The following is a 115,343-nucleotide window of genomic DNA, read 5'->3' on the forward strand; positions in this document are numbered from 1 at the left end:
ATGGCTGCGAAACGCTCGGGAGCCGGGCTCAGCGGACTTCGGTGATCTCCGGTCCGCGCGCCAGCTGTCCCATGCCGCCCGCGAAGCGGGAGCCCTCGGACGCCTCCTCCTGCTGCACGCCTTCGGGGACCATCTGCGCGTCGTTCGGCAGCTTCAGGACGATCGGGTCGCGCGGTGCCATCGGGCCGTCCCCGCGTACCACGACGGTGTCCCGGAAGATCTGCTCCAGCAGCCCGGCGGCCTGCGGCTGCACCGCGCCCTGGCCTGAGATGACCCCGCGCAGGAACCAGCGCGGGCCGTCCACGCCGACGAACCGGACGACCTGGAAACCGCCCGTGCCGTCCGGCAGCTGCACCGGCACCTGGGCCCGCAGCTCCCAGCCCAGCGGGCCCTCGGCCTCGTCGATGATGCCGCCCTGCTGGGTGATGCCGGACGCGATCTCCTCGCGGACCTCGGTCCAGATGCCCTCACGCTTCGGGGCCGCGAAACCCTGCAGCTGGATGGCGCTGTCACGCAGGACGACGGTGGCCGCGACGATCGCGTCGCCCGCGACCTCGACCCGCAGCTCCATGCCGTCCACCCCGGGCACGAACAGACCGCCCAGGTCGACCCGGCCCTCGCCGGGGCGGCTCACCTCGGAGCTGTCCCAGGGTCCGTCGGGCCGGGGCGCCGGCTCGAGCCTCAGCCGCTCGCTCTCGCCGTCCGCCTCCGCGTCGACACCGTCGACGACCTGCTCGGCCTCGCCGGCCGCGTCCTCGGCGGCATCCCTCTTCTTGCGACGTCCGAACACGTCACTGTCCTTCCCGGTCGGATACGACCGAAGCGTATCGATTCCCACCCGCTGTGCCGCCGACGGCGGCCTGAACGCTTGTGCCGCTCTCACCTTCCACGGCGGCATGGCCGCCGGTGGATCCGAAGCCCCCCTCGGCCCGTGCCGAGCGGGGCAGCTCCGCGACCGGCACGAAGCGGACCCGCTCGACCTGCTGGACGACCAGTTGGGCGATCCGGTCGAAGCGCTCGAACCGCACGGCCTCGCGCGGGTCGAGATTCACCACGATCACCTTGATCTCCCCACGGTACCCGGCATCAACCGTCCCCGGGGCATTCACCAGGGCGACGCCGCAGCGCGCGGCCAGTCCGGATCGCGGGTGCACGAAGGCCGCGTACCCCTCCGGCAGGGCCACAGACACTCCGGTGGGCAGGACGGCCCGTTCCCCGGGTGCCAGCTCGCACGCCTCGGTGGTCCGCAGATCGGCACCCGCGTCACCGGGGTGCTCGTACGCCGGGAGCGGTACGTCCGGGTCAACGCGCCGGAGCAGCACACGGAGCTCGGGGCGACGGGTCCCGCTCACGGGTTGACCTCGAAGGCGCGGACGCGACGGACCTGGTCCGGGTCGTCCATGGCCGCCTTGATCTCCTCCTCGCGGCCGTGGTCGACGAAGTGGTCGACCTCGACCTCGATGAACAGCGCGTCGGCGCGGACGGCGACCGGGCCGTCGGGGCCGCCGATGCGTCCGGTGGCGGTGCAGTAGATCTTCCGTCCGGCCACCGCGGTCGCCTCCGCCCGGAGGTGGAGGACCGCGTCGACCGGCACGGGCCGGACGAAGTCGGTCTCGAGCCTGCCGGTCACGGCGATCGTGCGCAGCAGCCAGTTCAACGCACCGAGCGTCTCGTCCAGGGCGCTGGCGAGCACCCCGCCGTGTGCGAGGCCGGGGGCGCCCTGGTGGGCGGGGCGCACGGTGAAGGCGGCGGTGACGGACACGCCTTCACCGGCCCGCGCCTCGATGTGCAGCCCGTGGGGCTGCTCGCCGCCGCAGCCGAAGCACTGGCCGTAGTGCGCGCCGAGGAGCTCACCGGGTGCGGGGGCGTCCGGGTGGCGCACCGGCGTCACAGCGTCGGCGGGGGGCCGAAGAGTTGAGGAAGTACCACTCACAGGCGCAGACCTTACCCGCCCGCCCGCCGCCCACCACCGCCCCGCCCGACAGCGCCTCGCACCGACCGGCCCTGGCTGCGGTTCCGCCCCGACACCGTGCCAAGCTTGGATCCATGCAGCTCTCCGCCCTCCCGTACGAAGAACGCCTGACAGCTCCTCGTTCCTGGTGGCTGATCTCCCTGCTCGCGGGTGTCTCGATGGCGCTGATCGTGCTGCCGTTCGGCGTCCTGCCGATGCTCGGCGGTCTGGCCGGCGGTACGGCGGCGGCCGCGGTCGTGGCCAGCGCGTACGGCTCGGTACGGATCCGGGTCGTGGGCGGGCTGCTGATCGCCGGCGAGGCGAGGATCCCGGTGACCGCCCTGGGCGACGTGGAGATCCTGGACGCCGAAGGGGCTCGCGCCTGGCGTACCCACCGGGCCGACCCGCGCTGCTTCATGCTGCTGCGGGCCTACGTCCCGGGGGCGCTGCGGGTGAAGATCACCGACCCGGACGACCCGACGCCGTACGTCTTCCTGTCGACGCGCGAGCCGGAACGGCTGGCGGAAGCCCTGCGGACGGCGAAGGCCGCCGCGTAGCACGGCGGGGACCACCGGGCGGGATCAGCCTCTCCCGGGTCTGTCGTTGCCAGGTCCGTCGTTGCCGTCCGGGTGGCCGTCGCCGCTGCGGAGCGCCTTGCGGAGGGCGCCGCCGCTGAGCCTGTCCATCTCCAGGGCGTCGGCCGGGGGCTCGAGGGCGGGGAGGGCGGGAAGCTCCTCCCAGGGGACCTGGATCCTGCGCAGGTCGGCCTGGATACGGGTGGCGAGCTTTCTGGTGTCCCGGCGGTTCATGGCCGCGCCGACCGCGGCTCCCACCAGGAAGGGCATCAGGTTCGGCAGGTTGCGGACGGTGCGTTTCATGATGCGCTGGCGCAGTTCGCGCTTCATGCGGCTGTTCATCGCCGCGCGTACGGTCGAGGGTCTGGTCGCCTCGATCCCGCGCTCCTGCGACCAGGAGTTCAGGTAGACGGTGCTGCGCTGGGTGAGGTTGCCGGCCGGCCGCACGCCGTAGACCTCGTGCAGTTCGGCGATCAGCTTGAGCTCGATCGCCGCCACTCCGGTGACCTCGGCGGCCAGCTCCGTCGGCATCGCGGGCGGTACGGGCATCGCCGCAGCGGCGCCGATGCCGGCGCCGACCGTCGCCGTGGCCCTGACGGCGCCCGCCACGAGCTTCTCCGCGATCTCCTCGGGACCGAGCCCCGGGAACTGCCTGCGCAGCGCCTCCAGGTCCCGCACGGGCACCCGCGGGGCGAGTTCGATGATCCGGTCCGTGAGGTACGCCAGGCCCGCACGCACGCGTGCGTTGCCCTTCTGGGCGCCCTCCCGGGCCTTGTCCCGGAACGCGGCGGCGCGCCCGCGGGCCGCCGGAGCGGTGGCGGTGACCTCCCCGGGCGCCGGGAGGTCACCCCGGTCGGCTGCGGGATCGAGCGAGGCCGCCCCGGTATCGGCCGGACCTGTGTCGGTCGAGCCGGTATCGGTTGGGCCTCGCTCGTGGTCACGCGCGTCGCGCTGGGGGCCGTCCTGCGGCCCCGGGTCCGCTCCCCTCGAGAGGAAGCGGCGCTTCCGAGGAGGGGTCGAGCCAGTCACGGCCGACCCGCCCTCAGTCGCAGTCGCGGCAGATCGGCTGGCCGTTCTTCTCCCGGGCCAGCTGGCTGCGGTGGTGCACCAGGAAGCAGCTCATGCAGGTGAACTCGTCCTGCTGCTTCGGCAGGACGCGGACGGCCAGCTCCTCGTTCGAGAGGTCCGCGCCGGGCAGCTCGAGGCCTTCCGCGGCCTCGAACTCGTCGACATCCACGGCCGAGGCCGACTTGTCGTTGCGGCGGGCCTTCAGCTCTTCGAGACTGTCCGAGTCGACGTCGTCGTCGGTCTTGCGTGGAGTGTCGTAATCGGTTGCCATGGTCGCTCTCCCCCTCTGGGTGTATGCGGTCTCTTCAGCGCACGTAACGCGCGAGGGGCCGGACTTGTGCCCGACCCGAGGCGGAGATTTTGCCTCACATCAAGGCCTGTTACTCAATCGACACCCAACCGAACCCCTCACGGGTGATCGGCTTGGATGGCGAGGGGGACCGTACACGGTCCGAACGCGGCACTTCAAAGCCGCCTCACCGTGTACTTTCCGTCATCGAAGCCCCTGAAAACCGGGACTTGTCCGGCCTTTCGGGAGCTCGAAGATCACGGAGAGTCGATGGACCGAAAATCGCCCCTGTGATCGATCCCACACGGGAGCACCGGAGGGACCCTCCGGAAATTCCGCCCAAAGCGAACACCTCGTCGTGTCGGCGACATGATGTCAGATCGGCAGGGTGACGCGCATCACGAGCCCGCCGCCCTCACGCGGCTGGGCGTAGATGTGCCCGCCGTGCGCCCGCGCCACCGACCGGACGATGGAGAGTCCCAGGCCGACACCCTTGTCGCTGCCCGTCCGCTCGGTGCGCAGCCGCCGGAAGGGCTCGAACAGGTTGTCGACCTCGTACGCGGGTACCACCGGACCCGTGTTGGACACCACCAGGACCGCCTGCCCGTGCTCGACGTCGGTGGTGACCTCCACCCAGCCCTGCTCGGCCACGTTGTAGCGCACGGCGTTCTGGACCAGGTTCAGGGCGATCCGCTCCAGCAGGACGCCGTTGCCCCGGACGACCGCGGGTTTCCGGTCCCCACGGATCTCCACGCCCCTGGCCTGCGCCTCGGCGTGCACCTGGTCGACGGCCTGGGAGGCCACCTCGGCGAGATCCACCGGCTTGCGCTCGACGATCTGGTTGTCGCTGCGCGCGAGGAGCAGCAGCCCCTCCACGAGCTGCTCGCTGCGCTCGTTGGTGGCCAGCAGCGTCTTGCCGAGCTGCTGGAGCTCCACCGGCGCGTCGGGGTCGGAGAGGTGCACCTCGAGCAGCGTGCGGTTGATCGCCAGCGGGGTGCGCAACTCGTGCGAGGCGTTGCCCACGAAGCGCTGCTGGGCGGTGAAGGCCCGCTGCAGCCGCTCCAGCATGTCGTCGAAGGTGTCGGCCAGCTCCTTGAGCTCGTCGTCCGGGCCGTCCAGCTCGATCCGGCGGGACAGGTCGGAGCCCGCCACCGCGCGCGCGGTGCGGGTGATCCGGCCCAGCGGCGACAGGACGCGGCCGGCCATGGCGTACCCGAAGGCGAAGGCGATGACCGCGAGGCCGAGCAGGGCGAGGAGCGAGCGGCTGAGCAGGTTGTCCAGGGCGTGCTGACGCTGTTCGTTGACGCAGGCGCTCAGCGCGCTGTTCAGCTCGTCCGCGGGCAGCTGCGCGCTGCGCAGCTGGCAGATGTCGCTGGACACCTGCCCGGACAGGATCCGGAAGGGCAGGTCGCTGCCCACGTTCAGCGCGTTCGCGGCGAGCAGGTAGATGATCGACAGCAGCAGGATCCCGGCGATCAGGAACATGCCGCCGTAGAGCAGGGTGAGCCGTATCCGGATGGTCGGGCGCAGCCAGGGGAAGGGCGGTACGGGCCTGCGCGGGTCCCAGGTGGGCTTCGGGGGAGCCGGCGGGGGCGGCGGGGTGGGGGCGGGCGTGGCGGCCACCGGGTCAGATCCGGTAACCCGAGCCGGGGACGGTCACGATGACCGGCGGCTCGCCCAGTTTGCGGCGCAGCGTCATGACGGTCACCCGCACCACGTTGGTGAACGGATCGGTGTTCTCGTCCCAGGCCTTCTCCAGGAGCTGCTCCGCGGAGACGACGGCGCCCTCGCTGCGCATGAGCACTTCCAGGACGGCGAACTCCTTGGGCGCGAGCTGGACCTCCCTGCCCTCGCGGAAGACCTCGCGACGGTTGGGGTCGAGCTTGATGCCGGCGCGCTCCAGGACCGGCGGCAGCGGCACGCTGGTACGCCGTCCCAGCGCGCGTACGCGCGCGATGAGCTCGCTGAACGCGAAGGGCTTGGGCAGATAGTCGTCGGCGCCGATCTCCAGGCCCTCGACGCGGTCACTGACGTCGCCGGAGGCCGTGAGCATCAGCACGCGCGTGGGCATGCCGAGTTCGACGATCCTGCGGCACACGTCGTCACCGTGCACGAGGGGGAGGTCGCGGTCGAGGACGACCACGTCGTAGTCGTTGACGCCGATGCGCTCGAGGGCGGCCGCACCGTCGTACACGACGTCGACGGCCATGGCCTCCCGGCGCAGTCCGGTGGCCACCGCATCGGCGAGCAGTTGCTCGTCCTCGACGACGAGTACGCGCACGTCGCTTGTCCTTCCTACGTCCTGCCGGGCAGCGCTCCTCAGCGCACGCGCGCAGGGGTCTGGTGGGTGTGTTGCCTCCATCCTGCCCTTTTCGGCCATAAGTCGGCTGTAAGCCGGGGACCCGACGGGCGGCGGCGGGGGCATGGTGCCGGACAGCAGGCTACGGCGGGCGGACACCCGAGCGGGGAGCGGGCGGGGGGGGGGCGGCCGGTCGGCACCGGCGGTCGGCGCGGCACCGGGGAACGGAGGGTGGCGCGAGGGCGGGAGACCGGGGACGTCCCGGGGAACGGAACGGGAATACGAGATTTTCTCGTCCGGTTGGGTTTCCGCGGAAGGGAGCTTGGGGAGAACGGGTTTTACATCCCGCGATCACGCTCTGCTCGCACCGTGCCACCATGCGGTGCGCTTCAGTCCGTTTCCGCAGAGCGGACCCGGATGTCCGAAGCCGTAGCCCCCCGGCCGAGCGGCGGCGGTCATCCACCGGAGGCGTGATCATCCCTTCCGAACCGGCACACCACCGTGCCATCGACCCACGACCCAGGACGAGGGGGCGCAGCATGGACGCTTTCACCGCAGGACTTCTGCAGCGCATAAGGACGACCGAGTCCGATCTGTCCCGGGCCCGCGACGAGGGCGACGACTTCCTCGCCGAGGTGGAGCAGGGCGAGCTCGACGACCTGCGCCGGCTCGCCGCCGAGCACGGTGTGGAAGTCGGCGTGTCCTGCGTCTGACCAGCCCGATGAGATGAGGCGGCTCGACGAAGCGGGCCCCGGCGAATCCAGCGCCGGGGCCCGCTTCGTCGTTCTCGGGGTTCTCGGGGTTCTCGGGGTTCTCGGGGTTCTCGGATGCGTAGGAGCCGCAGGGATCCAGGAGTTCACGAGGACCTCCCGGCTCGTCTCCCGGCCGTCCGTCAGTCGTGCCAGGCGCCGAAGTCCTCCAGCAGCCGCTGGAGGGGCTCGAAGACGCCGGGGGTGGCCGCGACCGCGAGGTCCCATGAGGGACGTCCACCGGGCCGTCCACCGGTCAGTGCGCCCGCCTCCCGGGCGATCAGGTCCCCCGCGGCCAGGTCCCAGGGGTGCAGTCCGCGCTCGTAGTAGCCGTCGAGCCGCCCGCAGGCCAGGTCGCAGAGGTCGACCGCGGCCGAGCCGCCGCGCCGGATGTCGCGCAGCAGCGGGATCAGCCGCTGCGCGACGTCGGCCTGGTGGGCGCGGACCTCGGTGACGTAGTTGAAACCGGTCGAGACCAGTGCCTGGTCCAGGGGCGGCGACGGGCGGCAGGTCAGCGTGCGCTCGCCCTCCCACTCGCCGGTGGCCCGTGCCCCGCCGCCGCGGACCGCGTGGTACGTCTCACCCCGCATCGGGGCGGCGACCACCCCGACGACGGTCTCGCCGTCCTGCTCGGCGGCGATGGAGACGGACCAGGTGGGCAGCCCGTACAGGTAGTTGACCGTGCCGTCGAGCGGGTCGATCACCCAGCGGACACCGCTGGTGCCCTCGGTGGAGCCGCCCTCCTCGCCGAGGACGCCGTCGTCGGGCCGGCGCTCGGCGATCAGCCCGGTGATCAGCTTCTCGGCCGCGATGTCCATCTCGGTGACGACGTCGATCGGGCTGGACTTGGTCGCGGCGACCTCGAGATCGGCCGGGCGGCCGTCCCGCAGCAGCTCACCCGCGCGGCGTGCCGCCTCGTGGGCCAGCTCCAGCAGTTCCGTGTGCAGGGGGTCGGTCACGGCGCTCCTCAGGTGTAGGGGCTGTCGGCGCCCGCGGCGGCGGGGCGCGGGGCACGGGCCGGGCAGCAGCCCACCGGGCAGAGGTGGTGGCTCGCGCCGAGACCGCCCAGGACGCACGGGGTGACGTCCTGGCCGCGTTCGGTGGCGGCACGCTCCGTGATCAGGTCGCGGACCGCGGCGGCGAACCGCGGGTCGGCGCCCACGGTCGCCGAGCGGCGCACCGGCAGTCCCAGCTCCCCGGCCTTGGCCGTGGCCTCGGTGTCGAGGTCGTAGATCACCTCCATGTGGTCGGAGACGAAGCCGATGGGGGCCATGACGACGGCCGGGACCCCGGCCGCGTGCCGCTCCTCGAGGTGGTCGCAGATGTCGGGCTCCAGCCAGGGGATGTGCGGGGCGCCGGAGCGGGACTGGTAGACGAGCTGCCAGGGGTGCTCCACGCCGGTGCGCTCCCGTACGGCGTCGCCGATCACCCGGGCGACGTCCAGGTGCTGGGCCACGTACGCGCCGCCGTCGCCGTGCCGCTCGACCGGTCCGGAGGTGTCGGCGGAGGCGACGGGGATCGAGTGGGTGCAGAAGGCGATGTGCGCACCGTCGCGCACCTCCTCGGGCAGGTCGGCGAGCGAGCGGACGATCCCGTCGACCATGGGTTCCACGAAGCCGGGGTGGTTGAAGTAGTGCCGCAGCTTGTCGACCCGGGGCAGTTCGAGGCCCTCCGCCTCCAGCGTCGCCAGGGACTCGGCGAGGTTCTCGCGGTACTGACGGCAGCCGGAGTAGGAGGCGTAGGCGCTGGTGGCGAAGACGAGGATGCGGCGGCGTCCGTCGCGGACCATCTCGCGCAGGGTGTCGGTCAGGTACGGCGCCCAGTTGCGGTTGCCCCAGTACACCGGGAGGCCGAGGCCGTGGTCGGCGAAGTCCTCGCGCAGGGCGTCCAGCAGGGCGCGGTTCTGTTCGTTGATGGGGCTCACCCCGTCGAACAGGAAGTAGTGCTCCCCGACTTCCTTCAGTCGTTCCTTGGGGATGCCCCGCCCGCGCGTCACGTTCTCCAGGAACGGGACGACGTCGTCCGGGCCTTCGGGGCCGCCGAAGGAAAGCAGGAGCAGTGCGTCGTAGGGGGTGGGATCGAGCTCGTCAGGCATGCCTCGATCCTGCCACCCGCCACCGGCGGCCGGGCGACGGCGGGGGGCCGACCGGGCCGACCTCTGCGGCCAGGAGACATTAGGGTTACCTAACCCGTAAGCTGTATCGCCTGCGGTCGCGCCTTACTGAGATCTCCGGAGACCTCGTGCCCAGCCCTTATCTCGCCCTGTTCGCCGCCCCCGGCAGCAAGGCCTTCTCGGCCGCGGGGTTCATCGGCCGGATGCCGTTGTCCATGATGGGCATCGGCGTGGTCACGATGGTTTCCCAGCTGACCGGCCGGTACGGGCTCGCCGGCGCCCTGTCGGCCACCATCGCCCTGGCCGCCGCGGTCGCGGGCCCCCAGGTCTCCCGCCTGGTGGACCAGTACGGGCAGCGGCGGGTCCTGCGTCCGGCGACGCTGCTCGCGCTGGCCGCGGCGGCGCTGCTGCTGTTCGCCGCGCACTACGGCTGGCCGGACTGGGTGCTCTTCGTCGCCTGCGCCGGCATCGGCTGCGTGCCGAGCCTCGGTGCGATGATCCGGGCCCGCTGGGCCGCCGTGTACCGCGGCACCCCGCACCTGCACACCGCGTACTCGTTCGAGTCCGTGGTGGACGAGATGTGCTTCATCTTCGGGCCGATCATCTCGATCGGGCTGTCCACGGCGTGGTTCCCCGAGGCCGGTCCGCTGCTCGCGGCCTGCTTCCTCGCGGTCGGCGTCTTCTGGCTGACGTCCCAGCACGCCACCGAACCGGCCCCGCATCCGCGTGAGCGCCCGGGCGACGGCCGCAGGCGCGCGGGGGGCGGTACGGCGCTGAGCTCCCCGGGCCTGCAGGTCCTGGTGGCCACCTTCGCGGCGACGGGGGCGATCTTCGGCGGCGTGGACGTGGTCACCGTGGCGTTCGCGGAGGAGCGCGGGCACAAGGCCGCCGCCAGTGTGGTGCTCGCGGTGTACGCGCTGGGCTCCTGCGTGGCGGGCCTCGCGTTCGGGCTGATGCGCTTCGCCGGGGCACCCGAGCGCCGCTGGCTGCTGGGCATATGTGCGATGGCCGTGAGTATGATCCCCCTCCTACTGGTCGGGAACCTGCCGTTTCTGACCGTGGCGCTGTTCCTTGCGGGTCTGTCCATCGCTCCCACGATGATCACGACGATGTCCCTCATCGAAGAGCACGTACCACGCGCGCAGCTCACCGAAGGCATGACCTGGGTGAGCACCGGGCTCGCGGTCGGGGTCGCTCTCGGCTCCGCCGCGTCCGGCTGGGTGATCGACGCGGCGGGCGCGCGCGCCGGGTACGGGGTTCCGGCGGTGTCCGGAGCCGTCGCGGTCGCGGTCGGTTTCCTCGGGTACCGCCGGCTCAAGCGGCCGGCTCCGGGTCGGGGAGGCTCCGTTGGGCAGCACGGCGAGCACGAGGAACGGAACGTGGCGTAACTGGGGAGGCACCGTCCTCTCCCACCCCGCGCGGGAGGTCACGCCGGCCTCCGTCGACGAACTGGCGGCGGCCGTGCGCCGGGCCGCCGAGGACGGCCTCCCGGTGAAGGCGGTGGGCACCGGGCACTCCTTCACCTCGATCGCGGCCACCGACGGTGTGCAGGTCCGCCCGCATCTGCTGACCGGCATCCGGCACATCGACCGCGCGGCCGGCACCGTCACGGTCGAGGCCGGCACCCCGCTCAAGCGGCTCAACGCGGCTCTCGCGCGGGAAGGGCTGTCGCTCACCAACATGGGCGACATCACGGAGCAGACCGTCTCCGGCGCCACCAGCACCGGCACCCACGGGACGGGCCGCGACTCGGCCTCCATCGCCGCGCAGATCCGGGGCCTGGAACTGGTCACCGCCGACGGCTCGGTGCTCACCTGCTCGCAGCAGGGGACCGACGAGGAGCGTGCGGTCTTCGCCGCCGCCCGGATCGGCCTCGGCGCCCTCGGCATCGTCTCCGCGATCACCTTCGCCGTCGAGCCGATCTTCCTGCTCACGGCCCGCGAGGAGCCGATGCCCCTGGACCGCGTCCTCGCCGAGTTCGACGAACTGCACGCCGAGAACGAGCACTTCGAGTTCTACTGGTTCCCGCATACCGAAAGCACCAACACCAAGCGGAACAACCGCAGCGCCGGACCGCAGCGCCCGGTGCATCCCGTCCGGGGCTGGTTCGACGACGAGTTCCTCTCCAACGGCGTCTTCCAGGCGGCGAACTGGGTCGGCCGCGCGGCGCCCGCGACCGTCCCCACCATCGCGCGGGTCTCCAGCAGGGCCCTGTCCGCGCGGACCTACACCGACATCCCGCACAAGGTGTTCACCTCGCCGCGCCGGGTCCGCTTCGTGGAGATGGAGTACGCGGTGCCGCGCGAGGCCCTGGCGGACACGCTGCGCGAGCTGAAGGCCATGGTCGACCGCTCCCCTCTGCGGGTCAGCTTCCCCGTCGAGGTGCGCACGGCCCCGGCCGACGACATCACCCTGTCCACGGCCTCCGGCCGCGACACCGCGTACATCGCGGTACACATGTTCCGTGGCACTCCCCACCAGCAGTACTTCACGGCGGCGGAGCGCGTCTTCACCGCCCACGAGGGACGCCCGCACTGGGGAAAGATCCACACCCAGGACGCCCGGTACTTCTCCCGGGTGTATCCGCGCTTCGCCGAGTTCACGGCGCTGCGGGACCGTCTTGACCCGGAACGTCTGTTCCAGAACGACTATCTGCGGAAGGTCCTGGGGACGTAGCGGACGCGTCCGGTTCCGGGCTCGCGATGTCGCCGGAGTCCTGGCCCCCGGTGCCGTCCGGGGTGGCCGGCGGCGCGTCGCCGCCGGCCGGCGTCTCCCGGCCGGAGCCGGTGGCCGTTCCCCCGTCCTGCGGCGTCACGGAGGGGGCGGGCGTCCGTCCTCTCCGGAGACTCCGGAGAGGACGGAGTCCTCCGAGGTGTCGGAATCGTCCGCCGTCCCGGAGCCGCCGGAGGTGTCGGAGGTGTCGGAATCCTGCTCGCCCGAACCGCCGGAGCCGTCCGAGTCACCGGAACCCGACGCGGACTCCCCGGTGAACGCGTTGCCGACGGTGGTGTCCGGTGCGCCGCTGAGGCTCTGGCCCGAGGCGAGTTCGTAGGTGGTGATTCCGGCCATCGTGACGCCGAATACCAGCGCCGTCGCGGCCACGGTCCGCTTCCGGCCCCACCGCACCCCCCTGGCCCGGCCCCGGTGGACGGTGCCCTCGGTGAACCCGCCGGGGGTTCGCGCGGGCCGCTCCCCGGCCGGCCGCCCCGGTGCCGCGGGCGCCACGCGCAGTTGCTCGCCGGTGCGCGTGAAGAAGTGCTGGAAGATCGCTCCGCCGCAGGTGGCGACGATGCTCACGACTCCGGCGCCGATGATCGTTCCGTAGACGCCGAACGAGGAGGCGAGCTGGGCGCCGAGCACCGCGGCCACCGCGCTGCCCGCGACCTGCGGCACGCTCAGATCGATCCGCGCGCGCTTCCCCTCCTCCGCGCCACCGTGCTCGCCTGCGACAACCGGTGTTTCACGCATTTCTGAACCTTGCCCGCCCTCCCCGGCATTCCCGCACACGAACGATCAACTGCACGACAAACGGACGTCCGGACGAAACCATTGGCTCCGTTTCCGGTGACGGGGTGAAGTTCCCCACGCCGGGATCGGCGGATCCGGGCGGTGACGGCCAAGGAGCCCCCTCGCGCGAAGTCGGACGGCGCGCCAATCCACACACATGGCCCGAATGGAGTACTGTTGCGAGCCCTGGGTCCGGTCGCCCATCAGGGCGCTCGGGTCCCCTGCGGACCGCCGACGAAGGGGGCCAGTTGCACAGGGTGACACAGTTGGTCACTTAGCGTTGCGAATGGGTAACCGTGCCATAACGGCGAGCCCGGGCCCACGCCCGACACGCCGGGCAACTCGGCAAGGTTGTGGCAGGCTGCACCCGGGCAGGCCACACTCGACTAGCGGAAGCAGCGACGCACGTGACGTCGGCAGGCACCACCCGGGAGGTCCCCATGCCCGAACTGCGTGTCGTGGCCGTCTCGAATGACGGCACACGGCTGGTGCTGAAGGCTGCGGACAGCACGGAGTACACGCTTCCGATCGACGAACGCCTGCGCGCCGCGGTGCGCGGCGACCGTCCCCGCCTCGGCCAGATCGAGATCGAGGTGGAGAGCCATCTCCGCCCCCGCGACATCCAGGCGCGCATACGAGCCGGTGCGACCGCGGAAGAGGTCGCCCAGATGGCCGGCATCCCCGTGGACCGCGTCCGTCGCTTCGAAGGCCCCGTACTCGCCGAGCGCGCCTTCATGGCGGAGCGCGCCCGCAAGACCCCCGTCCGCAGGCCCGGCGAGAACTCCGGTCCGCCGCTGGGCGAGGCCGTGCAGGAGCGGCTGACGCTGCGCGGTGCGGAGAAGGACACCGCGCAGTGGGACTCCTGGCGCCGCGACGACGGCACCTGGGAGGTACTGCTGGTGTACCGGGTCGCGGGCGAACCGCACTCGGCGAGCTGGACGTACGACCCGCCCCGGCGGCTGGTCCAGGCAGTCGACGACGAGGCGCGCTCGCTGATCGGCGAGTCCGACGACCTCGCCGCTTCGCCCGAGCCCAGCTTCCCGTTCGTACCGCGCATCGCCCGGCTGCCCCGTGACCGTCCGGACGAGCGCGAGCGGCAGAGCCTGCCACCGGGTCAGGACCACGATTCCGACGAGGAGTTGGCGGTCACCGCCGGCGGTGAGCGGGACTCGCTCACCAGCCTGCTGGAGGCGGTGCCGAGCTTCCGGGGTGACCTGGTGGTTCCCGAGCGGGCCCCCGAGCCCGGCGTCGAGGAACCCGACGACGAATCCGAGGCGGAGGAGCCGCCGGCCCCCGCGGCCTCGGCCGGTTCCGCCTACGCGGACGTCCTCATGCCCCGCGCCGTCACCAGCCACCGGGACCGCCTCGTCGGCTCCACGGACCGTCAGGCGGAGGCGGACGGCGTCCGTCCGGGCCGCCGCGCGGCGGTGCCGAGCTGGGACGAGATCGTGTTCGGGACCCGGCGCAAGAAGCAGGAGTGACCCTGCGGGAGCAGCCGCCGAAGCAGCTGAACCCGCCTGGGATGTCGTGACGGGGGCGCTCGTCGTGTGCGAGCGCCCCCGTCACGCTTCCGGTCTACTGCGGGTCCGGTCCCACCGCGACCGGCCGCTCCGGGTCCGACGACCACTCCGACCAGGAGCCGACGTACAGCTCCGCCGGGATGCCCGCCACCGCCAGTGCCAGCACCTCGTGCGCCCCCGAGACCCCCGAACCGCAGTACACGCCGACCCGCGTGTCCGCGGACACGCCCAACTCCCGGAACCGGGCGCCCAGTTCTCCGGCGGGCAGGAAGCGCCCGTCCGGGCCGACGTTCTCGGTGGTGGGCGCCGAGACCGCGCCCGGGATGTGGCCGCCGACGGGGTCGATCGGCTCCACCTCACCCCGGTAGCGCTCCCCCGCGCGGGCGTCGAGGAGCAGCCCGGACCGGGCCAGGGCCGCCGCACCGTCGGCGTCGAGCAGCCCGGCCGGGCCGGGTACGGGCACGAAGTCGCCCTCGGCCGGTTCGGGTTCCGTGGTCTCGAGCGGACCGTCCCAGGACGGCAACCCGCCGTCGAGGACCCGCACGTCCGGGTGACCCGTCCAGCGCAGCAGCCACCAGGCGCGGGCGGCTCCCCAGCCCATCCCGCCGTCGTACACGACCACCGGGGTGCCCGCCGACACGCCCGCCCGGCGCATCGCGGCGCCGAACTCCTCCGGACCGGGCAGCGGATGGCGTCCCCGCCCGGCCGGTGGCGCGGCCAACTCCTTGTCCAGGTCGACGAACACGGCGCCGGGAAGGTGCCCGGCGCGGTACGCGGCCCGTCCGTCGAACGGCGGCTCACCGGCCGCCGCGGCCGTGCTCAACTGCCAGCGGACGTCGAGCAGTACCGGTGGGTCGCCGCCCGCCAGTCCGGCGGCGAGTTCGGATGCGGAGATGATGACGTTCATGGCCACCATCCTGACGTACGGGGTGGCCGTCTCGTCCAGGTCCGGCTACTCTGCTCGGCCGGGCAGACCCGATCACGAGGCGTAGGGGATCGGGCACATGCTGTACTACCGGTCGACATCCTCCGGCAAGCGCGCCGAAAAGGACGGGGACCCGCACATCGGGCACCCTCCGGAGACAGGAACCGTCGTACGGGGCGGTCCCGGAGCGCGCGACACCGTGGCCGACGCCCGTACCAGCACGGGGACGAATCCGCAGAGCGGACGCGGCACGGCCCTCGCCGGGTCGAGAAGAGCACGGCCGCCTCGAGGGCGGCCGAGAAGAGAGTGACGATGACCGACGCACGGGGGTCCGCCCGCCGAGACGGTGAAGCGCCCCTTCGGCACGCACCCGGTACACCCTGCTGGGTGAGTCTCATGGTGCACGGACCGGACAGGGCCCGGATGTTCTACGAAGCGCTGTTCGGCTGGGAGTTCCGGTCCGGTCCGCAGCAACTCGGCCCCTACGCGCGTGCGCTGCTCGACGGCTGCGAGGTGGCCGGCATCGGACTGCTGCCGCCGGACGTGCGGCTGCCGGTGGCCTGGACGCCGTACTTCGCCTCGACGGACGTGGACCGCACCGCCGAGGCGGTGCGGTGGCGCGGTGGCACCATCGGCGTCGGCCCGCTGGACGCCGGCGAGGCCGGGCGGCTGGCGATCGGCTCCGACCCGTCGGGCGCCGTCTTCGGCATCTGGCAGGCGTCCGCGCGACGGGGTGGCCGGGCGGTCACCGGGGTGCCCGGCGCGCCCGCCTGGTACGAACTGACGACCCGCGAGTCGGGACGCGTGGCCAAGTTCTACACGTCGGTTTTCGGTCACACCGCCCAGCCGGAGGTGTCCACCGACATCGACCACATGACCCTGAGCGTGGACGGCAGGCCGGTGGCCGGGATCCACGGCGTGGGCAACGGCCCACTGAGGGACCGGGGGCCGCACTGGACGACGTACTTCACCGTGACCGACCTCGACGACGCGGTGGACCACGTCCTGCACCTGGGCGGCCAGGCCCTCGAGCGGCCCCACGCCGGCGCCCGGGGCCGCGTCGCGGTGGTGGCGGACCCGGAGGGGGCACGGTTCTCGCTGTTGCAGGGGCCGTAGGGCGCACGCCGCGGCTCCCTCGCCGATCCGGCTGTCACGCCGGCCACCGTCCTGCCGGGAAGACGCCACGGGTGCGGGAAGGGCCGGAAGGCGAGGAGTCCGGGAGACGGCTCGGGCACGTGGCGTCCACGGGCGCGTCGTCCGGGCAGGGGCGGAGGATTCCGTCGCCGGGACCGCCGTGCCCGGTCCCCGGCCGGGGGCCCGGTCCGCCGCGGGAGTGCGCGGGACCGGGCCCCGGATCGGGGCTCACTTGCTCAGGTGCGCCCAGAACTCGTCGAAGGACAGGACCTTGTCGCCGTCCAGGTCGCGGGACTTGATGACGGCCTCCGCCACCGGCTCGGTGACGTTCCAGTCACCGCCCTGGGCCAGGGCGGTCTTGAACTCGGCAGCGGTGATGAACCCGTCCCCGTCCGCGTCGATCCGCTCGAACTGCCTGCGCGCTTCCTCGATCTCCGCCACCGGTCCGCCCCTTTGTTCCTCGTACTCCGCCGGACTCCCTGGGAGTCCTGATGACGCAGGTCAGACTATCTGCCCGTGCGAGCCCTCGGTACGGCGATCCCCCCACGCGGACTCCGCCTCGCGGGGGACGGGGAACGCCGGTCAGGTGACCGGCAGGACGTCCGGGGCCAGGGCGGCGGCGCGGGCCGTGGCGGCCGTCATGCGGCGGCGGTGGTGGCGGCGGCACAGGACCTCGTAACCGACCTCGTCCGGGGACCCCGTGACATCGCCGACGACCACCTGCGCGCCCTCCACCACCATCACCCCACCGACCGTCCGGGCGTTGTGGGTGGCGCGGGCGCCGCACCAGCACAGGGCCTCGACCTGGAGCACCTCGACCCGGTCCGCCAGCTCCACCAGCCGCTGGGAGCCGGGGAACAGCTTGGACCGGAAGTCGGTGGTGATGCCGAAGGCGTAGACGTCGAGCTCCAGGTCGTCCACCACGCGCGCGAGCTGGTCGATCTGCTCCGGCGCCAGGAACTGCGCCTCGTCCGCGATCACGTAGTCGGCGCGTCGGCCCTGCGAGAGATGGTCGACGAGGTGCGCGTACAGGTCCGCGTGCTCCCCCACCTCCACCGCGTCCGTGACCAGCCCCAGGCGGGAGGACAGCTTGCCCTCGCCGGCCCGGTCGTTGCGGGTGAAGATCATGCCCGCCAGGCCGCGTGCCGAACGGTTGTGCTCGATCTGGAGGGCCAGCGTCGACTTCCCGCAGTCCATCGTTCCGGAGAAGAACACCAGCTCGGGCATGGGAGGTCGGGCACCTTTCGGCGGGAACGGGCGGCGAGGACGGGCCGGGTGGGCCTCAGGAGCGTACTTCGAGGAGGGGGACCAGTTGTTCGGCAGGGGTGAGGGAACCGTGGTTGCCGACCATCTCCGACTCCCTCGGCTCCCGCTCGGAGGCGATGATCAGGACGTCGTCCCGGGCGGCGGCGACCACGTCGCCGATGCGGTGGTACACGCGGTCCTCGATCCGGGGGCCGAACCAGCCCGCGTCGATCGCCTCGTCCCGCGAGGCCACCCAGAACTGCTCGCCGAGCACCTCGCGCCAGCAGGTCAGGACGTCCCTGGCGGCGCCCGGTACGGCGTAGACGTGGCGGGCGCGGCCCTCGCCGCCGAGCAGGGCGACTCCGGCGCTCAGCTCCCAGTCGTGGTCGAAGTCGATGCGGTGCTCCTCGTCGAAGGGCACGTCGACCATTCCGTGGTCGGCGGTGACGTAGAGCGCGCTGCGCGGCGGGAGTTGCTCGGCCAGCCGCTGGACCAGGCGGTCGACGTACATGAGCTGGCCGCGCCAGGTGTCGGAGTCGAGGCCGAAGCGGTGCCCGGCGCCGTCGACCTCGGCGTAGTACGTGTAGACCAGGGAGCGGTCGGCGGCGGCCAGTTGAGCGGCCGCGAGGTCCATGCGCTCCTCGCCGGACAGCCTCCCGTGGAAGGTGCCGCCGCTGAGCGCGACCTTGGTCAGCGGGGTGTTCGCGAACGCGGGTGAGGACACCTGGGCGGTGTGCACCCCTGCCCGGTGGGCCAGTTGGAAGACGGTGGGGTGGGGCTGCCAGGTGTCGGGCCGGGTCCAGGGCTGCCAACGCAGCTGGTTCATCAGCTCGCCGGTGTCCGGGTTGCGCACGGTGTAGCCCGGCAGGCCGTGCGCGCCGGGCGGCAGGCCGGTGCCGACGGAGGCCAGGGAGGTGGCGGTGGTCGCCGGGTAACCCGTGGTGAGGGGGCGTCCGGTGCCGCCCCGGGAGGCGGCCGTCAGGGCCGCCATGAACGGGGCTTCCTCCGGGTGCGCCTTCAGCTGCTCCCAGCCGAGGCCGTCGATCAGGAACACGCAGTTCCGGTCGGCGGGGGCGAGCTCCGGGATCGCGGCGGTGGTGCCGGGGACGCCCATGCCCGCGGCGAGGGTGGGCAGCAGGTCGGCGAGCGAGCCGGTGCCGTACTCGGGCAGGGGGGCGGAGTCCGGGGCGAGGGGCTCCGGGTGGACGTCCCAGCCGGTGGTGTGCGGGGACGGCGGGGTGTGCGGCATCAGCGTGCGGAGTCCGCGGTCGCCTCGGAGAGGGCCTGCGCGAAGGCGAGCGCCTGACGCACCGTCTCCGGGCCGTCCCCGGCCTCGCTGACCCGCAGGCTGAGGTCGTCGGCCGTCGAACTGCCCGTGTAGCCGTGGTCGGCCTCGCAGTTGGGGTCGCCGCAGGCCGCCGGCTCCAGGTCGAGCCGGGCGACCGCGCCCCAGCCGATGGTGAGCACGATCTCGCGGGGCAGCGTGCCCGGCTTGTACGACTCCGGGTTGGCGACCACCCTGCTGACCACGATCGACGAGATCCGGCCGAGCTTGACCGACTCCGTGGACGTGGTGGCGTACGGGGTCGGGGACGTGGTGTCGGCGGCCTGCTCGTCGGTGTGGCTGACGATGAAGCGGTTGCCGGTGAGGACGAGCACGGTCACATGGCGCCGTACCTCGTTCTGGTCGAACGTCGTCTCCTGGTGGACCAGGTACGACCGGACGGGCTCGCCGCCCACGGCGGCCTCCACCGCCTCGGCCACGAGGGCCGGGTAGTAGCCGCTGCGCTCGATCGCCGCCCGCAGCCCCTGGGTCGTCGTACTGGTCTTGGCCATGACGCCCATCCTACGGGGGACCGCCGACTGCGAGGCACCGGTCACGGCACTCCCCCGCGCGCGCCGGGCCGGGCCGGGCCGGGAACGGCCCGCCCGGTGCGGCCGGCGGGACTCATTGGTCCGCGTCCTCGCGGGAGGGCTGTTCGTCCACCGGAGTGCCGTCCCGCGCGAGACGGTCGGCGAGTTCGTCCCGGAACAGCGCGCCGCGGTCGAGTGCCTGGACGCGGTAGGCGGCACGGCCGACGATCTGGCTGGTGATCGGGGCGGTGAGCAGCTGGAACAGGACGACGAGCAGCAGCATCGGCGCGTAGCGCAGGGGCATCTGCACGGCGGTTCCCACCAGGACGAGTATCAGGCCGAGCGTCTGGGCCTTGGCGGCCGCGTGCAGGCGGCTGACGATGTCCGGGAAGCGGAGCAGGCCCACGGAGCCGAGCAGGCAGAAGACCGCGCCGGCCGGGAGCAGGACGGCGGTGATCACGTCGGACACCACGGTCATCGCAGGCCTGCCCGCTTCTCGATCAGGTGGGCGGCCGTCACCGATCCGGTGAAGGCCAGCAGGGCGAGGACGACGAGGACGGGCAGGGGCGTGGTGTCCTCACGCAGGGCCATGCCCACGGCGGCCCCGGCGATGATCATCGTCAGCAGGACGTCCAGCGCCACGATGCGGTTGAGCGCGTCCGGACCCCGCACGAGACGCAGCAGGGTGAGCAGGCCGGCCACCGACAGCACGGCCAGGGTGGCGGCGTACACGACGGTCATGGGGTTCTGCCTCCTTGATCAGGGTGGTCGGGAGGACCGGGGCGGCCGGACGGCCCCGGGTCGGCAGCAGGCCCGGGACCGCCGGAAGGTCCGGGGGCGTCGAAAGGCCCGGAATCGCCGCCGGGGCCGGGGCCCTCAGGACCGGGGGCCTCAGGGCCGGTGGAAGGCCCGGAGGGGGCGTCACCCGCTGCTCCGGTGCGTCGGCCGTGGCCGACCGCCCGCGCCACTCTGCGCTCGACGGTCTGCACCACCTTTCTGCGGCGGGCGAGGTCGGTTTCGTCGCGGACCGGGAGCGCGTGGACGTACAGCCGCCGCCGGCGCCGGTCGATCTCCACCACCAGGGTGCCGGGGGAGATCGTCGTGAGTTCGGCCACCGTTGTGATCAGAAGGTCGCTGTCGACGTGCAGCGGGACTTCGACGATCGCCGCGGACGTCTTCCCCCCGTGTCTCAGGATCTGCCAGGCGACGGTGACCCCGGACCCGACGAGATCCTTCAGCAGGTCGGCCAGGAGGCGCGCGATCGACAGCGGCCGGGGCACGGAGCCCGGCAGGACCGGCGGCAGGGGGAAGGACCCGACGACGGCCACGGCGGCGAGCAGACCTCCGAGGAGGACCAGCGGGCCGACGGAACCCCACAGCACGATCCACAGCAGCCACAGCCACCCGATCATGGGCAGGCGGCGCAGGACTCGGCGGGCGTGCTCCCGGCAGGTCAACGGTCCCCCTCGGTCATGACGGCGGAGCGGTACTCCCGCGGGTCGAGCAGTTCGTGTGCGGCTCGTTCGCCGACGCGGGCGAGCGGGCCCGCGCAGACGGCGACCGCGACACTGGTGACCACCATGACGACGGTGGCGGCGGTCATCAGCCCGGTCCCGCGCCGGACGGCGCGGCGCTCCGGGCGGAGGGCGGTGCCGGGGGCCGGCTTGTCCGGCGGTGGCGTGTCACCGCGCTCCGGGTGCGGATCCTGCCGCATGAAGGCCCTGGTCCAGACCCGGGTCATGGCGTAGAGCGTCAGCAGGCTGGTGAGCAGGGCGGTCGCGGCGAGGGCGTACGCCGCGGTGCCGCCCTGCCACGCACCGGCCCGCAGCAGGGTCAGCTTGGCCACGAACCCGGAGAACGGCGGGATCCCGGCCAGGCTCAGTGCGGGCAGGGCGAACAGTGCGGCGACCAACGGTCCCGGGGGCGGCCCCTGGGCCATGCGCTTCATGCCCGTTGTTCCCGCGTGGCGCACGGCGAGGGCGGCGGCGAGGAAGAGCGCCGCCTGGACGACGATGTGATGGACGATGTAGAGGACCGTGCCGGTGAGTCCGAGTGTGTCGAACAGCGCGAGCCCGAACAGCATGAAGCCGATGTGGCTGACGAGGGTGAAGGACAGCAGCCGGTTGATGTCGTCCTGGGCGAGGGCCCCGAGGATGCCCACGATCATGGCGGCGATCGCCACACAGGCCAGCAGGGTCCACACGCTGGAGCGCGGAAAGAGCAGGGTCTGGGTGCGCAGCAGGGCGTAGATGGCGACCTTGGTCAGCAGGGCGGCGAACACGGCGGTGATCGGCGCCGGCGCGGTGGGGTAGCTGTCGGGCAGCCAGAAGTGCAGGGGGACGATCGCCGCCTTGATGCCCAGGACGGCCAGGAGCAGCAGGGCGAGTGCGCCGCGCAGTCCGTCGGGGAGCTCGGCGAGCCGCGGTCCGAGCTGGGCCAGGGTGACCGTGCCGGCGGCCGCGTACACCAGGGCGACCAGGGTGAGGAACAGCAGGGAGGACGTCAGGCTGGTGATCATGTACGTCATACCGGCGCGGGTGCGGTTTCCGTCGGCGTCCAGGGTGATCAGCACGTAGGAGGCGGCGAGCAGCACCTCGAAGGCGACGAAGAGGTTGAACAGGTCGCCGGTGAGGAAGGCCAGGCTCACTCCGGTGACGAGCATCAGGTAGGCGGGGTGGAAGACCTCCGCCGAGCTCCGGCGTTTCTCCGCGGTGCCCTGGCCGATGGCGAAGAGCAGCACGGCCAGGGTCACCAGGAGGGACACGGCGAGCAGGAGCGCCGACAGCCGGTCGGCGACGAGTGTGATGCCCAGCGGGGCCGGCCAGCCGCCGACGTGCACGGCCTGCGGGCCGCGGGTGTCGGCGAGGACGAGCAGAGCGACGGCGTCCGCCAGTACGCAGGCCAGTACGAGGGTGCTCATGGGGCGGGTCGCCCGGACGGGCAGTCCGAGCAGGGCCGTGGCGGCGCCCAGGGCCGGCAGCACCACGGGCAGGGTGAGCAGCAGTGCGGTCATCGGTGTTCCCCCGGAGCGGTGCCGTGGTCGCGGTGGTCACGGTGGTCCGACTCGCCGTCGTCGGCATCGTCGCCGTCGCCGCGTTCGTCGCCGCCGCCGGGCTCGTCGGTGTCGGTTTCCTGGTCGGTGTCGGCGTGTCGCCGGGCGATGCGCCGGTCCTCCACGTCGTCGCGCACCTCGTCGCTGCCGGACAGCCGCCAGGAACGGTAGGCGAGGACCATCAGGAACGCCGTGAGACCGAACGTGATCACGATCGACGTCAGCGCCATGGCCTGCGGCAGCGGATCGGCGGGCTCCGCCGGGTCCACCGGCTTCCCCTCCAGCACCGGGGGCCGGCCGGGGGTGCCGCCGGCGACCAGGAGCAGCAGGTTGGTGCCGTGGCCCAGGAGGATGAAGCCGAGAACGATCCGCATCAGGGACCGTTGCAGCATGAGGTGGAAGCCGATCGTGAACAGGCCGCCCACCACGACGGCCATCGTCACGTCGAGCGTGTTCAGCGTGATGTCGCCCGCGCCGTTCATCGAGCGGATCCCTCCTCCTGCCGGTCCGCCGCCGCGCCGGCCACTTCGAGTGAGACACCCACCGCCGACAGGAGTTTGAGGACGACGCCGACCACGAGCAGGTAGACGCCCACGTCGAGGAACACGCTGGTCGCCCACTTCACCTCGCCGAGCAGCGGCAGGTGCCACGTCACCAGGTCGCTGTCCAGCGGCGTACCGCCGAAGGCCAGCGGCACCAGCCCGACGACCGTCGCGATCAGCAGACCCGTGCCCGCGACCGCGACCGGACGCAGGCGTACGGCGGCGCCGAGGTCGGCCTGTCCGCCCACCAGGTACCGCAGGACGAACGCCAGCCCTGCCACCAGACCGCCGGAGAAGCCTCCGCCGGGGCGGTAGTGCCCGGAGAACAGCAGGAACAGCGAAAGCACCAGGGTCGAGGGGAAGAGCAGCCGGGTGGCCACTTCCATCAGGACCGAGCGCTCGCCGCCGGGCCGTTCACCCGCTCCCGGCAGCCAGGTCTGCCGGGGCTCGTCCCAGTGCGTCGTGGGGAACCGGGCCGGCGGTTCCTCGTCGGTCACCCGTACCGCGCCGCGGTCGCGGAACCGGACCAGACTGCCGACTCCGACCGCCGCCACCAGGACGACCGAGATCTCGCCCAGCGTGTCCAGGGCCCGGAAGTCGACGATGATCGCGTTGACGACGTTGTAGGCACCCGTCTCCGGCGCCCGGCGCAGGTACTCGGGTGAGATCGCCGGGGCCGTACGCGCGGCGGACGTCGCCAGTGCGAAGCAGGTGACGACGAGGCCGACCCCGACGGCCAGCGCACCCCGCAGCACGCGACCCGGGGCCGCCGTCCGGCCGGGGTCGAACCGGGCCGGCATCCGGCGCAGCACCAGCACCACGACGACCAGCGTCAACGTCTCGACCAGGAACTGGGTGAGCGCCAGGTCCGGGGCGCCCCGCACCAGGAACAAACCGGCCGCGCCGTATCCGACGGCCCCGGTCAGCAGCAGGGCGGTGAGCCGGTGCCGGGCGGCCACCACCGCCGCGGCGGCCGTCAGTATCACCACGGCCAGGGCGGGTTCGAGCGGATACCGCCACAGGGGCGGTGACCCCGGCGAGGGGCCCGCGGCCACGAGCGCCGTGCCGGGCACGGCGACGACCGTCGCGAGCAGCACGGTCAGGTAGACGGGCAGGGAGCCGACCTGGGTGTGCCGGGTCAGCGTCACGGCCAGCCGGTCCACGCCCTCACTCGCACGGTCGTACGCGTGCTGCACGTCGGGCAGGCGCGGCACGCGGTCCGTCGCAACGCCTCGGCGTTGCACCGCGTGGATCAGGAGACCGGTGACGAGCGACAGCGCGGACAGGCCGAGCACGGGCGTGAACCCGTGCCACAGTGACAGTTCGTACGGACCGTCGGGTCCCGGCGGATAGGCGTCGGCGTAGGCGGCGGCGAGGGCCCCCGTGGCGGTGTACGCCACGCCCAGCACCAGGCCCGCCCCGGACAGGACGGCCACCGGTGCGACGAATCCGGGTTCCGGGCTCCGCACGGGGCGCGCCGCCTTTCCCGACGGCCGGCGCCCGCCGAAGGCGCCGTGCAGGAACCGTGCCGCGAACGCCACGGTCAGCGCGGAGCCGCACACGAGCACCACCGTCAGCTGGTAGTGGTAGGCCAGTCCGGTGCCGTGCAGGAGGGCTTCCAGGGCTGCTTCCTTGCCCAGGAAGCCGACGAGGGGCGGCAGAGTGGCCATCGACGCGGTGGCCAGTGCCGTGACCCAGAACAGCACGGGCAGCCGGCGTTTCAGTCCCGACAGTTCCCGGATGTCGCGTGTGCCCGTGCTGTGGTCGACGACCCCGACGGACAGGAACAGTGCCGACTTGAATGCCGCGTGCGCCAGCAGCATCACCACCCCGGCCAGCGCCGCCGTCCGCGTTCCCGCGCCCAGCAGGGCGGTCAGCAGGCCGAGTTCGCTGACGGTCCCGTAGGCGAGGAGCAGTTTCAGGTCGGTCTCGCGCAGTGCCCGCCACGCGGCCACCACCATCGTGGCGAGTCCCACCCCGAGCACCATGGGCCGCCACGGGGCCACGTCGGCCAGGGCGGGCGCCAGCCGGGCCACCAGGTAGACCCCGGCCTTGACCATCGCCGCCGCGTGCAGAAAGGCACTGACCGGTGTGGGGGCGACCATCGCCGCGGGCAGCCAGCCGTGCAGCGGCATCTGCGCGGACTTGGCGAACGCGCCGACCAGGACGAGCACCACGGCGGCGGGGACCCCGCCGCCCCGCGGGGGGTCGGCGAGGATCGCGGAGACGCGGTACGTGCCGGCCTCCTGGCCCAGCACGATGAAACCGAGCAGCATCGCCAGGCCGCCGGCCGCGGTCACCAGCAGGGCCTGGCGGGCGGCGCGCCGCTGTTCCGCGCCCTCCCCGCGCCCCGCGATCAGCAGGAAGGAGGCGACCGTGGTCAGTTCCCAGAAGACGTACAGCACGAAGAGGTTGTCCGCCAGCACCAGCCCGGTCATCGCCCCGGCGAAGGCCAGCAGCAGGGCGGCCAGCCGGCCGGCGTCGCGCTCGACGTAGTACCGGCAGTACAGGAGCACCATGGCTCCGACACCGGCCACCACCCACAGCATCAGGAGTGACAGGGCGTCCAGGCGCAGGTCGATCGTCAGGCCGAGCGCCGGGGCCCAGGGCAGGGACTCCCGGTACGCGCCGCCGTCCAGCACGCGGCCCGCCCGCGTGCCCGCCCAGACGACGGCCGCCAGCGGCACCAGGGCGGCCACGGCCCACATCGCACGGCCGAGCCGCCTCTCCCACCACGGCATCGACACTGCGGCCACCGCATGGGCGGCCAGCAGGACCAGCACGTCAGCACCAACTCCTTCGCGGTGGCCCGACCGCTGACACGCGGTCGGCCTCCGCCCGAGCCCTGGGGGTTGTGCCCCGGTTCGTCAACGATTGGGCATTCAGTGCTCTGTGTAGCAGGGGTCAGCCGTCCGGTGGGGTACCGCCGCGCCCCACCTCACCGGCGGAGGGGCGGGCAAGGACTCCGGCACCTCGGGACCGCCGCGTGCGACGTGCCGGGCGAAGGGGGAGCCGGTCCTGCCGGCGTCGATGGCCCCGAGATGCATGCCGTTGTCTCCGTCCTGTGCCCGCGGCAGGTGCCGCTGCCGGCCGCAGGCACGGGTAACCCGCCCGACGCGCCGTCAAACCCACGACGACCTGCCGTGTTGGAGCGGCCGGAGGGCTCACGCCGCTCTCAGTACGCCGGGAGGGTCCGGGGGCCGAGGTCGTCGCGGGCGGGTGGCGGTGCCAGGCGTACGGAGGCGCCGAGGACGCTCACCCCGCGGGTGGCGACGACGACCGGCTCGAGGCCGACCTCGACGACCTCGGGGTGGTCGTCGACCAGCCGCGACACCCTCAGCAGCAGCTCCTCCAGGGCGAGGGTGTCGACCGGGGTCGAGCCGCGCCAGCCGAACAGGAGGGGTGCGGTCCTGATCGACCTGACCATGGAGTTCGCCTCCCGGTCGGTCACCGGGATCAGCCGGTGCGCCATGTCCCCGAGCAGTTGCGACGGGGGACCTGCGAGCCCGAAGGAGAGCGCGGCTCCGGCGGCGGGATCGATCACCGCGCGGACGATGGTGTCGACACCGCGCGGTGCCATCCGCTGCACGACGAGGCGCAGTTCCTCGGGCGTGCCGAGCTGCCGCGTCAGCTCGGCGTAGGCCCGGCGCAGCTGCTCCTCGTCCGCGATGTCCAGCCGTACGCCGCCCAGGTCGGCGCGGTGCCTGAGGTGCGGGGCGGTCACCTTGAGGGCCACGGGCCGGCCGAGGGTGCGGGCGGCCTCGACGGCGGCGTCGGCGGTGGGGGCGGGGAGGGCGCGGTGGACGTGGATGCCGTAGGCGCCGAGCAGGGCGCAGGTCTCCTCGGGGCCGAGGGTGAGGCTCTCCCCGCGGGTGAGCTGCGCGTCGACGAGGGCGGCGGCGCTCCGCTCGTCGACGTCCTCGTACGCGGGGACCTTGCCGGGGTCGGCGGCGTCCCGGCGCCACTGGGCGTAGGCGACGGAGTGGGCGAGGGCCCGGACCGCGCGTTCGGAGGCGGGGTAGGCGGGGATGAGGTGGGCGTCGTCGGGGAGGCTCGCGGGCGGGGCGGCCGGGCCGGGGCTCCCGGGGGCGGGCGGGAGGGCCGGGTCCTGGGGAGCGACCGGCGCGGGTGCGGTGGCCGGCGCCGCGGGGGCGGCCGTTCCGTCGGCGGCGGACGGTGCCCCGGAGGCGGCCGGGCGCCGACCGGCGGGGGGTGGGGAGCCGGGGTCCTGCGCCCGGAGGCGGTCCGCGGTGGCCGGAGCGGGCTGCGGGGCCGTGCCGGCCGCAGCCGAGAGGGCCTCGGCGAGGCCTCCGAGTTCCACGTGGACCACCAGGACCGGCTTGGACGGTGTCGCGGCGGCGGCCGAGCGCAGCGCCCCGGCGAGTGCCGCGTCGCCGGTCGGCGGCTCCCCCAGTGCGGGGATCGCGGTCACGACGACCGCGTCGCAGGTGTCGTCGGCGAGCGCCCGGGACAGCGCGGCGTGGAAGTCCGCCGCCGAGGCCCCGGTGGTGAGGTCCAGCGGGGGGTGCGGGCGCAGCCCCTCGGCGAGGCAGGCGTCGTAGGTGAGCAGGCCCAGGGACTCGGAGTTGCCCAGGATCGCCACACGGGGACCGGACGGCAGTGGCTGGCGGGCGAGCAGGAGGCCTGCGTCGACCAGCTCCGTGATGGTGTCCACCCGGATGACCCCGGCCTGCCGCAGCAGCGCGGAGACGGTCGCGTGGGGCATGCGCGTCGCGGGTACGGCGTGGCCGCGGGGGCCGGAGCCGTGACGGGCGCCCTGGACCACGACCAGCGGCTTCGCGGCGGCGGTCCGGCGGGCGAGGCGGGTGAACTTGCGGGGGTTGCCGAGGGATTCCAGGTACATCAGGACGACATCGGTGCCGGGGTCGTCGTACCAGTACTGCAGGACGTCGTTGCCGGAGACGTCGGCCCGGTTGCCGGAGGACACGAAGGTGGACACACCCGTGACACCGGTGACACCCCCGCCGCGCCGGTGCAGCCGCGACAGCAGGGCGATGCCGATGGCTCCGGACTGGGCGAACAGGCCGATGCGGCCGGGGCGCGGCATCTGCGGTGCGAGCGAGGCGTTCAGGCGCACGTCCGGGGAGGTGTTGATGACGCCGAACGCGTTCGGTCCGATGATCCGCATGCCGTACGAACGGGCCTGGCGGACGAGGGCGCGCTGGCGCTCACGGCCGTCGGGGCCCGCGTCGGCGTACCCGGCGGTCACGACGACGAGTCCCTGCACCCCGTGTTCGCCGCATTCGGCGACGACCTCGGAGACCTGTCCGGCGGGGACCGCGACGACGGCGAGGTCGACCGGGCCGTCGATGTCCCGCACCGAGCGGTGGGCGGGCACCCCGGCGGCTCCGTCGAGTTCCCCGCACTCCGGTGGCAGGGCCTTGTTCACGGCGTACAGGCGGCCGGTGTATCCGGCGTCCCGGATGTTGTCGAGGAGGCCGCGGCCCACGCCGCCGGGCGCACGGCCGGCGCCTATGACGGCGACCGAGCCCGGGGCGAGCAGCCGCTGCACCGAGCGGGCCTCGGCGCGCTGCTCGCGCGCCTGCTGCACGGCCAGGGAGCGGTCCGTGGGCTCGAGGCCGAACTCCAGGCGGACGACGCCGTCCTCGAAGCTGCGCTTCTGGGTGTACCCGGCGTCCGTGAACACCTTGATCATCTTGCTGTTGGCCGGCAGCACCTCGGCGGCGAACCGGCGGATGCCGCGCTCCCGAGCGACGGCGGCGATGTGCTCGAGCAGGGCGGAGGCGATGCCCCGGCCCTGGTGGGCGTCCTGCACGAGGAAGGCGACCTCGGCCTCGTCGGCCGGCGCAGACGCGGGCGTCCCGTCGGGGCCGATCCGGTCGTAGCGTACGGTGGCGATGAACTCGCCGCCCACGGTGGCCGCGAGCCCCACCCGGTCCACGAAGTCGTGGTGCGTGAAGCGGTGCACGTCCTTGGCGGACAGACGGGGGTAGGGCGCGAAGAAGCGGTAGTACTTCGACTCGTCCGACACCTGCTCGTAGAAGCTGACCAGGCGCTCGGCGTCGTCGACGGTGATGGGGCGGATACGCGCGGTGCCGCCGTCACGCAGCACCACGTCGGCCTCCCAGTGGGCGGGATACTCATGCCGGTCCGACGAGATCTGCATGGGCCCCAGAGTACGGCTCGCGTACGGCAACGGCGCGAGGCAGTCTGTGGGGGCACGCACCGGACCGAGGCCGCGGTCCGGTGCCGCCGGGGAGCGGGAGCGAGTGCCCCTCCCCGGCGTGCTTCACGATATGGAAAACTGGTCTAGACAACCTGAACTTCGAAGGGCAGCAACACATGGCTGAGCGCCGCGTCAACGTCGGCTGGGCCGAGGGCCTCCATGCCCGCCCCGCCTCCATCTTCGTCCGATCCGCCACGGCCACAGGCGTCCCGGTGACGATCGCCAAGGCCGGCGGCAACCCCGTCAACGCGGCCTCCATGCTGGCGGTTCTGGGCCTGGGCGCCCAGGGGGGCGAGGAGATCGTCCTCGCCTCCGACGCCGAGGGGGCCGACGCCGCCCTCGACCGGCTGGCGAAGCTGGTCTCCGAAGGTCTCGAGGAACTCCCCGAGACCGTGTGAAACACCCGGAAAAACGGAGCCGCGTCGCCCCTTGCGGGCGACGCGGCTCCGTTTTTCCGGGGCCTCGTTTTCCCTGCCCGCCGGCTCATCCGGCCACCCCTTCCCCGTGCACAATCCGGCGCTCACGGAAAATGGCAGGCGAATTTCACTTCCACCGAATTGCCTTCTCTTGTATACGGTCTCCGCGTTAATGCCGGAGGCTCGCCGTGTTTACGGGATGTTGCGAGTTCCTCACACGCTCGGCGCGGTCCGCGCGCTCGGCACCCGCGGTGAAGCGCAGGCGGTGGGCGGCGGTGGCGCGCTCGGTGTGCAGCGCCATGACCGCACGCGCGCGCTCGCCGTCGCCGCGCACCACGGCGTCGACGATCGCGCCGTGCTCCGTCCAGCACTCCACGGGGTCCCTCGTCCCCCGCACCTCGTACATCCAGCCGATCTTGTGCCGGAGCCGGATCAGCGTCGACGTCAGTGCCGGGCTGCCGGACGCCTGGGCAAGCGTCTCGTGGAACCAGCCGCCCAGGGAGCGCAGGTCGTCGCCGTGGCCCTGCCGGGCCCGCTCCTGGCCCAGCCGGACCAGACCGCGCAGCACCTTCAGATGGGCCTCGGTGCGGCGCTGCGCGGCACGCAGGGCGCCGAGCGGCTCCAGCAGCAGCCGCATCTCCAGCAGGTCGGCGCCCTCCTGCTCGGTGGGTTCCGCCACGCACGCGCCCGCGTGCCGCCGGGTGACCACGAAGCCCTCGGCCTCCAGGGTGCGCAGGGCCTCCCGGACGGGGACGCGCGAGACACCGTAGCGGCGGGCGAGGAGTTCCTCGGTCAGCCGGCCGCCACGCTCGTGGACACCCGAGACGATGTCGTCCCGGATCGCCGTGCACACCGAGTGCGCCGGAATACGCATGACCGACCTCCGAATTAATCCCCGCACAACGTCAACGGGTGACACCTGTTCCGTGACTCTATTGCAACGCGCGGGGATTTCCGACGGTGCACCGGGAATCATGTACGTTTTTTGGACAACGGGCCGCCGAAAACGCCGAAAGCCCCGACTCGGAGAGCCGAGCCGGGGCCATTCCGTGAAAGCGGACACCTGGGGCGTCAGAGGACCACACGGACGCAGAGGTGCACGCGGTGGCCGGGGAACGTGCCCCCGGTCAGACGTTCGCTCCGTGCGCGCGGAGGTACGCGACGGGGTCGATGTCGGAGCCGTACTCGGCGGTGGTGCGGGCCTCGAAGTGCAGATGCGCGCCGGTGACGTTGCCGGTGGCGCCGGAGACGCCGATCTGCAGGCCCGGGGTGACCTGCTGGCCCACCGAGACGCCGACGGACGACAGGTGGCCGTACTGGGTGTACGTGCCGTCGTGCATCTTGATCACGACCTGGTTGCCGTAGGCACCGCCCCAGCCGGCCTCGACGACGGTACCCATGCCGACCGAGAGCACGGGGGTGCCGCTCGCGGCATGGAAGTCGACACCGGTGTGGGTGCCGGAGGACCAGACGGCACCGCCGGACAGATAGCCGGTCGAGACGTACGAGCCCGCGATCGGGGACACGAAGGTGTTGAGGCGCTTGCGCTCGGCCTCACGCGCGGCGCGCTCCTCGGCCTCGCGGGCCTCGGCGGCTTCCTCGGCCGCCTTCTCCCGGGCGGCCTCCTCGGCGGCTTCGCGTGCGGCGGCCTGGGCCGCCTCGCGTGCGGCCTCGTGCTGGGCGGAGGCCTGGGCGTCGACCCGGGCGGCGACCTCGTCGCCCAGGGTGACCACGGGGGTCAGGCCGGTCTGCCCCGCGGCGGGTTCGGCGGCGAGCGCCGGAGCGGAGAGGGAGCCGATGACACCGGTGGTGGTGAGAGCCGCGACGCCCGCCGCCCTGGCGGTGCCGCGGTGCACGCGGCTGGGACGGCGGTGCTTCCCGGTGGCGCGGGTGAACGCCATGTACAGGGTGGTCCTTTCCTTCCTTCTCGCCTACCGGGTTAGCTGACGGGTTCGGAGCAGGAAGGTCTCCTACGGACCCCCTCGCGACACGCGCGGGCGTCCGATTCACCCCAGGGACTGCTGACGGGTCCCCGGCTCCCCCGGCTCGCGCCGTACGGGGACTCGGCGATGACTGTCCGGTGCCGCGGGTGCGGCGCACTGCCCGACGAACAGACCGCCTGACGTTAAACGGGACGTCTTTCCGTTCCCAAACGGATCCCGGATTTTGTAGCGCATCCCACAGGGCAGACAGGCATCTCCTGTACCAATTCGGGCGCAGGGGGGCCCTGGTGGCGTTCCCGTCACCAGGGCCCCGCTCGCGTGCGTGTCCGGCGTGCGGCCGGACGGCCGCCGGCAGTCCGCCGACGGTCCGTCTACTCGGCGGACACCACCGTGACTTCGCCGATGCCGAGCGCCTCGACGGGCTCCTTGATCTGCGCCGCGTCGCCGACCAGGACGGTCACCAGACGGTCCACCGGGAAGGCGTTCACCACCGCCGCGGTCGCCTCCACCGTGCCGGTGGCGGCGAGCCTCCGGTACAGCTCGGCCTGGTAGTCGTCGGGCAGGTGCTGCTCCACCTGATCGGCGAGGGTGCCGGCGACGGCCGCGGCGGTCTCGTACTTGAGCGGTGCCACGCCCACCAGGTTCTGCACGGCGACGTCGCGTTCGGCATCGGTGAGGCCTTCCGCGGCGAGGGTGCGCAGCACCGTCCACAGGTCCTGCAGGGCGGGTCCGGTGTTCGGGGTGTCGACGGAGCCGCTGATGGCGAGCAGCGAGGCGCCGGTGCCGTCCGGGGCGGACCTGAGGACCTGGCCGAACGACCGCACACCGTAGGTGTAGCCCTTCTCCTCGCGCAGGACGCGGTCCAGGCGGGAGGTGAGGGTGCCGCCGAGGCAGTAGGTGCCGAGCACCTGTGCGGGCCACACGCGGTCGTGCCGGTCCGCGCCGACGCGGCCGATGAGCAGCTGCGTCTGTACGGCGCCGGGGCGGTCCACGATCACGACGCGGCCCGTGTCGTCGGCGGTGACCGGCGCGACGGGCCGCGGCTGGGCGGCCGGTCCGGTCCAGGCTCCGAGGGTGTCGCCGAGCAGCTCGTCCAGGTCGGTGCCGGTGAGGTCGCCGACGACCACCGCGGTGGTCGTCGCGGGGCGGACGTGCCCCTCGTAGAAGGCGCGTACGGCCGTCGAGTCGATACCGGCGACCGTCTCCTCGGTGCCCTGGCGCGGGCGGGACATGCGCGACGTCGCCGGGAACAGCTCCTTGGAGAGTTCCTTGGCGGCGCGGCGGGACGGGTTGGCCAGCTCGTGCGGGATCTCGTCGAGGCGGTTGCGGACGAGACGCTCGATCTCGCCGTCGGCGAACGCGGGCGCCCTGAGGGCGTCGGCGAGCAGTCCGAGCCCCTTGGCGAGCCGGGAGGCCGGCACCTCGAGGCTCAGGCGGACGCCGGGGTGGTCGGCGTAGGCGTCCAGGGTCGCGCCGCAGCGCTCCAGTTCGGCGGCGAACTCCTCGGCGGAGTGCTTGTCGGTGCCCTCGGAGAACGCCCGCGCGGTGATGGTGGCGACGCCGTCGAGGCCGGCCGGCTCGGCCTCCAGGGGCGCGTCGAGGAGTACCTCGACAGCGACGACCTGCTGGCCGGGGCGGTGGCAGCGCAGCACCGTCAGACCGTTGCCGAGGGTGGTGCGCTCGGGGGCCGGGAAGGCCCAGGGCCGGGCCTCGCCCGCCTGCGGCTGGGGGTGGAAGTCCATCGTGGCGAGCTCGGTCACTTCGCCGTCTCCTCGTTCTCGTCGGTGCCGACGGCCGCGGCCTCTTCGGTGCCTGCGGCCGCGGCTTCTTCGGACTCCCCGGCCTCGGGGGCGACGGGCTCGTAGACGAGCACCGCGCGGTTGTCGGGACGCAGGCGGGCCTCGGCGACCTCCCGGACGTCCTCGGCGGTCACCTCGAGGATGCGTCCGACGGCGGTGAGGGCGAGCTGCGGGTCACCGAACAGGACGGCGTACCGGCACAGTTCGTCGGCCCGGCCGGCGACGGTGCTGAGCCGGTCCAGCCACTCGCGCTCCAGCTGGGCCTGGGCGCGCTCCATCTCCTCGGCCGTGGGCCCCTGCTCGGCGAACCGGGCGAGCTCCTCGTCGACCGCGGCCTCGATCACGGGTACCTCCACGTCACCGGACGTCTTCACGTCCAGCCAGCCCAGGGAGGGCGCCCCGGCCAGCCGCAGCAGGCCGAACCCGGCCGCCACCGCCGTACGGTCCCGTCGTACCAGCCGGTTGTAGAGCCTGGAGGACTCGCCGCCACCGAGGATCGTGAGCGCCAGGTCCGCGGCGTCGCTCGCGCGGGTGCCGTCCTCGGGCAGCCGGTAGGCGGCCATCAGCGCACGCGAGGGAACCTCTTCCTCGACGAGCTCGCGCAGTTCCTCGCCGATGATCCCGGGCAGCGAGCCGTCACGGGGCTCGGGCTTGCCGTCGTGGGAGGGGATGGAGCCGAAGTACTTCTCGATCCAGGCGAGCGTCTGCTCCGGGTCGATGTCACCGACGACGGAGAGCACGGCGTTGTTCGGCGCGTAGTACGTGCGGAAGAAGGCGCGGGCGTCCTCCAGGGTGGCCGCGTCCAGGTCCGCCATCGAGCCGATGGGCGTGTGGTGGTACGGGTGGCCGGCCGGGAAGGAGAGGGCGGTCAGCTTCTCGAAGGCCGTGCCGTAGGGGACGTTGTCGTAGCGCTGGCGGCGCTCGTTCTTGACGACGTCCCGCTGGTTCTCCATGGACTCCTCGTCCAGGGCGGCCAGCAGGGAGCCCATGCGGTCGGCCTCGAGCCAGAGGGCGAGCTCCAGCTGGTGGGTCGGCATGGTCTCGAAGTAGTTGGTCCGCTCGAAGCTGGTGGTGCCGTTGAGCGAGCCTCCGGCGCCCTGGACCAGCTCGAAGTGGCCGTTGCCCTTCACCTGCCCGGAGCCCTGGAACATGAGGTGCTCGAAAAGGTGAGCCAGGCCGGTGCGGCCCTTGACTTCGTGGCGCGAACCGACGTCGTACCAGAGGCACACCGCCGCGACGGGGGTCAGGTGGTCCTCTGAGAGCACCACGCGCAGGCCGTTGGACAGCCGGTGCTCGGTCGCTGTCAGGCCGCCGGAGCCTGCCTGTGCGGTGGCCGTGTGACCCATGGGCATGTACGTCCCTTCGATTGCGGAGGCGGTCGTCGCATCCGCCGTTGGTGCCGGTCCTGCCACTGTATGCAAGCGTGCGGAGCACTGGTGAAGTTCCCGGACGGGACCGGATACGCCGAGAGCGAGAACCGCGGGTACGGGTGAGGCGGCGCGGTATGCACGGGGTTCGTGGGGCGTACGGGATCGCAGACGGTGCACGGGGCCGTGCACCCGGTGCCGGTTCTCCCCACCCCCCGCTCGCGGCGTCGCCGGGAGGTGCGCGTACCCTTCCGGCACCCCGCCCCCGGCTCCCGGCGGAGGGCTGCGGCGGGGGTCATGGTCCCGGTTGTCGGTACGGCGGTCCACAATGGTCCGCGTCAGATACCGTCCCACGCTTCACAGCAAGGAGCCGGCAGCGATGGCCCGCCGCAGCACGAAGACCCCGCCGCCCGACGACTCGTACGAGGAGCGGATCCTCGACATCGACGTCGTCGACGAGATGCAGGGCTCCTTCCTCGAGTACGCGTACTCGGTCATCTACTCCCGCGCCCTTCCGGACGCGCGCGACGGCATGAAGCCGGTGCACCGCCGCATCGTCTACCAGATGAACGAGATGGGACTGCGCCCCGACCGCGGCTACGTGAAGTGCGCGCGCGTGGTCGGCGAGGTCATGGGCAAGCTGCACCCCCATGGCGACGCGTCGATCTACGACGCCCTGGTACGCATGGCACAGCCCTTCTCGATGCGGGTCCCCCTGGTCGACGGACACGGCAACTTCGGTTCCCTGGGCAATGACGACCCGCCGGCCGCCATGCGCTACACCGAGAGCCGGATGACCGAGGCCACGAGCCTGATGACCGAGTCCATCGACGAGGACACGGTCGACTTCGCGCCCAACTACGACGGCCAGGAGCAGGAGCCCACGACCCTGCCCGCCGCGTTCCCGAACCTCCTGGTGAACGGTGCGTCGGGCATCGCGGTCGGTATGGCCACCAACATGCCGCCGCACAACCTCCGCGAGGTGATCGCGGCCGCCCGCCACCTGATCCGGTATCCGAACGCGGACCTCGACGCCCTGATGAAGCACGTCCCGGGCCCCGACCTGCCCACCGGCGGCAGGATCGTCGGCCTCCCGGGCATCCGGGACGCCTACGAGAAGGGCCGCGGCACCTTCAAGATCCGCGCGACGGTCACCGTGGAGGAGGTGACGGCCCGCCGGAAGGGCCTGGTCATCACCGAGCTGCCGTTCACGGTGGGCCCGGAGAAGGTGATCGCCAAGATCAAGGACCTGGTCGGCTCGAAGAAGCTCCTGGGCATCGCCGACGTCAAGGACCTCACCGACCGCGCCCACGGCCTGCGTCTGGTCGTCGAGATCAAGAACGGCTTCGTGCCGGAGGCGGTCCTGGAGCAGTTGTACAAGCTGACGCCCATGGAGGAGTCCTTCGGCATCAACAACGTGGCCCTGGTGGACGGCCAGCCGCTCACCCTGGGCCTCAAGGAGCTCCTGGAGGTCTATCTCGACCACCGCTTCAACGTGGTCCGCCGCCGCTCGGAGTTCCGCCGCGGCAAGCGGCGCGACCGTCTGCACCTGGTCGAGGGCCTGCTCACGGCGCTGCTGGACATCGACGAGGTCATCCGTCTGATCCGCTCCAGCGACAACTCCGCGCAGGCGAAGCAGCGTCTGATGGACCGGTTCTCGCTGAGCGAGATCCAGACCCAGTACATCCTGGACACCCCTCTGCGCCGCCTCACCAGGTTCGACCGCATCGAGCTGGAGGCGGAGCAGGAACGGCTGAACGCGGAGATCGAGGAGCTGACCCGCATCCTGGAGTCGGACGCGGAGCTGCGCAAGCTGGTCTCGTCCGAACTGGCCGCGGTGGCGAAGAAGTTCGGCAACGACCGCCGTACGGTCCTGCTGGACGGGGCGGCCGCCCCGGTCGCCGCCGTGCCGCTTCAGGTGGCGGACGACCCGTGCCGGGTGCTGCTGTCCGACACGGGCCTGCTCGCCCGTACGGCGGACGCGAAGCCGTTCCCCAAGGGCGCGCACGCCAAGCGGGTCGAGCACGACATGATCGTCTCGGCGGTGCCGGCCACCGCCCGTGGCGAGGTGGGCGTGGTCACCTCCACGGGGCGCCTGCTGCGGGTGAACGTCATCGACCTCCCGCAGCTGCCGGAGTCGATGCCGACCCCGAACCTCTCGGGCGGGGCTCCGGTCTCGGAGTTCGTCTCCCTGGAGGACGACGAGCGGGTGATCTGCCTGACGACGCTCGACGAGTCGTCGCCGGGCCTCGCGCTCGGCACGGAACAGGGTGTCGTCAAGCGGGTGGTGCCCGACTACCCCTCCAACAAGGAGGAGCTGGAGGTCATCACCCTCAAGGAGGGCGACCGGATCGTCGGCGGCGTCGAGCTGCGCACGGGTGAGGAGGACCTGGTCTTCATCACCGACGACGCGCAACTGCTGCGCTACCAGGCCGCGCAGGTCCGTCCGCAGGGGCGTCCCGCCGGCGGCGTGGCGGGCATCAAGCTCGCCGAGGGCGCGAAGGTCATCACCTTCACGGCGGTCGATCCGGGGGCGGACGCGGTGGTGTTCACGGTCGCCGGCTCGCGCGGCACGCTGGACGACTCCGTCCAGACGACGGCCAAGCTGACGCCGTTCGACCAGTTCCCGCGCAAGGGCCGGGCCACCGGCGGTGTGCGCTGCCAGCGGTTCCTCAAGGGCGAGGACTGCCTGTCCCTGGCCTGGGCCGGCGCCGCCCCGGCCCGCGCCTCCCAGAAGAACGGGACACCGGTCGACCTGCCGAAGCCCGACCCGCGCCGCGACGGCTCGGGAGAGTCCCTGCCGAAGACGGTGGCGGTGGTGGCGGGCCCGTTCTAACCCTGCGGGTCGTCCTGGCCCTGCGGGTCGTCCTGGCCCTGCGGGTCGTCGGGCTCCCGTACGTACCGCAGCACGCCCCACATGCCCCGCTCGTCGGCGTGTGGGGCGTCGGGGCCGTCGGGGGCGTCGGGGCCGCAGGCCTCCTCCAGCTCCTTGCGGAGGGCGACGGCGTCGATGCCGGTCCCGATGAGCACCAGCTGCGTGAGCCGCTCCGCACCGGCCGGCCAGGGCTCCGGGGAGAACCGGAGGAACCGCCCGACGGCGTGCACGGCGTACCGGTTCCCGGCGTCGTACGGGCCGAAGTCGACGTATCCCTTGATCCGGTAGAGCCCTTCCGGGCGGCTGTCGAGGAACCGGATCAGCCGCCGCGGATCGAGGGGCGCCGCGGAGGCGAAGGACAGGCTGTCGTACCGGGCGTGCAGGTGCCCGGCGTGCTCGTCGTCCGCTTCAAAGCCGTGCCGGTGCAGGTCGTCGAAGGAGAGCTGGCCGACACGCTCCTCGCCGGGCCGGCAGTCGAAGAGGAACTCCGGATCGACGCGGCCGTGCGTGGCGGGAACGACGGCGGCGCGGTCGACGAGCGACCGCACGACGTCGAGCACGCCGTCCGCGTCCGCCGCCCGGTCGAGCTTGTTCACGACGACCAGGTCGGCGAGGCCGAGGTGCCGGTCGATCCCGGGATGCCGGGCCCTCGTCTCCTCGAACTCGGCGGCGTCCACGACCTCGACGAGCCCGCCGTACACGATCCGGGGATGTTCGCAGGCGAGCACCATCCGCACGAGTTCCTGCGGCTCGGCGAGACCGCTGGCCTCGATGACGATGACGTCGATCCCGGCGGACGGCCGCGCCAGCCGTTCGAGATACACGTCCAGCTCGCTCCCGTCGACGGCACAGCACAGGCACCCGTTGCCGAGCGAGACGGTCGAGTCGCCGAGCGCTCCGGCCACCGCCATGGCGTCGATCTCGATGGCACCGAAGTCGTTGACGACAGCTCCGATACGGCTGCCACCGCTGTGGTGGAGCAGGTGGTTGAGCAGGGTGGTCTTCCCGGATCCGAGAAATCCGGCCAGGACGACGACCGGAATCTGCCGACCACTGCTGCGCTCCACCACGCGACCCCTCTCACGCCTACCCGTACCCCGGCCCGCGCCTCGGCGTACGCCGGGGAAGTGACTGACTGGCCAGGATAGGCGCGGCGGACCGACTCGTGGCGCCGGACCGCGGCAGGCCCCCGAGTGACCGCAGAACGGTCCGAGCCGTTTCGTTCCCTGTCGCGCGGGAGGGGAGAAAGGCCGCCTCGGCCGCGGCGGAACGGGGTACCCGTGAGCCGGACAGCAGTCTTGGGGCAACTCAGGTTAGGCTCACCTCTGTGAGTACGTGCTCAACCGCCTCCCGCGAGCTCGACGAGCCCGTCGCGGGAACCGCGGCCACCGCGAGGACCTGGCTCCTGCTGGAGCAGTCCGGTCCTTGGGGCCCCAAGGCGCTCACCTCGAGCCACCTCGACCCGGCCCTGGGCCGCGCCCTGGAGGCCGCCGCGTCGGGCACCGGGGTGCGTATCGCCCTGATCAGGCGCTCCGGCCGGCACGCGGACCGCGGGACGTCCGCCACCCGTCAGGTGTACGCGGCCCATGCCGTGCCCGGCAGCACGTGGCTGCACACCGCCACGACCACGGACCCGGAGCGCCTGCTCGACCTCGACTTCGCCGCCCTCGGCAGGGGACACAGCGGCACCTTCGCCACGGCGCTCGGCGGGCGGCCGCACGAGGGCGCCCCGCTCGCCCTCGTCTGCACCAACGGCAGGCGCGACCGCTGCTGCGCACTCCTCGGCCGGCCCCTTGCGGCCGAGCTCGCGGTCTCCGGCGTCGAGGGCGTCTGGGAGGTCACCCACCTGGGGGGACACCGTTTCTCGCCCACGGTGCTCGTGCTGCCCCACGGCTACGCGTACGGCAGGGCCGAGGCACACGCCGTCAAAGAGGTGCTGCACAGCGCGCGGGAGGGCCGGGTCGTCGTGGAGGGGTGCCGCGGGAGCTCCGCCTGGGAGCGCCCCGGCCAGGCGGCCGAGCTGGCCGTGCGCAGCGAGGTGGGCGAGTACGCCGCCGAGGCGCTGACCGTCGTACGGACGGACGGCGCGGCGCCGCGCTGGGAGGTGCTCGTCGCGCACGCCGACGGACGCCGCTGGCGGGTGGAGGTGGCACAGGGCTCGTCCCTGCCGCCCCGAGCGGAGAGCTGCGGGTCGGCACTGGGCTCGCCCGCGCGGATGGACGTGGTGGCGGTCCGCGAGGTGACCATGGCGGCGCTCGCGGGCTGACCCGCCGCGCGGTCCCTGGCGGAGACCGGCACCGCCTCGCCCGTGCGAGCGCACACGGGCTCCTCCCCGCGCGTGCGAGGCGATCCGCGCCACATGCCCGCGGCCCCCGGCGGCCGTCCACGTACCGTCATGGGTATGCGCACCACTCCCTTCGCCCGCCGCCTGCGCCTCGGTCTGCCTCGGCGGGTCTTCTCGCAGGTCCTGCTGATGCAGCTGGCGATCGCCGCGGGAGTCGCGGTGCTCGCGACCGGGCTGTTCCTGGCCCCGCTCGGTGAGCAGCTGGACGACCAGGCGATGCGCCGTGCGCTCGCCATCGCCCAGACCACCGCCCAGCAGCCGCAGGTCGCACGCGACCTGCGCGGTACGGCCCCGGCACCGGACGGGCCGGTACAGCGGGAAGCCGAACGGATCCGGAAGGCCACCGGCGCCGAGTACGTGGTGGTGCTGGACCGGCGGGGCGTGCGCTGGTCGCACACCGATCCCCGCAGAATCGGCGCCCCGGTCTCCACCGACCCCGGCGAGGCCCTGGCGGGGCACGAGGTCATGGAGATCGACGACGGCACCCTGGGACGCTCCGCACGCGGCAAGGTCCCGCTGCGCGACGCCGACGGGGAGATCGTCGGTGCGGTCTCGGTCGGCATCGCCTACGACAGTGTCCGGGCCCGGCTGATCCACGCGATCCCGGGGCTCTTCGCGTACGCGGGCGGGGCGCTGGCCGTGGGTGCGCTCGCGGCCTGGCTGATCTCCCGGCGGGTGCAGCGGCAGACCCGGGACCTCGCCTTCTCCGACATCGCGGCGCTGCTCGCGGAGCGCGAGGCCATGCTGCACGGCATCCGGGAGGGCGTCGTCGCGCTCGACCGCAGCGGCCGCGTCCGCCTCCTGAACGACGAGGCCAGGCGTCTGCTGGACCTCGGTGACGAGGCTGTGGGCCGCTCCCCCGACGAGGCGCTCGGCGCGGGCCGGACGGCCGACGTGCTGGCCGGCCGGGTGACCGGCACCGACCTGCTCACCGTCCGCGGGCAGCGCGTCCTGGTCGCCAACCGCATGCCGACCGACGACGGCGGAGCCGTGGCCACCCTCCGCGACCGCACGGAGGTGGACCGGCTGGGCCGGGAACTGGACTCCACGCGCGGGCTGATCGACGCGCTGCGCGCCCAGGACCACGAGCACGCCAACCGCATGCACACCCTGCTCGGGCTGCTGGAGCTCGAGATGTACGACGACGCCGTGGAGTTCGTCGGCGAGGTGGTCGGCGATCACCGGGCCACGGCGGAGCAGGTCACCGAGAAGATCCGGGACCCGCTGCTCGCCGCCCTGCTGGTGGGCAAGGCGACGGTCGCGGCCGAGCGGGGGGTCGCGCTGCGGGTCTCGGACCGGACGCTGCTGCCGGACCGGCTGGTCGACCCCGGAGGGCTCGTCACCGTCGTCGGGAACCTGGTGGACAACGCGCTCGACGCCGTCGCGGGCTCGCCGCACGCGTACGTGGAGGTCGAACTGCGCGCCGAGGGACGTACGGCGGTGCTCTGCGTACGCGACACGGGACCCGGAATTCCTCCGGAGCACCGTGAGTCGGTCTTCACCGAGGGCTGGTCCACCAAGAGGCCGCCGGACCACCGCGGGCGGGGCATCGGGCTCTCCCTCGTCCGCAGGCTCGCCGAACGCCAGGGCGGCACCGCGACCGTGGGCGAGGCACGGGGCGGGGGCGCGGAGTTCACCGTCGTCCTGCCCGAGGCGCTGACCGAGCCGGGCCCGCGGCCCGCCCTCACCGGGGCCTGTGGCCCCGCGCGGGTCTCCACGTCCGTTCCGCAGATCACCGAGGAGGAGCCGTCATGATCGAGGTCCTGGTCGTGGACGACGACGTCCGGGTCGCGCGCGTCAACGCCGCCTACGTCGAGAAGGTGCCGGGCTTCCACGTCGCCGGCGAGGCACACAGCGCGGCCGAGGCGCTCGGCCTGCTGGAGACGCTGCCCCGGCTGGACCTGGTGCTCCTGGACCACTACCTGCCCGACCGGACCGGGCTGGCGGTCGTCCAGGAGATGCGCCGGCACGGGCACCAGACCGACGTGATCATGGTGACGGCGGCGCGTGACGTGTCCACCGTACAGGCGGCCATGCGGCAGGGCGCGCTGCAGTACCTGGTCAAGCCGTTCGCCTTCGCGGGCCTGCGCGCCAAGCTGGAGGCGTACGCCGGACTGCGCCGCACCCTGGACGGCGGCGGCGAGGCGGAACAGGCCGAGGTGGACCGCATCTTCGGCGCCCTGTCGGCGTCGGCGGAACCCAGCCTGCCCAAGGGGCACTCCCCCACCACCGCGGAACTGGTGCGCCAGTGCCTGATCAGTGCCGACGGCGCGCTGTCGGCCCAGGAGATCGCCGAGCGCACGGGGGTGAGCCGTCAGACCGCCCAGCGCTATCTCAAGCTCCTGGAGCGGACCGGCCGGGCCGCGCTGACCCTCAAGTATGGCGACGCGGGCCGTCCGGAGCACCGTTACGTGTGGGTGACCCGCACCTGAGCGTCGTCGCACGGCCCGGCACCACACAGGCCCCCGCCGCACCTGCTCGCGTCACACCGCCCCCGCGCCCGTCAGCGACCGCACCTCGACCTCCGCGTGCTTGGCCTCGTCCGGGCTCTCGGCCGAGGTCACCGTGCCGAGCCAACCGGCGAGGAAGCCGAGCGGGATGGAGACCAGGCCGGGGTTCTGGAGCGGGAAGAGGTGGAAGTCGACGCCGGGGAACAGCGATTCCGGGCTGCCGGAGACCACCGGGGACAGCAGGACGAGCGCCATCGCCGGGATCAGCCCGCCGTGGACGGCCCACACGGCGCCCCTGGTGGTGAACCCGCGCCAGAACAGGGAGTAGAGCAGCACGGGCAGGTTGGCCGAGGCGGCCACGGCGAAGGCCAGCCCGACCAGGAAGGCGACGTTGAGGTCGCGGGCCAGCAGGCCGAGTGCGATCGCGAGCACGCCGATGCCGAGCGCGGCCACCCGGGCCACGGCCACCTCGCTGCGCGGTTTCCTGTCGCGGCGCCGCAGGGAGGCGTACAGGTCGTGGGCGACGGACGCCGACGAGGCGAGCGTGATCCCGGCGACGACGGCGAGGATCGTGGCGAAGGCTATCGCGGCGACGATCGCGAACAGCACCGTCCCGCCGGTGGAGCCGGCACCGCCGCCGAGGTCGAGCGCCAGCAGCGGAACCGCTGTGTTCCCGGCCGCGTTGGACCCGCGTACGGCATCCGGTCCGACGATGGCCGCGGCACCGAAGCCGAGCACGATCGTCATCAGGTAGAACCCACCGATCAGCCCGATCGACCAGACGACCGAACGCCGGGCCGCCCGCGCGGTCGGAACGGTGTAGAAGCGGGACAGGATGTGCGGCAGCCCGGCCGTGCCCAGCACCAGCGCCAGTCCCAGGCTCATGAAGTCGAACCGGGAGATCCAGTCACCGCCGTAGGCGAGTCCGGGGGCCAGGAACGCCTCCCCGTGACCGCTGCGCTCGGCCGCCGTGCGCAGCAGCCGGTTGAAGTCGCCGTGGAACCGCAGCAGGACGAGGACGGTCAGCGCGATGGTGCCGCCGAGCAGCAGGACCGCCTTGACGATCTGGATCCAGGTGGTGGCCCGCATCCCTCCCATCGACACATAGATCACCATGAGTGCCCCGACGCCGACGACGGTCCAGGCCTGCGCCGCCTCGCTCCGGCCGCCGAGCAGCAGCGCGACCAGGCTGCCCGCGCCGACCATCTGCGCCACCAGGTACAGGACGGACACGGTGACCGACGACGTTCCCGCGGCGATGCGCACGGGCCGTTCCCTCATCCGGGCCGCCACCACGTCGGCAAGGGTGAACCGGCCGCAGTTGCGCACCAGTTCCGCGACCAGGAGCAGCACCACGAGCCAGGCCACCAGGAAGCCCACCGAGTACAGCATCCCGTCGTAGCCGAAGAGGGCGATCAGTCCGGAGATGCCGAGGAAGGAAGCGGCGGACATGTAGTCGCCCGCGATGGCAAAACCATTCTCCATCGGTGAGAAGAGCCGGCCGCCGGCGTAGAACTCCTCGGCCGATCCCTGCCTCCTGCGGCTCGCCCAGGTGGTGATCCCCAGGGTGACCGCGACGAACGCGCTGAACAGCATCAGTGCCAGCACCTGGTGATCGCCCGTCATGAGGCACCGCCCCGGACGCGGGCCAACTCCTGGGTGTCCCAGCGCAGTTCCAGCGCGGCCCGGTCCCTGCGCAGCCGCGCGTGGCGGGCGTAGGCCCAGGTGAGCAGGAACGTGGTCAGGAACTGGCCGAGCCCGGCGAGCATCCCCACGTTCACGGCGCCGGCCACCGGTCGCGCCATCAGGTCCGGCGCGGTGGTGGCGGTCACGACGTACGCCACGTACCAGGCGCAGAAGGCGATGACGGCCGGGACCACGAACCTCCGGTAGCGGCTGCGTACTTCCTGGAACGCGGCGCTGCGCTGGACCTGGAGGTACGCGTCGGCCGCCGCCACGGCGCCTTCCCGCCCGCGCGCGTCCGGTGCGACCGCTGCCTGCGCCGGCGCGGGCGGCGCCTGAACCGCCGTGACTGCCCCGGCGCCCTCGCCCCAGCCCGAGGCGAGGGCGTCGTACCACGGGTCGCCGTGGCTCACGCCGCCGGACGGGCCGCCGTGGAACGGGGCGTGGCCGCCTCGGGGCGGTCCGGCGGAGCGTCCCCCGGGAGGTACGGAGCGTCTTTCGGCAGGTCCGGCGGGACTCTCGGGACCGCCTCCGCCCGGGTGGGGGCGGTCGTCTCTTTGGCGCATGCCCAAGGATGGGCAGAACGGGAGGAGCTCCGGCCCTTCTTCCCGTTCCGCTTCACCCCATCAGGTGACCGCGGGACCCCTACGCGTCGATGCGCGACCGGTCCAGTGTCGCCGCCGAGCTGGAGATGAACTCCTTGCGCGGAGCGACGTCGTTGCCCATGAGCAGATCGAAGACCTGCTCGGCGGCCTCCAGGTCGGTGAGGTTGATCCGGCGCAGGGTGCGGTGGCGCGGGTCCATGGTCGTCTCGGCCAGCTGGTCGGCGTCCATCTCACCGAGGCCCTTGTAGCGCTGGATCGAGTCCTTGTAGCGGATGTTCCTGGCCTCGAAGTCCATCAGCCTGTCGCGCAGCTCACGGTCCGAGTACGTGTACACGTACTTGTCCTGGCCCTTCTTGGGCTGGACGAGCTCGACGCGGTGCAGCGGCGGCACCGCGGCGAACACCCGGCCGGACTCGACCATGGGCCGCATGTAGCGGTGGAACAGCGTCAAAAGCAGGGTGCGGATGTGGGAACCGTCCACATCCGCGTCGGTCATCATGATGATCTTGCCGTAGCGCGCCGTGTCGATGTCGAACGTCCGTCCGGATCCGGCTCCTATGACCTGGATGATCGCCCCGCACTCCGCGTTCTTCAGCATGTCCGTCACGGACGACTTCTGAACGTTGAGGATCTTGCCCCTGATCGGCAGCAGCGCCTGGAACTCGGAGTTCCGGGCGAGCTTCGCCGTGCCGAGGGCGGAGTCCCCCTCGACGATGAACAGCTCGCTGCGCTCGACGTCGTCGCTGCGGCAGTCGGCCAGCTTGGCCGGCAGCGAGGAGGACTCCAGGGCCGTCTTGCGGCGCTGGGCGTCCTTGTGCTGACGGGCGGCGATGCGCGTACGGGCCGCGGCGACCACCTTCTCCAGGACCACCCGGGCCTGCTGGGCGTCGTCGCGCCTGGTGGAGGTCAGGAAGGCCTTGAGCTCCCGGGAGATCACCGTGTTCACGATGCGGCGGGCCGCCGAGGTGCCGAGGACCTCCTTGGTCTGGCCCTCGAACTGCGGCTCGGCCAGGCGGACGGTGACGACCGCCGTGAGGCCCTCCAGGGTGTCGTCCTTGACGACGTCGTCCTCGGCCACGCGCAGCATCTTCTTCGTGCGCAGCACCTCGTTCACCGTCTTGGCGACGGCCTGCTCGAAGCCGGCGACGTGGGTGCCCCCCTTGGGGGTGGCGATGATGTTGACGAACGACCGGAGGGTCGTGTCGTAGCCGGTCCCCCAGCGCATCGCGACGTCGACGCCGAGCTCCCGGGTCACCTCGGTGGGGGTCATCTGGCCGTGCTCGTCCAGGACCGGGACCGTCTCCTTGAAGGTGCCCTGCCCGGTGAAGCGGAGGGTGTCGCAGACGGCCTTGTCGGTGGCCAGGAACTCGCAGAACTCGCTGATGCCTCCGTCGAAGCGGAAGGACTCCTCGCCCTTGCTGCCGCCGTCGCCGAGCCCGAGCTCGTCGCGGACGACGATGGTCAGGCCGGGCACCAGGAACGCGGTCTGGCGGGCGCGCTGGTGCAGGGTCTCCAGGGCCAGCTTGGCGTCCTTGAGGAAGATCTGGCGGTCGGCCCAGTAACGCACGCGCGTGCCGCTGCGGGTCTTCGGGATCTTCTTCGTCCTGCGCAGTCCGCTCCCGGCCTCGAACTTCGCGTCCGGGCCCAGGGCGGCGAAGGCGCCGGGGACACCGCGGCGGAAGCTGATCGCGTGGGTGTGCCCACCGCGGTCCACCTCGACGTCCAGCCGTGCGGAGAGCGCGTTGACCACGGACGCGCCGACGCCGTGCAGGCCGCCGGAGGCGGCGTACGAACCGCCGCCGAACTTGCCGCCGGCGTGCAGCTTGGTCATGACGACCTCGACACCGGAGAGGCCGGTCTTGGGTTCGACGTCGACCGGGATGCCCCGGCCGTTGTCCCGGACCTCCACCGAGCCGTCGTCGTGGAGGAGCACATCGATGTGGTCGCAGTGGCCCCCGAGGGCCTCGTCCACCGAGTTGTCGATGATCTCCCAGAGGCAGTGCATCAGACCGCGGCTGTCGGTCGACCCGATGTACATCCCGGGGCGCTTCCGCACGGCCTCGAGCCCCTCGAGGACGAGCAGGTGCCGAGCGGTGTAGTTGGAACCGTCCCGGTCTGCTCCTGCCAGCAGCGCTGTGGACGGCACGGACGTCTCGGCGGTCACGCGGTTCGCTCCTCGCTGAATTTCAGATGGGGCCCTCATGGGTAAGGGCACGTCACTTGTCACCGGTGAGAGGGTACCGAGGCCTGGTAGAGCCGTTGTCACGCCACCCTCGTCTGAAACCTAGACTAGTCCAGAGTCGTATACCTGTTCGATCCCTCGATGGAGTGAAGCACACATCACGTTCCCTTCCAGGCATGAACCATTTAGGCTCCGGGCACGTCCTCAAGAACAAACCGGCAACCCAGCCGGGAGGGCCGACCACCGATACCACGCGAATCCGTACGACACAGAGACACGCGATACGGCACATTCGCCGCCAACCGGCAGCACCCAGCCACTTCGGAAAGATTTTTTCGAAGAGAAGCCACGAGCGGGAACGTTTTGGGGCTGGTTGGATGTTGACCCTGGTACGACAGCTCGTCGAGCTAGAGAAGAGGCGACGTGACTACTGTTCTGACCCCCGCGAGCCCACTGACGGCCGCCGATCGCTGCGACCGCTGCGGCGCCCAGGCATACCTGCGCGTCGTCCTGCTGAGCGGCGGAGAACTGCTCTTCTGCGCCCACCACGGCCGCAAGTTCGAGCCGGAACTCAAGAAGATCGCCGCCGAGATACAGGACGAGAGCGAACGGCTCACCTCCCCGGCGCCCCCCGCCGTCGAGGAAGAGCGCTGACACGGTGACTCTCTGACACCTCGCGTACGACGACGAGCCAATCCGGCACAGGCCGGCGAGAGGGGCGGCTGCCTCCGCTGCGGAGACAGCCGCCCCTTCCTCGTGCGCTCGTTCCCGTCGTCCCGCGCGCTCCCGCCCCCCACCGGAGCTCCCCGGGCGCCCGGAGGCCACAGGGGCCTCCGGAAGGCCCCGGGAGGCCCGCTCGGGGCCTGCCAGGCACCTTCAGGCGCCGTCCGGCGCCTTTCCGGCCCGGTGGGCCACAGACCCGTCGAGCGTTCGCACGACCTCGGACACACGCGTGTAGACCCCGGGAGAGTCCGCCCAGCCGCATCCGCTGCCCCAGGACACCAGGCCGATCAGCCTCCCCCCGGCCACCAGCGGTCCGCCGCTGTCCCCCTGGCAGGCGTCCGGCCCGCCGGCCTGCTCACCGGCGCACAGCATCGTCCCGGCGCGGTACTCGCCCTCGGCTCCGCCCGGGTAGGCGGCCTCGCACACGGTGTCGCGCAGCACACGCACCCGTGCCGCGTGCAGGCTGCCGGCGTAGGTCCCGGAGCCCGTGGTGTCCCCCCAGCCGTAGACGGTCGCGGGGGTGTCGGCCAGGTACCCGGGATCACCCGCACCGGCCATGCCGATCACCGAGCCGGAGGGCAGCGGCGCGGCCAGGGTGAGCACGGCGAAGTCGCCGGAGTTGCTGACCGGGTCGTAGCCCGGGTTCACCCAGGTCTCACGCACCGCTATCTCCTCGCCCTGCTCCGAGAGCAGGTCTGTACGGCCCGAGATCACTCTGAGGTCGGGCACCCGGTCCGGACGCGCCCCCAGGACCTCCTGGTCCATGCAGTGGGCGGCAGTGAGCACGGTGGTCCGGCCGACGGCGACACCTCCGCAGAACTGTCCCGCCCGGGTACCCCCGAACCGGTCACGACTGGACAGCGCCACGGTCCACGGGCTCTGGGCCACATCGACCGGGAAACCGCCGACGACGATGCGGTCCGCGACCGCCGGAGCCGCCGGAGCGGCCCCGGCCAGGGGTATCGCGGTCGTGGCGGCGGCGAGAACCAGTGGCCGGGCCAGGAGCCGGGCCAGGCGACGACACATGCGCTCTCCTCACACTGGGGCGTCGATGGGACACCCAGAGTGGTCCACCTCGTCCCGCACCGCACCCGCGGACCGGCACCCGGTGCTACCCGGCGGACCGTGCCGGACAGCACCGGACCGCAGCAAGGGCCACAGGCCCGGCCCCGAGAACGGGACCGGGCCTGTGGCCGGCGTGCGGGGCTGTCGTGCCCGCCGTCGTGCTCGCTGTTCCTAGTCGAGGTAGTCGCGCAGGACCTGGGAGCGCGAGGGGTGACGCAGCTTCGACATGGTCTTGGACTCGATCTGGCGGATCCGCTCGCGCGTGACGCCGTACACCTTGCCGATCTCGTCGAGGGTCTTCGGCTGACCGTCGGTGAGACCGAAGCGCATGGAGACGACGCCCGCCTCGCGCTCGGAGAGGGTGTCCAGGACGGAGTGCAGCTGCTCCTGCAGGAGCGTGAAGCTGACCGCGTCTGCCGGGACGACTGCCTCGGAGTCCTCGATGAGGTCACCGAACTCGCTGTCGCCGTCCTCGCCCAGCGGGGTGTGCAGGGAGATGGGCTCGCGACCGTACTTCTGGACCTCGATGACCTTCTCCGGGGTCATGTCGAGTTCCTTGGCCAGCTCCTCCGGGGTGGGCTCGCGGCCCAGGTCCTGGAGCATCTGGCGCTGCACACGCGCGAGCTTGTTGATGACCTCGACCATGTGCACCGGGATGCGGATGGTGCGGGCCTGGTCGGCCATCGCGCGGGTGATCGCCTGACGGATCCACCAGGTGGCGTAGGTGGAGAACTTGTAGCCCTTGGTGTAGTCGAACTTCTCCACCGCGCGGATCAGACCGAGGTTGCCCTCCTGGATGAGGTCCAGGAAGAGCATGCCGCGGCCCGTGTAGCGCTTGGCCAGGGAGACCACCAGACGGAGGTTGGCCTCCAGGAGGTGGTTCTTGGCGCGGCGCCCGTCCTCGGCGATGATTTCCAGCTCGCGCTTGAGCTTCGGCGCCAGCTTGTCGGAGTTGGCCAGCTTGTCCTCGGCGAACAGACCGGCTTCGATCCGCTTGGCGAGCTCGACCTCCTGCTCGGCGTTGAGCAGGGGCACCTTGCCGATCTGCTTGAGGTAGTCCTTGACCGGGTCGGCGGTGGCACCGGCGGCGGCGACCTGCTGGGCGGGCGCGTCGTCCTCGTCCTCGTCGGAGAGGACGAAACCGGCGTTCTCCGTGCCCTCCGGCTCGTCCGTCGCCTTGACCTCCTCGACGGTCTCCTCGTCGGGCGCCTCGGCGTCGTCCTTCTTGGCCGCGGTCTTCTTGGCGGCCGTCTTCTTCACCACCGTCTTCTTGGCGGTCGCCTTCTTCGCGGTGGTCTTCTTGGCAGCCGCCTTCCTGGCGGGTGCCTCCTCTTCGGCGACGGCGTCCGCGGCGGGCGCGGCCGACGCGGCGGGCGCGGCCGACGCGGCGGCGCTGGCCTTCCGCGTGGTCGTCGCCTTCGCCGCGACCGTCTTGGTCGCCGTGCGCTTGGCGGGACTCTTCGCTGCGACGCTCTTTCGGGTGCGCTTCGGCTCCGCGGCACTGACCATCAGCGTCACACCCTCTTCCTCGAGGATCTGATTGAGGCTGCGCAGTACGTTCTTCCACTGAGTGGCCGGAATCTGGTCAGCTTCGAAGGCCCGACGCACGTCATCGCCGGCGATCTGCCCCTCAGCCTTTCCCCGCTCGATGAGCGCCATGACAGAGACGGATTCGGCGATCTCCGGCGGGAGCGTACGGGATGTGCTGGCCGACACGAACAACCTCTCGGGACGTTGAAAAACGGCTTCCGGCCCCGTCCACGACGGACAGGAGCCGACCGCCGGCTTGGGGATGGGCCGACGATGCGGGCGGGGGCCGGGGAGATGCAACAGCGCCGTGAACGGCGTCCGTATTCCCTCCGCGACTGTCACCTCTTAGGTCATCGCGTTCTTTCCAGGAGCGTTACGTCCAATCCGCGTGGCCCGAGTCACACCCCGTAAGGATCCAGAATCGATCAGATCGGGACAAAGGCGGTCACTCGGGGGTGACAGCGGCACCGTGCCGGACCCTACGGCCCCCTCATCACTGTAGGACCCCGCGGGATCGAAGGTGATCCCGCGGGGTCCTACAGCGGGCGGCCCACCGGCCGGACGGTGCCACAGGAGGGGGCGGCAGACCCGGCCGGGCCGCTCGCGGAAGGCGGTCAGCGCTCGCGCGGGGCGGGCACCACCCGCTCGACCTCGGGGTGGACCGTCAGCAACTGGCGCATGGCAGCCTCGGCCGCCGCGCCGTCGCCGCCGGCGAGCGCGTCGACGATCCGGGCGTGGTGCCCGAGCGACGCCTCGTTCGGCCGCTCACAGCCCGCGACCGGTCCGCCCGAAACCTGCAGTGCGGCGGACACGATCCCGGAGAGGTGCTCCAGCATGCGGTTGCCGGCGACCTGGATCAGCAGCGAATGGAACTCGGAGTCGGCGCGGGCGAAGGTCAGCGCGTCCCCCTGCCCCATGGCGTGGCCCATGATCTCCACCATGTCGGACAGGCGCTGCTGGACGTCCTCGCGCCCGTGCCCGGCGGCGAGCCGGGCGGCCAGCGGCTCGATCGTCCAGCGCAGCTCGCTGAGCTCACGGCGCTGGTCGTCACGCTGCGGCCCGAAGGCCCGCCACTCGATGATGTCCTGGTCGAGAAGGTTCCAGTCGCTGACCGGGCGGACCCGCGTGCCGACATTGGGCCGGGCACTGACCAGGCCTTTGGCCTCCAGGACGCGGAGCGACTCACGGACGACGGTGCGGGAGACCTCGAAGCGCTGGCCGATCTCCTCGGGAACCAGAGGGCGGTCGGCGCCCAGATCCCCCGAAACGATCATCTGACCCAGCTGCTGGACGAGTTGGCCGTGCAGCCCGCGGCCGCGGCTGCCCGCGCTGCGGCGCCCCGCACGGCCCAGCTCGGGATCGGCGTCCCAGACAGGGGCCCCGGCGCGGCCGCCGACGGGCGCGTCGGCGTAGGGGTAGCGGTCGAGTTCGCCCGGACCCGTGAGGCCGGAGTCTGCGGAGCGGGCGGTGGTCATCATGGTGTGCGCAAGGGTACTCACGCATCTTTTGTCGGCGTGGCTCCCAACTCCCTTGAGGAGTTTGGTGAAAAGCACACGAAAGGGTGATCGCTCACCCCGTCGCAATTGACGCCTTATCGGAAAGAAGCGGGCTCCCTCCGGGGAGTTGTCGGCAGTGACGGACCGATCGGGGCGCGCCCGGTCGTCATCGGACCCTGTTCCGCAAGAAGGCGAGCAGATACGCACAGAGCAGCACCGCGAGGGACAACGCCATTGCGCCGCCCACCGGTTGGGCCACCATCCGCAGCATCCCCTCCAGATACCGTTCGCCCCCGAAGGGCCAGTGGAGCAGGAACACCTCACGCATCCGCAGAGGCACCCCGGCCACGGTCTCCACCGACGCCCCCTCCACCAGCCTGCGCATGAGGGGCACGACGACGAGGGGTACGGCGAGGACCGCGGCGAGACCGGCGGCGGTCGACCGGAAGAGCCCCGCGGCCAGCACGCCCGCCCACGCGCACCCGATCACGAGTCCGAGCCAACTCGCTGCGAGCGAAAGCCGGTCGGCGGGGATCTCGACCAGCTCCCGTCCGTAGACGAGGTAGAGCAGCTCGGCATCGCACCCGATCGTCAGGACGGCCAGCACGAGGGCGGAGACCGAGGCGACGAGGAGTTTGGCGGTCAGCAGCCCCAGCCGCCGGGGCACACCGCCCCGGTCCGCCGCCAGGGCGGGGTGACGGAACTCGTCACCGAAGGCCAGCGCCCCGAGCAGCCCCGCCCCGAGTGCCGCGGGTGGCAGGGGCAGCTCCCTGGGCCACGCGGCCAGCAGGCGCGGTTGCGGGGTGTGCCCGATCCGGGCCAGCAGCACGGCGGTGAGCGCGGACACCACGAGCACGGCCGCCCCGACGAGGAACCCGGTCCCGACGCCGGTGGCCCGGCGGATCTCGTAGCGCAGAGGGCGGAGGGGACGGGGAGCGGGGCGGACGGAGAGGGGAGGCGGCAGCCCCGCCGTGGACCCGGACTCCGACACCCGGGCCTCACCTCCGGCGCGGAGGCCGGAGAGCGGGGAACCGGCGGGTGCGGAGTCGGCGGGACGGGAGTCGGCGGAGTCACCGGGATGTCCGGCGTCGGGAGCGGCGGCAAGGGCCGACGCCGCGGTGGACGGCGCCGCGGCGGAGGACGTTCCGCCGTCCGGGGCGACCGGCTTCCCGGCATGGGACGAGGCACCCGTGCCTGGGCCCATGTCCCCGATCTCGTCAGCGAGTTGGTGGACGACGATGCCGTGCCGGAAGGCGATCTCGCCGACGTCCGCGCAGGTACTGCCATAGACGGAGATGCGGTTGCCGCCGTCCTCGGCCACCTCCACTGAACGCCGGGCGGTACGGGCCTCCTTGGTGAGCAGCGCGGAAAGCCGGGCTGCGTGCGGGGTGCGGACGGCGACGCGGGGACGCAGCCGGGTGCGCGAGAAGTCCGCGGCCGGCTGATCGGCCACGAGCCGGCCCTGGACGAGGGTGACCACCCGGTCCGCGGTGCGCGCCGCCTCCTTGGGGTCGGCCGTTGTACTCAGAACGGTGCCGCCCTGGGCCGCGTAGGCCCGGAGCATGCCGTGCAGCCAGCGACTGTCGCCGGCGGACAGTCCGTGCGCGGGTTCGTCGAGCACGAGGGTGTGCGGGTCCGCCAACAGCGCGCAGGCAAGCCCGAGGCGCCGGTCCATACCCCGCGAGAGGGTGCCGAGGCGTTCGTCCCGCAGACTCACGAGCCCGACGGCCTCCAGGACTTCGTCCCCGCGCCGCACCGGAACTCCCGCCGCGGCACACAGCATGCGGATGTGTCCGCGGACGGTGCGTGCGGGGTGGCCCGGTACCTCGCCCAGCAGTACGCCGACTTCGCGGGACGGATGGCCGATGCGGTGCAGTGGGCGGCCTCTGAAGTAGGTGATGCCACGGCCCGGCTGGAGTTCGAGCATGAGTCTGAGCGCCGTCGTCTTGCCCGCGCCCGGTGCTCCGAGCAGCATCGTGACGCGACCTGCGTGCGCGTCGAAGGACACGTTGTCGACAGCGGGCGGAAGCTCTTTGCGCGGGTTGCTGGTCAGTCCGATGGCCTGGATCACCCACAGCAAGATAGCGCGTCATATCGGATTTTTCGGGCACCGCAAGGCCCGTCGGCCACGGGCAGTCCAGCCGCACGGGGCCCGCGCCCACGACCCGCCCCGTCCCCACCTCCACCTCCGCCCCCGCCCCCGCCCCCGCCCCCGCCCGGGCCGGATGCCCCTGCAGTCACCTGCGCACCCTCACCCGCTCCCGCCGCCCAGGCCGTTCGGTCCGGTGCGGTCACACCTCGGGACGCAGCATCGGCGGATTGAGCAGGGTGGCTCCGCCGGCCCGGAAGAGCTGGGCGGGACGGCCGCCCTGCCGGGTGGTCGTGCCACCCGTCGGCACGAGAAAGCCCGGCGTCCCCGTCACCTTGCGGTGGAAGTTGCGCGGGTCCAGGGCCACACCCCACACGGCCTCGTAGACACGGCGCAGTTCGCCGACCGTGAACTCGGGCGGACAGAAGGCCGTGGCCAGTGACGAGTACTCGATCTTGGAGCGGGCCCGCTCCACCCCGTCCGCCAGGATCTGCGCGTGGTCGAAGGCGAGCGGCGCCACCGGCTCGCCCTCCCTGCCGTGGCCCGCCTGTTGCAGCAGTTCCCCGACCTGGGCCCAGCACGCGTTGCTGGCGTCGCCGCCCGCCCGGGGTGCGGGCAGGTCGGGGGCGAGAGCGAGGTGCGCGACGCTGACGACCCTCATCCGGGGGTCGCGCTCGGGATCGCCGTAGGTGGCGAGCTGTTCCAGGTGCGCCCCGCCGGCCTGGGCGGGGACGGCGGGGTCGTGCACGCTCAGTCCGGTTTCCTCCGCCAGCTCACGTGCCGCCGCCCGCGCCAGGTCCTCGTCGGCCCGGACGAATCCGCCGGGAAGCGCCCAGCACCCCTGAAACGGCGGTTCCCCCCTGCGCACCGCCAGCGCACACAGGGCGTGACGGCGCACAGTCAGCACGACCAGGTCCACGGTGACGGCAAAGGGCGGAAAGGCTGACGGGTCGTAGGACATGCGGCGATCATAGTCGTCTGCCTGACGATAAACACTCCCTTCACCGACGACGTCGACGGCTGATCGACTTCGGCCCGGTACTGCTCCCGCCGCGGGTCGGCGACGGTCAACTCACCTGCGGGACGGGCTCCGGGGGCGCCTGTGTGCCGGCGTCGCCCCCTTCGCCCGACCGGTGGTCACCTCCCCTCCCGCCCGGTCACTCCTCCCCGGCACCGCCTTGACTCCGGATCTGCGTGCGTCCCCGCGGGGCTGCGGGGCGACGGCGTACAGCACCCGGCCTCTCGGCACCGGAACGCGCCCCGTCCGGACGCGCGCCCCCCACCGTCGTACGGGGATGCGGAATCCGTACATTCGGGCGACTGCCTTCCGTCCGCCCCCGACGCGGCGAACTGCCGCCTGCACCCGCACCCGCACCCGCACCAAAGACACGCTCGCGGCGTCGGCGGCGCGAACGCGCTTCCCGGACCAGGGCAATTGCGGGCCCGGAGGGGGTGGACCCTCCCGCCGCACCGGGCTCTCCGTCAGCAGGCTCTCCGTCAACGGGCTCTCCATTTTCCGGATCTTCGTTGCCCGGATTCCGGCCGTCCGGATTCTCGTCCTCCGCGCCGGTGGACGCCGGGCCGTCGCCGTCCGCCTGCCCGTGGCCGTCGCGTTCCGGGCGCAGGCAGCGGCGGATCGATTCCGGGTCGAGGCCCTCGTTGCAGGCCTGGTGCAGAAGACGGGCGAAGAGATAGTCGGGATCGGCACCCAGGGCCATGGCCAGCGCTTCCCTGGCCTCCAGTTCGTCACCGACGGACCAGGCGACCCACCCGGCGAGCGTCAGGGGCGCCGCGGCGTGTTCGCCGTACGATCCGACGCAGCGGCGGGCCAGCGCCCGCCACAGGCGGAGGGCGGGGCCTGCCTCTTCACCCTCCATCCACTCCGCCGCCCGGTCCCGGGTCGTGCGGTCCTGCAGACCGAGGATCAGCGTGGCGGCCTCGTCGTGCCGGAGCGCTTCGTCGTCCCGCAGGTCCGCCGGGAGCGTGCCGGACACGGGCGGGGTGCAGGCCAGCCTGCCCATGACACGCTCGGCCAGTTCCAGCGTCTGCCGGGCGACCTCGTTCCGTCCCTCCGCGTCGAGAATCCTGGGGACCAGCGTCCGGTGGGCGGCGTCCAGAGCGGTTTCCTGGTCGAGGGCGGCGGCGTTCTCCCACGGGAGGAACCTCGCCCGCAGTTCACGCAGCGTGCCCCGGACCTGGAGTCCGGCGTAGGTCGCGGCGGCGGCCAGCACCGAGGTGCCCGGCAGCCCCATCGGCGTCCCGGCCTCGGGACAGCACCCCTCGTCGTCGCAGCAGTACGACCAGAAGCGGCCGCCCGAGAGGCACAGGGCCTCCACCACGGGGACGTCGAGGGCACCGCACTCCAGGCGCAGCGCGTGAGCGAGCGGGCCCAGCCGTTCCTTGACCTGCCGTCCGGGCTCGCGGTCCCCCGGTTCCTGGCAGAGGAAGACGACCATCTGCTCGGGCTTGGCGCCTCGGCGCTCGCTGCCCGTGACCAGCCCTTGGGCCAGCTGGCGGGCAGCGGCGGGCCAGTCGTCCCGGTGGGCGGGGATGCCGAGCCTGGCCCGGCCGCCGAACCTGCCACGCCCGTCCTTGTCGTACAGGGCGACCAGGACGATGCTGTCCTCGGGGTGGTAGCCGAGCAGATAGGGAAGGGCGTCGGCGAGTTCGGCGGGGGTGCGCAGCGTGACCTGCTGTTCGCCGCCGTGGCTGCCGTAGGCGGTACAGGCGATGTCCGGCGCGCGCCCTGCGTGCGTGCCCCCGTTCCTGCGGGTTCCCGGCCCCGGGATTCCGGCGCCGCGGTCGTTGTCATGGCATCCCGGAAGGCCGGCGCGCTTGTCCCGCTCCCGGCCGGCGACATCACCGTTTTCGGGTGATCCGTTCGTTTCGTTGCTGTTCGTCATGAAAGGACGATCGCTCGGATCGGGAAGATCCGCTCACCCTGTGGACAACTCCTTTCAGGGACACGTCACGCACCCCGTGTGACCTGTACTTACCATCTCTCTGTGGTCCGATTGCCACACCATCACACGAGCGTCTCCGCTCCCGGGACGAGGGGCGACCGAGCAGTTTCCCGGAGCTCTTCGGATCGCCGCGGGCACGCAGGACGCCGTCGGCGAACTCGAGGACGAACTCCTCGGCCGGGGTCCGCGCGGGAGTCCCGGAGACCGGATCGGTCCGGCCCGGCGACGGACGCTCAGCCTGCCGCGGCAAGGACCAGGGGAAGGACCTGTGCGCCTCCCGCCCTGCGGAGCAGGCGGGCGGCGACAGCGAGGGTCCAGCCGGAGTCCGTGTAGTCGTCCACCAACAGGACAGGCCCCTGCGCGTGCGCCAGGGCACCCGCCAGCCCGTCGGGGACGGCGAAGGCACCGGACAGCGTCTTCAGACGTTGGGCGGAGTTGCTGCGGCGTGGTGCGTGGGCGCCGTCCGGCGCGGTGTACGCCAGGGTGCCGAGCAGGGGCAGGCGGCCGACGGTCGCGATGCCCTGGGCGAGGGAACCGACCAGCTGCGGACGCGTGAGGGACGGCACGGCGACGACTCCCACCGGCCGGGCGGAGGCGTCCGGGCCGTCCGTCGCCCAGCCGCCCGGAGAACGTGCCCAGTCCGCGAGGACCTCCACCGCGGCCCGCAGGACGTCGTCGGGGACCGGCCCGTCGGGCGCGTTCTCGGCCAGCAGCGGGCGCAGCCGGTTGCCCCAGCCGATGTCCGAGAGCCGGCCCAGGGCGCGTCCGGTGGAGCACTGTTCTCCTGCCGGGACGCGCCCCTTGAGCTCGATGCCCAGGGCCGGCATCCCCGTCGGCCACATCCGGCGCGGCTCGACCTCCACTCCCGGGCGGTCCAGTTCCTTCGCCGCCGCCGTCAGGGTCTCGGCCGAGACGGAGGGATCGGCCCAGGGCCCCACGCAGTTGTCGCAGCGGCCGCACGGGACCGCTCCTTCGTCGTCCAGCTGCCGTCGCAGGAACTCCATCCGGCACCGGTCCGTGCTCACGTAGTCGCGCATGGCCTGCTGCTCGGCGGCCCGCTGCCGCGCGACCCAGGCGTACCGCTCGGAGTCGTAGGCCCACGGTTCGCCGGTGGAGATCCAGCCGCCCTTGACCCGCTTGACCGCGCCGTCCACGTCGAGCACCTTGAGCATGGTCTCCAGGCGGGTGCGCCGGAGGTCGACCCGGGCCTCCAGGGCCGGCACGGACAAGGGACGTCCCGCCTCGGCCAGAACCGAGAGCGTCTGCCGGACCTGCTCCTCGGGCGGGAAGGCGGTGTCGGCGAAGTAGCGCCAGATGGCCTCGTCCTCCTTGCCCGGCAGCAACAGCACGTCGGCGTGGGCCACACCCCGGCCCGCCCGGCCGACCTGCTGGTAGTAGGCGATCGGCGAGGACGGGGAGCCCAGGTGCAGCACGAAGCCCAGGTCCGGTTTGTCGAAGCCCATTCCCAGCGCCGAGGTCGCGACCAGCGCCTTGACCCGGTTGCCCAGCAGGTCGGCCTCGGCCTGCAGCCGGTCGGCGTTCTCCGTGCGCCCGGTGTACGAGGCCACCTGGAAGCCACGCTGCCGCAGGTGGGCGGTGGCCTCCTCGGCCGCCGCGACGGTCAGCGTGTAGATGATCCCGGAGCCCGGCAGCTCGTCCAGGTGCTCGGCGAGCCAGGCCAGGCGGTGCGCGGCGTCCGGCAGCCGGACCACGCCCAGCCGCAGGCTCTCCCGTTCCAGAGGGCCGCGCAGGACCAGGGCCTCGCCGGCGCCGGTGCCCAGTTGCTCGGCCACGTCCGCGGTGACGCGCGCGTTGGCGGTCGCGGTGGTGGCCAGCACCGGTACACCGGGGGCGAGGTCGGCGAGCATGGCACGCAGCCGGCGGTAGTCGGGGCGGAAGTCATGGCCCCAGTCGGAGATGCAGTGCGCTTCGTCGACCACCAGCAGACCGGTCGTGGCCGCGAGCTTGGGCAGCACCTGCTCGCGGAAGTCCACGGAATTGAGGCGTTCCGGGCTGACGAGGAGAACGTCGGTCTCGCCGTGCTCGACCTCCTCGTAGATCGTGTCCCACTCCTCGGGGTTGGCCGAGTTGATGGTGCGCGCCCGGATGCCGGCCCGCGCCGCCGACTCGACCTGGTTGCGCATCAGCGCCAGCAGCGGCGAGACGATCACCGTGGGGCCGGAGCCACGCCGGCGCAGCAGAGCGGTGGCGACGAAGTAGACCGCCGACTTGCCCCAGCCGGTGCGCTGCACCACCAGGGCGCGCCGGCGTTCCTCCACCAGGGCCGCCACGGCCTGCCACTGGTCCTCCCGCAACCGTGCCGAGCCTTCGGGGTCGCCGACGAGCTCGGCGAGGATGACGTCGGCTTCGGTGCGCAGCTCCAGGGTGTCCATGCCCCCATGCAACCCGATGGCTACGACAGTCGGCCACCTCACCCCTGCGTTCACCTCGTGACGACGCACCGCGCACCGCGCGCCCCGGCCTCCTCGAAACCGGCCACAGGTCACCGGCCCCGTACGTCACATACCTGCACGGCGGGATCGAGCGCCGCATGTGTGCCCCGTCGGCACGCAGGGCAGGGATATAAACACCCAATCGTCCGATACCGGTCGGCCCGCACGATTGCTCGTTGCCGCATCCTGGTTCGACAGGAAGAATTGAGGTCCGCACCCGCACGGCTCGTCCGCCGCCCAGGTTGGGTTCCGTTGCGTGCGCGCTCCCCTGAATCCGACCCCGCCCGTCGTCCGGGCGTAGCCGAAGGGAGGACCGTGACCTTCGGATTCGCTCCGTCCTCGGCGGCATCGCTGTCCACACCCGCCGCTTCCGCCACTCGCCTGCTCGAACCCGCGGAGTGGGCTGCCGCGGGAATCCCGCTGCTGCGCAACCCGCGTGAGGTCGTCAGCGGCCTGCACGCCCGGCACCACCCGGGGCCGGCGACCGCGATCGTCGCCGTACTCGACCAGGACGAGCGGATACGGGCGAGCGCTTCGTTCACCCGCCGCCCCGCCCCGGCCGACGGCTGGATGTTCCGCAACGCGCTCCTGTCCCAACTGCGCCGGGTCGTCCCGCACGACCTGCGGCGCCGTACACCGGTGCGTACCGCTGTCCTGCTCCACTGCCGTGACGGCGACGCACGCTGGACGGAGGAGGACGGCGCGTGGATGTGGGGACTGCGGGACGCCTGCACGCTGCACGGGCTGCGCTGCGGGGCGTACATCACGCTGACCCGTGACGGCTGGCAGGTGCTCGGTGAGGGCCGCGGCGGGCGTCGGCCCAGCACCGGCTCCGCGCCGGAACCGTTCGCCACGGCCGAGGCGCCGCCGCGCACACCGCGCACCGGCGGCGTCGCGTCCGACGTCCTGCGCCGCGCGGCAGCGCGCTGAGGGCCCGCCGGACGCCCGGGAACCAGGGCTCCTCCGCCGCCACTGCCCGCACGGCGGAACGGCGGCCGCATGGCGCCCGTACGGACGGGCGCCATGACGTCACCTCAGACGCCGGTCGCCGTCACCGAGTTGATCCGCTGCGGGTCACCGCAGACGATCAGCAGGGTGGTGGCCTTGGTGCGCGCCACGGCCAGGGCCGACGCGGTCACCGGCTCGGGCCCCCCGTTGACGGCGACCACGACCACGGGGCGTGCTCCGGCACGGTCCGCGACAGCGGCGTCCGTGTAGAAGACGTCGTCGGCGGCGGCGTGCAGGGCCCAGTAGGAGGCCTCACCGAAGGAGAGTTCGTGGGTGGCCCACGGGTGCGGCTCGCCGGTGGTGATCACCAGCACGTCGCCCGGGGCTCGGCCGGAGTCCAGCAGCAGGTCCACTGCTTCCTCGGCGGCGTCGAGCGCCCCCTGGACGGGTGCCGGGATCAGCTGGACCTGGACGCCGGCCACAGCCGGAACGGTCGGTTTCGAAGGGACGGGGTCGGCCGCCGCAGGGGCATCACGCGGCGTGCGTTGCGCCGAAGGCGCGGGCCGGACCGGGCCGGGCCGACCGGGTCGCGGCGGTGCGGCGGGACGGGGACCGGGTACGGGGCGGGGGGTCGGCGCGGTACGGCCGCTGGCCGGAGTGGCGCGGGGACCCTGGGCACTCTCGTGAATCTGAGGCTCCTCGGGAATGAGAGGCATGGGCTGATTTTTATCAAACACTGGTACGGCTCGCGCCGTCGGGTGGCACATGAGTGCGAACGGAATCGTCAGAAATCGAAGCCGAGCTGCCCCTCGATCGCCGGAACGCTTCCATCCGCCCAGCTGCGGACCTTCTTGAGATGCCGCCACTGGGGCAGCGCATCAAGATACGCCCACGACAGCCGGTGGTAGGGGGTGGGGCCCCGGACCTCCAGCGCGGCCCTGTGCACGGGTGACGGATACCCCGCGTTGTCCGCAAAACCGAAGTCTGCATGCTCGGCACCCAGTTCGGCCATCATTTTGTCGCGGTGCACCTTGGCGATCACCGAGGCCGCCGCGACCGCCACGCACGATTGGTCACCCTTGACCACGGTGCGGACCCGCCAGGGCGCCCCGAGATAGTCGTGCTTGCCGTCGAGTATCACCGCGTCGGGACGCACCGGCAGCCCTTCGAGCGCGCGCACCGCCGCCAGCCGCAGCGCGGCCGTCATCCCCAGCCGGTCGATCTCCTCGTGGGACGCGTGGCCCAGGGCGTACGACGTCACCCAGTCCCGCAGCGTCCGGTCGAGTGCGTCCCGCCGCTTGACGGTGAGGAGCTTGGAGTCGGTGAGACCCTCGGGGGGACGGCGCAGTCCGGTGACCGCCGCGCAGACGGTGACGGGGCCGGCCCAGGCGCCGCGCCCCACCTCGTCGACACCTGCGACGGTCTTCGCCCCGGTCGTGGCGCGGAGGGAGCGCTCGACAGCGTGAGTGGGTGGTTCGTACGGCATGGCGCCCATAGCCTACGCCGCTCGGAACGGCCCGCGACACCCAGGTTCCCCGAGCGGTGCCGGAGCGCCGGCGGCCTCGGCCCAGGGGCCTGCCGGCCGTAGCGGCAGAACCGTCGGCAGGTCGGTCGTCTCCTTCCACGTCGACGTCCGCCCCTTCACTTCCGCACACCTCGGACCGGTACACCGTCATCGCCGGGGCGGCGTCGAAGACGCTGCCGTTCGCCCCATCGGTACGCGCCTCTCCGCGCCCGGTTCGCCGCCCGATCACTTCTCGGAGCATCGTGACGGCCGACTCCACGCCTCCTTCGAAGACACGGCACGAAACCGCTCGGTCCGCACGGAGTCGCCTGCTGTGAACGAACGGGCGCCGGGCGGGACCCGGCCGGGAGGACATCGCGGCACGCCCTCGCGGGCACGGGGTCGGCGGGTCGCGCGCACACTGCCCACGTCCGGCGCCGCGTCGAAGGGTCTCCGCCGGGCCGGCGAGGGCCCGGCCCCGGGCGGGGCGGCCCGGCGCCTCTTTGGCCGACCCCGGCAGGCCGGGGCCACAGAACGCCGGACCGCCCCGCGCCTGTCAGGACCGCGATCGCGGAACCGGGCAGTACCGGGAGCAGCACGGTGAACCGCTCGTTCACGATCACCGCCGGCAGGACTCGGACTCGTACGGCCGCCGCCTCGTCCCGGGCCCCATGTCCCACACGGCTGACGTCCCGACAACGGGCAGCCGGTCACGGAGGGTTCCCATGCCGCACGGAGGGTTCCGGAAGCTCCCGCGTCCACGTCTCGCCCGCACGACCGGGCCTGCCGGAGCTACACCGGCATCCAGTTCGGGAGCGCCTCGACCCGCTCGGCCCACCCGGCGGGCGGTGCCCCGACCTTCCCCGCCGCGATCACCCCGCCCACGATGGCACAGGTGGTGTCGACGTCCCCGCCGACCTGGGCCGTGGTCCAGAAGGCCTCTTCGTAGTCGCCCAGGGCCCGGGCGGCCGACCACAGCGCGAAAGGCACGGTGTCGTGGGCCGTCGTCCGCCGTCCGCACCCCAGTACGGCGGCGACGGTGGCCGCGTCGCCGTAGTCGAACATGTCCCGGGCCCGGCGCAGTCCCGCACCGACCGCACTCCTCCCGGGCACCAGCGCGACGACCCCGTCGAGCAGTGCTTCGGGCCCGGGTGGCCCGCCGGGGGCGGCGGCGAGTGCGGCCGCCGCGGCGACGGCCATCGCGCCGACCACGGCCTCGCGGTGCTGGTGGGTGGGGTAGGCCGAGATCTCGGCCTGGTGGACCGCCTGCTCCGGATCGTCCGCGTACCAGGCGCCCAGGGGCGCGATGCGCATCGCGGCGCCGTTGCCCCAGGAACCCCGGCCGTCGAAGAGTCCGGCGGCGAGCTCGCGCCAGTCACCGCCTTCGCGGACCAGCCGCAGCAGCCGGTTGACCGCGGGCCCGTAGCCACGGTCGAAGTCATGGCGCCGGGCGAAGGACTGCGCGAGGGCGTCCTGGTCGATCCGCCGGTGGTCGGCGAGGACGGCGACGACCGAGCAGGCCATCTCCGTGTCGTCCGTCCACTGCCAGGAGCCCGGAGGCAGCTCACGGCGCATGAGCAGCGGATAGTTCACCGGGACGAAGAACTGTGAGCCCAGCGCGTCCCCCACGGACAGTCCGCGCAGGCTGGCCAGGGCGCGGTCGAGGCGCCCGGCGGTGGTGGAGTCAGCGGTCATCGCCCTGCCACCCTATCCGGTGATCCCGTACGGTTCCGGCTGCCGCCACTGGTCGAAGGGCCGGTCGAGCGTGTACTTGCCGTCCTGCCCCAGGACGAGCACCCGCATCTCGGCGTTCCCGGGGTTGGACAGCGACTCGAACTCCGCCACGGTCCAGTGGAACCAGCGCATGCAGAACAGCCGCATGGCAAGGCCGTGCGTCACGATGAGGACGTTCGGCGGGTGGTCGGGGGCCTCGAAACTGCGGAACAGGCTCTCCAGGAAGCCTCCGACCCGGTCGTAGACGTCAGCACCGGACTCGCCCTGGGCGAAGCGGTAGAAGAAGTGGCCGTACGCGTCCCGGTACACCTTCTGCAGGCGGACGTCCTTCTGGTCCTGCCAGTTGCCCCAGTCCTGCTCACGCAGTCTCGGCTCCTCACGCACACGTATGCGTCCCGGATCGAGACCGAAGGCGCGCAGCGTCTCGTGCGTGCGGCGGTAGGGGGACACGTACACGCTGACCAGTTCCTCACCGAACAGGTCGTGCAGCCGCTTGCCCGTCTCCTCGGCCTGCCGCCGGCCCCGCTCGGTCAGGGCCAGTGCGTGATCGGGTTCGCGCTCGTAAACGGTGTCGTCAACATTGCCCGTTGATTCACCGTGCCGGACAAGGACGATGCGCCGTGGTCGTACCATACTGAAACCCTAGAACGGCGGACGGCGGACCGAGCACCCGTACGCGCCTCATACGGCACAGGTCACACACTTCCTTCGCTTCGGGGCCGTTCTCCACCCCGAAACCTCAGACCGTCCAGACCGGCTCCATGTCCACGATGTCCCCCGTGAGCGCCGCGATGTCGGCCTCCGTCTGGGCACGCAGCGCGAGACGTTCCACACGTTCGGTGCGGTACTTGCCGTGCTCGGCAGCCGACCACCACATCGACAGCACCAGGAACTCATGGCCGGGGGCCTCACCGAACAGTCCCCGGACCATGCCGGGCGATCCTGCCATCGCCGGGTTCCAGACCTTCTCGTGCATCAGCACGAAATGCTCCGCCCGTTCCTCGTGGACGCGGCACAGGGCCACTCTCAGCAGGTCGACGTCCGTGAAGCGCGGTTCGAAGCCGGTCTTCACGTCGAAGCGGTGGTCGAACAGCCTGACCCGGGCGTCCTTGAAGGTGCCCGACTGGGCCGAGGCGAGCCGGTCGTGGGACCGCGCCATGAAGGAGTCGTAGAAGGCGCGGCTCTCCCAGAAGGAGAAGACGTGCGCCACGTCCTGTCGTCCCCGGCTCCAGCCCCCGCCCTGTCCACGAAATCCCGGCTCCCCCAGAAGCCCCGCCCACTTCCGCTGTCCCCGTTCGAACCCGCGGCGGTCCACCACGGTGCAGCGAATCCACTTGACCAGCACCGCGCCATCGTAAGGCCGCGGGGCGCGGCCCGGTCCTCCTCGGCGGGACTGCTTCGCCGCACTCATCCGGCCCGGCATGACAGGATGGACAACCTGCCGGGTTCGCCCGGCAGTTGGACAGCAGCTTCTGAAGGGGCATGACGGTCCCAGGGGGAAGGGGAAGACTGGTGAACGGCGTCAACAAGGGCATCGGCAAGGTCGAGATCGCGCTGAGGTGGGACCCGAGTCCCGCGGGACAGCCGGCCACCGACCTGGATCTCGTCGCCGCGCCCTACCCGGCAAGCGATCCGCACGGTGATCCCTCGTACGTGGTGCACTTCGACAGCCGCTCTCCCGACGGCACGATCCTCCTCAGCCGGGACAGCAAGGACGGCAAGGGCTTCGGCTTCGACGAGGTCATGATGCTGGAGCTGAACCGGCTCGACGCGCGGTACGCGCGCGTGGTGGTCGGGGTCGTCATACAGCAGCATCAGGAGCAACGCACCTTCGCCGGCGTGGGCCGCCCCGGCCTGCGCATCCGCGAGGGGTACACCGTCCTGGCCGAGGACGACTTCAGCGGTGTCCTGGGGGCCACGGCGGCAACGGTCGCCGAGTTCACCCGGGACAGCACCGGCGCCTGGGACTTCCATCCCGGCGTCCAGGGCTTCCAGGGGGACCCGCTGACCTTCACCCGCTCCATGGGGGTCACCCGCCGCCCGTGAACCGGGTCCCGGCCACCGCCGGGTCCCGGTTCGGCGGGAACGGCGGCAGGAGAGGGGAGAGGGGCACCGGCCGAAGCCGGTGCCCCTCTCCCCTCGTCTCAACCGGTCGCACCGGGCGGGCACGCCCGGGCGAACGGTGTCACGCCCTGTCTCAGCTGCAGCCGCTGGTCGAGCCGCAGCCCTCGCAGATGTAGCAGGAACCGGCGCGCTGCATCTTCGTCCCGCAGGAGAAGCAGAGCGGGGCGTCGGCCTGGATACCCAACTGCATCTCGACCAGCTCGGCGCTGGTGTGGGCCTGCTGCGGGGCGGGCTTGGCCGCCTCGGCCCCGGCCTTCGGCGTGGAGACCGCCTTCAGCTCCTGAGCCGCCCGCGGCGCGGACTGGGCCAGGCCCTCGACGTCCACCTCGTCGTCGGTCGGCTCGTAGGAGCCGGTCTCGAGGTGACGCTGGCGCTCCTCGGCGGAGTGGATGCCGAGCGCGGAGCGCGTCTCGAAGGGGAGGAAGTCCAGCGCGAGGCGACGGAAGATGTAATCGACGATGGACTGCGCCATCCGCACGTCCGGGTCGTCCGTCATACCGGCCGGCTCGAAGCGCATGTTGGTGAACTTCGAGACGTACGTCTCCAGCGGGACGCCGTACTGGAGGCCGACGGAGACCGCGATGGAGAAGGCGTCCATCATGCCCGCGAGGGTCGAGCCCTGCTTGGACATCTTCAGGAAGACCTCGCCGAGACCGTCGTCCGGGTAGGAGTTGGCGGTCATGTAGCCCTCGGCACCACCGACGGTGAAGGACGTGGTGATGCCGGGACGCCCCTTCGGCAGACGCTTGCGGACCGGACGGTACTCGACCACCTTCTCGACCGCGGCACGGATCGTGTCCTCGGTCCTCTCGGTGATCTCGGCCTTCTCCTTGGTCTTGGCGGAGAGGGGCTGGCCGACCTTGCAGTTGTCGCGGTAGATGGCGAGCGCCTTGACACCCATCTTCCAGGCCTCGAAGTAGACCTCCTCGACGTCCTCCACGGTCGCCGACTCCGGCAGGTTGACCGTCTTGGAGAGGGCGCCGGAGATCCACGGCTGGATCGCGGCCATCATGCGGACGTGGCCCATCGCGGAGATGGAGCGCTCGCCCATGGCGCAGTCGAAGACCTCGTAGTGCTCGTGCTTGAGACCGGGGGCGTCGATCACGTTGCCGTGCTCGGCGATGTGGGCGACGACCGCCTCGATCTGCTCCTCCTGGTACCCCAGACGACGCAGGGCCTGCGGGACGGTGCCGTTGACGATCTGCATCGAGCCGCCGCCGACCAGCTTCTTGAACTTGACCAGGGCGAGGTCGGGCTCGAGGCCGGTGGTGTCGCAGGACATCGCGAGACCGATGGTGCCGGTGGGGGCGATGACGGAGGCCTGGGAGTTACGGAAACCGTTCTTCTCGCCGAGGCTCAGCACGTCCTGCCAGGCCTCGGTGGCGGCCGCCCAGACCGGCGTGTCCAGGTCGTCCATGCGGACGGCCTTGGCGTTCTCGTCGGAGTGCTGCTTCATGACCCGCAGGTGCGGCTGCGCGTTGCGGGCGTAGCCGTCGTACGGGCCGACGACCGCGGCCAGTTCGGCGGAGCGCCTGTACGACGTGCCGGTCATCAGGGAGGTGATGGCGCCGGCCAGGGCGCGGCCGCCGTCGGAGTCGTAGGCGTGGCCGGTGGCCATCAGCAGGGCGCCGAGGTTGGCGTAGCCGATGCCGAGCTGACGGAAGGCGCGGGTGTTCTCGCCGATCTTCCGGGTCGGGAAGTCCGCGAAGCAGATGGAGATGTCCATCGCGGTGATGACCAGCTCGACGACCTTCGAGAAGCGCTCGGCGTCGAAGGACTGGTTGCCCTTGCTGTCGTCCTCGAGGAACTTCATCAGGTTCAGCGACGCGAGGTTGCAGGACGTGTTGTCCAGGTGCATGTACTCGCTGCAGGGGTTCGACCCGTTGATGCGGCCGGACTCCGGGCAGGTGTGCCAGTGGTTGATGGTGTCGTCGTACTGGATGCCCGGGTCGGCGCAGGCCCAGGCGGCCTCGGCCATCTTGCGGAAGAGCGCCTTGGCCTCGACCTCCTCGATGACCTCGCCGGTCATGCGGGACGTCAGGCCGAACGTGCCGCCGTCCTGGACCGCCTTCATGAACGTGTCGTTCACGCGGACCGAGTTGTTGGCGTTCTGGTACTGGACGGACGTGATGTCGTCGCCGCCCAGGTCCATGTCGAAGCCCGCGTCGCGCAGGGCGCGGATCTTCTCCTCTTCCTTGACCTTGGTCTGGATGAAGTCCTCGATGTCGGGGTGGTCGACGTCGAGGATGACCATCTTGGCGGCCCGGCGGGTGGCACCGCCGGACTTGATGGTGCCGGCGGACGCGTCGGCGCCGCGCATGAAGGAGACAGGGCCGGAGGCGTTGCCGCCGGAGGACAGCAGTTCCTTGGAGGAACGGATGCGGGAGAGGTTCAGGCCGGCGCCGGACCCGCCCTTGAAGATCATGCCCTCTTCCTTGTACCAGTCGAGGATCGACTCCATGGAGTCGTCGACGGACAGGATGAAGCAGGCGGAGACCTGCTGCGGCTGGGGCGTGCCGACGTTGAACCAGACAGGGCTGTTGAAGCTGAAGATCTGGTGCAGGAGGGCGTAGGCCAGCTCGTGCTCGAAGATCTCGGCATCGGCGGGGGAGGCGAAGTACTTGTGGTCCTCGCCGGCCTTCCGGTACGTCTTCACGATGCGGTCGATCAGCTGCTTGAGGCCGGTCTCACGCTGCGGGGTGCCCACGGCGCCGCGGAAGTACTTGCTGGTGACGATGTTGACCGCGTTCACCGACCAGAAGTCGGGGAACTCGACGCCGTACTGCTCGAAGTTGACCGAGCCGTCGCGCCAGTTGGTCATGACGACGTCACGACGCTCCCAGGCCACCTCGTCGTAGGGGTGGGCTCCGGGGGAGGTGTGGATGCGCTCGACCCGCAGTCCCTTGCCGGCCTTGCCGCTGCCCTTGGTCCGGGAACTCCGTGTCGGACCGCTCGCCGTCTCTGTCATGCCGCCTCCCTGGTACGGGCGAAAACGCCCTGAAGTGCCCCGGTGTTCCCGTGACACGGTGTTTGTCCTGATTGCTGCGGGCGTCCACGCGCGTGTCACCCACAACAGGTCTTCTCATCGCCGCGGCCCGGCCGCCCCCGGCCGCGGGGCCCGCCGGTCAGCCGGCGGGCTGGGCGGGCTCCGGGACCTGGACGGCCCCACCGGAGCCGCCACTGTCTTCCCGGCCCCCCGCGGCAGCCCTCTCACGGTCTCCGTCGCCCGCGGCGGGGTGCTCCACCTGCCTGAGTTCCGTGATCGCGGCCTCGAAGTCCTCGAGCGACTCGAACGCCCGGTAGACGGACGCGAACCGCAGATAGGCGACGAGGTCGAGTTCCTGCAGCGGGCCGAGTATGGCCAGCCCCACGTCATGGGTGGTCAGCTCGGCACTCCCGGTGGCCCGCACCGCTTCCTCGACGCGCTGGCCGAGCTGCGCGAGCGCGTCCTCGGTGACGGGACGGCCCTGGCACGCCTTTCGCACACCGTTGATGACCTTGGTACGGCTGAACGGCTCGGTCACGCCGGACCGCTTGACCACCATGAGTGAGCACGTCTCCACGGTCGTGAAACGACGGGAGCAGTCGGGGCACTGGCGGCGTCTGCGGATCGACGTGCCGTCATCGGTCGTACGACTGTCGACGACACGGCTGTCGGGGTGCCTGCAGAAGGGGCAGTGCATGAAATCCCAACCCTCCCTCGCAGCAGACTCCATGGCCCCACGGGGCCTGTTCGGCCCCGCGAAGCTGCTCCAGCATAAGCGATCTCCGAAGGCCTCAGGACCGCGGGACCACAACTTCTGGGCAGCTGCCGCAATCCAACCACTAGATGTGGTGATTGGCTCATTCATACACTCCAGCACGCGTGTCGTTCGAATCCGGGCGCGAGGCACCCGGCCGCCCCTCCTCACGGTGCGCTCACGCGGGACCACGGTGCGGACTCGCGCGACCTCGCGCAGCCCCGGGAAGGCCGCACACGGGGAGATCTCGTGCCCGCCGGAAGGAGACGGCGTGCGACTCCCGAGGAGGCCCGGGAAGAGCCGGGCCGCTCACCGCATCACGCGGCACCCGGTGACAGACTGGGCCCCGGTCGGGAGACCGCCGCCCCGGCGGAGGGCACGGCCACGGGGGTTTTCGCCGACGGGGAGAATCGCAGTCAATACACCTCGACGGGCCACCACAGAGGGTAATTCGCGTTTTTTCACTCGAACGTGTGTTTGGCGCAACCTTTCGAAAGCTACTACCGTTGTCCTGCAGGGAGACCATCGAGAGGGGCCGACGTGACCACCACCGCAGACAGCGCCAGCATCACTGCCCAGGACCGCTCCCAGGGCCGGCTCGAGCCGGCGCATGCGATGAGCGAAGCCACGCAGCATCCTGAGGGACAGAAGCGCTCCCTGCCGGGCCGACCTCCCGGCATCCGGGCGGACAGCTCGGGACTCACCGACCGCCAGCGTCGGGTGATCGAAGTCATCAGGGACTCGGTGCAGCGTCGCGGGTACCCGCCGTCGATGCGCGAGATCGGCCAGGCGGTCGGACTCTCCAGCACGTCCTCCGTGGCACACCAGCTGATGGCGCTGGAGCGCAAGGGATTCCTGCGTCGCGACCCGCACCGTCCCCGCGCGTACGAGGTGCGCGGCTCCGACCAGGCCACCTCCGTGCAACCCACGGACACCACGGGCAAGCCGGCCGCGTCGTACGTACCGCTGGTCGGCCGTATCGCCGCCGGTGGTCCCATCCTCGCCGAGGAGTCGGTCGAGGACGTCTTCCCGCTCCCCCGTCAGCTCGTCGGGGACGGTGAGCTGTTCGTCCTGAAGGTCGTCGGCGACTCCATGATCGAGGCCGCGATCTGTGACGGGGACTGGGTCACGGTCCGGCGCCAGCCCGTCGCCGAGAACGGTGACATCGTCGCCGCGATGCTCGACGGCGAAGCCACCGTCAAGCGTTTCAAGCGCGAGGACGGCCATGTCTGGCTCCTCCCGCACAACGCGGCCTACGAGCCGATCCCCGGCGACGACGCGACCATCCTGGGCAAGGTGGTGGCCGTTCTGCGCCGCGTCTGAGTCCGCCGCGGGGACCGGCCGGTCCGGCCCCGCCCCTGGTCCGGGCCCCGGAACCCCTGCGCCGGTTCCGGGGCCCCGCACTGTCCGGGTCGTCCGGCCCTGGGCTGTCCGATCCTGTGCTGTCGGGTGCTGCGGTGTCGGTTCACAGCCCGGCCCTCCCCCTCGTGGCCCATGCCGGGCGCCTCGCGCCTTCCGTCCACGCCGGGGCGTGCTCCTCGCTCCCGGCCCGCTTGTTCCCGGCCCGCCTGCCCCTCAGTCCGCCTGGCTCCCGGCCTGCCCTGCCGCCGCGTCGATCGCGGCCAGGGACTTCCGCACCTGGTTGCGGTCCGTGGTGAACCAGAAGTCGGGCAGCGAGGCCTTCAGATAGCTGCCGTAGCGCGCCGTCGCCAGTCGCTGGTCCAGGACGGCGACCACCCCGCGGTCACCCGTGGCCCGGACGAGGCGACCGGCGCCCTGCGCCATGAGCAGCGCGGCGTGCGTCGCGGCGACCGCCATGAAGCCGTTCCCGCCGGCGTCCTCCACGGCCTTCTGGCGGGCACTCATCAGCGGGTCGTCCGGACGCGGGAACGGGATCTTGTCCATGACGACCAGCTGGCAGCTGGGGCCGGGAACGTCGACGCCCTGCCAGAGCGACAGCGTGCCGAACAGGCAGGTCCTCGGATCGGCGGCGAAGTTCTTGATCAGCTCGCCGAGGGTCTCCTCGCCCTGGAGGAGGATCGGGAACTCCGGAATGCGGGAACGCAGTTCCTCGGCGGCGAGCTGAGCGGCCCGCATCGAGGAGAACAGGCCCAGGGTGCGGCCGCCCGCGGCCTGGATCAGTTCGGTGAGCTCGTCGAGCATGTCCGCGCGGTCGCCGTCGCGGGCCGGGCGCGCCAGGTGCTTGGCGACGTAGAGAATGCCCTGCCGGGGATAGTCGAACGGAGAGCCGACGTCGACGCCCTTCCACGGTGGAAGGTCGTCCCCCCCGGCGCCCTCGGGGCCGAGGCCCAGGGAGGCGCCCACGCCGTTGAAGTCGCCGCCGAGCTTCAGCGTCGCGGACGTCAGGACCACCGAGCGGTCGGAGAAGAGTTTCTCCCGCAGGAGGCCCGAGACCGACATGGGGGCGACGCGCAGCGAGGCGCCGCTGGGCCGGTATGCGGCTCCGCCGCGGGGCTCGTGGCGCTCGTACCAGACGACATCCCATTCGGAGCCGTTGGTGATGCGCTCGGCCACGTCGTGCACGCTCTCCACCGAGGCGAGCGCCTGCTTACGGACCGCGTCCTCGTCCTGGACGGACTTGTCACGGGTGGCCCCGATCGCGGAGATGACGGTCCGGCAGGCGTCACGCAGCGCCATCAGCGCGTACCCGAGGTCCTCCGGGATCTCCTCGAGACGGCCCGGAAGGGCCAGCTCCATCAGGCGTTCGAAGCCTTCGGCCGCGGTCTGCAGCTGGTCGGCCGCCTTCTCGTCGGCCAGCTTCGCGGCCCGGCGCACCGCGCGGTTGACCTGGCCGGGGGTGAGCTCCCCCGTGGCGACTCCGGTGACCCGGGAGACCAGTTCGTGGGCCTCGTCGACGATCAGCACCTCGTGCTGCGGGAGCACCGGCGCACCCTCGATCGCGTCGATCGCCAGGAGGGCGTGGTTGGTGACCACGACGTCGGCGAGCTTGGCGCGCTCGCGGGCCGTCTCGGCGAAGCACTCCGCGCCGTAGGCACACTTCGTGGCGCCCAGGCACTCCCGCGACGACACCGACACCTGGGACCAGGCACGGTCGGAGACGCCCGGGGTGAGGTCGTCCCGGTCCCCGTTCTCCGTCTCGTCCGCCCAGTCGCGCAGACGCAGCAGGTCCTGCCCCAGCTTGCTGGTGGGGGCGGCCGCCTCGAACTGGTCGAAGAGGCCCTCCTCCTCGTCCTGCGGTACGCCTTCGTGGAGCCGGTGCAGACACACGTAGTTGGACCGGCCCTTGAGCATGGCGAACTCCGGACGGCGGCGCAGCAGCGGATGCAGCGCCTCCACCGTGCGCGGAAGGTCGCGCTCGACGAGCTGGCGCTGCAGGGCCAGCGTGGCCGTCGCCACGACGACCCTTTCCCCCTGTGCGAGCGCGGGCACGAGGTAGCCGAGCGACTTTCCGGTACCGGTGCCGGCCTGGACCAGCAGATGGGAGGCGTCGTCGATCGCCTCGGCGACGGCTTCGGCCATGGTCACCTGGCCGGGGCGCTCCGTGCCGCCGACGGCGGTGACGGCAGCGTGCAGGAGTTCGGGGAGTGAGGGCTTCGTCATAGCGCGACCACCCTACGGCCCGGCACCGACAATCGTGTGCCGACCGCGAGGGCCGTGGGCCGTGGACGCACAGGTGGGCGCGGCACGAGGTGCGGACGAACACGTTTCCGGTCGGATACGTGTCATCGGGCACCAGGCCCCGGCAGGGAGCCGGGAGGGCATCGCGGCGGCCGCTCTCCGGCGCGTGTCCAGGCCAGGGAGCTCGTAGCGAAACCGTTGCCGTTCCGGCGGTTGTCCAGCACGGCGAACGCATAGTGTGTGGTGCCGTTCCCGGTGGTCGTGCAACGGGTCCGGGCTCCGTTCGGGTCCGCGGTGCGAGCACGGCCCACGCACCAAGTTCGTCCATATCAGGGGGAGTCAGATCATGCGATCCATACGGCCGTCGTCCACCGGTCACCGAGGTGGGAAGGCGCGCCGCGGCACCTCCCCCGTACTGACCGCCGTCGCGCTCGCCTCGGTGCTCGCGCTCACCGCTACCGCCTGTGGTGCGGAGGACGACACGGCGGGCGGCGAAGCCTCCGCGACCGCCGCGGCCGGGGACGGCAAGATCCGGATCCCGAGCGACGTCGCGGACCGGCTCAAGGAGCACGGGATCGATGTCGACGAGTGGAGGAACGGCGACTGGAAGAACTGGGACAAGGACGACTGGCTGCGCGAGGCCAACGACTACATCAACCCGATCATCGAGGACCTGTGGGACCCGGACCGCATGCGGGACGCCGAGCAGCCGGACCCGGAGGTCGACGAGAGCGACATCTCCGGTGACCAGGGCGTGACCGACCCGACGCCGGAGCCGGTGCAGGCACAGGCCGTGCCGCCGTCGTACCACGACAACGCCCCCACGGCGGGCAAGGTGTTCTTCGACTCCCCCGAGGGCACCATGGTGTGCTCCGCGACCGTGGTGCAGGACCCCGCCAATCCGGGGAAGTCCAACATGGTGTGGACGGCCGGGCACTGCGTGCACGCCGGCAAGAAGGGCGGCTGGTACCGCAACATCGCCTTCGTGCCGTCGTACAACGACGCGGGCAGGCCGACCGGCGAGTTCGAGGGCGCCACCGAGGAGGAGGTCGCTCCGTACGGCGTCTGGTGGGGTGACTGGGCGCAGACCTCCGACCAGTGGATCGAGCAGGGCGGTGCGACCGGCGGTGACGGCGCCTCGTACGACTTCGCCGTCATCCATGTGACGCCGGAGAAGGGCGGCGACGGCAAGTCGCTGGAGGAGACGGTCGGTTCGGCGCTGCCGGTGGACTTCCGGGCTCCCGCCGTGCCCGACGTGAAGAGCGTGACCGCGACCGGTTACCCGGCCGGCGAGCCGTACGACGGCCAGACGCTGTTCAGCTGCGAGGACCAGCCGGGCCGGCTCTCGCTCGGTGCCTCCGACCCGACGATGTACCGCATCGGATGCAGCATGACCGCCGGTTCGTCCGGCGGCGGCTGGGTCGCGGAGGGCTCCGACGGCCGGCCGGCGCTGGTGTCCAACACCTCCATCGGCCCGGTGACTTCGGGCTGGCTGGCCGGCCCGCGGCTGGGCGACGAGGCCAAGGGCGTGTACGACGCGGTCAGCGACAAGTTCGCCGGCCGGTGACCTGGGGCCGCTCCGGCGGCGGACAGCGGCAGGACGTTCCTTCACGGCACCGGGGGTCATCGCACCACGCGTTCCACCGGCAGGTCCGCTCCGCGCCGGCGTGGCCGTCGCCGAGCTCTCGCCGTCACCGGGCTCGTCGCCGCCCTGGCACGCACCGCGACCGCGTGCGGCGGTTCGGCCGGCGCCGGGGCCGGCGCGAAGAAGCCCGGTTCCGGCACCTCACCGGCCGCGGGCAGCGAGGCCGGTGAGGCCGGGGCCCGGCCGGCCTCGCGGACCGGCTCAGGGAGCACGGGCTCGATGTCGACGAGTGGAAGGACGGCGGCGGCTGGTTCCGGGGGGGGTGGACGGCGGGGCCGTACGGGTGGCGAACACGCCGGTCGGCCCGACCGGCAACACCTGGCTCGCGGGCCCGCAGCCGGGACGCCGAGGCGCTTTACCAGAACACGAGCAGGACCCACGGCGGCCGGTGAGCACGACGGTACGTGATCAGGGCGCCCGGTGGCCGAGGCGGCCGGTCGTCCGCACACGCCGACGGCCCGCCCCCTGTCACAGCAGGGTGCGGGCCGTCGGCGTCGCCGTGGGCCGCGGACTCAGCCGGCGGCCGGCGTGGGCAGGTACGGCGTGAGCTCCGCCGCCAGTTCCTCGTGCACCCGCACCTTGAGCAGGGTGCCCTCCGCGGTGTGCTCCTCGGAGATCACCTCGCCCTCGTCGTGCGCGCGGGCCACCAGCTTGCCCTGGGTGTACGGCACGAGTGCCTCGATCTCCACGGCCGGCCGGGGCAGCTCGTGGTCGAGGAGGGCGAGCAGCTCGTCGATGCCCTGGCCGGTGCGGGCCGAGACCGCGAGGGAGCGCTTCTCCTCCCGCAGCAGCCGCTGGAGCGTCAGCGGGTCGGCCGCGTCGGCCTTGTTGATCACCACGATCTCGGGTACGCCGGTGGCGCCGACGTCCCTGATCACCTCGCGCACGGCGGCCAGCTGCTCCTCCGGGACGGGATGCGAACCGTCCACCACGTGCAGGATCAGGTCGGCGTCGCCGACCTCCTCCATCGTGGAGCGGAACGCCTCGACCAGGTGGTGCGGCAGGTGCCGGACGAAGCCGACCGTGTCGGCCAGCGTGTAGAGCCGTCCGCCCGGCGTCTCGGCCCGGCGCACGGTCGGGTCGAGGGTCGCGAACAGGGCGTTCTCGACCAGCACGCCCGCGCCCGTCAGGCGGTTGAGCAGCGAGGACTTGCCGGCGTTGGTGTAACCCGCGATGGCGACGGACGGCACCTTGTTGCGCCGGCGCTCCTGGCGCTTGATGTCGCGGCCGGTCTTCATCTCCGCGATCTCCCGGCGCATCTTCGCCATCTTCTCGCGGATCCGGCGCCGGTCGGTCTCGATCTTGGTCTCGCCGGGGCCGCGGGTGGCGAGACCGCCGCCCTTGCCGCCGCCCATCTGCCGGGACAGCGACTGGCCCCAGCCGCGCAGCCTCGGCAGCATGTACTGCATCTGCGCGAGCGCGACCTGCGCCTTGCCCTCCCGGGACTTGGCGTGCTGGGCGAAGATGTCCAGGATCAGGGCCGTACGGTCGATGACCTTGACCTTGACGACGTCCTCGAGGTGGATCAGCTGTCCGGGGCTCAGCTCTCCGTCGCAGATGACCGTGTCCGCGCCCGTGTCGAGCACGATGTCACGCAGTTCCTCGGCCTTGCCGGAGCCGATGAAGGTCGCCGCGTCGGGCTTGTCGCGGCGCTGGGTCACGCCGTCGAGCACGAGGGCGCCCGCCGTCTCCGCCAGGGCGGCGAGCTCCGCGAGGGAGTTCTCCGCGTCCTGCACGGTTCCCGACGTCCACACGCCGACGAGTACGACGCGCTCCAGGCGGAGCTGACGGTACTCGACCTCGGTGACGTCCTCGAGCTCGGTGGAGAGGCCGGCGACGCGGCGCAGGGCCGCACGCTCGGAGCGGTCGAGCTGGTCGCCGTCCCGCTCTCCGTCGATCTCGAGGCTCCAGGCGACGTCCGCTTCCATCAGGGCATCGGCCCGGAGGCCCTCGGGGTAGGTCTGCGCGAGGCGCTTGGTGTCCTGGGAAGGGGAAGAAGAGGAGGTCATTGGGTCCTTACGTCGATATGTGGAAGGGGATACGCAGGGGCGACGGGGTACTCCTGTCGCCTTTCACAACGCACGGGCCTCCCGGGAGATTCCCGTGCCCCGCGCCGTGGCGTCCTGATGATGGTGGCACGGCACGGCACGTCTCGTCACCGTGTTTGTTCCCGGTTCACGCCTGTTCGATGCACGGTCGGGGCGGAGCGCCCCGTGGGCTTGTGGGCCACGGACCTCCAGTCCGGGTGGCCGGGCATCGGTGGGGTCCTCACGTCGTGCAGCCAGGCGTCCAGGAAGCCGGTCAGGTCCCGTCCCGCGGTCTCGGAGGCAAGCTTGACGAAGTCGGCGGTGGAGGCCGTGCCGTCCCGGTGCCGGGTCACCCAGCGCCGTTCCAGGCGGTCGAACGCGGCGCGGCCGATCTCCTCGCGCAGGGCGTACAGCACGAGCGCGGCACCGTCGTAGACGATCGGCCGGAAGATGCTGATCTTCCGGCCGGGCCGGGGGGCCTTGGGGGCGGCGGGCGGTCCGCCCGCCGCGCGCCATTGGTCGGATGCCTCGTAGGCGGCCTTCATCCGGGCCTCGAGGGACCGGCCGGCCCTCTCCTGCGCGTACAGCGCCTCGTACCAGGTGGCGTGGCCCTCGCTGAGCCACAGGTCGGACCAGGTGCGAGGGCTGACGCTGTTGCCGAACCACTGGTGGGCCAGCTCGTGCACCATGATCGACTCGACGTACCACGCGGGGCGGGCCGGATCGGTGAAGAGGTCCCGCTCGAAGAGGGACAGCGTCTGGGTCTCGAGTGCGAAGCCGGTGGAGACGTCGGCCATGAGCAGACCGTACGTCTCGAAGGGGTAGCGGCCGACCCTGGCCTCCATCCAGTCGATCTGGGCGGGGGTCTTCGACAGCCACGGTTCGAGCCGTTCGCGGTCGGCCGTGGGGACGACGTCGCGCAGCGGCAGCCCGTGCGGGCCGGTGCGGCGCAGGACCGTGGAGCGGCCGATGGACACCTGGGCGAGTTCGGTGGCCATGGGGTGCCGGGTGCGGTACGTCCAGGTCGTCGTCGACGCGCGGGTGCGGTCGACGTGGATCGGCAGACCGTTGGCGACGGCGGTGTGACCGGCGGGTGCGGTGATGCGGAAGGTGAAGAAGGCCTTGTCGGACGGGTGGTCGTTGCACGGGAAGACCAGGTGCGCGGCGTCGGCCTGGTTGGCCATGGCGAGGCCGTCCGCGGTGCGCACCCATCCGCCGTCACGGCCCTCGGCGGTCACCGGATCGCTGGTGTGACGCACGGCGACACGGGTCCGTTCGCCGGCGTCCAGGCCGCCGACGGGGGTGATCACGAGGTCCTCACCGGCGGTGGTGAAGGGGGCGGGGGCGCCGTCCACCTCGACCGAATGAACCGTGCCCCGGGCGAAGTCGAGGTTGATCCGCTCCAGGTCCGTGGTCGTCCGGGCGTGGATCGTGGTGGTGGCCCGGAGCGGTGTGTCGTTGGTGCCGGGGTAGCCGAGGGCGAGGTGGTACGACGTCACGTCGTACCCGGGGTTGCCCAGGTACGGGAAGAGGCGGTCGCCGATGCCCAGCGGCGTGGCGGGGGCGCTCGCGGCGAGGAGGCAGACGGAGACGGCCGACGCGAGCAGCGCCGCGGACGTCCGCCGGGGACGGCCACGGGGGATCGGCCTGCGGGCGGCCGGGACGGGGACGTCCTGACGGCCGGAGGCCGGACCGTGCGGGCCGGCGGGACGCTCGAAGGCCGGTTCCGGGGCAGCGGGGCCGTGGGGGGTGAGCAGCATGGGCCCACGGCTATCAGCGCGCGCGTGCGCGCTTTCGGCGGCGCGCTCCCGGTTCACCCGACCGGGTGGACCGATGGCCCGGCGGGCACGCCGCCAAGGTGTCCGGCCGGACGGCACCCGCGGCGTCCGGCACGGACCGCTGTCAGGTGCCCTGGGTCTGCGGTGTGGCCCGGCTCACGTCGTACACGCCCGCCACCTTGCGCATCGCGCGCATGAGGGTGGGCAGATGGGCGGCGTCCGGCAGCTGCACGGTGTAGGTGTGCCGCACCTGCTGGTGGGTCGGTGGCTCGACGGTCGCGGAGACGATCTCGGCGCCTTCCACCGCCATGGCCTCGGTGAGGTCGGCGAGCAGATGCGGGCGGACGAACGATTCGGCGACCAGGGTGACCCGGCACTCGGCGCCCTCCCCCCAGCGCACGCCGACCTCCGCGCGCCCCGCGGCTTTCATGCGTGCCACGGCGGCGCACTCGGCACGGTGCACGGTGACCGCTCCCCCGCGCACGAGGAAGCCGGTCACCTCGTCGGGTGGTACGGGCGTGCAGCAGCCGGCAAGCCGTACCGGCGCGCCGGGCCGGTCGGCCAGGACCTGGGCACCGCCGGAGGAACCGGGCGCCGCTTCGGGAGCGTGTCCCGCCGGGGGCTCTCCCGTGGCAGGGCGGGGAGCCGGCTGTGCCGCATCGGACCCGGCGCGGTCGTTCCCGACCGGATCGACCTGACCGACCGGATCGGCGGGGTGGGCGGTCAGCCATCGCTGAATGGCGATCCGGGCGGCCGGGGTGTGGGCGTGCTCCAGCCACTCCCTGGAGGGCTCGGACGCGGGGTCCTGGCCCATCAGGAGCTGGACGGTGTCCCCGTCCCTCAGCACGGTGCTCAGCGTCGCCAGGCGGCCGTTGACCCGGGCGCCGATGCACGCGTGCGCGTCCTCGCCGTACTGCGCGTACGCGGCGTCCACACAGGTCGCGCCCTCGGGCAGGCCGATCGTGCCGCCGTCGGGGCGGAACACGGTGATCTCGCGGTCCTGGGCGAGGTCCTCGCGCAGCGTGGACCAGAACGTGTCGGGGTCGGGCGCGCCGCGCTGCCACTCGAGGAGCCGGGAGAGCCAGCCGGGCCGGGTCGGGTCGACGCGTTCGCCGTCGCTGGTCGACTGTTCCTCCGCCGGGGCGGCGTAGGGGTTGCCGAGAGCGACGACACCGGCCTCGGCGACCTTGTGCATCTGGTGCGTGCGGATGAGGACTTCGACGACCTGGCCGTCGTCGCGCGCGACGGCGGTGTGCAGCGACTGGTAGAGGTTGAACTTGGGGACGGCGATGAAGTCCTTGAACTCCGAGACGACGGGCGTCATGCAGGTGTGCAGCTCGCCCAGGACGCCGTAGCAGTCGGCGTCCTCGTTCACCAGCACCAGCACGCGGCCGAAGTCGGCGCCGCGGAGCCGGCCGCGTTTGCGGGACACGCGGTGCACGGAGACGAAGTGACGGGGACGGATGAGGACCTCGGCGGCGAGGTCCGCCTCGCGCAGCACCTTGCGCACCTCGTCGGCGACCTCGGCGAGCGGGTCGTCCGCGCGGGAGGCGTTGCGGAGGATCAGCTCACGCGTGTGCTTGTTCTCCTCGGGACGCAGGATCGCGAAGACCAGGTCCTCGAGTTCCGTCTTGAGCGCCTGGACGCCGAGCCGTTCGGCGAGCGGGATGAGGACGTCCCGGGTCACCTTGGCGATGCGCTCCTGCTTCTCGCGACGCATCACCCCGAGGGTGCGCATGTTGTGCAGCCGGTCGGCGAGCTTGATCGACATCACGCGGACGTCGTTTCCGGTGGCGACGAGCATCTTGCGGAAGGTCTCGGGTTCGGCCGCGGCACCGTAGTCGACCTTCTCCAGCTTGGTGACGCCGTCGACGAGGTAACACACCTCCTCCCCGAACTGCTCACGTACCTGATCGAGCGTCACCTCCGTGTCCTCGACGGTGTCGTGGAGCAGGGAGGCGGTCAAGGTGGTCGTCTCTGCGCCGAGTTCGGCGAGGATGAGGGTCACGGCGAGCGGGTGGGTGATGTACGGCTCACCGCTCTTGCGCATCTGCCCCCGGTGCGAGGACTCGGCCAGCAGATAGGCGCGGCGCAGGGGGTCGAGATCGGCGTCGGGATGATGGGCCCGGTGGGCGTCGACGACATGGCCGATGGCGTCGGGAAGCCGGCCGCGGGAGGCGGGGCCGAGGAACGCGGCGCGGCCCAGCCGGCGCAGGTCGAGCCGGGAGCGGGCCTTCCTGCGTGTCCCTGCGGGCGTGGCACGACCCGATGGCACGGACCCCGATGGCACAGACCCTGAGGGCACAGGACCTGGGATCGCAGGTTTCGCGGCCTCCGCATTCAATGGGCACCTCCGGCTGCGTTGACCGGCGGACGTGTGCCCAGGGCGGACTCGGGCTGAGGAGACGGTGTTCGTTTCCCGTCCGGGCCGGTGCTTGATGCTACCGAGCCCAGCATGCGCGACCGACCGCCTCCCGCGGAGCGTGAAACGGATCACCCCATCGAGCGAAGACCCTCACAGCGGCGATTTCACGCCACGGAGCCGCCGGCGCGCCATGCTCCCGAAGCCCGACCGGGCCCCGCACCCCACGGATGCGGGTGGCCGGGCCACTCGGCTCTTGGATACCAAGCCGGTACGGGACTCAGCGGGGCAGGTTCTCCAGCCACTCGCTCTCGATCACTCCCTCCGCGACGATCACCGCCGGCCCGGTCATCTCGACCTCCCCGTCGGGCCGTTCCGTGATCACCAGGGTGCCGCCGGGCACATCCACCGCGTACGTCACCGGGGTTCCGGTGGCCCGCGGGTCGACGCCGTCCCGGCGGGCCGTGGCCACGGCGACCGCGCAGGCGCCCGTGCCGCACGAACGGGTCTCACCGGCTCCCCGCTCGTGGACGCGCAGCGCCACGTGTCGCGGCCCCCGGTCGGCCACGAACTCGACGTTGACGCCGTCCGGATAGACCGAGGCGGGGCTGACCGGGGGCGCGGTGATCAGGTCGCCGGCGTGGTCGAGGTCGTCCACGAAGGCCACGGCGTGCGGGTTGCCCATGTTCACGTTCCGTGCGGGCCAGCTGCGCCCGCCGACGTGCACGGTGACGCCGTCGTCGGGCAGCAGCGCCCGGCCCATGCCGACGGTGATGTCACCCGCGGCGGAGCCGCTGCCGGACACGGTCTTGGCGATGTGCACCGCTTTCACGCCCCCGCGCGTGGCGACCGCGATGTCGCCCTCGGTCACATGTCCCGCGCGCTGGAGGTAGCGCGCGAACACACGCACGCCGTTGCCGCACATCTCGGCGACCGAGCCGTCGCCGTTGCGGTAGTCCATGAACCACTCGGCCTCGGCCGCCAGGTGCCGCGCCTCGGGGTGTGCCGCGGACCGCACCACGTGCAGCAGTCCGTCACCGCCGATGCCCGCGCGTCGGTCGCAGAGGGCCGCGACGAAGGCGGGCGGCAGGTCGACGGCGTTCTCGGGGTCCGGGACGATCACGAAGTCGTTCTCGGTGCCGTGTCCCTTGAGGAAGGCGATCCGCGTGCTCATCTTCCGATCGTACGGGGTGACCGCGGCACCGCGTACCGGCCACCGCTGCGCGCGGGAGCCCGCGCGGGGGGGGCGGCGGCGGCGGAGGGGCGGGCCTCAGCGGAGGCGGGCGACCCGCCAGACGGCCAGGGCCACCACCGCGGCGACCAGCACGGCGTAGGCGGCCATCACCCGCCAGTCGGGGCTGCGGCCGGAGCTCCGGGCCGGCAGGCCGGGCCAGGTGTACCCCACCCTGCGGGCGGCCATCATGCCCCAGCCGGCCGCGCAGGAGCAGATCAGCAGGCCCAGCATGGCGATCACGGCGCCGCTGTCGCCGAAGTCGAAGGCGAGCGGGAACGCGAACATCAGGGAGCCGACCGCGGCCAGGCCGACGATGGGCGCGAGCTGCCAGAGGCGCAGCCGACGCTGCGGACGCAGCTCGACCTCGACCTCGTCGCCGCCCGCGAACATCTCCTCCGGCTCGGGACCGTCGTCGGTCACCTGGCCCTGGGTCTCGTCCGGCCCGTCGGGGCTGAGACGGTCGGGGTCCTGCTCCGGTGCACCCCGCTCGGTGGTGAGGTGTTCGGTGCCGTGTGCGGTGTCGCGAGGGCCGGCCTCCATCGCCACGCGCCCTCCCAACTTGGACTCCACTGGTCGATCGAAGCTCGATGATGGCACGGCACCGGAGGCCCGGATGACGGCCTGGGCGTCCCGATGCCATGACGTGATCAGGCTGTAACCGGTCGTTCGACCAATGACAGCGCGAGTCGCGGAAGTTCCGTCAGGTCCGCCGCGGCCCCACTCAACCAGTGCACCCGCGGGTCGCGCCTGAACCATGAATCCTGACGGCGCGCGAAGCGCTTGGTGGCACGGACGGTTTCGGCCCGTGCGTCCTCCAGGGTGCACTCCCCGGCGAGCGCGGCGAGCACCTGCTGGTAACCGAGCGCGCGCGAGGCCGTACGCCCCTCGCGCAACCCCTGCGCCTCCAGTGCGCGCACTTCGTCCACGAGACCCGCGTCCCACATCCGGTCGACCCGGCCGGTGATCCTCTCGTCCAGCTCGGGGCGGGCCACGTCGACACCGATCTGGAGGGTGTCGTAGACCGAGTCGTGGCCGGGGAGGTTGGCGGTGAAGGGCAGTCCGGTGATCTCGATCACTTCGAGCGCCCGGACGATACGGCGGCCGTTGCTCGGCAGGATGGCCCGCGCGGCCTCGGGGTCGGCGGCGGCGAGGCGGGCGTGCAGCGCGCCGGATCCGCGCAGGGTGAGTTCGCCCTCCAGGCGCGACCGCACGTCGGGGTCGGTGCCCGGGAACTCGAGATGGTCGACGGCTCCGCGGACGTAGAGGCCGGAGCCCCCGACCAGGACGGGCCAGCGCCCTGCGGCGAGCAGCGCGTCGATCCGCTCCCGGGCGAGGCGCTGGTACTCGGCGACGGACGCGGTGACGGTCACGTCCCAGATGTCCAGGAGGTGGTGAGGGACCTCCCCGCGCTCCTCGGGCGTCAGTTTGGCGGTGCCGATGTCCATTCCCCGGTAGAGCTGCATGGAGTCGGCGTTGATGACCTCACCCCCGAGCTCTCGGGCCAGGAACACGCCCAGATCGGACTTTCCGGCTGCGGTGGGGCCGACGACGGCGATGACCCGGGGGGCGGGGGGTGCGCTGCTCACCGGTCCAGTCTCGCAAACCTCACAGCCGGCCCTCCATCGAGCTGCGTGTCGCGCCGGACAGGGACCCGCGCACATGGCCGGGTTTCGGCCACCGGAGCACCGCGCGGCAGAGCGGGACCACATCCGCACGGGTACCGTGTGGGGTGGATATGGGCGTTTCAGCATATGAGCCCACACGAATCCCGCACGTATCCCGCATGGCACGAGCGCACGTGAACCGCACCGCGAGGGAAGGTGGACCATGGGTCTCCTGGACAACATGAAGGCCAGGCTGGGGCCTGCCAAGGACAAGGTCTCGGACCTCGCACAGCAGCACGAGGGCAGGATCCAGCACGGGCTGGACAAGGCCGCGAAGACCGCCGACGAGCGGACCAGGGGCAAGTACAGCGACAGGATCCAGAAGGGCACCGGCAAGGCCAAGGACGCCATGGGCCGGCTCGCACACAAGAACGACCCTGGTGCGGACGCGGGCGGCACCACTCCCCCGGCGGGGCCGCCGCCCGCTCACTGAGTGATGCATCGGCATACGGCCGGGAGCACCGACGGGCATCGGGCGTTCCCGGCCGACGGTCGTTTCGGACGGCTTTCTCAGGCCGCCCCCGTGCCGGGTCCGGCGTCCGGCGGAGCCGGCTGTCAGGACCAGGTGGCCACGATGTAGCCCACCCCGTACGGGGCGTCCTCGTACAGCAGCGTGCCCCGGAGAGCGGGTCCCCCGGCTTCGGCCGCGCCCGCCAGGACCTGCCAGGGAGCCCGGCCGGACGCCTTGAGTACGTGTGCCAGGCCGCCGTCCAGCGCCCCCAGGGCCGCCGTGTCGGCCGCGCCCAGTGCCCGCGCGGCCTCCGCGTCGAAGGGTGCCGCCCGCTCGTCGAGGTAGCCGGGCGCCTTGAGCGTGCGGCAGGCGCTGCCGTCGCCCATGACCAGCAGCGCGACACGCTCCGCGCGGGTGGCGATGTCCCGTCCCTCCTCGAGGCACCTCCCGGCCGCGAGGGACTCCCCCACTCCGAGTCCTTCGACGGGTGCGTCCGCCCACCCTGCCCGCTCCAGCAGCCAGGCGCCCACCGCGAGCGCAGCGGGCAGCTCGCGGCCGGTCGCCGTGTCGCGGTCCGCTCCGAGCCGTACGTCGGAACCGGCCCCGAAGCCGCGGAAGGACCCCGTGCTGCCCTCCGGGTAACGCTCGGCGTCCACGCCGCCCGGCGCCGGACCGACGACCACCAGGAGGTCGGGCCGGGCGGCGGCGAGCACACCGACCGCGTCCGCGCACGCGGCCCGCGCGGCGTCCAGCTCGGGGGCGGCGCCTGTGGCGACCTCGGGCACGAGCAACGGCGGACAGGGACAGACTGCGGCGGCGACCATCATGATCGGCAGCGTAGCCCTCGCGGGTCGGCCCGCCGCCACGCCCACCACCGCAGCCCGCCCTGCCTGCTCAGCCGCGGCGCGATGCCTGTACGCCCGCACGTTCGTATGCCCGTACGGCGTCCCGGGCGCTGCCCGTGACGCCGTCGGCCGGCCGGTGTCAGTCGCAGCCGCAGCCGCTCGCCACGGCCGGGAGCGGCTCGGGGGCGCCGACCTTCGGCAGGCCGAGCATCACGCCCGCGGGCTGCGCCGCCTTCTCCGCGTTGCGCTTCTCCCAGGCGTCGCCCGCGCGCGTGCGGCGCACCTGCAGGGCCGGGCCCTCGGCGAGGAGGTGGTGGGGCGCCGCGTACGTGATCTCGACGGTGACGACGTCGCCGGGACGCACGTCCTGCTCCGGCTTGGTGAAGTGCACCAGGCGGCTGTCCGGGGCACGGCCGGAGAGACGGTGGGTGGCGCCGTCCTTGCGGCCCTCGCCCTCGGCGACCATCAACTCCGGGGTGCGGCCGACCTGCTTCTTGTTCTCCTCCCAGGAGATCTCCTCCTGGAGGGCGACGAGCCGCTCGTAGCGCTCCTGGACGACCTTCTTGGGGATCTGGCCGTCCATCCCGGCGGCCGGGGTGCCCGGACGCTTGGAGTACTGGAAGGTGAAGGCCTGGGCGAAGCGGGCCTCGCGCACGACGTGCAGGGTCTGCTCGAAGTCCTCCTCGGTCTCGCCGGGGAAGCCCACGATGATGTCGGTGCTGATCGCCGCGTGCGGGATGGCGGCGCGGACCTTCTCGATGATGCCGAGGTAGCGCTCCTGCCGGTACGAGCGGCGCATCGCCTTGAGGACCGTGTCCGAGCCGGACTGGAGCGGCATGTGGAGCTGCGGCATCACGTTGGGCGTCTCGGCCATGGCGGCGATGACGTCGTCGGTGAAGTCGCGCGGGTGCGGGGAGGTGAAGCGGACGCGCTCCAGGCCCTCGACCTTCCCGCAGGCCCGCAGCAGCTTGCTGAACGCCTCCCGGTCGCCGATGTCGGAGCCGTACGCGTTGACGTTCTGGCCGAGCAGGGTGATCTCCGAGACGCCCTCGGCGACCAGGGCCTCGATCTCGGCGAGGATGTCGCCGGGGCGCCGGTCCTTCTCCTTGCCGCGCAGCGCGGGGACGATGCAGAAGGTGCAGGTGTTGTTGCAGCCGACGGAGATGGACACCCAGGCCGCGTAGGCGCTCTCGCGGCGGGTCGGCAGCGTGGACGGGAAGGCCTCCAGGGACTCGGCGATCTCGACCTGCGCCTCCTCCTGGACGCGGGCGCGCTCCAGGAGGACCGGCAGCTTGCCGATGTTGTGCGTGCCGAAGACGACGTCCACCCAGGGGGCACGCTGCACGATGGTGTCGCGGTCCTTCTGCGCGAGGCAGCCGCCGACCGCGATCTGCATGCCGGGACGCCGTGCCTTCCTGGGTGCGAGGTGGCCGAGGTTGCCGTAGAGCTTGTTGTCGGCGTTCTCGCGCACGGCGCAGGTGTTGAAGACGACGACGTCGGCGTCACCGTCGGCGTCCTCGGGGGCCCGGACATAGCCCGCGTCCTCCAGCAGCCCGGACAATCGCTCGGAGTCGTGGACGTTCATCTGACACCCGTAGGTGCGTACTTCATAGGTGCGCGTGCCGCCCACTGACTGGCTCCGGTCGATGCTGCTCATGCCCTACAGGGTAGGCGGTCGACACGACACCCCCGGGACTCCGCCCGCGACCGGCCTCCGCCCGGGCTCCCGCTCAGTCGGCCGCCCGGGACTCCGCTCCCGGCCTCCACCCCTGCCGGCGCAGCACCCGGGACACGTCCGGTGCCTCGTAGTGGTCCCCCTTGAGGACCTTGCCGTCGAAGCGGCGGGCGATCTCGCCGCCGGGGCCGCGCTTGCTCATGTTGGCGCGGTGGATCTCGGAGATCACCGCGTCGAGGTCGATGCCGTGGACGAGCGCCGTGCCGTGGGCGACGTAGACGACGTCGGCGAGTTCGTGCGCGAGCCGGTCGAGGGGTCCGTGCACCGCCACCTCCGCGACCTCGGCGGCCTCCTCGGCGAGCAGTTCACCGCGGTGGGCGGCGAGTTCCGGCGGGACCTCGGTCGGTGTCTCCCGCGCGTCCAGCCCGAAGGCGCGGTGGAACTCACGGACGAGGTCGGCGGGTGAAGCACTCATGCCGTGACTCTAGAGCCTGTCGCGACCACCTCCGGTACTCTCCCGGCCTGGTCAGAAGAGCGTACGGACTGGCAGGATCGCCCATATGTCCATCGCGCTGTCCCGTACCGGCAGGCGCCGGGTCCTGCGGGGCGCGGTCGCCGGCCTCGTGGCGCTCGGGCTGCTGCTGTGGTGGCTGGCGCCCTGGCGCGAGGATCCGCCGCACGGGTCGGTCACGCTGAGTACGGGGACGCACGCGGGGGTCTACCAGAAGTACGGGGAGCTGCTGCACGCGTCGCTCGGTACGCACATGCCCGACCTCGAGGTGCGGCTCCGGACCAGCGACGGTTCGCAGGAGAACGTGCGGCGGGTGGCGACCGGGCAGGCGGACTTCGCGATCGCCGCCGCCGACGCGGTGGAGACGTACAAGCTGGACGGCCGGCCGGGAGCCGGTGAACTGCGCGGGGTCGCCCGTCTCTACGACGACTACGTGCAGCTCGTGGTCCCGCCCGGATCGGACATCCGCTCCGTCACCGACCTGCGGGGCAAGAGGGTCGCCATAGGGCCGCCCAAGTCGGGTGTGCGGCTCATCGCCAACCGGGTGCTCAGAGCGGCCGGCATCGACCCGGAGAAGGACATCAGCCCCTCCGCGGACGGCATCGACTCCGGCCCCGGGCGGCTCGGGAAGGGACTCGACGCGTTCTTCTGGTCGGGCGGGCTGCCCACCGACGGCCTGCGCACGCTGTCCGAGGACGCCGGCCTCCGGTTCGTGCCGATCACGGCCGATCTGGTCGCCGAGCTGCACGAGCAGGGCGGTGCCACGCGCTACTACCGCGCCACCGACATGCCGGAGTCGGCCTACCCCGGCAGCCAGCACGGCTCGACCATCCCGACGATGGCCGTGTCCAATCTGCTGATCACACGGGCGGACACGGACCCACGGCTCACCGAGTGGCTGACCCGGATCGTGCTCAGGAGCCGGGACAACATCGGGGCGCACGTGCACTCCGCCCAGCTCGTCGACGTGCGCACCGCGATCTACACCGATCCGCTCCGGCTGCACGACGGCGCGCGCCGGTACTACCGGTCCGTCAAGCCCTGAACCGTCGCTCCCCCCGTGGGGACGCTCCTGGGCACCGTCACCGTCACTCTCAGCCCGTGCGGCTCGTGCCGGTCGTACGCGATCGAGCCGCCGCCCGCCGTGAGCAGGGCGCGGGAGATGGACAGTCCGAGGCCGGAGCCCTTGATGTTCTGGTGGCGCGAGCTGCGCCAGAAACGGTCGCCGACGCGGGCCAGCTCCTCGTCGGTCAGACCGGGGCCCTGGTCGGTGACGACGACGGTGGAGGTGTCCCCGTGGGAGGCGACGGCCACCTCGACGGTCCGGCCCCCGGGCGTGAACTTCACCGCGTTGTCGATGACCGCGTCCAGCGCGCTGGACAGGGCGACCGGGTCGGCCCATGCCGTGGTCGGCGGGCAGTCCCCGGTCAGCAGGACGCCCTTGGCCTCGGCGGTGGGCGACCACGCCGCCACGCGTTCGGCGGCCAGGGCGCCGATGTCGGTGATCTCGAGCTGGGCCTCGATGTGCTCGGCCAGCGCCAGGTCGAGCAGGTCGTCCAGGACCTGTGCCAGACGCCTGCCCTCGGCCTGGACCGAGGCGATCTCCTCGTTGCCCTCGGGCAGCTCCAGGGCGAGGAGTTCGATCCGCAGCAGCAGCGCCGAGAGCGGGTTGCGCAGCTGGTGCGAGGCGTCGGCGACGAAGGCGCGCTGCTGCTCCAGCACGCTCTCGACGTTGTCCGCCATCTCGTTGAACGACCGGGCGAGCCTCCTCAGCTCCGGCGGTCCGCCGGCCACCGCGACCCTGGACTTCAGCCGCCCGGTGGCGATGTCGTGGGTGGTGGCGTCCAGGACCCGTACGGGCTTGAGCACCCAGCCGGCCAGCCGCAGGGCCGCGCCGACGGCCAGCAGCATCGCGGCCGCCTCGCCCGCCGCGATGACCAGCCAGCCCCGCAGGATGCGGGACCGCATCTGCCCGGTGGGCGAGTCGGTGACGACGACGGCGACGACGTCACCGTCCCGGATGACCGGCGAGGCCACCACGAGGCTGCGCCGCTCCCAGGGCCACACCTGCTCGGGGTCGTGGCTGCGGCGGCTGAGCAGCGACTCCTGGAAGGCGTCGCGCACCTCCCCCGTGCCGGGCAGGTACCAGTCGTCCGGCGCGTGCGCCATCGGGACGTCGTTGCGGTGGAAGACGCCGGCCCGGATGCCGTACACCTCGTAGTAGCTGTGGAGCTCGCTGCTGAGGGCCTCCCGGCGCTCGTTGACGTCTCCGGTGCCGGGGTCGGCGGGTTCGGTGACGAACTGGGCGAGGGCCGCGAAGCGTGCCGTGTCGTCGATCCGGTCGACGATGACCTGCTGCTGCTGCGCGCCGGCCAGACTGACCGCGAGCGGGACGCCGAGGGCGAGCAGGACGGCCGCCATCAGGACGATGAGCAGGGGCAGCAGACGTGTGTGCACCCGGTCGGGCCCGCCTAGGCCGCGGGCTCGACGAGCCGGTAGCCGACCCCGCGCACGGTCTCGATCAGGGCCGGCATGCGCAGCTTGGAACGCAGGGAGGCGACGTGCACCTCCAGAGTGCGCCCGGTGCCCTCCCAGCTGGTCTGCCACACCTCGCTGATGATCTGCTCACGGCGGAAGACGACCCCGGGACGCTGGGCGAGCAGGGCCAGCAGATCGAACTCCTTGCGGGTCAGCGGGACGACCGCACCGTTCACGCTGACCTGCCGGGTCGGCAGCTCGATGCGCACGGACCCGATCCGCAGCTCTCCCTCGCCACTGCCGGGGGCGTCCTCCTGGACGGTGCGCCGGCTGACGGCGTGGATCCGGGCGAGGAGTTCGCCGGTGTCGTAGGGCTTGACCACGTAGTCGTCGGCACCGAGGTTGAGGCCGTGGATGCGGGAGCGCACGTCGGCGCGGGCGGTGACCATGATCACCGGGGTGCCGGTGCGTTTGCGGATCTTGCCGCACACCTCGTAGCCGTCCTGGTCGGGCAGGCCCAGATCGAGGAGGACGACACCGAAGCCGTCGGGATCGGGGACGAGCGCCCGGAGGGCCTCCTCACCGCTGCGCGCGTGGGTGACGTCGAAGCCGTGCCGCGCCAGGACGGCCGACAGGGCGGCGGCGACGTGGTTGTCGTCCTCGACGAGAAGCAGTCTCATCCGGTCCCCCTTCGGTTCATCGGCCGTACGATTCGAGTGTGTAGAAAAACGGGTGCACGCGCGTGCGCACCCTGCAGTGACGCCGATGAACGAGGACGGCGTCAAGAGGGTTCCGGCTGCTCTTCGGTACCGTTACCCGGCCGGAATGAGCCCTGCTCACCAGCGCTACGACACGTGTCCGACTGCTATCGGATCGTGATGCTCAGATTCCCCTCAGATGTGATGACGCAGGTCTGAGGGATTACTAATGTCCTCCCAAACCGAGGAGGACGGAGCCTGAGAGCGATGACCGAAGTATCGGTGGCCAAGGAAGATGTGGCCGCGACCGGCGATCTGGTCGTCCTGAAGAGCGTCAACAAGCACTTTGGCGCGTTGCACGTACTCCAGGACATCGACCTGACGATCGCCCGCGGCGAAGTCGTCGTCGTCATCGGGCCCTCCGGGTCCGGTAAGTCCACCCTGTGCCGCGCCATCAACCGGCTGGAGACGATCGACGACGGGTCGATCACGATCGACGGCAAGCCCCTGCCGCACGAGGGCAAGGAGCTCGCCCGGCTGCGGGCCGACGTGGGGATGGTCTTCCAGTCCTTCAACCTCTTCGCGCACAAGACCGTGCTCGAGAACGTGACGCTGGGCCAGGTCAAGGTCCGCAAGAAGGACAGGAAGGCCGCCGAGGAGCGGGCCCGTGCCCTGCTCGACCGGGTCGGCGTGAGCTCGCAGGCCGACAAGTACCCCGCGCAGCTCTCCGGCGGCCAGCAGCAGCGCGTCGCCATCGCGCGGGCCCTGGCGATGGAGCCCAAGGTCATGCTCTTCGACGAGCCGACGTCGGCGCTCGACCCGGAGATGATCAACGAGGTGCTGGAGGTCATGCAGCAGCTCGCCCGCGACGGCATGACCATGATCGTCGTGACCCACGAGATGGGATTCGCCCGCTCGGCCGCCAACCGAGTGGTGTTCATGGCGGACGGCCGCATCGTCGAACAGGCGACGCCGGACCAGTTCTTCAGCAACCCGCGCAGCGACCGTGCCAAGGACTTCCTGTCGAAGATCCTGCACCACTGACGTCCTGCGCCCGGCGCTCGGACGACGTGCGTCACCGGATGGCCGGGGCCGCATCGCCCCACCCCTGAAACGGGCCGCATCACCTCACCAGTCAAAAGGATGTGCACCATGAAGCTCCGCAAGGTCACCGCCGCCTCGGCCGCCGTATTCGCCCTCGCCCTGACCGCCACCGCGTGCGGCGGCGAGGACAGCGACGACAGCGGTTCGTCCTCCGCCTCCGGGGGCGGCGAGAAGATCAAGGTCGGCATCAAGTACGACCAGCCCGGTCTCGGACTGAAGACGCCGGACGGCTCCTTCACCGGCTTCGACGTGGATGTGGCGACCTACGTCGCCAAGGAACTCGGCTACGAGGCCGACCAGATCGAGTGGGTCGAGACCAAGAGCGCCGACCGCGAGAACGCCCTCGCGCGCGGGGACGTGAAGTTCATCGCGGCGACCTACTCCATCACCGAGGAGCGCGAGGAGAAGGTCGACTTCGCCGGCCCGTACCTGCTGGCCCACCAGGACCTGCTGGTGAAGGCGGACTCGGACATCACCGACGCCACGGACCTGAACGACAAGAAGCTGTGTTCCGTGACCGGCTCGACCTCGGCACAGAACGTCAGCAAGGAGTTCGCCCCGAAGGCGCAGCTGAGGGAGTACGGCACCTACTCGGAGTGCATCGCCGGCCTGCAGAGCGGCGCCGTCGACGCGGTGACCACCGACGACTCGATCCTCGCCGGCTTCGCCTCGCAGGAGCAGTACAAGGGCCAGTTCAAGCTCGCCGGTCTGAACCTGAGCAACGAGAACTACGGCATCGGCGTCAAGAAGGGCGACACCGAGACCGTGAACAAGATCAACGACGCGCTGGAGAAGATGGTCGGCGACAAGGCCTGGGACGAGGCCGTCGAGGCGAACTTCGGTCCGGCCGAGTACAAGAACGAGCCGGCCCCGAAGATCGGCGACATCGTTCAGTAGGCCCCCGGGCCGTCCAGTAGTAACGCGGGGTTTCTGAGGCACGCCGCCGTCCGTCGCGATCGGGACGGCGGCGCGCCGCGTCCGCCACGTACGCCACACACCCGGAAGCGCGGGAGATCGTGTTCGACTTCATTTCTGACTATGACGATCCAACCTTGTTGGGCGCCTTCTGGATGACGGTGAAGCTCACCGTGTTCTCGGGCGTCGGCGCCCTGGTCTGGGGCACCCTGCTCGCGGCGATGCGGGTCAGCCCCGTCCCGCTGATGCGGGGGTTCGCCACCGCCTACGTGAACATCGTCCGGAACATCCCCCTGACGGTCATCATCGTCTTCACCTCGCTCGGCCTCGCCGACATCTTCCGCATGACCATGGGCGCGCCCGAAAACTTCGAGCTCCAGGCCTTCCGCCTCGCGGTGCTCGGTCTGGCCGCCTACACCGCGGCCTTCGTCTGCGAGGCACTGCGCTCCGGCATCAACACCGTGCCCGTCGGGCAGGCCGAGGCGGCCCGCGCCCTCGGCCTGAACTTCTCGCAGGTCCTCGGCCTGATCGTGCTGCCGCAGGCGTTCCGCTCGGTCATCGGGCCGCTCGCGAACGTGCTGATCGCGCTGACCAAGAACACGACGGTGGCGGCCGCGATCGGTGTGGCGGAGGCCGCACTGCTGATGAAGGAAATGATCGAGAACGAGGCGCAGACGCTGCTCATCGGCGCGGTCTTCGCCTTCGGATTCGTGGTACTGACCCTGCCCACCGGCCTGTTCCTCGGCTGGCTGAGCAAGCGACTGGCGGTGAAGCGGTGACCTCCGTTCTGTACGACGCCCCCGGCCCCCGGGCCAAACGGCGCAACGTCATCTTCTCGGTCGTGTTCGTCGCCGTCCTGGCCCTCGCCCTGTGGTGGGTCTACCGGACGATGGACGACAAGGGCCAGCTGGAGTGGGCCCTGTGGAAGCCGTTCACCGAGTCCCCGGCCTGGACGACGTATCTGCTGCCAGGCCTCGGCAACACCCTCAAGGCCGCCGCGCTCGCCATGATCATCGCCCTTCCCCTGGGCGCGGTCCTCGGCATCGCCCGCCTCTCCGACCACCGCTGGGTACGGGTTCCCGCCGGCGTCGTTGTCGAGTTCTTCCGGGCCATCCCGGTGCTGCTGCTGATGCTGTTCGCCAACGAGGTCTACGTCCGCTCCACGGACATCTCCAGCGCCGACCGCCCGCTGTACGCGGTCGTCACCGGTCTGGTGCTCTACAACGCCTCGGTGCTCGCCGAGATCGTCCGGGCGGGCATCCTCTCCCTCCCCAAGGGCCAGTCCGAGGCGGGTTACGCCATCGGACTGCGCAAGAGCCAGACGATGAAGAACATCCTGCTGCCGCAGGCCGTCACCGCGATGCTGCCGGCCATCGTCAGCCAGCTCGTCGTCATCGTGAAGGACACCGCGCTGGGTGGTGTGCTGCTCGGTTTCACCGAGCTGCTGAACGCGCGCGGCACGCTCGCGGCCAACTACGCCAACGTCATCCCCAGCTTCATCGTCGTGGCGGTCGTCTTCATCCTCCTGAACTTCCTCCTCACCTCCTTCGCCTCCTGGCTGGAGGCACGGCTGCGCCGCAGCAAGCGCGGCACGGGCGCGGTCCTCGGTGCCGAGGACGTCGAGGAGATGAACGCGGCCGAGGTCGGGGGCACCCACGAGGCGGGCGGGGACCGCACCGCCTGACGCACGCCCCGCCGTGCGCACGTCGTCCGGCATGACGGTGGCCCGCCGTTGCCCGGCGGGCCACCGTCATGCCGGGGGCAGGTCCACACCACCGGTGCGAACGAACGGCATGAACCGGACTCCGATGACGAGCAGTCACGTGAGGTGACGCGGCCCGCCCCACTTCATGATCGCCACCGGCCTTCGGTCACTTGACGCAAGCACCGGCAATAGGTTGCATACGTTCTGTGATCGTGCACCCTGCCCCCTCTTCCTGTTCCTCCTCGTCCCTCCGGACGTCACTTCGAGCAGGGGGCGTCGCGCCGTGGACCCGGTGATCATCGTCGGAGCGGGGCCCGTCGGGCTCACGCTCGCCCTGGCGCTGGCACGTCAGGAGGTGCCCTGCGTGGTCCTCGACGAGGGACCGGGCAAGGACGAACCGCGTCCCGCGCGCTCCGTGGTACTGCGCGAGGACACCACGGAACTCGTGGAACGACTGACCGGTGCGCCGCTCACCCCCGCCGGTTCGCCCTGGGCCGGATGGCGGTCGATGCGGCGCAAGCAGGTGACACACGAGATCGTCTTCGACGACGCCGAGCCCGGCCCGGTGCACATCGCCCAGCACGTCCTGACCGGCGCCCTGCGCGCGGCTCTCGCCGGCGAGCGGCTCGTCGAGGTCGTCGCCGACAGCCGTCTGGACTCCCTCGAACAGGAGCCCTCCGGTGTCACCGCGCACACCCGCGGCCCCGAAGGCACCTGGTGGCGCGGCAGCCACCTGGTCGGCTGCGACGGCCCCCGCTCCACCGTGCGCAAGCTCCAGGACATCCGTTTCCCCGGCCGCACGGCGGTGGAGCGTCACGCCGTGGCCGCACTGCGCACGGAACTTCCCTGGCCCCAGGAGGCGTTACTGCACCGGATGCCGCCGTGGCGCACCTCCGGCCCCTTCGCCGGGGAGATCAGCGCGCGCCCGCTGCCGGACGGCGTGTGGCGGCTGGACTGGCTGATGCCTCCGGGCAAGGAACTGGTCACCCCCGAACTGCTCCTCGCCCGGGTCCGCGAGACCCTGGCCGGCTGGGCCGAAGGCCCGACCCCCCCGTACGAACTGCTCGACACCGGGGTCCACACCGTCCACCACCGGCTCGCCCGGCGCTGGCGGTCCGGCCGTGTGTTCCTCGCCGGGGACGCAGCGCACCTGCTCGGCGCCCTGGGCACGCACGGGCTCGACGAGGGGCTCCGTGACACGGACAACCTCGCCTGGAAGCTTGCCCTGGCCTGGCACCACGGTCCGCACGAAGCGCTGCTGGACAGCTACCAGACGGAGCGGCGGGCGATCGTCGCCGCCCGGCTGCGCGCCGCCGACCAGGCGTTGCCGCTGGTACGGGGCGGCAAAGGCCTGCGTTCCTACGTCCCCGGCGCCGCCCGCGGTCATGACGCGTTCCTGGCCGAGGGACATCTGGGACAGGGGACGCTGGGCGCGCCGGGCGTGCACGCCGACTCGCCCCTGACGCCCCCGCTCCTGGAGGGCGAGGTCCCCGTGGACACGCCGGCCGGCGCGCCGGTCACCGATGTGCGGGTCACGGCGGAGGACGGCACCTTCGTCCGGCTGCGGGACCGGCTGGGCCGGGGGGCGCTGCTGGTCGTTCTGATCGCGCCGGGCACCGGGGTGTGGGAGCGCAGGCACTGGGTGTCCGCCGGGATCATGCCCCGGCTCGCGTCGGCGGTGGCGGCACTCCCGCACCCGGCCGAGCTGCTGGTCGCGGAGAGCTATCCGGGGGCGGCGGCCCACACCGTGCTGCTGGTACGCCCCGACGGGCACCTGGTCACGGCGCTGGGCGGAGTCCGTCCCGGATCCCTGTACACGGCGGCCGAGACGGCGGTCGGCGGACCGGCTTCGGCTCAGGCGGGGACGACCGGGGCAGCGACGGGGGCCGCCGGTACGGACACCGGGGCAGGGGCTGGGACGGGAGCGCGGACGGAGACCGGGGCCGGCGTCAGGTCGCGTTGAGGTGGTGGCCGCTGACGCCTCGACGGTCGACGAGTTGCTGGAGCGGGCCCGCACGGGCTACGAACGCATCGAGGCGGTCCCCGCTCGCGAGGCCGCCCGCGACGGGGAGACCCTGCTGAGCGGCATCCGCTGTGCGGCCGCCCTGCACGACCGGGACGGGGCCGGTGCCCGGCGCCCTCGTCGTCGAGCGCAACGGACGGGAGCGGCGTCTCGGCCTTCCGGGGCAGCCATCGTTTCCCGGGGGCGACCGGCGACCGGCCACGACCTGCGCGGCGTCGTGGTCTGCGACGAGGGCCTCGTCTCCGGCTTGGCCGCCGAGCCCCTGCCCCGGCTGGAACTCCACCGCGCCACCGGCCTGGTCGGTGGCTTCCCGGCCTGGCGAGCGGCGGGGCTGCCGGTACGGACGCAGGGCACGGGCCCTCAGTACCCGCCGCCCTCCAGGAACTCCGTGTCCTCGCCCTCCTCCTCCAGCGCCCGGCGGACCACGCGCAGGGCGAGGCCCTCGGGGTAGCCCTTGCGGGCGAGCATGCCGGCGAGGCGGCGGATCCGCTTGTCGCGGTCGAGTCCGCGGGTGGAGCGCAGCTTGCGGGCGACGAGCTCGCGCGCGGTGGCCTCTTCCTGTTCGGAGTCGAGCCGGGAGACGGCCGCGTCGATCAGCGTGGAGTCGACGCCCTTGGTCCGCAGCTCCTGGGCGAGGGCGCGCCGTGCCAGGCCCCGGCCGTGGTGCCGGGACTCGACCCAGGCGTCCGCGAAGGCGCTGTCGTTGATCAGTCCGACCTCTTCGAACCGGGACAGCACCTCCTCGGCGGCCTCGTCCGGGATCTCCCGTTTGCGCAGGGCGTCGGCGAGCTGCTTGCGGGTGCGCGGGGTTCCGGTGAGCAGGCGCAGACAGACGGCCCGCGCCCGCTCGACCGGGTCCCCCGCAGACTCCTCCCGCCCGGCCCCCGGTGCGGAGGAGTCGTCCCCGTCCGCCGCGGCCGCCTCGCCGAAAGCCCGGCGTCGGCGCCCACCGCGCGGCCCGCCGTCACGCGAGCCGCTTCCCCGTGAGCTCCCCGCGCGACGGGCCCCGGTGCCGCCCCTGCGCCGGGTCCCGCCCGCGTCCTCACCGGAGAAGTCGTCGAAGAGGCCGCCCCCGCCGCCGGGGTCCCCATGTGCCCCGTCACCGCGCGCGGCCGGATCGTCACCGCTTCCGGCGCCCGTCCCCCGCGGGGCGCCGGAAGCGGTGAACTCGTAGTCGGCCCAGTCGGTTCGTCGGGTCACGGGTCAGCTCTTGGCCGCGGCGGCCCTGGACTTGACGGTCTTGGCCGCCGAAGCCGAGGCCGGGACCGAAGCCGCGGCCGAGTCGGTCGGAGCAGCGGCGCCGGCGGCATCCGCGCTCTTCTCCCCGGCCGGCTCCTCGGGCTGCACGCCGACGCCCAGCTTCTTCAGGATCTTCTTCTCGATCTCGTTGGCGAGGTCGGGGTTGTCCTTGAGGAAGTTGCGGGAGTTCTCCTTGCCCTGGCCGAGCTGGTCGCCCTCGTACGTGTACCAGGCACCGGCCTTGCGGACGAAGCCGTGCTCCACGCCCATGTCGATCAGCCCGCCCTCGCGGCTGATGCCGTGGCCGTAGAGGATGTCGAACTCGGCCTGCTTGAAGGGCGGTGCGACCTTGTTCTTGACGACCTTGACCCGGGTGCGGTTGCCGACCGCGTCGGTGCCGTCCTTCAGCGTCTCGATCCGGCGGATGTCCAGACGCACCGAGGCATAGAACTTCAGGGCCCGGCCACCGGTCGTGGTCTCCGGCGAACCGAACATCACGCCGATCTTCTCGCGGAGCTGGTTGATGAAGATCGCGGTGGTCTTGGACTGGTTGAGCGCGCTGGTGATCTTCCGCAGCGCCTGGCTCATCAGGCGGGCCTGCAGACCCACGTGGCTGTCGCCCATCTCACCCTCGATCTCCGCGCGCGGCACGAGCGCCGCGACGGAGTCGATCACGATGAGGTCGAGGGCTCCGGAGCGGACCAGCATGTCCACGATCTCCAGCGCCTGCTCGCCGTTGTCCGGCTGGGACAGGATGAGGTTGTCGATGTCGACGCCGAGCTTCTGCGCGTACTCGGGGTCGAGAGCGTGCTCCGCGTCCACGAACGCGACCTGGCCGCCGGCCTTCTGTGCGTTCGCCACCGCGTGCAGGGTCAGGGTCGTCTTGCCCGAGGACTCGGGGCCGTAGACCTCGATGACGCGGCCGCGCGGCAGGCCGCCGACACCGAGGGCCACGTCGAGCGCGGTCGACCCGGTGGGGATGACCTCGATGGGCTCCTTCGACCGGTCACCCATGCGCATGACCGCGCCCTTGCCGAATTGCCGTTCAATTTGTGCGAGTGCGGCGTCGAGCGCCTTCTCGCGGTCGTTTCCTGCCATGGGTTCCACCCGATTTGCTTGAGTCGATCGCTTCACGTCAATGACGCTAGCGCCTGCCACTGACAACGCGCCCCGACGCACCTCCAGCCTGTGGACAACCGAAGCCCATTCCTGCCCCAACCGGGTCGAACCGCTCATCTTCGGGCTCCACCGGCACACTCATGAGAATAGATGTTCGATTTTAGTGTCAAGCGCGCCACCCGGCACTCCCACGAGTCGTTCACCCTCCGGCAACGCCTCCGGCCGACGGTCCGCTCCGTCGGCCGGAGCGGACCGCAGCGGTCCGCGGCGCTCAGGAGTCCTCGGCCCCGAGGGGTGCCGGAGCCGGTCGGCGGTCCCAGAGGCGCCGGGCGCGGACGAGGAGGGGCCGCCGCTCTCCGGAACCGCCCTCACCGGAGCCGGAACCGCCCTCACCAGGGCCCGTCCTGCGGTGGCCGTGCACGCGGGGGTCGTCGGTGACGTCGTAGCGCTTCACGTACGCGCCCATGAACGCCTGGAGGGTGGCGACCGCGGGAATGGCGATCAGCGCGCCGACGGCGCCGAGCAGGGCGGTGCCCATGACGACCGAGCCGAAGGCGACCGCCGGGTGGATGTCGACGGTCCTCGAGGTCAGTTTGGGCTGCAGCACGTAGTTCTCGAACTGCTGGTAGATCACCACGAAGATCAGCACCCACAGCGCGTACCAGGGGTCGACCGCGAAGGTGATCAGCATGGGCAGGGCGCCCGCCAGATACGTGCCGATGGTGGGGATGAACTGCGACACCAGGCCCACCCACACGGCGAGCACGGGCGCGTAGGCCACCTCGAGGATCTCCAGCAGCACGTAGTGGGCCATGCCGGAGACCAGCGCCATCAGCCCGCGCGAGTACAGGTAGCCGCCGGTCTTGTTCACGGCGATCTCCCACGCGCGCAGCACCTCGGCCTGCCGGGCGGGCGGCAGTACGGAGCAGACGGTGCGGCGCAGCCGCGGGCCGTCGGCGGCGAAGTAGAACGAGAACAGCCCGATGGTCAGCAACTGGAAGAGGCCCCCGAGGACCTGCGTGGAGACGTCCAGGACGCCGGTGGCGCTGTTCTGCACGTAGGTGCGCAGCCAGTCGGAGCGGAGCAGGCCCTCCTGGATGTCCACCCGCCGCAGCTCGGTGTGGAAGTGCGTGTTGATCCAGTTGATGACGGAGTCGAGGTACTCCGGGAAGTCCTCGACGATCTTTATGATCTGCCCCGCCAGCATGGATCCGAGCAGCGTGACGAAGCCCGCCGCCACGACCAGCACCCCCAGGAAGACCAGGAAGGTGCCCAGCCCCCGGCGCACCCCGCGCCCGGCCATCCAGCTCACCGCGGGTTCGACGGCGAGCGCCAGGAAGAACGCGATGAGAATGTTGATCAGCAGGCCGGTGAGCTCGTGGAAGGCCCAGCTGCCCAGCTGGAACAGGGCGATCAGCGCGAGCGCGAGCACCATGGCGCGCGGCAGCCAGCGCGGCATGCGGGAGCCCGGCGGCGGAGCCGCGCCACCCGCCGGAGGGGCTGGGGTCGGCGGCGTGCCTGACGCGGAGGGGTGCTGGGCTGCCTGCCCTGTCTCTTCAGTGGGTGCCACGGGCCAAGTCTCGCCCACGCCGGCGGCAGCCGTCTGCCCTCGGCCCGGCTCTGTGACGATCAGCGCCTTTCGCGGGGGACGTTCATCACGGCGCAGACCACCTGCCAGACGTCCTTGGCCGCCCAGCCGGCCCCCAGCGCCTCGTGCACGGTGCGCCCGCCGAGTTCCGACATGACGTGATCGCGCGCGAAGGTGTCGGCGCAGCCCGTGCCGAAGTGCTCCGCCATCCGTTCCCAGAAGACCGTCAACCTCATGCCCCCCAGTGTCCCGTCCTCGGAGGCGGGGCGGGACGGCGACCTCCTGCCGGCACCGCTGTGCGCCTACGGTCGGCGCCCTGCCCGCACCCGGACACCGGACCCGCCCGCCCGCCCGGGCCCCGGCGGCCCGCCCGGTGACGACCGTCGACGCGCTGCGCGCGCTCATGGTGGACGGCCACACGATCGGCCGGCCCGGCACCGCCCGGCCGGTCTGTCCCTCGGCGCCGTCTCACCCGCCGAGGGCCCGGACTCCCGCCGTCACCGCCACGGCCGCCCCGACGACGACCAGGAACGGGGCGCGCAGCACCAGCGCGACGGAGGCGGCCGCGAGCCCCACCGCCCGCGCGTCCAGCACGAGCGTCCGTCCGTCGGCGAAGGTCTGCTGGGCGGTCAGGGCGGCGAGCAGGGCGACGGGCAGCAGGGCGGCGAGGCGCCGGACGAGCGGCCGCTCGAGGGCGCCGGCGGGCACCAGGAGCCCGGCCAGCTTGACGGCGTAGCAGCCGAGGGCGGTCACGCCGACCGCGATCCAGATGTTCAACGGTTCTCCTCCGCCACGTCACCGCGCGCCGGCGCGTCGCGCTGCTCCGGTACGTCGCCGCGCGGTGTGCCGCTGCGGCGGCCCCGGGCCCACAGGACGGCCGGTGCCGCGAGGGCGGCCACCAGAACCGGCACACCGGCGGGCAGGACCGGCAGCAGACCGAGTCCCAGCAGGACGGCGAGCCCGGCGACCAGCCGCTCGGTGCCGGTCCGCAGCATCGGAGCGAGCAGGGCCAGGAAGACCGCGGGGCCGGCCGCGTCCAGGCCCCAGGCGTCGGTGTCCCCGATGGCCTCGGCGCCCAGCGCGCCGAGCAGGGTGGTGAGGTTCCACAGGACGTACAGGCTGAGCCCGGTGACCAGGAAGCCGATCCGGGCGCTGCGCCGGGTGGGCTGGGCGAGGGAGACCGCGGCCGTCTCGTCGATGACCCACTGGGCCGCGAACGGCCGCGCCGCGCGCGGGAGGGCCAGCAGCTGGGACAGGCGCAATCCGTAGAAGGCGTTCCGCACGCCCAGGAAGAACGCCCCGGCGGCGGCCGTGAACGGGCTTCCCCCGGCCGCCAGCGCCCCCACCAGGGCGAACTGGGACGCGCCGGTGAACACCAGCAGGCTGAGCGCACAGGTCTGCAGCAGCGTGAGTCCGCTGCCGGCCGAGGTCACCCCGAAGGCGAATCCGGAGAGTCCGACGGCGACCCCGACCCCCAGGGCGTCCCGGACCACGGCGCCGTCCGGTTTTTCCCCCGGGGCGTCCCCGGCGCGCGCCGCTGCGAGTGCTGTCCGTTGTTCTGCTGCCACGCTCCGGACGGTAGGCGGAGCGTGCTCCCCGCGTCTTGTACGTTCTTGCGCTCACGCTGGTAGGCGCCCGGCGGCACTCCGACGATCCGGCCGAAGTGGCGGTTCAGGTGCGGCTGATCGGTGAACCCGACGGCGACGGCGGCCTCCGACGGCAGCGTGCCCGCGTCGAGGAGCCGGCGCGCCCGCCGTACCCGTGCGTCGGTGAGCCAGGCGTGCGGCGGCATCCCGTAGGTGGCGCGGAAGGCCCGCAGCAGCGCGAACGGGCCGGTGCCGAGTTCGTCGGCGAGTTGCTCCAGCGTCGGCGGCGCGGCCATCCGTTCCTCGATCAGGGCACGCGCGCGTGCGGCGGTCCGGGCACCGGCCGTGCGCACCCGGCGCCGGGGCAGCGGGCCGCCGTTCAGCCGGAGCAGCCGGGTCACGGCCACCCTCAGCAGGGTGTCGGCGGCGAGCGCGTTGCCCTCGTCGGTGGCCCGCAGCACCTGGTGCACCAGGCGGACGGTGTACGGGTCGTCGAGCACCGGTGCCACGAACCCCGGGGTGCCGCGCAGGGTGGTGGTCTCGGCGGCGATGGCCGCGACCGCCTCGGGCGGCGGGTAGAGCGCGCCGTACCGCCATCCCTCGGGCACCCCCGCCCGTCCGGTGTGCGGGGTGTCCGGGTTCACCAGCGCGAGTGTTCCGGCGCCCGCGTACTGGTCGGCCCCGCCGTGGTGGAAGACCTCCACCCCGTCGGCGATGGCGGCGATGACGAAGTTCTCGTGGGTGTGCCGCACGAACGTCTTGCGGATGTAGCGGGCCCGCAGCAGGTCGACGCCGGGCAGTTCGGCGTACTGCCAGTGCCGCGCGCGCTCCGTGCCCGTTTCCGCCATGCGGCCATTGTCGCGCGCTGTGGACAGCGCTCCCCGCCGGACCACGGGACCACGGCACGCAGGGGGCCGGGCATCCGCCCGGCTCACCCCCGTTGATGCTCCTATTGGCTGTCAAGCGGCGGTGAGCCAGTCGCGGTAGGTGTTGGCGAGGTCGTCGTCTCGGCGGATTCCGCGTTCGAGGGTGGAGATCGTGGCGGGCCAGACTCCGAAGTGGCAGGCCGCTGCGGTGAGGGTGATGTTCTTCGACTGTCGCAGGGGCCGCAGGTCGGCTGTGTCGGGGCTGGTGACCGTGGTGGTCAGGCAGCGGAACACCTCCCGGGCGATGGCCCGTTTCAGCAGCCGGATGATCTCCTTTCTTGGTTCGGCCGGCGGCGGTCTGCCGTGCCACATAGTCGCGGGTGCGGGGATCGCTGGACATGCGGACCAGGGCGATGCGGTAGAGGGCGGCGTTGGCCGCCCGGTCGCCGCCCCGGGACAGGCGATGACGGTTCGTGCGGCCGCTGGAGGCGGGGACCGGGGCGGCTCCGCAGAGGGCGGCGAAGGACGCCTCGGTCCGCAGGCGTTCGGGATTGCCTCCGGCGGTGACCAGCAGCTGGGCGGCGGTGTCGGGGCCGACGCCGTAGGCGGCCCGCAGGCCGGGGTTGTGGACGGTGACCTCACTGTCGAGGGCCCGGGTCAGGGCCTGGTGTTCGGCGGTGAGTTCCCTGACGCGCCGGGCGAGGCTCTTCAGCGCGGTGAGGACCGCTGTGTGGACCGCGTCCCCGGCCGGTCGCAGCCGGGCCAGGGCGTCGATCCGGTCGGTGCCCTTGAGCTGCCCGAACTTGGCGCGGATGCTCTCGGGCGCGGTGACGAGGATGTGGGTGATCTGGTTGAGGGCGGCGGTGCGTGCCTTGACGGCGGAGCGGGCGGCGTTGTGCAGGGCGCGTATGCCGGCGACGGTGTCGTCCTTGGGCGAGCTGGAGGCCCGGCCGGACAGGGCGGCGCGGGCGGCGGCGTAGGCGTCGACGGGGTCGGACTTGCCGATGCGGCGGCGTTCGGCCCGGTCGGGCCGGTTGACCTCGACGATGTCAAGGCCCGCCGAGCGGGCGGCGCGGGTGAAGCCGGCCCCGTAGGAGGCGGTGCCTTCCACCCCGATCGCCCTCACGTGGCCGTGGGCGCTGAGGAAGGCCAGGGCCGCGGCGTATCCGGCGGCGGCAGTGGCGAACTCGGCGTCCGCGAGGTGACCGCCGTTGTCGCTGATGACCGCGACGTGGACGGTGTCGGCGTGGGAGTCGACCCCGCCGAACACGTACCGGTCCACGGTGTCCTCCGCAGCCTCTGATGTCATGCTGATACTGCCTTCCCAGCCGAAGGTGGGCGCCGGCCGGGTGGCGCAGACAGGACATTGAAGGGGCTTCTGACCAAGCTCCTATCAGGTCATGTTCCGCCCGGCCGGAGCCATGAGAACAGGCCCCGGCGGCCGGACAGAACAACGCGAAGACAGCCCAGCAGGACGTCAGTCAGTGCCCGGGTCACGACCACCGGAACCCGAGTATCAGCATCAATGTCAGTGCCCGGGTGCAGGATGGACGCATGGTCAGTACTCCGCACCCGGCCCTGGACGGCTTCTCCGCCGCGACCCGCGGCTGGTTCGCGGGTGCGTTCTCCACGCCCACCGCGGCCCAGGCGGGCGCGTGGCGTGCCCTCCGGGAGGGTTCGGACGTGCTGGTGGTCGCCCCCACCGGCTCCGGCAAGACACTGGCCGCCTTCCTCGCGGCCCTGGACCAGCTGGCCGCCGCGCCTCCGCCCGCGGACCACCACAAGCGCTGCCGCGTCCTGTACGTCTCCCCGCTCAAGGCCCTGGCCGTCGACGTCGAGCGCAATCTGCGCAGCCCGCTGACCGGCATCCGCCAGGAGTCCGTGCGCCTGGGGCTGCCCGAGCCCGAGGTGAAGGTCGGGATCCGTTCCGGCGACACCCCGCCCGCCGAGCGACGGGCCCTGGCCACCCGCCCGCCGGACATCCTGATCACCACCCCGGAGTCCTTGTTCCTGATGCTGACGTCAGCCGCGCGCGACGCGCTGACGGGCGTCGAGACGGTGATCCTGGACGAGGTGCACGCGGTCGCCGGTACCAAGCGCGGGGCGCATCTGGGGCTGTCCCTGGAGCGGCTGGACGAGCTGCTGCCCCGGCCGGCCCGCCGTATCGGCCTGTCGGCGACGGTCCGTCCGGTCGACGAGATCGCCCGTTTCCTGTCCCCGCGCGGCAGGGTGGAGATCGTCCAGCCGGATTCGGGCAAGGAGTTCGACCTGTCCGTCGTGGTCCCGGTCGAGGACCTGGGCGAGCTGAGCGGCTCTCCGGCGGCGGACGGCGCGGAGGGGGCCGGGGGTGCGGAGCGCCCGTCGATCTGGCCGCACGTCGAGGAGCGGATCGCCGACCTGGTCCAGTCCCACCGTTCGACGATCGTGTTCGCGAACTCCCGCCGCCTCGCGGAGCGCCTGTGCAACCGGCTCAACGAGATCGCCCACGAGCGGGCCACCGGCGAGCCCCTGGACGAGCACCACTCCCCCGCCGAGCCGATGGGCGGCTCCGGAGCCGCCCGGGGCGCACCCGCCGTCATCGCCCGCGCGCACCACGGCTCGGTGTCCAAGGAGCAGCGCGCCCAGGTCGAGGAGGACCTCAAGGCGGGCCGGCTGCCCGCGGTGGTGGCCACATCCAGCCTTGAACTGGGTATCGACATGGGTGCGGTCGACCTGGTGGTCCAGGTGGAGTCGCCGCCCTCCGTGGCCTCGGGGCTCCAGCGGGTCGGCCGCGCGGGGCACCAGGTGGGAGCGGTCTCCACGGGGGTGGTGTTCCCGAAGTACCGGGGCGACCTCGTCCAGGCCGCCGTGGTCACCGAGCGGATGCGGACGGGCTCCATCGAGTCGCTGCGCGTTCCCGCGAACCCGCTGGACGTGCTGGCCCAGCAGATCGTCGCCATGACGGCCATGGACACCTGGCAGTTCGACGACCTCCTGGCGGTGGTCCGCCGGGCCGCGCCCTTCGCCTCACTGCCCGAGTCGGCCTTCACGGCCGTACTGGACATGCTCGCCGGACGCTATCCCTCCGACGCGTTCGCGGAGCTGCGCCCGCGGGTGGTGTGGGACCGGGTCACGGGCGGGATCACCGGCCGTCCGGGGGCGCAGCGGCTCGCCGTCACCTCCGGGGGCACCATCCCCGACCGGGGCCTGTTCGGGGTGTTCCTCGCGGGCTCCGACCCCAGGAAGGGCGGCGGACGGGTCGGCGAGCTCGACGAGGAGATGGTCTACGAGTCCCGCGTCGGCGATGTGTTCACACTCGGCACCAGTTCCTGGCGCATCGAGGACATCACGCGCGACCGGGTGCTGGTCTCCCCGGCCCCGGGTGTGCCGGGCCGGCTCCCGTTCTGGAAGGGCGACCAGCTGGGCCGCCCGCTGGAGCTGGGCCGCGCGGTGGGCGCCTTCCTGCGCGAGGTCGGCTCGCTGTCTCCGCAGGAGGCACGTCCTCGGCTCCTCGCCGCCGGCCTCGACACCTGGGCCGCGGACAATGTGCTGTCCTACCTCGGCGAACAGCGCCAGGCCTGCGGCCACGTCCCGGACGACCGCACGATCGTCGTGGAGCGCTTCCGTGACGAGCTCGGCGACTGGCGGGTCGTCGTGCACTCCCCGTTCGGCGCCCAGGTGCACGCCCCGTGGGCGCTCGCGCTCGGGGCGCGTCTCTCCGAGCGGTACGGCATGGACGCCCAGGTGATGCACGCCGACGACGGCATCGTGCTGCGCCTGCCGGACGCCGACCTGATGGGCCTGGACCTGCTCGACCAGGAGCCGGTGCGCGCGGGCACCGAGTACGACACGGACCAGGCGCCCCTGGGAGCGTCGGACGTCCTCTTCGACAAGGGGGAGGTCGACCAGGTCGTCACCGACCAGGTGGGCGGCTCGGCGCTGTTCGCGTCCCGCTTCCGCGAGTGCGCCGCCCGTGCGCTGCTGCTGCCGCGCCGCAGTCCCGGCAAGCGCACCCCGCTGTGGCAGCAGCGTCAGCGTGCGTCCCAGCTGCTCCAGGTGGCGGGCGGGTTCGGGTCGTTCCCGATCGTTCTGGAGGCGGTCCGCGAATGTCTCCAGGACGTCTTCGACGTCCCCGGGCTCGTCGAGCTGATGGGCGACCTGGAGTCCCGCAGGGTGCGGCTCGTCGAGGTCACCACCCCCGAGCCGTCCCCCTTCGCCCGCTCGCTGCTGTTCGGGTACGTCGCCCAGTTCCTGTACGAGGGCGACTCCCCGCTCGCCGAGCGCCGCGCGGCGGCCCTGTCGCTGGACTCGCGGCTGCTGGCCGAACTGCTCGGCCGGGCGGAGCTGCGCGAGCTGCTCGACGCCGAGGTGCTGGCCGAGCTGGAGCGTGAGCTGCTGTGGCTCACCGAGGACCGGCGGGTCAAGGATGCGGAGGGCGTGGCCGACCTGCTGCGCGTGCTCGGCCCGCTCACCGGGGCCGAGCTGGCGGAGCGGGGCGCCGAGCCGCGGTGGGCGGCGGACCTGGTGTCGGCGCGCCGTGCGATCCGGGTCCGCGTCGCCGGCACCGAGCACTGGGCGGCGATCGAGGATGCCGGGCGGCTGCGCGACGCGCTGGGCACGGCGCTGCCGGTCGGTGTGCCGGAAGCGTTCACCGAACCGGTCAAGGATCCGCTCGGCGACCTGCTCGCCCGGTACGCGCGCACGCACGGCCCGTTCACGTCGGCCACGGCCGCGGCCCGCTTCGGGCTGGGCGTGGCGGTCACCGAGGGCGCCCTGCAGCGGCTCTCGGCGGCGGGCCGGGTGGTCCAGGGCGAGTTCCACCCGGCCGGGATCGGCCAGGAATGGTGCGACGCGGCCGTGCTGCGCCGGCTGCGCCGCCGTTCCCTGGCGGCCCTGCGGCACGAGCTGGAACCGGTGCCGCCGGCCGCGCTCGCCCAGTTCCTCCCCCAGTGGCAGCACATCGGCAAGGGGCACACGCTGCGCGGCGTCGACGGTCTGGTGCGGGCGATCGAGCAGTTGCAGGGCGCCTCCGTGCCCGCGTCCGCCCTGGAGAAGCTGGTCCTGCCCTCCCGGGTGGCGCACTACGCCCCGGCGATGCTGGACGAGCTCACGGCCACCGGCGAGGTGGTGTGGGCGGGTGCCGGTTCCCTCCCGGGCAAGGACGGCTGGGTCTCGCTCCACCTCGCGGACGCGGCCGCCCTGCTGCTGCCGCCACCGCACCCCCTGGAGACGACCGCCCTGCACCAGTCGGTCCTCGACGCCCTTTCCGGCGGCTACGGGCTGTTCTTCCGCCAGATCGCCGACCAGGTCCGCGCCACCACCCACCCGGAGGCCACCGATCCCCAGCTGGCCGACGCCGTCTGGGACCTGGCCTGGTCCGGCCGGCTGACCAACGACACGCTCGCCCCCCTGCGCTCGCTGCTGGGCTCGGGCCGCACCGCGGGCTCCACCGCCCACCGCGCGAAGCGCCCGGCCCCGCGCGGGCGCTACGGCTCGCTCACGGCAGCCGCCCGCGGCACCTCCCGTACCGGCCCTCCGACGGTGGCCGGTCGCTGGTCGCTGCTGCCGGACCGGGAGACCGATCCCACGGTCCGCGCCCACGCGCTGGCCCGCACCCTGCTCGACCGGCACGGCGTGGTCACCCGGGGCGCGGTGGCCGCGGAGGGCGTCGAAGGCGGTTTCTCCGCGGTCTACCGCGTGCTGTCGGCCTTCGAGGAGACCGGGCAGGCCCGCCGCGGCTATGTGGTGGAAGGGCTGGGGGCCGCTCAGTTCGCCATGGACGGCGCCGTGGACCGCCTCCGCGCGGCGGCCAACGCCCTCGACCGGGGCGACGCCCCGCCCGGGCCCGTCCCGGGGGACTCGTTCGAGGGCGTCCCCTTCGCCGGCGGCACCGATCCCCTCGCTCTGCACGGCTTCACTCCGCCCGTCGATTCCGCCGACGGCTCTCCCGAGCCCGCACCCGGCCACGACGGCTTCCCGCACCTCCCGGACGGCGGCGGCCGGGCACCGTACCCGCGGCCGTCGCCGGGCGACTACGTCTCCCCGCGCGACCTCGCCCCGCAGGAGCCCGGCTCCCGGCAGCAGGGGAGGCGCCCGTCGTACGACCCGTTCGCGGGCCGGCGCACCGGCCCCGACCGCGCCCTGCGGGCCGTGGTCCTGGCCGCCGCCGACCCCGCGAACGCGTACGGGGCGGCCCTGGGCTGGCCCGAGCCCCCGACGGGCGCCGGACACAAGCCGGGACGCAAGGCGGGTTCGCTGGTGGTCCTCGTCGACGGTGAGCTGACGCTCTACGTGGAGCGCGGCGGCAAGACGGTGCTGGCCTGGCCCGCGGACCCGGACGGCGAACCCGCCGACGACCCCCGTCTCCCCGTGGCGGCGGAGGCGCTCGCCGGAGCAGCCCGTGCGGGCTCCCTCGGCACGGTCACCGTGGAGCGGGTCAACGGTGCCCCGGCCCTGACCTCCCCGCTCGGGACGCTCCTGGAGGCCTCGGGCTTCGTCGCCACCCCCAGAGGTCTGCGCCTCCGCGCCTGACCCGGTCCTGCCGGCCGTTTACGGCCCCACCCGGGGCTGTTCGGTCTGCCCGGTGGATCATTCCGGGTGAACGGGGTGGTGCGCACTCCTCCCGCGCTCGGGCCCACTCGATCGGGAGGGGCCGGGCCCGGCCCGGGAGTGATCTTCCTCGAGCCGGCTTCCTCCCCTTTGCGGAGAACCGGGCCGGACCCGGCTCACCCCAGCCGGGCAGCCCCTGCGGCCCGCCCGGCCACGCGCTCCCCCGGACACCCCCCGACGACGTGCCACCCTTGACCCATGCCCGAAGGAGACACCGTCCTGCAGGCCGCGGAGCGGCTGCACAGCGCCCTCGCGGACACGGTGCTGACCCGCAGCGACCTCCGGGTGCCCAGGTTCGCCACGGCCGACCTCACCGGCCGTACCGTCCTGGACGTCACGCCGCGCGGCAAGCACCTCCTCACCCGCGTCGAGGGCGGTCTGACCCTGCACTCGCACCTGCGGATGGACGGCTCCTGGCGGGTCTACGCGAACGGGCGGCGCTGGACCGGCGGCCCCACCCACCAGATCCGCGCGATCCTGGGCAACGCCGACCGCACCGCCGTCGGCTACCGCCTGCCTGTCCTCGAACTCCTGCGGACCACCGACGAGGACCGCGTGGTCGGCCATCTCGGCCCCGATCTCCTCGGCCCGGACTGGGACTCCGCCCTGGCACTGGCCAACCTGCTGCGCGACCCGGCCCGCCCGCTCGGCGAGGCCCTCCTCGACCAGCGCAACCTCGCCGGTATCGGCAACGTGTACAAGAGCGAGCTCTGTTTCCTGCTCGGCAACACGCCCTGGCTCCCCGTCGGCGCCCTGCCCGTCGAACGCGCCGCACAGCTGCCCGAACTCGCCAGGAAGCTGCTGGAGCACAACCGCGACCGCCCCGTCCGCAGCACCACGGGCCGCCGCGACCAGAACCTGTTCGTCTACGGCCGCGCGGCCCGCCCCTGCCTGCGCTGCCGCACCCCGGTCCGCCGGGCCGACCAGGGCGACGGCTCCCGCGACCGCCCCACCTACTGGTGCCCCGCCTGCCAGCAGGGCCCGGCCCCCGGCTCCTGAACCGGCGTGAACCGGCGCCCCGAACCGGTATGTGACGCCCCGCCAGGTCCCCTCGCCCCTTCCCCGTACGGCAACCGGCCCCTATGGCCCCGCCGTCCGCACCCCTCCGTCACCGGTGCCACCGGCGGCATCGGCAGCGACGCGGCGGCCTTCACCATGGGCCGGATTCCCAGCCCGAGCGGGGGTGTGGCGATGCCCCGGTGACGTCCTCGGGCGAAGTGCCCCCCGGTGAGGGGGTGGGCGGTGAGTCGCCTCCGGCCGCGATGCCCGCGGCCGGGGCGCCGTCTCCCGCTCTCCGGGGCCGGGCCCGCCGCCACCGCCCGTCCGCCAGGGCGCCCTTCGCCCGGCCCTTCGGCATGCAGTGCACCGGAATCAGACTCAGTCCCCAGCCACCGGCCGCGAGTGCCGCCTCCCGCACCCCGGCGTCGGGCGCGAGCAGCAGCCTCGTCGCGGCCCACCACCACAGGGCCCCGAGCCCCAGCACAGCGCCCCGGGCGCCCCAGTGAACCGCCCGCGCCCTCATGGCCTCCACCTCCAGCCGGACGCCGGGAGGCGGCTCACCCGGGCGACCGGGGCGCACCGACGGCACTCGGACGCAGCAGGCGCTTCGCTGGCCGCCGCACCGGTGCTCCCACGCGTCCCCCGGGCTCCGTATACCTCACGTGCTGCGCACCCGCCCGGCCCGGCTCGCTGCCGCTCAGGGCAGCGCCCGGGGCCACGTCACCCGTTCTCGGCCTGGAACATCCAGTGCTGCTTCTCCAGATCCGCCGTCACCGCGATGAGGAGGTCCTGGCTCACCGGGTCCGCCTCGCCGGTCGCACCGACCCGTTCACGCATCCGCGCGATCACCGCGCCCAGCGCGTCCGCCAGGGCGCCCACCGCGACCGTGTCGTCGACCCAGCCCTCGGGTGTCACCCCGATGCCGCTGCCGACGGCCACCGTGGCGGCACGCCCGTCGGGCGAGACGCCCAGTGCCGCGGCGCGCTCCGCGACGGTGTCGGCGTGTGTCCGCGCGAGGGTCACCACCTCGTCGAGCTGCAGGTGCACGGAACGGAAGCGCTGCCCGACCACGTTCCAGTGGATCTGCTTCGACACGAGGCTGAGGTCCACCAGGTCGACGAGGGCTCCCTGGAGCGCCTCGGACACGGTCTTCAGGTTCTCGTCGGACAATGGGCTCTTCACGACGTACATCCGCACCTCCGTGGCTGGTCCCCCGCATGGTCTCTCGTTCCCTCAACCATGGCGGTCACGCCTCGGACCGGCAAACGCACACATGCGCGGGGACCGGAGGAAGCACGGTCCCGGAACGCGGACAGGCGAAACCCCGGCGACGCCCCTCCGGATCTCCCGGAAGAGCCCCGACCGGGGCCTGTCACACTGTCCCACCGCGCCGGACGGCGACGACGTCAGGCGGCGACGACGTCCACCGCTTCGGCGGGCGCCTTGATGGTCACCCGCTCCGGTGGCACACCGGCCACCGAGACGGAACCCAGCATCGGGCGAACCGGCGTGGGTACGGGTTCGCTGGGGGTCGCTGCAGCCGACCGGGCCAGCTCGGCGAGGGCGAGTTCGTCGCTCACTTCCCGCATGAGCTCGGACATCCGTACGTCCAGCGCGTCGCAGATCGCGGAGAGCAGCTCGGAGGAAGCCTCCTTCTGCCCCCGCTCCACCTCGGAAAGATAGCCGAGTGAGACTCGGGCGGACGAGGAGACTTCGCGCAGAGTACGGCCCTGGCGCTGGCGCTGCCGACGCAGCACGTCACCCAGCAGGCGACGGAGCAAAATCATCGGTGGCTCCCTCCTCGGGCCGTGTATCGGGATCCTTCTCGCCCCACCGTACCGCCTTGCGCCGCGGCCGTGCGGGGAGCGATGTCGTGTTCACTCTGGGCTGCAAACATCAAAACCCCCCGTTCCGTTCCGTATCCTGTGTCCGCTCATTCCGGGTCTGTTCGCCCGCAAGCCCTCGAGAAGCAGTGCGAGTACGCTCCGTACACTCTCCATACGAATTTCCGCCCGGTCGCCGTTCAACCGCAGGCGCTCCACTTTTCCGCCACCGGCGGAACCCGAAGCCGCCTCCGGCGGCCCGTTCACGGCCACGTAGACGGTCCCGACCGGCTGTCCGTCCTGGGGGTCCGGGCCGGCGACGCCCGTGGTCGCGATTCCCCAGTCGGCGCCCAGCGCCTTGCGGACACCGGCCGCCATCTCCGCCGCCACCTGCGGATCCACCGCTCCGCTCCGCGCCAGCAGGGTGGCGTCGACGCCGAGCAGTTCCCGCTTGAGTTCGGTGGCGTAGGCCGTGACCGAGCCCCGGAAGGCCTTGGACGCCCCGGGGACGGAGGTGATCTCCGCCGCCACCAGGCCGCCGGTCAGGGATTCCGCGACAGCAAGCGTCATGCCCTTCACGATGAGTAGTCGCACCACTTCGGAGGCGGGAGAGCTCACGACCGGGTCTCTTCCGACGCGGCCTTCCGCTCCGCGATTCCCTGCCGGCGCAGCACAATGGCCTGTCTCACATAGTCGAGACCGGTCGCAACGGTGAGCACGACGGCCGCGGCCATCACCCAGAACCGCAGAGTCGCCAGCCACCCCGTCAGCGCCAGCACGTACATGCCGACGGCCACGCCCTGGGTGAGGGTCTTCAGCTTGCCGCCACGGCTCGCCGGGATCACGCCGTAGCGAATGACCAGAAAACGCAGGAGCGTGATGCCGAGTTCCCGGCCGAGGATGATGCCGGTGACCCACCAGGGGAGATCGCCCAGCACGGAGAGACAGATCAGCGCCGCTCCCATGATCGCCTTGTCGGCGATGGGGTCGGCGATCTTCCCGAAGTCGGTCACGAGGTTGTAGGTGCGTGCCAGATGCCCGTCGAACAGGTCGGTGATCATGGCGACGGCGAAGGCGGCCCAGGCGAACGAGCGCCAGGCGGGGTCGTCTCCCCCGTCGGCCAGCATCAGGGCGACGAAGCCCGGGACGAGTACCAGCCGGAGCATGGTGAGCAGGTTGGCGATGTTCCAGACACTGGCCTGGTCGACGGCCGCCGCCGCGATCTTCCTGCCCCGTGCCGGGTGTCCGTCGCCGTCACGCCCCTCGCCGTCACGCCCCTCGCCGCCCGGAACGTCGTGGGAGTCGCTGTTCGACGTACTGCCCGTGACCGGGACGCCGCCCGGAACGCTGCCCGCGGTACTGCCGGTCGCGCTCGCGGAGGCCGGGGTACGGGCCCAGGAGGCCTCACCGCCCGGAGTCCCGCCGGGCCTCGGACGGCCGGCCGGACTCGCCGCCGCCCTCCTCGCACCGGAGGAGCCTCCCGCCGCCGATGCCGGGACACCCGTCATCTGCCCGCCTCCTCGCTCAGCGCGGGCGAACCCTGGAACAGCGGCTCGGCCACCAGGTCGACACCTTCCGTGCCGACGACCTTCGCCTCGACCATACGACCCTGACGCAGACCCGTGCCGCTCGTGAGCAGCACCTGGCCGTCGGTCTCGGGGGCCTGGTGCGCCGCGCGGCCGTACACGCCCTCTCCCTCGTCGACGGACTCCACCAGCACACGCACGGTCTCGCCGACCCGCTCCTCGGCGCGCTGCGAGACGAGTTCCTCGGCCAGCCGGGAGACCTGGGCCAGCCGCTCGGCGACGACGTCCTCGTCCAGCTTGTGCTCGTACGTCGCCGCTTCGGTGCCCTCCTCGTCGGAGTAGCCGAAGACGCCGATGGCGTCCAGCCGCGCGTGGGTCAGGAACCGCTCGAGCTCGGCGAGGTCGGCCGCGGACTCGCCGGGGAAGCCGACGATGAAGTTGGAGCGCACACCGGCCTCGGGCGCCTTGCTCCGGATGGTGTCGAGGAGCTCCAGGAAGCGGTCGGTGTCACCGAAGCGGCGCATCGCGCGCAGCACGTCGGGCGCGGAGTGCTGGAAGGAGAGGTCGAAGTACGGGACGACCCCGGGGGTGGAGGTCAGCACGTCGATCAGGCCGGGGCGCATCTCGGCGGGCTGGAGGTAGCTGACGCGGACCCGCTCGATGCCGTCGACCTCGGCGAGTTCGGGCAGCAGGGACTCCAGGAGGCGGATGTCGCCGAGGTCCTTGCCGTAGGAGGTGTTGTTCTCGGAGACCAGCATGACCTCCTTCACGCCCTGCTCGGCCAGCCAGCGCGTCTCGCCCAGCACGTCGCTGGGACGGCGCGAGATGAAGGAGCCGCGGAAGGAGGGGATGGCGCAGAAGGAGCAGCGCCGGTCGCAGCCGGAGGCGAGCTTCACCGAGGCGACCGGGGTGCCCTCGAGCCGGCGTCGCAGGGGCGCGCGGGGACCGGAGGCCGGGGCGAGGCCCTCGGGCAGGTCCACCGGGCCGTGCCCCGGAAGCGCGACGGACGCGGCGGACTCCTGCCGCTCGGCAGGGCTGATCGGCAGCAGCTTGCGCCGGTCGCGCGGGGTGTGGGAGGCGTGGATGCCGCCGTTCAGAATGGTCTGGAGGCGGTCCGAGATGTCGGTGTAGTCGTCGAAGCCGAGCACGCCGTCGGCCTCGGGAAGGGCCTCGGCGAGTTCCTTGCCGTACCGCTCGGCCATGCAGCCCACCGCCACCACGGCCTGTGTTCTCCCGTGGCCCTTGAGGTCGTTGGCCTCCAGGAGGGCGTCGACGGAGTCCTTCTTGGCGGCTTCGACGAAACCGCAGGTGTTCACGACGGCGACGTCCGCGTCCTCGGCGTCCTCCACGAGCTGCCAGCCGTCCGCCTCCAAACGGCCTGCGAGCTCCTCCGAGTCCACCTCGTTACGGGCGCAGCCAAGGGTGACGAGTGCGACGGTGCGGCGATCAGGCATGGACTCAAGACTACTTCGTCCCGCCGACCCCCCACGTCGACGGGGTTGGCCGGTCCCGTCGGCGAAGCGCCCCCTGCGATGCCGTGCCGCTATCCGGCCTGCGGGTCGCCCTTGGTGTAGGTCAGGCGCTCCACGGCGCCCGGCTGCCAGTCGTCCTCGATCTTCTTGCCGTTGACGAAGAGGTCGATCGCACCGGCGTCACCGAGCACCAGGTTGATCTTCGTGCTGTCCTCGAAGGTCTTGGAGTCGCCCTGCTTGAGCAGTCCGTCGAAGAGCAGCCGGCCGCTGTGGTCCTTGGCGGAGATCCAGCTGCGCCCGTCGGGGGCGCTCACCTTGACGATCACCTTGTCCTGCGGAGCGGCCGCGATGGCGCTGTCGGAGGGGTCCGGCTCGGGGGCGGCGGGCTTCTCGGACTTGGGGGTGGATGATTCGGACGCGCTCGCGGTGGCGTCGCCGTCGGCGACGTTCGCCTCGTCCCCGTCGCCGCCGTTGACCATCGTGAATCCGACGAAGCCGATGACGACGACGATCGCGGCGACCATGGCGGCGGTCCAGTTGGGGCCGCGCCGCTCGGGACGGATGCGCTCCGCCTCGAACAGAGGGGCGGCCGGGGTGGGCGCCGGGCGGCCGCCGTGCTCGGCGTCGTACTGGGCGATCAGCGGGGCGGGGTCGAGGTGCACGGCCCGGGCCAGGGTTCGGATGTGGCCGCGCGCGTAGACGTCGCCGCCGCAGGGCTCGAAGTTGTCCGCCTCGATGGCGTGCACGATGGCGATACG

General features: G+C 72.3%; 94 protein-coding genes, 3 pseudogenes and 1 riboswitch (1 of these 98 cut by a window edge). Of the genes and pseudogenes, 26 read left to right on the top strand and 71 right to left on the bottom strand.

Annotation, left to right across the window (positions count from 1 at the left end; all coding sequences use genetic code 11):
- Positions 1-28: 28 nt before the first annotated feature.
- From TU30_RS22675 to TU30_RS22685, 3 genes are read right to left on the bottom strand one after another with little or no spacing between them, the layout of a single operon-like run.
- Positions 29-790: a DUF3710 domain-containing protein gene (locus TU30_RS22675; RefSeq protein WP_042172924.1), complete on the bottom strand. Its 762-nt coding sequence runs from the start codon at positions 788-790 to the stop codon at positions 29-31.
- A 1-nt stretch (position 791) separates the two neighbouring features.
- On the bottom strand, positions 792-1,352 hold the full coding sequence (gene dut, locus TU30_RS22680; RefSeq protein WP_042172926.1) for a dUTP diphosphatase: 561 nt from the start codon (positions 1,350-1,352) through the stop codon (positions 792-794).
- Entirely contained in the window at positions 1,349-1,933 is a 585-nt protein-coding gene (locus TU30_RS22685; RefSeq protein WP_042172928.1) for a PaaI family thioesterase, read from the bottom strand. The genes dut and TU30_RS22685 overlap by 4 nt, the downstream gene beginning before the upstream one ends.
- A gap of 113 nt (positions 1,934-2,046) precedes the next feature.
- Here TU30_RS22685 and TU30_RS22690 point away from each other — a divergent pair, with 113 nt between their 5' ends.
- Positions 2,047-2,508, top strand: coding sequence for a DUF3093 domain-containing protein (locus TU30_RS22690; protein WP_042172930.1), 462 nt, complete (start codon positions 2,047-2,049; stop codon positions 2,506-2,508).
- Between the two features lie 24 nt (positions 2,509-2,532).
- Here the strand turns inward: TU30_RS22690 and TU30_RS22695 are convergent, their stop codons facing one another.
- The 4 genes from TU30_RS22695 to TU30_RS22710 form a co-directional block, all read right to left on the bottom strand.
- Positions 2,533-3,555, bottom strand: a complete 1,023-nt coding sequence (locus tag TU30_RS22695; protein WP_078878445.1) for a hypothetical protein — start codon at positions 3,553-3,555, stop codon at positions 2,533-2,535.
- A gap of 13 nt (positions 3,556-3,568) precedes the next feature.
- A complete protein-coding gene (locus TU30_RS22700) occupies positions 3,569-3,865 on the bottom strand; it encodes a DUF4193 domain-containing protein (protein ID WP_003993510.1) in 297 nt (98 codons plus the stop codon).
- 393 nt (positions 3,866-4,258) lie between these two features.
- Positions 4,259-5,506, bottom strand: coding sequence for a HAMP domain-containing sensor histidine kinase (locus tag TU30_RS22705; protein ID WP_042172934.1), 1,248 nt, complete (start codon positions 5,504-5,506; stop codon positions 4,259-4,261).
- Between the two features lie 4 nt (positions 5,507-5,510).
- On the bottom strand, positions 5,511-6,164 hold the full coding sequence (locus TU30_RS22710; RefSeq protein ID WP_042172936.1) for a response regulator transcription factor: 654 nt from the start codon (positions 6,162-6,164) through the stop codon (positions 5,511-5,513).
- A gap of 557 nt (positions 6,165-6,721) precedes the next feature.
- Between TU30_RS22710 and TU30_RS36570 the strand changes: the two genes are divergently transcribed.
- Positions 6,722-6,895, top strand: a complete 174-nt coding sequence (locus tag TU30_RS36570) for a hypothetical protein (RefSeq protein WP_176726246.1) — start codon at positions 6,722-6,724, stop codon at positions 6,893-6,895.
- Between the two features lie 179 nt (positions 6,896-7,074).
- Here the strand turns inward: TU30_RS36570 and TU30_RS22715 are convergent, their stop codons facing one another.
- Together TU30_RS22715 and TU30_RS22720 are read right to left on the bottom strand one after the other, a co-directional pair.
- Positions 7,075-7,890, bottom strand: a complete 816-nt coding sequence (locus tag TU30_RS22715; protein WP_042172938.1) for an inositol monophosphatase family protein — start codon at positions 7,888-7,890, stop codon at positions 7,075-7,077.
- An 8-nt stretch (positions 7,891-7,898) separates the two neighbouring features.
- Positions 7,899-9,026, bottom strand: a complete 1,128-nt coding sequence (locus TU30_RS22720; protein WP_042172940.1) for a ferrochelatase — start codon at positions 9,024-9,026, stop codon at positions 7,899-7,901.
- Between the two features lie 146 nt (positions 9,027-9,172).
- On the opposite strand from TU30_RS22720, the gene TU30_RS22725 reads away from it, so the two are divergent.
- Together TU30_RS22725 and TU30_RS22730 are read left to right on the top strand one after the other, a co-directional pair.
- On the top strand, positions 9,173-10,432 hold the full coding sequence (locus TU30_RS22725) for an MFS transporter (RefSeq protein ID WP_042172942.1): 1,260 nt from the start codon (positions 9,173-9,175) through the stop codon (positions 10,430-10,432).
- A complete protein-coding gene (locus tag TU30_RS22730) occupies positions 10,392-11,720 on the top strand; it encodes a D-arabinono-1,4-lactone oxidase (protein ID WP_042172944.1) in 1,329 nt (442 codons plus the stop codon). Before TU30_RS22725 ends, TU30_RS22730 begins: the two co-directional genes overlap by 41 nt.
- 135 nt (positions 11,721-11,855) lie before the next feature.
- Here the strand turns inward: TU30_RS22730 and TU30_RS22735 are convergent, their stop codons facing one another.
- Positions 11,856-12,512 carry a hypothetical protein gene (locus TU30_RS22735; RefSeq protein WP_370626694.1) on the bottom strand — a complete coding sequence of 219 codons (657 nt, stop codon included), beginning with the start codon at positions 12,510-12,512 and terminating at the stop codon, positions 11,856-11,858.
- Positions 12,513-12,991: 479 nt separating this feature from the next.
- Here TU30_RS22735 and sepH point away from each other — a divergent pair, with 479 nt between their 5' ends.
- On the top strand, positions 12,992-14,032 hold the full coding sequence (gene sepH, locus TU30_RS22740) for a septation protein SepH (RefSeq protein ID WP_042173125.1): 1,041 nt from the start codon (positions 12,992-12,994) through the stop codon (positions 14,030-14,032).
- Between the two features lie 94 nt (positions 14,033-14,126).
- Here the strand turns inward: sepH and TU30_RS22745 are convergent, their stop codons facing one another.
- Positions 14,127-14,978, bottom strand: a complete 852-nt coding sequence (locus TU30_RS22745; RefSeq protein ID WP_042172946.1) for a sulfurtransferase — start codon at positions 14,976-14,978, stop codon at positions 14,127-14,129.
- A 330-nt stretch (positions 14,979-15,308) separates the two neighbouring features.
- Between TU30_RS22745 and TU30_RS22750 the strand changes: the two genes are divergently transcribed.
- Positions 15,309-16,112 carry a VOC family protein gene (locus TU30_RS22750; RefSeq protein ID WP_042172957.1) on the top strand — a complete coding sequence of 268 codons (804 nt, stop codon included), beginning with the start codon at positions 15,309-15,311 and terminating at the stop codon, positions 16,110-16,112.
- Between the two features lie 246 nt (positions 16,113-16,358).
- Here TU30_RS22750 and TU30_RS22755 read toward each other — a convergent pair whose 3' ends face one another.
- The 11 genes from TU30_RS22755 to TU30_RS22805 all read right to left on the bottom strand — a co-directional run bounded on the left by TU30_RS22755 (position 16,359) and on the right by TU30_RS22805 (position 28,971).
- Positions 16,359-16,571: an EF-hand domain-containing protein gene (locus tag TU30_RS22755; RefSeq protein WP_042172959.1), complete on the bottom strand. Its 213-nt coding sequence runs from the start codon at positions 16,569-16,571 to the stop codon at positions 16,359-16,361.
- Between the two features lie 141 nt (positions 16,572-16,712).
- Positions 16,713-17,357, bottom strand: coding sequence for a thymidine kinase (locus TU30_RS22760; protein WP_042172963.1), 645 nt, complete (start codon positions 17,355-17,357; stop codon positions 16,713-16,715).
- 55 nt (positions 17,358-17,412) lie between these two features.
- Positions 17,413-18,624 carry an alkaline phosphatase family protein gene (locus TU30_RS22765; RefSeq protein WP_042172965.1) on the bottom strand — a complete coding sequence of 404 codons (1,212 nt, stop codon included), beginning with the start codon at positions 18,622-18,624 and terminating at the stop codon, positions 17,413-17,415.
- Positions 18,624-19,211 (bottom strand): DUF5998 family protein, encoded by a 588-nt coding sequence (locus tag TU30_RS22770; protein ID WP_042173127.1) that lies wholly within the window; start codon positions 19,209-19,211, stop codon positions 18,624-18,626. The genes TU30_RS22765 and TU30_RS22770 overlap by 1 nt, the downstream gene beginning before the upstream one ends.
- A gap of 112 nt (positions 19,212-19,323) precedes the next feature.
- Entirely contained in the window at positions 19,324-19,707 is a 384-nt protein-coding gene (mnhG, locus tag TU30_RS22775) for a monovalent cation/H(+) antiporter subunit G (protein ID WP_176726247.1), read from the bottom strand.
- Positions 19,704-19,970 (bottom strand): monovalent cation/H+ antiporter complex subunit F, encoded by a 267-nt coding sequence (locus tag TU30_RS22780; protein WP_042172967.1) that lies wholly within the window; start codon positions 19,968-19,970, stop codon positions 19,704-19,706. The genes mnhG and TU30_RS22780 overlap by 4 nt, the downstream gene beginning before the upstream one ends.
- Entirely contained in the window at positions 19,967-20,686 is a 720-nt protein-coding gene (locus TU30_RS34450; RefSeq protein ID WP_078878447.1) for a Na+/H+ antiporter subunit E, read from the bottom strand. The genes TU30_RS22780 and TU30_RS34450 overlap by 4 nt, the downstream gene beginning before the upstream one ends.
- On the bottom strand, positions 20,683-22,242 hold the full coding sequence (locus TU30_RS22790) for a Na+/H+ antiporter subunit D (protein WP_042172969.1): 1,560 nt from the start codon (positions 22,240-22,242) through the stop codon (positions 20,683-20,685). The genes TU30_RS34450 and TU30_RS22790 overlap by 4 nt, the downstream gene beginning before the upstream one ends.
- Positions 22,239-22,763, bottom strand: coding sequence for a Na(+)/H(+) antiporter subunit C (locus TU30_RS22795; protein WP_042172971.1), 525 nt, complete (start codon positions 22,761-22,763; stop codon positions 22,239-22,241). Before TU30_RS22795 ends, TU30_RS22790 begins: the two co-directional genes overlap by 4 nt.
- Entirely contained in the window at positions 22,760-25,606 is a 2,847-nt protein-coding gene (locus tag TU30_RS22800) for a Na+/H+ antiporter subunit A (protein WP_042172973.1), read from the bottom strand. The genes TU30_RS22795 and TU30_RS22800 overlap by 4 nt, the downstream gene beginning before the upstream one ends.
- Before the next feature lie 392 nt (positions 25,607-25,998).
- Positions 25,999-28,971, bottom strand: coding sequence for a bifunctional GNAT family N-acetyltransferase/acetate--CoA ligase family protein (locus tag TU30_RS22805; RefSeq protein ID WP_042172975.1), 2,973 nt, complete (start codon positions 28,969-28,971; stop codon positions 25,999-26,001).
- Positions 28,972-29,147: 176 nt separating this feature from the next.
- Between TU30_RS22805 and TU30_RS22810 the strand changes: the two genes are divergently transcribed.
- Positions 29,148-29,429 carry an HPr family phosphocarrier protein gene (locus TU30_RS22810; protein ID WP_042172977.1) on the top strand — a complete coding sequence of 94 codons (282 nt, stop codon included), beginning with the start codon at positions 29,148-29,150 and terminating at the stop codon, positions 29,427-29,429.
- Between the two features lie 187 nt (positions 29,430-29,616).
- Here TU30_RS22810 and TU30_RS22815 read toward each other — a convergent pair whose 3' ends face one another.
- From TU30_RS22815 to TU30_RS22830, 4 genes are all read right to left on the bottom strand, one after another.
- Positions 29,617-30,321, bottom strand: a complete 705-nt coding sequence (locus TU30_RS22815) for a GntR family transcriptional regulator (RefSeq protein WP_042172979.1) — start codon at positions 30,319-30,321, stop codon at positions 29,617-29,619.
- Between the two features lie 253 nt (positions 30,322-30,574).
- Positions 30,575-31,348, bottom strand: coding sequence for a M23 family metallopeptidase (locus tag TU30_RS22820; protein WP_042172981.1), 774 nt, complete (start codon positions 31,346-31,348; stop codon positions 30,575-30,577).
- Between the two features lie 13 nt (positions 31,349-31,361).
- Positions 31,362-31,526, bottom strand: a riboswitch (cyclic di-AMP (ydaO/yuaA leader).
- Positions 31,527-31,761: 235 nt separating this feature from the next.
- Entirely contained in the window at positions 31,762-33,150 is a 1,389-nt protein-coding gene (locus tag TU30_RS22825; RefSeq protein WP_042172983.1) for a pitrilysin family protein, read from the bottom strand.
- Positions 33,147-34,535, bottom strand: coding sequence for a pitrilysin family protein (locus TU30_RS22830; RefSeq protein ID WP_042172985.1), 1,389 nt, complete (start codon positions 34,533-34,535; stop codon positions 33,147-33,149). The genes TU30_RS22825 and TU30_RS22830 overlap by 4 nt, the downstream gene beginning before the upstream one ends.
- Positions 34,536-34,935: 400 nt before the next feature.
- Between TU30_RS22830 and TU30_RS22835 the strand changes: the two genes are divergently transcribed.
- Positions 34,936-37,392: a DNA topoisomerase (ATP-hydrolyzing) subunit A gene (locus tag TU30_RS22835; protein WP_042172987.1), complete on the top strand. Its 2,457-nt coding sequence runs from the start codon at positions 34,936-34,938 to the stop codon at positions 37,390-37,392.
- Here the strand turns inward: TU30_RS22835 and TU30_RS22840 are convergent.
- The gene (locus tag TU30_RS22840) at positions 37,389-38,498 is read right to left on the bottom strand and encodes a GTP-binding protein (protein ID WP_370626695.1); all 1,110 of its coding nucleotides are present in this window, start codon (positions 38,496-38,498) and stop codon (positions 37,389-37,391) included. The genes TU30_RS22835 and TU30_RS22840 overlap by 4 nt on opposite strands.
- Positions 38,499-38,758: 260 nt before the next feature.
- On the opposite strand from TU30_RS22840, the gene TU30_RS22845 reads away from it, so the two are divergent.
- The 3 genes from TU30_RS22845 to TU30_RS22855 all read left to right on the top strand — a co-directional run bounded on the left by TU30_RS22845 (position 38,759) and on the right by TU30_RS22855 (position 42,207).
- A complete protein-coding gene (locus tag TU30_RS22845; protein WP_042172991.1) occupies positions 38,759-39,697 on the top strand; it encodes a sucrase ferredoxin in 939 nt (312 codons plus the stop codon).
- A gap of 135 nt (positions 39,698-39,832) precedes the next feature.
- Complete coding sequence (locus TU30_RS22850; protein ID WP_042172993.1) at positions 39,833-41,530, top strand: sensor histidine kinase; 1,698 nt, start codon at positions 39,833-39,835, stop codon at positions 41,528-41,530.
- Positions 41,527-42,207 carry a response regulator gene (locus TU30_RS22855; protein ID WP_042172995.1) on the top strand — a complete coding sequence of 227 codons (681 nt, stop codon included), beginning with the start codon at positions 41,527-41,529 and terminating at the stop codon, positions 42,205-42,207. Before TU30_RS22850 ends, TU30_RS22855 begins: the two co-directional genes overlap by 4 nt.
- Positions 42,208-42,258: 51 nt before the next feature.
- Here the strand turns inward: TU30_RS22855 and TU30_RS22860 are convergent, their stop codons facing one another.
- The 3 genes from TU30_RS22860 to TU30_RS22870 all read right to left on the bottom strand — a co-directional run bounded on the left by TU30_RS22860 (position 42,259) and on the right by TU30_RS22870 (position 46,677).
- Positions 42,259-43,851 carry a cation acetate symporter gene (locus tag TU30_RS22860; protein ID WP_042172997.1) on the bottom strand — a complete coding sequence of 531 codons (1,593 nt, stop codon included), beginning with the start codon at positions 43,849-43,851 and terminating at the stop codon, positions 42,259-42,261.
- Positions 43,848-44,474: a DUF485 domain-containing protein gene (locus TU30_RS22865; protein WP_078878448.1), complete on the bottom strand. Its 627-nt coding sequence runs from the start codon at positions 44,472-44,474 to the stop codon at positions 43,848-43,850. The genes TU30_RS22860 and TU30_RS22865 overlap by 4 nt, the downstream gene beginning before the upstream one ends.
- A gap of 79 nt (positions 44,475-44,553) precedes the next feature.
- Positions 44,554-46,677, bottom strand: coding sequence for a type IIA DNA topoisomerase subunit B (locus TU30_RS22870; protein ID WP_042173004.1), 2,124 nt, complete (start codon positions 46,675-46,677; stop codon positions 44,554-44,556).
- Between the two features lie 441 nt (positions 46,678-47,118).
- Here TU30_RS22870 and TU30_RS22875 point away from each other — a divergent pair, with 441 nt between their 5' ends.
- Positions 47,119-47,349, top strand: coding sequence for a hypothetical protein (locus TU30_RS22875; protein ID WP_042173005.1), 231 nt, complete (start codon positions 47,119-47,121; stop codon positions 47,347-47,349).
- A 222-nt stretch (positions 47,350-47,571) separates the two neighbouring features.
- Here TU30_RS22875 and TU30_RS22880 read toward each other — a convergent pair whose 3' ends face one another.
- From TU30_RS22880 to TU30_RS22910, 7 genes are all read right to left on the bottom strand, one after another.
- Complete coding sequence (locus tag TU30_RS22880; RefSeq protein ID WP_042173008.1) at positions 47,572-48,444, bottom strand: trypsin-like serine protease; 873 nt, start codon at positions 48,442-48,444, stop codon at positions 47,572-47,574.
- A gap of 210 nt (positions 48,445-48,654) precedes the next feature.
- Positions 48,655-50,199, bottom strand: a complete 1,545-nt coding sequence (locus TU30_RS22885; protein WP_042173133.1) for an RNA polymerase sigma factor — start codon at positions 50,197-50,199, stop codon at positions 48,655-48,657.
- A gap of 428 nt (positions 50,200-50,627) precedes the next feature.
- Positions 50,628-51,512, bottom strand: a complete 885-nt coding sequence (locus tag TU30_RS22890; RefSeq protein ID WP_078878449.1) for a FadR/GntR family transcriptional regulator — start codon at positions 51,510-51,512, stop codon at positions 50,628-50,630.
- Between the two features lie 163 nt (positions 51,513-51,675).
- Entirely contained in the window at positions 51,676-53,580 is a 1,905-nt protein-coding gene (locus TU30_RS22895) for an ATP-binding cassette domain-containing protein (RefSeq protein ID WP_042173134.1), read from the bottom strand.
- A 220-nt stretch (positions 53,581-53,800) separates the two neighbouring features.
- Positions 53,801-54,559 (bottom strand): NUDIX domain-containing protein, encoded by a 759-nt coding sequence (locus TU30_RS22900; protein ID WP_042173012.1) that lies wholly within the window; start codon positions 54,557-54,559, stop codon positions 53,801-53,803.
- A 196-nt stretch (positions 54,560-54,755) separates the two neighbouring features.
- Entirely contained in the window at positions 54,756-56,501 is a 1,746-nt protein-coding gene (locus TU30_RS22905) for a DUF4192 domain-containing protein (RefSeq protein WP_042173014.1), read from the bottom strand.
- Positions 56,502-56,794: 293 nt separating this feature from the next.
- The gene (locus tag TU30_RS22910; RefSeq protein ID WP_042173016.1) at positions 56,795-58,954 is read right to left on the bottom strand and encodes a RecQ family ATP-dependent DNA helicase; all 2,160 of its coding nucleotides are present in this window, start codon (positions 58,952-58,954) and stop codon (positions 56,795-56,797) included.
- 375 nt (positions 58,955-59,329) lie between these two features.
- On the opposite strand from TU30_RS22910, the gene TU30_RS22915 reads away from it, so the two are divergent.
- Positions 59,330-59,944: a hypothetical protein gene (locus TU30_RS22915; protein ID WP_042173019.1), complete on the top strand. Its 615-nt coding sequence runs from the start codon at positions 59,330-59,332 to the stop codon at positions 59,942-59,944.
- Between the two features lie 104 nt (positions 59,945-60,048).
- Here the strand turns inward: TU30_RS22915 and TU30_RS34460 are convergent, their stop codons facing one another.
- From TU30_RS34460 to TU30_RS22940, 5 genes are all read right to left on the bottom strand, one after another.
- Positions 60,049-60,678, bottom strand: coding sequence for a hypothetical protein (locus TU30_RS34460; protein ID WP_078878450.1), 630 nt, complete (start codon positions 60,676-60,678; stop codon positions 60,049-60,051).
- 68 nt (positions 60,679-60,746) lie between these two features.
- Positions 60,747-61,448, bottom strand: a complete 702-nt coding sequence (locus TU30_RS22925) for a ribonuclease HII (protein ID WP_042173136.1) — start codon at positions 61,446-61,448, stop codon at positions 60,747-60,749.
- Between the two features lie 810 nt (positions 61,449-62,258).
- On the bottom strand, positions 62,259-63,161 hold the full coding sequence (locus TU30_RS22930; RefSeq protein ID WP_042173025.1) for an ADP-ribosylglycohydrolase family protein: 903 nt from the start codon (positions 63,159-63,161) through the stop codon (positions 62,259-62,261).
- Between the two features lie 12 nt (positions 63,162-63,173).
- Entirely contained in the window at positions 63,174-63,833 is a 660-nt protein-coding gene (locus TU30_RS22935) for a histidine phosphatase family protein (RefSeq protein ID WP_042173027.1), read from the bottom strand.
- A 106-nt stretch (positions 63,834-63,939) separates the two neighbouring features.
- On the bottom strand, positions 63,940-64,545 hold the full coding sequence (locus TU30_RS22940) for a YdbC family protein (protein WP_042173029.1): 606 nt from the start codon (positions 64,543-64,545) through the stop codon (positions 63,940-63,942).
- 167 nt (positions 64,546-64,712) lie between these two features.
- Between TU30_RS22940 and TU30_RS22945 the strand changes: the two genes are divergently transcribed.
- Positions 64,713-65,246, top strand: coding sequence for a TerD family protein (locus tag TU30_RS22945; protein ID WP_042173031.1), 534 nt, complete (start codon positions 64,713-64,715; stop codon positions 65,244-65,246).
- Between the two features lie 151 nt (positions 65,247-65,397).
- Here the strand turns inward: TU30_RS22945 and TU30_RS22950 are convergent, their stop codons facing one another.
- On the bottom strand, positions 65,398-68,292 hold the full coding sequence (locus TU30_RS22950) for a vitamin B12-dependent ribonucleotide reductase (RefSeq protein WP_042173033.1): 2,895 nt from the start codon (positions 68,290-68,292) through the stop codon (positions 65,398-65,400).
- Between the two features lie 157 nt (positions 68,293-68,449).
- Positions 68,450-69,007 (bottom strand): transcriptional regulator NrdR, encoded by a 558-nt coding sequence (nrdR, locus tag TU30_RS22955; protein ID WP_042173035.1) that lies wholly within the window; start codon positions 69,005-69,007, stop codon positions 68,450-68,452.
- A gap of 597 nt (positions 69,008-69,604) precedes the next feature.
- Between nrdR and lexA the strand changes: the two genes are divergently transcribed.
- Complete coding sequence (lexA, locus tag TU30_RS22960) at positions 69,605-70,387, top strand: transcriptional repressor LexA (protein WP_042173037.1); 783 nt, start codon at positions 69,605-69,607, stop codon at positions 70,385-70,387.
- Positions 70,388-70,639: 252 nt separating this feature from the next.
- Here the strand turns inward: lexA and TU30_RS22965 are convergent, their stop codons facing one another.
- Positions 70,640-72,646, bottom strand: a complete 2,007-nt coding sequence (locus tag TU30_RS22965) for an ATP-dependent DNA helicase (protein WP_042173039.1) — start codon at positions 72,644-72,646, stop codon at positions 70,640-70,642.
- 364 nt (positions 72,647-73,010) lie between these two features.
- Here TU30_RS22965 and TU30_RS22970 point away from each other — a divergent pair, with 364 nt between their 5' ends.
- Entirely contained in the window at positions 73,011-74,231 is a 1,221-nt protein-coding gene (locus tag TU30_RS22970; RefSeq protein WP_042173042.1) for a serine protease, read from the top strand.
- A 590-nt stretch (positions 74,232-74,821) separates the two neighbouring features.
- Here TU30_RS22970 and hflX read toward each other — a convergent pair.
- The 6 genes from hflX to miaA form a co-directional block, all read right to left on the bottom strand.
- A complete protein-coding gene (gene hflX, locus TU30_RS22975) occupies positions 74,822-76,318 on the bottom strand; it encodes a GTPase HflX (RefSeq protein ID WP_042173044.1) in 1,497 nt (498 codons plus the stop codon).
- A gap of 146 nt (positions 76,319-76,464) precedes the next feature.
- Entirely contained in the window at positions 76,465-78,096 is a 1,632-nt protein-coding gene (locus TU30_RS22980) for a M1 family metallopeptidase (RefSeq protein ID WP_078878452.1), read from the bottom strand.
- Positions 78,097-78,238: 142 nt separating this feature from the next.
- On the bottom strand, positions 78,239-80,458 hold the full coding sequence (locus TU30_RS22985) for a bifunctional (p)ppGpp synthetase/guanosine-3',5'-bis(diphosphate) 3'-pyrophosphohydrolase (RefSeq protein ID WP_052479893.1): 2,220 nt from the start codon (positions 80,456-80,458) through the stop codon (positions 78,239-78,241).
- Positions 80,459-80,756: 298 nt separating this feature from the next.
- Entirely contained in the window at positions 80,757-81,650 is an 894-nt protein-coding gene (gene dapF / locus TU30_RS22990) for a diaminopimelate epimerase (protein ID WP_042173048.1), read from the bottom strand.
- Positions 81,651-81,746: 96 nt separating this feature from the next.
- Positions 81,747-82,250: a hypothetical protein gene (locus tag TU30_RS22995; protein WP_042173050.1), complete on the bottom strand. Its 504-nt coding sequence runs from the start codon at positions 82,248-82,250 to the stop codon at positions 81,747-81,749.
- Between the two features lie 107 nt (positions 82,251-82,357).
- Entirely contained in the window at positions 82,358-83,296 is a 939-nt protein-coding gene (miaA, locus tag TU30_RS23000; RefSeq protein ID WP_042173052.1) for a tRNA (adenosine(37)-N6)-dimethylallyltransferase MiaA, read from the bottom strand.
- Positions 83,297-83,537: 241 nt separating this feature from the next.
- Between miaA and TU30_RS23005 the strand changes: the two genes are divergently transcribed.
- A complete protein-coding gene (locus TU30_RS23005; RefSeq protein WP_042173054.1) occupies positions 83,538-83,807 on the top strand; it encodes an antitoxin in 270 nt (89 codons plus the stop codon).
- 122 nt (positions 83,808-83,929) lie between these two features.
- On the opposite strand, the gene TU30_RS23010 is transcribed toward TU30_RS23005, so the two are convergent.
- The 3 genes from TU30_RS23010 to TU30_RS23020 all read right to left on the bottom strand — a co-directional run bounded on the left by TU30_RS23010 (position 83,930) and on the right by TU30_RS23020 (position 86,820).
- Complete coding sequence (locus TU30_RS23010) at positions 83,930-84,652, bottom strand: class III extradiol dioxygenase subunit B-like domain-containing protein (RefSeq protein WP_042173055.1); 723 nt, start codon at positions 84,650-84,652, stop codon at positions 83,930-83,932.
- A gap of 157 nt (positions 84,653-84,809) precedes the next feature.
- Entirely contained in the window at positions 84,810-86,327 is a 1,518-nt protein-coding gene (miaB, locus tag TU30_RS23015; RefSeq protein ID WP_042173057.1) for a tRNA (N6-isopentenyl adenosine(37)-C2)-methylthiotransferase MiaB, read from the bottom strand.
- A gap of 73 nt (positions 86,328-86,400) precedes the next feature.
- Positions 86,401-86,820 (bottom strand): MazG nucleotide pyrophosphohydrolase domain-containing protein, encoded by a 420-nt coding sequence (locus TU30_RS23020; RefSeq protein WP_042173060.1) that lies wholly within the window; start codon positions 86,818-86,820, stop codon positions 86,401-86,403.
- A gap of 85 nt (positions 86,821-86,905) precedes the next feature.
- On the opposite strand from TU30_RS23020, the gene TU30_RS23025 reads away from it, so the two are divergent.
- Positions 86,906-87,901 (top strand): TAXI family TRAP transporter solute-binding subunit, encoded by a 996-nt coding sequence (locus TU30_RS23025; RefSeq protein ID WP_042173062.1) that lies wholly within the window; start codon positions 86,906-86,908, stop codon positions 87,899-87,901.
- On the opposite strand, the gene TU30_RS23030 is transcribed toward TU30_RS23025, so the two are convergent.
- Positions 87,880-89,313 carry a HAMP domain-containing sensor histidine kinase gene (locus TU30_RS23030; protein ID WP_042173064.1) on the bottom strand — a complete coding sequence of 478 codons (1,434 nt, stop codon included), beginning with the start codon at positions 89,311-89,313 and terminating at the stop codon, positions 87,880-87,882. The genes TU30_RS23025 and TU30_RS23030 overlap by 22 nt on opposite strands.
- 14 nt (positions 89,314-89,327) lie before the next feature.
- Complete coding sequence (locus tag TU30_RS23035) at positions 89,328-90,014, bottom strand: response regulator transcription factor (protein WP_042173066.1); 687 nt, start codon at positions 90,012-90,014, stop codon at positions 89,328-89,330.
- A gap of 285 nt (positions 90,015-90,299) precedes the next feature.
- On the opposite strand from TU30_RS23035, the gene TU30_RS23040 reads away from it, so the two are divergent.
- The 6 genes and pseudogenes from TU30_RS23040 to TU30_RS23065 all read left to right on the top strand — a co-directional run.
- A complete protein-coding gene (locus TU30_RS23040) occupies positions 90,300-91,076 on the top strand; it encodes an amino acid ABC transporter ATP-binding protein (protein WP_042173068.1) in 777 nt (258 codons plus the stop codon).
- 108 nt (positions 91,077-91,184) lie between these two features.
- A complete protein-coding gene (locus tag TU30_RS23045) occupies positions 91,185-92,033 on the top strand; it encodes a glutamate ABC transporter substrate-binding protein (protein ID WP_078878453.1) in 849 nt (282 codons plus the stop codon).
- A 119-nt stretch (positions 92,034-92,152) separates the two neighbouring features.
- On the top strand, positions 92,153-92,830 hold the full coding sequence (locus tag TU30_RS23050) for an amino acid ABC transporter permease (RefSeq protein ID WP_042173072.1): 678 nt from the start codon (positions 92,153-92,155) through the stop codon (positions 92,828-92,830).
- Positions 92,827-93,735 carry an amino acid ABC transporter permease gene (locus tag TU30_RS23055; RefSeq protein ID WP_042173074.1) on the top strand — a complete coding sequence of 303 codons (909 nt, stop codon included), beginning with the start codon at positions 92,827-92,829 and terminating at the stop codon, positions 93,733-93,735. The genes TU30_RS23050 and TU30_RS23055 overlap by 4 nt, the downstream gene beginning before the upstream one ends.
- 304 nt (positions 93,736-94,039) lie before the next feature.
- Positions 94,040-95,719 carry an FAD-dependent monooxygenase gene (locus tag TU30_RS23060; protein ID WP_042173076.1) on the top strand — a complete coding sequence of 560 codons (1,680 nt, stop codon included), beginning with the start codon at positions 94,040-94,042 and terminating at the stop codon, positions 95,717-95,719.
- A 1-nt stretch (position 95,720) separates the two neighbouring features.
- Positions 95,721-96,119 (top strand): annotated as a pseudogene (locus TU30_RS23065) (sulfurtransferase); the annotation flags it as partial.
- Between the two features lie 20 nt (positions 96,120-96,139).
- Here the strand turns inward: TU30_RS23065 and recX are convergent.
- The 9 genes and pseudogenes from recX to TU30_RS23100 form a co-directional block, all read right to left on the bottom strand.
- On the bottom strand, positions 96,140-96,979 hold the full coding sequence (recX, locus tag TU30_RS23070; RefSeq protein WP_042173081.1) for a recombination regulator RecX: 840 nt from the start codon (positions 96,977-96,979) through the stop codon (positions 96,140-96,142).
- Between the two features lie 3 nt (positions 96,980-96,982).
- Positions 96,983-98,116 (bottom strand): recombinase RecA, encoded by a 1,134-nt coding sequence (gene recA, locus TU30_RS23075; RefSeq protein ID WP_042173083.1) that lies wholly within the window; start codon positions 98,114-98,116, stop codon positions 96,983-96,985.
- 292 nt (positions 98,117-98,408) lie between these two features.
- Complete coding sequence (locus TU30_RS23080) at positions 98,409-99,707, bottom strand: AI-2E family transporter (RefSeq protein WP_234307958.1); 1,299 nt, start codon at positions 99,705-99,707, stop codon at positions 98,409-98,411.
- 59 nt (positions 99,708-99,766) lie between these two features.
- Entirely contained in the window at positions 99,767-99,961 is a 195-nt protein-coding gene (locus TU30_RS23085; RefSeq protein WP_042173087.1) for a DUF3046 domain-containing protein, read from the bottom strand.
- 232 nt (positions 99,962-100,193) lie between these two features.
- Positions 100,194-100,502, bottom strand: coding sequence for an AzlD domain-containing protein (locus TU30_RS23090; protein ID WP_042173089.1), 309 nt, complete (start codon positions 100,500-100,502; stop codon positions 100,194-100,196).
- A complete protein-coding gene (locus tag TU30_RS34470; protein ID WP_234307959.1) occupies positions 100,499-101,218 on the bottom strand; it encodes an AzlC family ABC transporter permease in 720 nt (239 codons plus the stop codon). The genes TU30_RS23090 and TU30_RS34470 overlap by 4 nt, the downstream gene beginning before the upstream one ends.
- Positions 101,155-102,159 (bottom strand): AraC family transcriptional regulator, encoded by a 1,005-nt coding sequence (locus tag TU30_RS23095; RefSeq protein WP_042173091.1) that lies wholly within the window; start codon positions 102,157-102,159, stop codon positions 101,155-101,157. The genes TU30_RS34470 and TU30_RS23095 overlap by 64 nt, the downstream gene beginning before the upstream one ends.
- Positions 102,160-102,270: 111 nt before the next feature.
- Positions 102,271-102,471: a helix-turn-helix domain-containing protein gene (locus TU30_RS36575; RefSeq protein WP_234307960.1), complete on the bottom strand. Its 201-nt coding sequence runs from the start codon at positions 102,469-102,471 to the stop codon at positions 102,271-102,273.
- A 97-nt stretch (positions 102,472-102,568) separates the two neighbouring features.
- A pseudogene (locus TU30_RS23100) lies at positions 102,569-103,486 on the bottom strand (IS110 family transposase); the annotation flags it as partial.
- A gap of 245 nt (positions 103,487-103,731) precedes the next feature.
- Here TU30_RS23100 and TU30_RS23105 point away from each other — a divergent pair.
- Entirely contained in the window at positions 103,732-108,687 is a 4,956-nt protein-coding gene (locus tag TU30_RS23105; RefSeq protein ID WP_042173093.1) for an ATP-dependent helicase, read from the top strand.
- 276 nt (positions 108,688-108,963) lie between these two features.
- Positions 108,964-109,764 carry an Fpg/Nei family DNA glycosylase gene (locus tag TU30_RS23110; protein WP_042173096.1) on the top strand — a complete coding sequence of 267 codons (801 nt, stop codon included), beginning with the start codon at positions 108,964-108,966 and terminating at the stop codon, positions 109,762-109,764.
- Between the two features lie 720 nt (positions 109,765-110,484).
- Here TU30_RS23110 and TU30_RS23115 read toward each other — a convergent pair.
- The 6 genes and pseudogenes from TU30_RS23115 to TU30_RS23140 form a co-directional block, all read right to left on the bottom strand.
- On the bottom strand, positions 110,485-110,955 hold the full coding sequence (locus TU30_RS23115; protein WP_042173099.1) for a Dps family protein: 471 nt from the start codon (positions 110,953-110,955) through the stop codon (positions 110,485-110,487).
- A gap of 215 nt (positions 110,956-111,170) precedes the next feature.
- Positions 111,171-111,551: a helix-turn-helix domain-containing protein gene (locus TU30_RS23120; RefSeq protein ID WP_042173101.1), complete on the bottom strand. Its 381-nt coding sequence runs from the start codon at positions 111,549-111,551 to the stop codon at positions 111,171-111,173.
- A 109-nt stretch (positions 111,552-111,660) separates the two neighbouring features.
- Positions 111,661-112,205, bottom strand: a pseudogene (locus TU30_RS23125) (CinA family protein).
- A complete protein-coding gene (gene pgsA, locus TU30_RS23130; protein WP_042173103.1) occupies positions 112,202-113,095 on the bottom strand; it encodes a CDP-diacylglycerol--glycerol-3-phosphate 3-phosphatidyltransferase in 894 nt (297 codons plus the stop codon). Before pgsA ends, TU30_RS23125 begins: the two are co-directional and overlap by 4 nt.
- Positions 113,092-114,567, bottom strand: a complete 1,476-nt coding sequence (gene rimO, locus TU30_RS23135; protein ID WP_078878455.1) for a 30S ribosomal protein S12 methylthiotransferase RimO — start codon at positions 114,565-114,567, stop codon at positions 113,092-113,094. Before rimO ends, pgsA begins: the two co-directional genes overlap by 4 nt.
- Positions 114,568-114,656: 89 nt before the next feature.
- Positions 114,657-115,343, bottom strand: the 3' portion of a protein-coding gene (locus TU30_RS23140; RefSeq protein WP_042173107.1) for a helix-turn-helix domain-containing protein. The gene runs 183 nt beyond the window's last position; only the last 687 of its 870 coding nucleotides appear in the window; the start codon falls outside the window, past its right edge — the gene reads right to left on this strand; its stop codon occupies positions 114,657-114,659.

The sequence above is a fragment of the Streptomyces sp. NBRC 110035 genome (genome assembly GCF_000829695.1).
In the GTDB taxonomy this organism is placed as follows: Bacteria; Actinomycetota; Actinomycetes; order Streptomycetales; family Streptomycetaceae; genus Streptomyces.

What these genes read in the sequence shown, in the direction of transcription:
- TU30_RS22690 (WP_042172930.1), top strand. Translation starts at nt 2,047, where the DNA reads ATGCAGCTCTCCGCCCTCCCGTACGAAGAACGCCTGACAGCTCCTCGT.
- TU30_RS22700 (WP_003993510.1), bottom strand. Translation starts at nt 3,865, where the DNA reads ATGGCAACCGATTACGACACTCCACGCAAGACCGACGACGACGTCGAC.
- TU30_RS36570 (WP_176726246.1), top strand. Translation starts at nt 6,722, where the DNA reads ATGGACGCTTTCACCGCAGGACTTCTGCAGCGCATAAGGACGACCGAG.
- TU30_RS22720 (WP_042172940.1), bottom strand. Translation starts at nt 9,026, where the DNA reads ATGCCTGACGAGCTCGATCCCACCCCCTACGACGCACTGCTCCTGCTT.
- TU30_RS22735 (WP_370626694.1), bottom strand. Translation starts at nt 12,512, where the DNA reads ATGCGTGAAACACCGGTTGTCGCAGGCGAGCACGGTGGCGCGGAGGAG.
- sepH (WP_042173125.1), top strand. Translation starts at nt 12,992, where the DNA reads ATGCCCGAACTGCGTGTCGTGGCCGTCTCGAATGACGGCACACGGCTG.
- TU30_RS22745 (WP_042172946.1), bottom strand. Translation starts at nt 14,978, where the DNA reads ATGAACGTCATCATCTCCGCATCCGAACTCGCCGCCGGACTGGCGGGC.
- TU30_RS22750 (WP_042172957.1), top strand. Translation starts at nt 15,309, where the DNA reads ATGACCGACGCACGGGGGTCCGCCCGCCGAGACGGTGAAGCGCCCCTT.
- TU30_RS22760 (WP_042172963.1), bottom strand. Translation starts at nt 17,357, where the DNA reads ATGCCCGAGCTGGTGTTCTTCTCCGGAACGATGGACTGCGGGAAGTCG.
- TU30_RS22765 (WP_042172965.1), bottom strand. Translation starts at nt 18,624, where the DNA reads ATGCCGCACACCCCGCCGTCCCCGCACACCACCGGCTGGGACGTCCAC.
- TU30_RS22770 (WP_042173127.1), bottom strand. Translation starts at nt 19,211, where the DNA reads ATGGCCAAGACCAGTACGACGACCCAGGGGCTGCGGGCGGCGATCGAG.
- mnhG (WP_176726247.1), bottom strand. Translation starts at nt 19,707, where the DNA reads ATGACCGTGGTGTCCGACGTGATCACCGCCGTCCTGCTCCCGGCCGGC.
- TU30_RS22780 (WP_042172967.1), bottom strand. Translation starts at nt 19,970, where the DNA reads ATGACCGTCGTGTACGCCGCCACCCTGGCCGTGCTGTCGGTGGCCGGC.
- TU30_RS22790 (WP_042172969.1), bottom strand. Translation starts at nt 22,242, where the DNA reads ATGACCGCACTGCTGCTCACCCTGCCCGTGGTGCTGCCGGCCCTGGGC.
- TU30_RS22795 (WP_042172971.1), bottom strand. Translation starts at nt 22,763, where the DNA reads ATGAACGGCGCGGGCGACATCACGCTGAACACGCTCGACGTGACGATG.
- TU30_RS22805 (WP_042172975.1), bottom strand. Translation starts at nt 28,971, where the DNA reads ATGCAGATCTCGTCGGACCGGCATGAGTATCCCGCCCACTGGGAGGCC.
- TU30_RS22810 (WP_042172977.1), top strand. Translation starts at nt 29,148, where the DNA reads ATGGCTGAGCGCCGCGTCAACGTCGGCTGGGCCGAGGGCCTCCATGCC.
- TU30_RS22815 (WP_042172979.1), bottom strand. Translation starts at nt 30,321, where the DNA reads ATGCGTATTCCGGCGCACTCGGTGTGCACGGCGATCCGGGACGACATC.
- TU30_RS22820 (WP_042172981.1), bottom strand. Translation starts at nt 31,348, where the DNA reads ATGGCGTTCACCCGCGCCACCGGGAAGCACCGCCGTCCCAGCCGCGTG.
- TU30_RS22830 (WP_042172985.1), bottom strand. Translation starts at nt 34,535, where the DNA reads ATGGGTCACACGGCCACCGCACAGGCAGGCTCCGGCGGCCTGACAGCG.
- TU30_RS22835 (WP_042172987.1), top strand. Translation starts at nt 34,936, where the DNA reads ATGGCCCGCCGCAGCACGAAGACCCCGCCGCCCGACGACTCGTACGAG.
- TU30_RS22850 (WP_042172993.1), top strand. Translation starts at nt 39,833, where the DNA reads ATGCGCACCACTCCCTTCGCCCGCCGCCTGCGCCTCGGTCTGCCTCGG.
- TU30_RS22855 (WP_042172995.1), top strand. Translation starts at nt 41,527, where the DNA reads ATGATCGAGGTCCTGGTCGTGGACGACGACGTCCGGGTCGCGCGCGTC.
- TU30_RS22860 (WP_042172997.1), bottom strand. Translation starts at nt 43,851, where the DNA reads ATGACGGGCGATCACCAGGTGCTGGCACTGATGCTGTTCAGCGCGTTC.
- TU30_RS22865 (WP_078878448.1), bottom strand. Translation starts at nt 44,474, where the DNA reads ATGCGCCAAAGAGACGACCGCCCCCACCCGGGCGGAGGCGGTCCCGAG.
- TU30_RS22880 (WP_042173008.1), bottom strand. Translation starts at nt 48,444, where the DNA reads ATGTGTCGTCGCCTGGCCCGGCTCCTGGCCCGGCCACTGGTTCTCGCC.
- TU30_RS22900 (WP_042173012.1), bottom strand. Translation starts at nt 54,559, where the DNA reads ATGTCCTACGACCCGTCAGCCTTTCCGCCCTTTGCCGTCACCGTGGAC.
- TU30_RS22905 (WP_042173014.1), bottom strand. Translation starts at nt 56,501, where the DNA reads ATGACGAACAGCAACGAAACGAACGGATCACCCGAAAACGGTGATGTC.
- TU30_RS22910 (WP_042173016.1), bottom strand. Translation starts at nt 58,954, where the DNA reads ATGGACACCCTGGAGCTGCGCACCGAAGCCGACGTCATCCTCGCCGAG.
- TU30_RS34460 (WP_078878450.1), bottom strand. Translation starts at nt 60,678, where the DNA reads ATGCCTCTCATTCCCGAGGAGCCTCAGATTCACGAGAGTGCCCAGGGT.
- TU30_RS22925 (WP_042173136.1), bottom strand. Translation starts at nt 61,448, where the DNA reads ATGCCGTACGAACCACCCACTCACGCTGTCGAGCGCTCCCTCCGCGCC.
- TU30_RS22930 (WP_042173025.1), bottom strand. Translation starts at nt 63,161, where the DNA reads ATGACCGCTGACTCCACCACCGCCGGGCGCCTCGACCGCGCCCTGGCC.
- TU30_RS22935 (WP_042173027.1), bottom strand. Translation starts at nt 63,833, where the DNA reads ATGGTACGACCACGGCGCATCGTCCTTGTCCGGCACGGTGAATCAACG.
- TU30_RS22950 (WP_042173033.1), bottom strand. Translation starts at nt 68,292, where the DNA reads ATGACAGAGACGGCGAGCGGTCCGACACGGAGTTCCCGGACCAAGGGC.
- nrdR (WP_042173035.1), bottom strand. Translation starts at nt 69,007, where the DNA reads ATGCACTGCCCCTTCTGCAGGCACCCCGACAGCCGTGTCGTCGACAGT.
- TU30_RS22965 (WP_042173039.1), bottom strand. Translation starts at nt 72,646, where the DNA reads ATGACGAAGCCCTCACTCCCCGAACTCCTGCACGCTGCCGTCACCGCC.
- TU30_RS22970 (WP_042173042.1), top strand. Translation starts at nt 73,011, where the DNA reads ATGCGATCCATACGGCCGTCGTCCACCGGTCACCGAGGTGGGAAGGCG.
- hflX (WP_042173044.1), bottom strand. Translation starts at nt 76,318, where the DNA reads ATGACCTCCTCTTCTTCCCCTTCCCAGGACACCAAGCGCCTCGCGCAG.
- TU30_RS22980 (WP_078878452.1), bottom strand. Translation starts at nt 78,096, where the DNA reads ATGCTGCTCACCCCCCACGGCCCCGCTGCCCCGGAACCGGCCTTCGAG.
- dapF (WP_042173048.1), bottom strand. Translation starts at nt 81,650, where the DNA reads ATGAGCACGCGGATCGCCTTCCTCAAGGGACACGGCACCGAGAACGAC.
- TU30_RS22995 (WP_042173050.1), bottom strand. Translation starts at nt 82,250, where the DNA reads ATGGAGGCCGGCCCTCGCGACACCGCACACGGCACCGAACACCTCACC.
- TU30_RS23005 (WP_042173054.1), top strand. Translation starts at nt 83,538, where the DNA reads ATGGGTCTCCTGGACAACATGAAGGCCAGGCTGGGGCCTGCCAAGGAC.
- TU30_RS23010 (WP_042173055.1), bottom strand. Translation starts at nt 84,652, where the DNA reads ATGATGGTCGCCGCCGCAGTCTGTCCCTGTCCGCCGTTGCTCGTGCCC.
- miaB (WP_042173057.1), bottom strand. Translation starts at nt 86,327, where the DNA reads ATGAGCAGCATCGACCGGAGCCAGTCAGTGGGCGGCACGCGCACCTAT.
- TU30_RS23020 (WP_042173060.1), bottom strand. Translation starts at nt 86,820, where the DNA reads ATGAGTGCTTCACCCGCCGACCTCGTCCGTGAGTTCCACCGCGCCTTC.
- TU30_RS23025 (WP_042173062.1), top strand. Translation starts at nt 86,906, where the DNA reads ATGTCCATCGCGCTGTCCCGTACCGGCAGGCGCCGGGTCCTGCGGGGC.
- TU30_RS23035 (WP_042173066.1), bottom strand. Translation starts at nt 90,014, where the DNA reads ATGAGACTGCTTCTCGTCGAGGACGACAACCACGTCGCCGCCGCCCTG.
- TU30_RS23040 (WP_042173068.1), top strand. Translation starts at nt 90,300, where the DNA reads ATGACCGAAGTATCGGTGGCCAAGGAAGATGTGGCCGCGACCGGCGAT.
- TU30_RS23045 (WP_078878453.1), top strand. Translation starts at nt 91,185, where the DNA reads ATGAAGCTCCGCAAGGTCACCGCCGCCTCGGCCGCCGTATTCGCCCTC.
- recA (WP_042173083.1), bottom strand. Translation starts at nt 98,116, where the DNA reads ATGGCAGGAAACGACCGCGAGAAGGCGCTCGACGCCGCACTCGCACAA.
- TU30_RS23085 (WP_042173087.1), bottom strand. Translation starts at nt 99,961, where the DNA reads ATGAGGTTGACGGTCTTCTGGGAACGGATGGCGGAGCACTTCGGCACG.
- TU30_RS23095 (WP_042173091.1), bottom strand. Translation starts at nt 102,159, where the DNA reads ATGGCGGAAACGGGCACGGAGCGCGCGCGGCACTGGCAGTACGCCGAA.
- TU30_RS23105 (WP_042173093.1), top strand. Translation starts at nt 103,732, where the DNA reads ATGGTCAGTACTCCGCACCCGGCCCTGGACGGCTTCTCCGCCGCGACC.
- TU30_RS23110 (WP_042173096.1), top strand. Translation starts at nt 108,964, where the DNA reads ATGCCCGAAGGAGACACCGTCCTGCAGGCCGCGGAGCGGCTGCACAGC.
- TU30_RS23115 (WP_042173099.1), bottom strand. Translation starts at nt 110,955, where the DNA reads ATGTACGTCGTGAAGAGCCCATTGTCCGACGAGAACCTGAAGACCGTG.
- TU30_RS23120 (WP_042173101.1), bottom strand. Translation starts at nt 111,551, where the DNA reads ATGATTTTGCTCCGTCGCCTGCTGGGTGACGTGCTGCGTCGGCAGCGC.
- pgsA (WP_042173103.1), bottom strand. Translation starts at nt 113,095, where the DNA reads ATGACGGGTGTCCCGGCATCGGCGGCGGGAGGCTCCTCCGGTGCGAGG.
- rimO (WP_078878455.1), bottom strand. Translation starts at nt 114,567, where the DNA reads ATGCCTGATCGCCGCACCGTCGCACTCGTCACCCTTGGCTGCGCCCGT.